Raw genomic sequence first — 112,940 nt, 5'->3', positions numbered from 1 at the left:
GTCGACAAGGTGCGCGAGGCGACCGAGCTGGTCCGGCAGCGGCGGCCCGACCTGCGGATCGAGGGGCCGATCCAGTACGACGCCGCCGTCGAGCCGACGGTCGCGGCGACCAAGCTGCCGGAGTCGGAGGTGGCCGGGCAGGCGACCGTGCTGATCTTCCCCGACCTCAACACGGGCAACAACACCTACAAGGCCGTGCAGCGCTCGGCCGGCGCGATCGCCGTCGGACCGGTCCTTCAGGGTCTGCGCAAGCCGGTCAACGACCTGTCCCGGGGCGCGCTCGTCCAGGACATCGTCAACACCGTCGCCATCACGGCGATCCAGGCCCAGTCCCCCGCCCCGTCCCCCAGCGAGAAGGCGTCCCAGCAGTGAGCTCGTCCCGCGGCACCCGCGTCCTCGTCCTCAACTCCGGCTCCTCGTCGGTGAAGTACCAGCTGCTCGACATGAGCGACAGCAGCCGGCTCGCCGTGGGGCTCGTCGAGCGGATCGGCGAGGAGACCTCCCGGCTCAAGCACACGCACGTCGAGTCCGGCGCCACCCGTGAGTGGACCGGACCGATCCGCGACCACGAGGCCGCCCTGAAGGCCGTGTCGGAGGAGCTGGCCAAGGACGGACTCGGCCTCGACTCCCCCGAGCTGGCGGCCATCGGTCACCGGGTCGTGCACGGCGGGCAGACCTTCACCGCGCCGACGGTCGTCGACGAGGCGGTGCTCGCCGAGATCGAGCGGCTGATCCCGGTCGCCCCGCTGCACAACCCGGCCAACCTCACCGGCATCCGCACCGCCCAGGCGCTGCGCCCCGACCTGCCGCAGGTCGCCGTCTTCGACACCGCGTTCCACACGACGATGCCGGAGTCGGCCGCCCGCTACGCGATCGACGTCGCCACCGCCGACGAGCACCGCATCCGGCGCTACGGCTTCCACGGCACCTCGCACGCGTACGTCTCCCGGGCCACCGCCGAGCTGCTGGGCAGGTCACCGCAGGAGGTGAACGTCATCGTGCTGCACCTGGGCAACGGGGCGTCGGCCTCCGCCGTGCGCGGCGGTGTGTGCGTGGACACGTCCATGGGGCTGACGCCTTTGGAGGGGCTCGTCATGGGTACGCGCTCCGGAGACGTGGATCCGGCCGTCATCTTCCATTTGACGCGCGTTGGCGGAATGTCCACGGACGAGATCGACACTCTTCTCAACAAGAAGAGCGGCCTGATCGGGCTGTGCGGAGACAACGACATGCGGGAGATCCGCCGTCGGGTGGACGAGGGTGACGAACAGGCGCAACTCGCCTTCGACATCTACATTCACCGTCTGAAGAAGTACATCGGCGCCTATTACGCGGTGCTCGGCCGGGTGGACGCGATCGCGTTCACAGCCGGAGTCGGGGAAAACGCGAGTCCCGTGCGAGAGGCTGCGGTGGCGGGCCTGGAGGAGCTGGGGCTCGCGGTGGACGGCGAGCTCAACGCCGTACGGAGCGACGAGCCGCGGCTGATCTCCCCCGAGCACGCGCGCGTGGCCGTGGCCGTGGTGCCGACCGACGAAGAACTGGAGATCGCGACACAGACCTACGCACTGGTCGAAAAGAGCACCTGAGCGAATATCGGAGCAGCTGAGCAATTACACGCCAGTAACACGCCTGAGCGCCCGGCCGCCCATTTGTCTCTTCCACCAGACGGAATATTCCGTAGCGAAACAAACCGATAGGATCGCCCCATGCGCCGTTCGAAAATCGTCTGTACTCTCGGCCCCGCGGTCGACTCCCACGAAATGCTCGTGTCCCTGATCGAAGCCGGCATGAACGTGGCCCGCTTCAACTTCAGCCACGGCACGCACGCCGAACACCAGGGGCGGTACGACCGCGTCCGGGCCGCCGCCAAGGAGACCGGCCGGGCCATCGGTGTCCTCGCCGACCTCCAGGGCCCGAAGATCCGTCTGGAGACCTTCGCCGAGGGCCCGGTGGAGCTGGAGCGCGGTGACGAGTTCGTCATCACGACCGAGGACGTCCCCGGTGACAAGCAGATCTGCGGCACCACCTACAAGGGCCTGCCGGGCGACGTCTCGCGCGGCGACCAGATCCTCATCAACGACGGCAACGTCGAGCTGAAGGTCCTGGACGTCGAGGGCCCCCGGGTCAAGTCGATCGTCATCGAGGGCGGTGTCGTCTCCGACCACAAGGGCATCAACCTGCCCGGCACGGCCGTCAACGTGCCGGCGCTGTCGGAGAAGGACGTCGAGGACCTCCGTTTCGCGCTGCGCATGGGCGCCGACATGATCGCGCTGTCCTTCGTCCGCGACGCCAAGGACGTGGCCGACGTCCACAAGGTGATGGACGAGGAGGGCCGCCGGGTCCCCGTCATCGCCAAGGTGGAGAAGCCGCAGGCGGTGGACAACATGGAGGACGTCGTGATGGCGTTCGACGCCGTCATGGTGGCCCGCGGCGACCTGGCCGTCGAGTACCCGCTCGAGAAGGTCCCGATGGTGCAGAAGCGCCTCATCGAGCTGTGCCGCCGCAACGCCAAGCCGGTGATCGTGGCGACCCAGATGATGGAGTCGATGATCACCAACTCCCGCCCCACCCGCGCCGAGGCCTCCGACGTGGCCAACGCGATCCTGGACGGCGCGGACGCGGTCATGCTGTCCGCCGAGTCGAGCGTGGGTGCCTACCCGATCGAGACCGTCAAGACGATGTCGAAGATCGTCGCCGCGGCCGAGCAGGAGCTGCTCAGCAAGGGCCTCCAGCCGCTCGTCCCCGGCAAGAAGCCGCGCACGCAGGGCGGTTCGATCGCCCGCGCCGCCTGCGAGATCGCCGACTTCCTGGGCGGCCGGGGCCTGGTGGCCTTCACGCAGTCCGGTGACACGGCCCGCCGGCTCTCCCGCTACCGCGCGTCCCAGCCGATCATCGCCTTCACCACCGACGAGAACACCCGCAACCAGCTGGCCCTCAGCTGGGGCGTCGAGTCGCACGTCGTGCCGTTCGTCAACAGCACCGACGAGATGGTCGACCTGGTGGACCAGGAGATCATCAAGCTCAACCGCTTCCACCCGGGCGAGATCGTCATCATCACCGCCGGTTCGCCCCCCGGCGTCCCCGGCACCACCAACATGGTCCGCGTCCACCACCTGGGCGGCGAGAAGTAGGGACACGGGCCCGCGAGGGCCCCTGTACGGCGCTGAGGGCGCCCCCTGGACCAGGGGGCGCCCTCAGGCGTGTCGCGGCTCCCGAACGGGCTTGGTGGGGCGCTCAGTCGGTGATGAAGTTGTGCAGCCCGGGCACGTGCAGGGTGCCGCCGAACTGGCCGGCCTGCACGACCGTCACCTTGGTGAAGTAGATCAGCGGGATGTTCAGCGGCGGCGGGCTCTTCGGGCTGAACGTCACCGGGATCAGCCCCAGCAGGTTGCCGGAGATGCTCTCGGTGTACATCACCGTGTCGCCGCCGCGGATGGTGGACGTCGAGCCCTTGGCCGCCTGCACGTGGTAGGTCTTGCCGGACTGCTTGTCCTTCACCGTCTGGTGCAGGTCGCCGATGTCGGTGCCGTCGGAGATGACGTACTTCAGCACCTCCTTGGTGGTGCCGTTGGCCGTCCGCACCTTGACGATGCCCTTGTAGTCGGCGCCCTTCAGCAGCAGCGAGCTGGCGTTCAGGGACCAGGGGTCGTCGGGCAGCGGGACGGTGTTGTCGACACCGCCCTCCTCGTCCGTGGCGACCGGGCAGTCGTCGACGTCCGTGGTGGAGCTGGGCGACGGGCTGGCGGTGGCCGCCTCGGCCGCCTTCTCGACCGCGTCCTTGGTGTCCTCGGCCGCCTCGGACGCCGTGCCGGTCGCGTCGGACGTGTCCTTGGCCGTCTCCTCGACCGTGTCGGTCACCTTGTCGGTGGTGTCCTTGACGGCGTCGGACGCGTCGTCCCCGCTGTCCTCGGACGCGGAGGCCGAGGCCGAGGCCGACGGCGTCGGGCTGGCGCTCGCGGACGGCGAGGCGTCCTGACCGCCCGTGAAGATGTCCTCGATGGCGCCGCCGATCTCCTCCAGCACGTTCTTGTCGCTCTCGGAGGCCGAGGGCGAGGGCGTGGCGGTGGCGCCGGACTGGGAGCCACCGGAGGAGCTCTCCGAGGCCGAGGCGGAGGGCTTCGGCGTGGGCTCGGCGTCGTCGTCGGAACCTGAATCCGACGAGGAGCCGCCACCCGAGCCGGAGCCCGAGTCCGGGTCCGTGGTCGAGGAGGACTCGGTCGCCGAAGGCGTCGCCTCCGCCTCGTCGTCCTCGGACTCACTCGCGGACGGCGAGGGGGACGCGGACGCGCCGTCCTCCAGGGCCGCGACACAGTCCTTGTACTCGTCGGCCGTCAGGCTCTTGGAGGCGGGCTGGTCCTCGGCGTTGGCGAGCGTCGGCGTGAACCCCATCCCCATGAGGACCGCCGTCGGCATCGCCGCCAGGGCTATCGCCTTTCCGGCCGGCATGTGGAACCGGGTGAACAGCGGCTTCTTGGGCGCCGCGTGGCGCGGCCCGGTTCTCGCACGGGACACCTCCACATCGGTCCCGTGGGTCACCTCGTCAGCCGGCACTGTGCCTCCCGTTCGCCCCGTTCGCCGGGCTCGTTCCTGACAGATCGTTCGGCTCACCGACGTCGTACGCGTCCTTGGAGAGCGTGGGGACCGCACCCGCGGGCGCGTGGCCCTCGCTCGTGGTGTCCTGCCGGAGCGGTTCCTGCGCCTCCGGCTCGCCCGGCACCCAGGCCACGGCCATCGCGCCGCCGACGAGAGAGAGGAGGAAGCCGATGAGGAAGCCACCGAGGTTCGACACGGGGATGGACACCAGGGCCAGCAGGATCGCCGCGACGCCCGCGAAGGTGCGGACGTGCTTCTGGAACCAGAGGCTGATGCCGAGGACGACCAGCAGCACGCCGATGATCAGCGAACCGGCGCCGGCCGTGGTGGCCATCGCCAGGGTCAGGTGACCGATCTGCAGGTGTGCGTAAGGGAAGTACGCGATGGGGATTCCGCCCAGGAGGACGAACAGGCCGGCCCAGAACGGCCGGTCGCCCCGCCAGGCGCGGAACTTCCGCTTGGCGACCCGGATGTAGTGCTCATCATGGCCGGGTACGGCAGGAGTCTCGGCGCTCATGGAAAACAGCTCCCTGGTGCGGCGTTGCTGTGGTGGTGAGGGTTACGGCACGTGAAGAACCGCGCTTCACAGTGGACGGGCGGGGGCGCCACCGGCTCCCCCGCCCGCCGGCGAGTGCTTAGTAGCACTCCTTGACACCGGACGACAGCGACATCTTCAGGCCGCTGAGCTTGAAGGTGCCGGCGGTGGTCGCCCACGCCGTCTGCTTCACGTCGCTCAGCGTGGCCTTGTCGGCCTGCTGCGCGAACCCGAAGGGGTTGGCCTGCTCGTTGCCACCCTTCATGCCGGGACCCTTGCTGGCGTCCTTGGCGGCCACACCGATGTCGATGTTCTCGAAGACCGCGTCGGCCTCGAGGTCCTGGACGTCGATGTACAGGTTCTCGGCCTGGACGGGAGTACCGCCGCCGCCCGCCTTCAGGATCAGGCTGACGGAACCGAGGACCGGGATGTTCGGCGTGACCACGGACTGGCACATGCCGGTGATCGAGGCCGACTTGAACGCCGAGACCGCGACGGGGTGAGCCGTCTTCTTGCCGTCGAGGGTGTACCCCGAGTCAAGGGCGCCGTACTGGGAGAAGCCCGTACCGACGAGCTTGTCCGCGGTCACCTTGAACGACTGGCCCGACACACTGAACGACGCGGCGAGAGCGCCCTGCGCGAGGGCGACACCTATCGCGGCCGTGGCGGCCACGCTGGGCACCATCACGACGGCGAACCGCTTCCATCTGGTCCCGCCACGCACCTGGGACTCCATATTTCCTCCTTCTCGGACGTACATCTCCTGGCCCTGACTGCCCCTGTCGAACATGACGGCTCAGCCGGGCAGGGATGGGAGAAGCGCTACGTCCTCGGGAAGGGGAGCGCCCGTACTCGGAGGCGCGAACCGCGCACCGATCACCGGCGATCACCCCCGAGCGACAACCACTGGTCGCGCCTGAAGCACATCACGCACAACCTTGCTGGACAGGCTTCACCGGAAGGCGAAGACCCCCCTGCCCAAGAGCCGGCACCACTGCTGCCGGCTCTGCTCGGTGGGGACCCAGGAGTTCCCGCGGCCCGACCGGCTGTCGGGGTACGGGAATGGACCGAGCGTCGCCGATCGTGGTGCATTCTCGCCGCCCGCACAAGGGGCTTCGTTACTCGGTAGTAACGGCGGGATAACCGAACAACGACCCGCCGGTCTCGGCCGACGACTGAGGGTGGCCCGAAGGGGGCGGACAAAGTTGTTGATGATCGGACAGAATCCGACAGATCAACGTCCAAAACTTACTTGTAGTAACAGCGGCCGCGATTACCAAGATTTGGTAAAGCGCGGCCGCTGTGACGCCTCGAGGGCGGTTTCTTCACTCGGGCACCACAGGCCCGGACGTTTAGTGACTGGTCAGAACGGGGCTCCCGCCCCGCTCGCACACCGGGCTAGAACAGCGCCCGCGCCAGCGACCGGCGCGCCGCGACCACCCGCGGATCATCGGCCCCGACCACCTCGAACAGCTCCAGCAGCCGTACCCGTACGGCATCCCGGTCGTCACCGAACGTGCGCCGCACGGTGTCGATGAGCCGCCCGAAGGCGTCCTCGACATGACCGCCGACCAGATCCAGATCGGCCGCGGCGATCTGCGCCGGCACGTCGGACGGCTTCCCGGCGGCCTCCTCGCGCACCCGCTGCGGGTCCAGACCCTGCACGCGCTGGAGCAACTCGGCCTGGGCGAGGCCCAACTTGGCCTCGGAGTTGGCCGGGTCGTCGTTCAGCACGTTCTTGTACGCCTGCACCGCACCGCCGAAGTCCCCCGCGTCCAGGGCCTGCACGGCGGCCTCCAGCAGGGCGTCATGGGGTCCGGCCGGCGCCGCGGGAGCCGCGGCCCGCTCGGCGCCCGGCGCGGCGCTCGGGTCCACCGCGAGACCGGTGAGGCCGAAGCGCTGCTCGGCGACCTGCACCAGCTGGTCCAGGGTCTGCCGGATCTGCGTCTCGTCGGCGGCTCCCTGGAAGAGCGGCAGCGCCTGCCCGGCGACGACGGCGAACACCGCCGGGATGCCCTGCACCCCGAACTGCTGCATCAGCATCTGGTTGGCGTCGACGTCGATCTTGGCAAGCAGGAAGCGCCCGTTGTACTCGACGGCGAGCCGCTCCAGCACCGGGCTCAGCTGCTTGCAGGGCTGGCACCACTCGGCCCAGAAGTCGATGACGACGGGTACCTCGGTGGAGCGCTGGAGGACGTCCTGCTCGAACCCCGCCTCGTCTACGTCGATGACGAGATCGGCCGGCGAGACGGCTCCGGGGCCGCCGCCCTGCCGGGCCGCTTCGGCGCGCGCCTGCTCCGCCTTCGCCTTGGCCTCCTGGGCCGCCTTCACCGCGGCGAGGTCGACGACTCCGCTCATGGACATGTTCCGTGGCTGCATGCGTCTATCCTCCCCCGTCCGCGCGTCCCATGTGCCGCATACCCCCGGCCGGTGCTCATGCCGGGTCTGACCGTGTGCTGTTCGGCGCCGGGTCCCCACCCCACGCCAGTGGTTTCGCTACGAGTCGTAGCGTAATGGCACCGGGTGCCTTCCGGATACCCGAACCCGGTGATCTCTCTCACCCGGCCGCGGCGGAACCGGCGGTTATCGTCGTGGGATGCAGAGCCGCCCTCCCGCCCCACGGGCCTCCGGACGCCCCCGCAGCGCCACCGCGGACGCCGCGATCCTCGGCGCGACCCGTGAGGCACTGGTGGAGCTGGGCTGGTCCAAGCTCACGCTGGGGGACGTGGCGGCGCGGGCGGGCGTGGCGAAGACCACGCTCTACCGGCGCTGGCCGGGCAAGAACGAACTGGTCGTCGACGCGGTCGCGGAGCTCTTCGACGAGCTGGAACTCCCCGACCGCGGCACCCTCGCCGCCGACATCGAGGGCGTGGTGCTGCAGTTCGCGGCGATCCTCGCCCGCCCGGAGGCGAAGAGCGGCCTGATGGCGGTGGTGACCGAGTCGATCCGCGACGACGCGCTGCGCGAGCGCATCCGCTGCTCGATCGTGGAGCGCCAGAAGCGTCTGGTCCTGGAGGGCCGGGCGCGTGCCGAACGCCGGGGCGAACTCCCCCCGGACACCGACCCCGCGGAGTCCGCCCGGACCGTCGACCTGATCTTCGACGTGGTCGCCGGGGCGGTGGTGCACCGCACGCTGGTCAGCTCCGAACCGGCGGACGAGGAGTGGGTGCGCGCCTTCACCCGGGTGCTGGTGCTGGGGCTCGCCGGCGCCGCGGCGGACTGAGGCCGCCGCGGCCGCCCGTCGCGCTCAGAAGCCGGCCGGCTCCGTGTAGACCCCCCACTCGTCGCGCAGCACCCCGCAGATCTCGCCCAGCGTGGCCTCGGCGCGTACGGCGGTCAGCATGGGCTCGATCATGTTCGAGCCGTCCCGGGCGGCGGCGAGCATGGCGTCCAGGGCCCTGCGCACCGCGGCGTCGTCCCGCGCGGCCTTGCGCTCGCCCAGCACCCGCACCTGCTCGCGCTCGACCTCGTGGCTGACGCGCAGGATCTCCAGGTCGCCGGTGACAGACCCGTGGTGGACGTTGACGCCGACGACCCGCTTGTCGCCCTTCTCCAGGGCGCGTTGGTACTGGAACGCCGACTCGGCGATCTCGCCGGTGAACCAGCCGTCCTCGATCCCGCGCAGGATGCCGGAGGTGACGGGCCCGATGGGATGCCGCCCGTCGGGGTGGGCGCGCAGGCCCCGCTCCTTGATCTGCTCGAAGATCTTCTCCGCCTCGGCCTCGATACGGTCGGTCAGCTGCTCGACGTACCACGAACCGCCCAGCGGGTCGGCCACGTTGGCGACCCCGGTCTCCTCCATGAGCACCTGCTGCGTCCGCAGCGCGATCTCGGCGGCCTGCTCGGAGGGGAGCGCGAGGGTCTCGTCCAGGGCGTTGGTGTGCAGGGAGTTGGTCCCGCCGAGCACGGCGGCGAGCGCCTCGACGGCCGTCCGTACGACGTTGTTGTACGGCTGCTGCGCGGTCAGCGAGACCCCGGCGGTCTGGGTGTGGAAGCGCAGCCACTGCGCCTTCTCGGACCGGGCGCCGTACACGTCCCGCATCCAGCGCGCCCAGATCCTGCGCGCGGCGCGGAACTTGGCGATCTCCTCGAAGAAGTCGACGTGGGCGTCGAAGAAGAAGGAGAGCCCGGGCGCGAAGACGTCGACGTCGAGCCCGCGGCTGAGCCCGAGCTCCACGTACCCGAAGCCGTCGGCGAGGGTGTAGGCGAGCTCCTGCGCGGCGGTGGCCCCGGCCTCCCGGATGTGGTAGCCGGAGACGGAGAGCGGCTTGTAGGCGGGGATGTCCCGCGCGCAGTGCTCCATCAGGTCCCCGATGAGCCGCAGATGGGGCTCGGGCTGGAAGAGCCACTCCTTCTGGGCGATGTACTCCTTGAAGATGTCGGTCTGGAGCGTGCCGTTCAGCACCCCCGGATCGACACCCTGCCGCTCGGCGGCGACGAGGTACATGCAGAAGACGGGGACGGCGGGCCCGCTGATGGTCATGGAGGTGGTGACGTCCCCGAGCGGGATGTCCTTGAACAGCACCTCCATGTCGGCGGCGGAGTCGATGGCGACCCCGCAGTGCCCGACCTCGCCGAGCGCCCGGGGGTCGTCGGAGTCCCGCCCCATGAGGGTCGGCATGTCGAAGGCGACGGACAGTCCGCCGCCCCCGTTGCCGAGGATCATCTTGTACCGCTCGTTGGTCTGCTCGGCGTTCCCGAACCCGGCGAACTGCCGGATGGTCCACGTGCGCCCCCGGTACCCGGTCGCATACAGCCCCCGGGTGAAGGGGAACTCCCCCGGCCACCCGATCCGCTCGAACCCCTCGTACCGATCCCCCGCCCGGGGCCCGTACACCGGTTCCACGGCGTCCCCGGACAAGGTGGTGAAGTCGGCCTCCCGCTTGCGCGAGGCGTCATACCGGGCCTGCCACCGTCGGCGGCCCTCTTCAATGGCGTCAGCGTCCATGCTTCGAATTTACTAGGACGTCCTAGTAAATGTCGACGGCGAACCACCCGTTACCCTCGACGGCATGAAGAAGAGCGTCCTGACCCGCTACCGGGTGATGGCCTACGTCACCGCCGTCCTCCTCGTCCTGCTGACGATCGGCGTGATCGGGAAGCGGCTGCTGGGCATGGACGGGTTCGACGGCTTCGTCTCGGTGGTCGGCATCGCCCACGGCTGGCTGTACGTGATCTACCTGATCTTCGCCTTCGACCTGGGCACCAAGGCGAAGATGCCGCTGGGCCGCCTCGCCTGGGTACTCCTCGCCGGCACGATCCCGACCGCTGCCTTCTTCGTCGAGCGCAAGGTCACCCGCGAGGTCACCCCGCTGTTGACCGACACCCCCACCCCCGACCCGGCCGCGGCCTGACCCTCACTTCGTGACGAAGTGACACGGCACGGCCCGTTGGCCGGCGGTGTGGCGGTCGGGGCTCAGGCCTCGTCGAAGTCGTGGGCCGCCACTCGGAGGGGGCGCAGCATCGCGAAGAGTTCGGCGCATTCCTCCGCGTCGTAGACGCCGAGGCCGAAGTCCATGGCCATGAGGTCGCGGGTGGCGGACTCGACGACCTCGCGGCCCTTGTCGGTGATGACGGCGAGGGTGCCGCGGCCGTCGTTGGGGTTGGGCTTCTTGTCGACGAGGCCGGACTTGACCAGGCGGTCGACCGTGTTCGTGACCGACGTGGGGTGGACCATGAGACGCTCGCCGATCTTGGACATGGTCAGCTCACCGGCCTTGGAGAAGGTGAGCAGGACCAGGGCCTCGTAGCGCGCGAAGGTCAGTCCGTAGGGCTTGACCACCGCGTCGACCTCCGCGAGGAGGATCTGGTGGGCGCGCATGATCGAGGTGATCGCGGCCATCGACGGCACGTTTCCCCAGCGCTGTTTCCAGAGCTCGTCCGCTCGGGCGATGGGATCGAAGGGGAGACTGAGGGGCTTCGGCACGGCAACAGACCTTACCGGCCGGTCACATCGTGGTCAGCCCCGTCTTGTCATTCGGTCGCCCCAGCCGTCCGCCCCTCGGTCCGGCGGGCCGTCACCGCCAGCGCCGCGCAGCACGCCGTCCCCAGCAGCCCCGCCCCCGCCACGGTCCACGTGACCCCCGCGAACTCCGCCGCGACCCCCGCCAGCGCCATCCCCACGCCCTGGATCGTCATCAGCCCGGCGGTCAGCAGCGTCATCGCCCGCCCCCGCACCTCCTCCGGCACCGCCCGCACGAACCACTGGTCCAGGCCGAGCGTGTACGCCGACCCCGCCCCCGACAGCAGCAGGAGCGCCAGCGAGACGGCGAGCCCGGGGTGGAGCAGATACGCCACGTACGGCAGCAGGGTCAGGGACACCAGCGGCAGCGCGATCCGTTCCCGTGCCGCCGGCTTCAGCCGTGCGCCCGCCCACAGCTCACCGGCGATCGTGCCCACCGGCAGCGCGCACATCAGCAGCCCGAGCCCCACCGAGCCCGCGCCCAGATCGTCGGCGTACGGCGCCGCCAGCGCCTCCGGCACCACCGAGAACATCGGCGGCACCCAGAACAACAGCAGCAGCACCCGCACCCTGCGGTTCGCCAGCACCTGCCGCGCGCCTCTCAACGACTCCGCCACCAGCGCGCCCCCGGTCCGCGCCCGCGCCGGCCGCCGCAGCGTCCCGAAGCGCAGCAGCACCGCCGACACGCAGAACGTGCCCACCGTGATCAGCAGCGCGTGCCGCGGCGCGACGACCGTCAGCAGCAGCCCGCCCAGCCCGTACCCCACCAGCAGCGCGCTCTGCGACACGATCCTCAGCAGCGAGCGGCCCAGCACGAACAGGTCGCCGTCCCCGAGGATGTCGGCCAGCGTCGCCATCCGCGTCCCCTGGAACACCGGCGCCACCATCGCCAGGGCGCACCGCAGGGCCAGCAGCGGCACGATGCCCGCGCCCGGCACCGCCATCGGCAGCACGCACACCGCGCACACCAGGTCGCACACCACCAGCACCCGCCGCGCCGGGAAGCGGTCGGCGATCCCCGCGAGCAGCGTGCCGCCGACGACGTACGGCAGGAACCCGAGCGCGAACGCCAGCGCGCTCAGCAGGGGCGAGCCGGTCAGGTCGTAGACGAGGACCGACAGGGCGATCTCGCTGACGACCACGCCCAGCAGGGACAGCAGGTGCGCCACGAAGACCGCGCGGAACTCGCGCACGGCGAGGACGCGGGCGTAGCCGGTGGGCGGCGGGGCCGCGGTCACGGTGTCCGTCATGGGCAGCAGCGTGCCGAGCGGGCCGCCGCCGGCCTAGAGTTTCGGCCACAGCCGAATCTTCCCGCCCCCGGCCACCAGGACGCCCCATGCCGTCTCGACTGCACTTTGGCGAGGACGACTTCCTCCGCTGCCGCTTCGCGATCTCGCCGCTCTGGGAGACGCAGGAGGTCGTGCGCACCCTCAAGCGGCCCGAACGGCACGGCTACCACGCACCCTGGCTGCGCCGGGCCCGTACCGCCGCCGCCGCGCTGGACCTCACCCCGCTGTGGCTGCTGATGCCCCGGCGCGGCCACTCCCCGGACTGGCTGGGGCCGCCTCCGATCGGGCCCGCCGCCACCTTCGAGGAGGAGATCGCGGCCGTACGGGCGAGTGATCCCCGGGCCGCCCGCGCGGACACCGAGAAGTCGCTCGCGTGCACGCCCGGCGCGCTGGAGTCCGCGCACGCGCGGGCCTGGATGCGGGACCCGGTCCGCATGGTCAGGGAGCTGTCGGACGCGATGGAGGAGATCTGGCGCACCCTCGTCGCGCCGGACTGGCCGCGGCTGCGCGCCCTGCTGGAGGCGGACGTCGCCTTCCACTCGCGGCGGCTGGCCGAGGTGGGGCTCGGCGGACTGCTGCCGGAGATCAGCCGGCGGTTCGGCTGGGACGCCGGGACGCTGACCGTGGAGCACCGGGGCGAGCACGAGCGACGACTGCGAGGGCAGGGGCTGGTGCTGATGCCGAGCGTGTTCATCTGGCCGGACGTGGTCAGCACTTTCGACCCGCCCTGGCAGCCGACCCTCGTGTATCCGGCGCGCGGTGTCGGCGGCTTGTGGGCCGAGCCCGACGACCGTACGCCCGACGCGCTGCTGCGACTGCTCGGACGCGGCCGGGCCGCCGTGCTCACCGCGCTCGACGAGCCCGCCTCCACGACCGGCCTCGCCCACCGGCTCGGTCTCGCGCCCTCGTCGGTGTCCGCGCACCTGACCGTGCTGCGGGACGCGGGACTGCTGACCGCGCGGCGGTACGGGCATCAGGTGCTGTACGAGCGGACGCCACTGGGGATCGCGCTGGCGTCGGGGCCCGGTGTCGCGCCGGGGTCGGACATGTGATCCATGTGACGATGGGCGACAGACTGGCACATCACGGTCAAAACGACCCGCCGGTCGACCATGTGACCGTACGTCATCCCCTCGCGCAAGGGAGCAGCATGCCCCGGCTGATCCACACCCTCGCGGTCCTGTCGGCGCTCGGTCTCGCGGCGGGCTGTTCGTCCGCGTCCGACGTCGACGAGGCCTCCGTCGCCGGCGCGGCCGGCCGGCAGACGGCGTCGACGTCACCGTTCTGGGTCGACCCCGACAGCTCCGCCGCCCAGCAGATCCTGCTCTGGCAGCGCCAGGGCCGCACCCAGGACGCGGCGCAGCTCCGCAAGATCGCGGACCGGCCGGCCGCGCTGTGGCCGGCCGGGGAGGTCGACCCGGGCCCGACCGTGCGGGCGGCCACCGCGTCGGCGACCGCCGAGGACCGTACGGCCGTGTTCGTCGCGTACAACATCCCGCACCGGGACTGCGGTCAGCACTCGGCCGGCGGGGCGGCGGACGCGGACGCCTACCGGCAGTGGATCGGGAAGTTCGCCGACGCGCTCGGCGACGCCAAGGCGCTCGTCGTCCTCGAACCGGACGCGGTCGCGCACATCGTGGACGGCTGCACGCCCGGCGAGTACCACGCCGAACGCGAGCAGTTGCTCGGCGAGGCGATCGACCGGCTCAAGCGGCAGCCGAACACCAAGGTGTACCTGGACGCGGGCAACCCGTCCTGGATCAAGGACCCCGAAAAGCTGGTCGAGCCGCTCAAGCGGGCGGGCGTCGCCGGGGCCGACGGGTTCTCGCTGAACGTCTCCAACTTCCAGACCGACGCCGTCACCACGCAGTACGGGCGCCGGCTCGCCGCGGACCTCGGTGGCAAGCACTTCGTCATCGACAGCAGCCGCAACGGCAACGGACCGCTGCCGGGCGTCTGGTGCAACCCGCCCGGCCGGGCGCTGGGCACCCCGCCGACGACGGACACCGGCGAGGCCGCCCTGGACGCCTATCTGTGGATCAAACGGCCCGGCGAGTCGGACGGCACCTGCGAGGGCGGCCCGAACGCCGGGCAGTGGTGGCCGGAGTACGCCCTCGGACTGGCGCGCAACTCCTCGCGCTAGTCCGCTACTTCACGTGGATCCACCGCGCCTTCGACGGGGTGCCGTCCGCGTCCGTCACGAACAGCATGTACCAGCCGGGCGGCACCAGGCTCGTGTCCTTCGGCACCTCGAAGGTGACGGCCTTCGCGCCCCTGGTGACGCCGAGCTCGATCGAGCGCTGCTCGACGTCGGTCGTGTGCGTCACCGCGCTGGGCCGCATCAGCCGGGCCTCGGCGATCCGGTCCGGGTGCTCGGTGCGGAAGGTCACCCGGTGGTCCTGGTCGAGCTCGCGCGGTCCGTCCTTCAGTACGGGCCGGTCGTCGCCGGCGCGGTGCAGGGCGGGCGGCGTGAAGATCTCCATGCGCTGCTCGAAGTGGCCGAGCTTGGTGTTCTGCTGGTCGTCGAAGAGGGGGTCGGAGCCGAAGGTGGCGACCCGTCCGTCGGGCAGCAGCAGCGCCTCGGAGTGGTAGTTGCGGCCGACCGTGGGGGCAGCGGCCTCCCGGAAGACGTTGCCCTTGGGGTCGTAGAACTGCGCCTTGAGGATGTTGCTGGCGCTGCGGCCGCGGTAGTCCTCGGAGCCGTTGGCGGTGAAGACCGTGTCGTCCGGCATGATCACGCTGTTCAGATACCGCGTGCCCTGCGGGAGGTTGGGGCCGTCCTCGAAGACCGGGTTGTCCTTCTTGAGGTCGACGACGGCCGTGCGCGGGGTCGACTTCTTCGACTCGCCCACGCCTCCGCCGCCGAGGATCATCACCCTCTGGTCCTGCGCGGGCGGCAGGAGCACGGAGGCGGAGGTCTCGGTCTCGTCGGCGTCCCGCAGCCCGGGGACCGGCTCGAAGGTGTTGTTCCTCAGGTCCCACAGCCCCGGTTCGCGACCCGACTCGGCGGGTCCGTAACCGGCGTTGGAGGCCGGGTAGAAGAGCTTGCCGCCCTTGGTGAGGAAGAGCGCGGGGTAGGTCGGGAAGTACCGCTTGGGCCCGCGCGACCACTTCTTGGTCCTCGGGTCGTAGATCTCGTTGTCGCCCGGGTCGATCACGCCGACGTCGTCCAGGCCGGAGACCGCCAGCACCCGGCCGTCGTCGAGGCCGACCAGGGTCGGGTACCAGCGGGCCTTGTCCATCGGGTCGACCGGGATGTACTTCTCGGCGACCGGGTCGAACTCGTAGGCGGCGCGGATGCCCTGGAAGTCCTGCTTGTCGAAGGTGATCTTCTCCGACAGCCCGTAGGTGTTCTCCGCGTCCTTGCCGGTCAGGCCCACCACCTCGTACTGGGCCTGCTTCTCGGTGACGGACATCGGGCCCTTCTCCACGGCCTCCACGAACACGCGCGCCTCGGCCGCCTTGACCCTCGTCTTCCAGGGCTGCATCACACCGCGGGCGTTGTACGTGACCTTGAAGGACTTCTTCGCCTTCGGGACGGTCACGTCGAAGCGGCTGACGTACTCGACACCGGCGGGCGAGCGGAAGCGGGTGCCCTTCTTCAGGAACACCGCCTTGTCGGGGTTCTCGTTCTTGACCCGCATGCCGCCGCCGGCCCGGTCGATCTCACCGTCCAGCAGCTCGTAGCGGGCCGTGCCGCCGGCCACGAGCAGCCTGCCGTCCGGGAGTTGGGCGTGGCCCGAGCAGAAGAAGTCGTCCGGCGTCGGGATCCTCTTGAAGGTGTTGGCGGCCGGGTTCCACAGGATCGTGTCGAAGGAGCCCTCGTCGAACTTCTTCTGCTCGTTGCCGGAACCCGCGACGATCAGCACCTTCCCGGTGTGCAGGAGCGCCGCGTGGATGGCGTTGGTCCGGAACTCCTCCGGGATGTCGATCTGGCTCCAACTGCCGTACTTCGCCTTGTACTCGGGCTGCGCGATCTTGTACGCGTGGTACTTGTCACCGACGAAGTCGAGCGCGGCCGGGGCGTTCAGACCGACCAGGATCGCGATGCCGCCGATCCCGAGAACGGTCTTCTTGGTGCGCTGTGACGGCTGGTAGGCCATGACCTAGTTGCCTCCTGTCGTGGTGCTGGAGGTGGTGGCGAGGGCGGGCTCGGCGCCGTCCACGGGGCGGGGGGCGGCGGCCCGGGAGCGGAGTGCCTGGCGCTCCCTCACCCGCGTGGACAGCCACACCCCCACCGGGGCCAGCGACAGCGCCATGGCCAGGACCGCCCACGTGCGCATCGCCACGTGCGTGTGGTCCAGGACGACCGAGGCGGCCAGCGAGGTCGCGAGGACGGCCGCCCAGAAGAGGTGGATGCGGAAGGTGAGCAGCCGGTCGGGGCTGACGTCGCTGCCCTTGGGCGTGACGACGAAGCGGCTCGGGCGGCGGACCAGGGCCTCGCCGAGCGACTTGAGGTAGATGGGCGCGGAGAGCGCCGACATCGCCATGCCCGCCAGGCCCCCGGAGCCCTCGGGCTCGTGCGGCGAGACGTTGTGCCGTCGGTTCCACAGGTAGAGGCCGATCTGGAGCGCGGCGGCGTCGCTGTAGAGCATCAGCCACACCGAGGCCGCGACCTGCGTGCCGGACGCGCCGAACCAGAGGAAGAGGACGCAGCTGAGGATGCCGAGGAACCAGTTGACGGCCGTCATCGGGTAGTAGACCAGCATCAGCGTGTACGAGAAGAGACGGCCCGGGGGCATCGTGAACGGGGCCTTCCAGTACTGCTTGAACAACGTCTCGTACGTCCCTCTCGACCAGCGCATCTGCTGGGTGAAGAAGTCCGTCCAGGAAGCCGGGCCCTCGCCCACCGCCAGCACGTCGGGCGTGTAGACGCTGCGCCAGTGGCGTCGGGTGGCGGGGTTGCGGTGGCGGTGCAGTTCGAAGCCGGTGGCCATGTCCTCGGTGATCGAGTCGTACAGGCCACCGATCTGCTTGACGGCCGCGATCCGTACGACGTTGTTCGTGCCGACGAACATCGGTGCGCGGTAGCGGTTGCCGGCGCGCTGGATCAGCGCGTGGAAGAGGAACTGCTGGGACTCGGCCGCCTTCGTGACCGGGTTGTGGTAGTTCCCGTACACCTGCGGTCCCACGACGAAGGCGACGTCCGGGTCGCGGAAGTAACCCGTCATGCGCTCCAGGAAGTTGGGCAGCGGGACGTGGTCGGTGTCGACCGAGGCGAAGAGGTCGTAGTCGTCGCCGTGCATGGCGATCCAGGCGTTGTAGTTGCCGTGCTTCGTGCGGGCCTTGTGGACACCCTTGGGGCGGTTCCACTCCGGGACGCCGTTGCGGGTGAAGTGCCGGACGCCGAGCTCGGCGCAGAGCGCCTTCGCCTGTTCGTCGTCCCCTTCGTCGAGGAGCCAGACGTCCAGGGGGCCGTCGTGGGTGATCCTCGTCGCGCCCTCGAGAGTCGCGCGGACCATCTCCAGGGGCTCCTTGCCCGGGACGTACGTCGTGAGGAACGCGACGCGGACGCCGGGCTGCGGGGTGACCGGGACGGGGTCGCGGGCGACGAGGGTGGCGTGGGCCACGGAGGCGACGTTGACGACCATGAACAGCTCGATGAGGCCGATGGCTATGAGCATCGTGATGTCGAGGCCGACCATCCAGGCGTCGCCGCCGTCGCGCTCCACCCAGTGGGTGGGCCAGACGAGGTAGACGAGCAGGGCGCCGGTGAGGAGGGGCGCGAGGGTCATCAGCAGGATGGCGCGTATTCGGTGGGGTTCGGCCGCCAGGAGCGAGGTGTACTGCACTCGGTAGTTCGCGGCGGCCGGCTCGGTGAGCGGTCCGGCCAGTCGGCTGTGGGTGTCGTAGTCGTAGCCCTCCGGCCGCACAGCGCCCTCCAGTGATCGAACCTGCCGATACCCCTACAGAAGTGGAGATTCCCGGGCGTGTCGAACTGGGGGGGTCCAGGTGGGTGGGGGTGCGCGGCGGTGCGCCTCTGCGGTGCGTGGGGGGGGCGGGGCGCATCAAGGGGTGCGCGTTGCGCCTCCGCGGTGCGTTGTGGGTCGGGGCCGCACCGGGGGGTGTCCGTCCTCGGTCGGGCGGAACTGTGGGACCAAACTGTGCCGCAAGTCGGACGCCCGACACTGCGGGCGGGCACCCCCCGGTACGTCCCCTTCCGCCGTGGCGCCGGTGCGGGTCGTCTTCGGCCCTCGTCCCCCCGTCCCGCCGTGGCGCCGGTGCGCATCTTTCAGCCCGTCCGGCGTTTGAGGACGAGGCCCCTTCAGGGCCGATGGGGGGTCTGGGGGCGCAGCCCCCAGGGCTTGAGCGGGGGTGGAGGGGCGGCAGCCCCTGAGGATGGGACGGGTAGGGGCGGCGGGGGCGAGGAACACTCGGGTCGGCCTGCACGCAGGGTCAGCGCCGGGCAGGGCGACGCCCTCGTAGAGCTCGATGCCTACGGAGGACGTGGTGACCGCCCGGGTGGGGCCCGCCGGGTCGTGGGGCCGGCGGGCCGAGAGAACCCCGGTCGGCGCGGGACCGGGGTCGTCGGCTCGCGGGCGGCCGGGGCTACTCGGCCAGGTGGCGTTCCACCGTTGCCACCTTGGACGTCAGGCCGTCCGTGACCGCGGGGCGGATGTCCGCCTTGAGCACCAGGGACACGCGCGGAGCCCGCGCCTCCACCGCGGCGACGGCGCGCTTGACGACGTCCATCACCTCGTCCCAGTCCCCCTCGATCGAGGTGAACATCGCGTCGGTACGGTTCGGCAGACCCGACGCGCGCACGACCCGGACCGCCTCGGCGACGTACTCCCCCACGTCCTCGCCGACCCCGAGCGGGGTGACGGAGAAGGCGACGATCACGAGGTCTTCACCGCCTGCTCCTGACGGGCGCGGGAGGCGATGACGGCGTCCTCGGCCTCCCGCTTGAGCTTGCGCTCGGCGAAGAAGCCGCCGGTGGGCAGGACCGAGAGGACGAAGTAGAGGGCGGCGGTGCCGAGCGGCCACTTCGTGCGGTTCCAGGCGTCGGCCCAGAAGATCACGTACAGGACGAAGAGGACGCCGTGGACCATGCCCATCACGGGCACCGCGTTGAAGTCCGTGGTCCGCTTCAGGACCGAGCAGACGAGGAGGAGCAGGAACGAGACCGCCTCGGGGGCGGAGACGAGGCGGAGGCGGCGGAGGGCGCTGGCGGTCTTGAGGTCCACGGGTCACCTTCGGTGGAGGGGCGTCGACGCTTTGTGAATGCGTGCACAAACGTTCGTCCATTGTGGCAAACGACTGACGGCCACCGGGGTGGGGGGTCGGTGACCGGCTCGACCCCGCCGAGAGCCCCTAGGGGTGCGGTCGGGGTCCGTCTCCACCCACAGGCCCTGTCGGCAACCGCTCTCGGCGGGCTACCTTCACAGCGTGGCGATGTTCCGACTTCAAGGCAGCAAGGTGCTCGCCGTCGAGATGACCGGGGACGCCGTGAAGGCGAAGAACGGCTCGATGGTCGCGTACGACGGACAGATGGCGTTCAAGAAGCTCAGCGGTGGCGGTGAGGGCATCCGGGGGATGGTGACCCGGCGGATCACCGGTGAGCAGATGACGGTGATGGAGGTGAGGGGGCAGGGGACGTGCTGGTTCGCCGATCGCGCGTCCGAGATCAACCTCGTCGGGCTCCAGGGGGACAAGCTGTACGTGGAGTCGAGCAATCTGCTCGCGACCGACGGAGGGCTCAGGACGGGGACGAGCTTCACCGGGCTGCGCGGCGCCTCGCAGGGCAACGGGCTGTTCACGACGACCGTCGAGGGGCACGGCCAGGCCGCGATCACCTCGGACGGGCCGGCCGTGGTGCTGCGGGTCAGCCCGCAGTACCCGCTGAGCGTGGACCCCGGGGCCTACATCGCGCACCAGGGGAACCTGCGGCAGTCCTTCCAGTCCGGTGTCACGTTCCGCACCTTCATGGGCGAGGGCGGCGGCGAGGCCTTCCAGATCCGCTTCGAGGGGGACGGCCTGGTGTACGTCCAGCCCAGCGAGCGGAACACGATCGCGGGGGATGTCTGACATGGCCTTCCGTGAGCTGAACTCGAAGATGGTCGAGGCGACCGTCGCACCCGGGCAGCGGCTGTTCAGCCAGCGCGGGGCGATGCTCGCCTACCGGGGCGAGGTGTCCTTCACGCCCAACATGTCCGGCGGCCAGGGCGGACTGATGTCGATGATCGGACGCCGGGTGGCCAACGAGTCGACGCCGCTGATGACCGTGGAGGGCAACGGCACCGTGCTGTTCGGGCACGGCGGCCACCACGTCCAGGTGATCGCGCTCACCGGTGACACCCTCTACGTGGAGGCGGACCGCCTCCTCGCCTTCGAGGGCACCCTGGAGCAGGGCACGATGTTCATGGGCTCCCAGGGCGGCGTCATGGGCATGGTCCGCGGCCAGGTCAGCGGCCAGGGGCTGTTCACCACCACGCTCAAGGGACACGGCTCGGTCGCCGTGATGGCGCACGGCGGGGTCATCGAGCTCCCCATCACCCCGCAGCGCCCGGTCCATGTCGACCCCCAGGCCTATGTCGCCCACCACGGCGACGTCCGCAACAAACTGTCCACCGCGCTCGGCTGGCGGGACATGGTGGGCCGCGGTTCCGGCGAGGCCTTCCAGCTGGAGCTGAGCGGTCACGGATCGGTGTTCGTCCAGGCGTCGGAGGAGAAGCTGTGACCACCTACCCGGGTGCGGGCCCCACCGTCCACGACCCCGCGACCCTGCCGTCCGACGACAACGTGAACAACTACACCTTCTGCGTGGAGCTCAAGGGGAGCCAGTGGTTCCTGCAGAAGGGGAAGATGATCGCCTACTACGGCTCGATCGACTTCAACGGCATCGGGCACGGGCGACTCGACCGACTTGTCCGTACGTCCTTCCATTCGCCTCTGCACGCGAGCGACTGGGTCGTGGCCGAGGGCTCGGGCAAGATGCTGCTCGCCGACCGGGCCTTCGACGTGAATTCGTACGACCTGGAAGACGGCAACCTGACCATTCGCTCAGGCAACCTGCTCGCTTTTCAGCCAAGTCTCGCCCTCAAACAATCGATCGTGCCGGGTTTTCTGACCCTGATCGGAACCGGAAAGTTCGTGGCGGCATCCAACGGTCCGGTGGTGTTCATGGAACCCCCGGTCCGGGTGGATCCGCAGGCACTGGTCGGCTGGGCCGACTGCCCGTCGCCGTGCCATCACTACGACCACGGTTACATGACGGGCCTGATGGGCGGTCTACGTGCGATGACAGGCCTCGGCGGGGCCTCCGGGGAGGAGCATCAGTTCGAGTTCATAGGGGCCGGCACCGTACTGCTCCAGTCCTCCGAGGTGCTCATGGCGGAGCAGGCCACGGGGGCGGTTCCGCAGCAGGCCGGAGTGCCTGGTTCCGGGGTGCCCTCCACAGGCCCTTCACAGGCTGCGGGCACACCGCGCCTTCCCGGACAGCTGGGCGACCTCCAGCGTCGCTTCGGGCTGTGAGCGGTAGTCTGCGGAGTGTGACGTCGAACGTGTGCACGCCGTCACCCGACAACCCTCACTAGTTCGCCTTTCAACTTCTTAGGTAGACTTCATTCATGGAGACCGAGACGGCCACGCGCTGGCTGACCGATGCGGAGCAGTGCGCCTGGCGCACCCACCTGGAGGTCAACAGGCTGTTGACGTACCAGCTAGAGAAGGACCTCCAGCCGTTCGGCCTGACAATGAACGACTACGAGATCCTGGTGAATCTCTCCGAGTCGGAGGACGTACGGATGCGGATGAGCGATCTCGCGTCCGCCACCCTCCAGTCCAAGAGCCGCCTCTCGCACCAGATCACGCGCATGGAGAACGCGAACCTGGTGCGCCGGGAGAACTGCGAGTCGGACCGCCGCGGCCTGTACGCGGTCCTCACCGAGCACGGCATGGAGACGATGAAGAAGGTCGCGCCCCACCACGTGGCGTCCGTGCGGCGGCACTTCATCGACCTGCTGGACCCCGAGTCCATGGCGGAGCTCGACAAGTCCCTCAAGCCGATCGCGGAGCACCTGCGCGGGCAGCGCGGGCGCCCCTGATCACGACGGCCGGGCGCGCGGCAGGCGGAGCGCGAACAGCGCTCCGCCCGCCGGTGCGTCGCCGACGGTGAGCGTGCCGCCGTGGCGGGCGGCGACGTCACGGGCGATGGCGAGCCCGAGACCGGCGCCGCCGTCGTCCCGGCTGCGGGCCTCGTCGAGCCGTACGAACCGCTCGAAGATCCGCTCCCGGTCGGCCTCGGCCACCCCGTCACCGTCGTCGGCGACCTCCACGACCGCCCACGCCCCGTCCGCGCGCACGCTCAGAGTGATCGCCGACCGGGCGTGCCGCTGCGCGTTGTCCAGCAGATTGCCGAGCACCCGCTCCAGCTGGCTCCGGGAGCCCGCCACGTCCACGGCCTCCGCCTCGACAGTGACCCCCTCGCGCCCCCGCGCCTCCCGCCGCGCCACCTCACCGAGGTCGAGCCGCTTGTCGCCGGGCCCCTCCCCCGCGTCCAGGCGGGCGAGCAGCAGCAGATCGGCGGCGAGCCGCTGGAGCCGTACGGTGTCCTCGACCGCGCCCGGCACGTCCAGCAACTCCGGGTGGGCGGCGCCCACTTCGAGCTGGGTGCGCAGCGAGGCGATGGGGCTGCGCAGTTCGTGCGAGGCGTCGGCGACGAACCGGCGCTGGCGTTCCACGGAGGTCTCCAGCGCGGCCAGCGTCTCGTTGGTGGTGCGGGCGAGCCGGGCCACCTCGTCGTGGGTGTCCGGCTCCGGCACGCGGCGGGCGAGGTCCTCGGAGGCGGTGATCGCGGCCATCTCCCGCCGGATGCCCTCGACGGGGCGCAGCGCGCGCCGGGTGACGAGCCAGGTGACGGCCGCCACGACCGCGAGGAGCAGCGGGAAGCCGATCAGCATGGCGGTGGTCGCGGTGTCCACGGCGTCCTGCTCGGCGTCCAGGGAGCCGCCGGCGTAGACGGTGAGGTCACCGCGGTCCTTGGTCTCCACGGGGACGGCGGCGAACCGGTAGTCGTCGCTCTGGCCGTCCAGGGTCGCGGTGCCGTCGGTGAACTCCGCCTCGCCGATCTCGGGGGCCTCCGGGGCCTCGGTGCCGTCGCCCGCGTCGTCCGCGTCGTCGTCGGAGTCGCCGGCGGCGCCGGTCGTGTCGCCCGTACCGGCCGTGTCGCCGCTGCGGGGTCGCGCCGTGACCTCGTCGGTGGCGGTGCCGCTGATCCGCTCCAGGCCGTCGCTCGCCGCGACCAGCGTGCCCCTGGCGTCGACGACCTGGATCGGGAGGTCGTCGCTCAGCTCCAGCCGGGCGTACGGCGTCCCGGCGGCGAGCTCGGAGGCGACGTTCTGCGCCTCTCGCTCGGCCTTGTTGCCGGCCTGGTCGACCAGGTTGGACCGCAGCGACAGCAGCACCGCCGCCCCCGCCGCCACCAGGGCGACCGCGACGACGAGCGTGGCGCCGAGGGTCGCCCGGGCGCGGACGGAGCCGAAGAGCCTTCTCATCGGTCCGCCTCCAGCCGGTACCCGGCGCCGCGGACGGTCGTGATGAGCCCGGAGCGCAGCTTGCGCCTGAGGGTGCTGATGTAGACCTCGACGATGTTCGGGTCGCCGTCGTAGGCGAAGTCCCAGACGTGGTCCAGGATCTGCGCCTTGGACACGACCTCGCCGGCCCGGGTGACCAGTTGCTCCAGGACCGCGAACTCCTTCGCGGTGAGCGTCGCCTCGGTGTCGGCGAGGAAGACCCGGCGGGCCGCGGTGTCGACCTTCAGATCGCCGTACGTCAGCACGGGCGAGGCGCCGCCGCCCTGGCCCCGGCGGCGCAGCAGGGCCTTCACGCGGGCGACGAGGACGACGTAGGAGAAGGGCTTGGTGAGGTAGTCGTCGGCGCCCGTGTCCAGGCCCTCGGCCTCGTCGTACTCGCCGTCCTTGGCGGTGAGCATCAGGATCGGCACGTCGTGGCCGGCGGCGCGCAGGGCTGCGCAGACCCGGTAGCCGTTGAGGCCGGGCAGCATGATGTCGAGGATCACGAGGTCGTACGTCCCCTCGGTGGCCAGGCGCAGGCCCTCCCGGCCGTCGTGGACCACGTCCACGGCGTACCCCTCGGCGGTCAGACCCTTCGCGAGCGACAGGGCCAGCCGCTTCTCGTCCTCCACGATCAACAGGCGCATGCCCCAAGGGTCCCAAAACCAAGCTGAAGATCCCTTCAGGTGACTTCAGGTTCCCCTCAGCGTCGGTCGGCGAGGGTGGTTGACGTCGAAAGCGAGCGAATCGCTGACAATCCGGTGAAAACGATCAAGTGGGAAGGAACCCCTCATGAAGCGCAACATCGTCATCGCCACCCTCACCGCCGCGGCCCTGGTCACCGGTGGCACCGTCGCGGCCTTCGCCGCGGGCGACGACGAGACGACGGCGCACCGCCCGACCGGCGCCGCCGCGCAGGCGGCCACCGACCGCGACGACGCGGACGACTCCGCCGAGGACCGCCGGGACGACACGGACGACGACCGTGCGGCGGCCGCGAGCGGCGATGTCAGCGCCGCCGACGCGATCGCGGCCGCGCTGAGGAGCGCCCCGGGCACCGCCGTCTCCGCCGAGCTCGACGACCAGGACGACAACGGCAAGGTCGTGTGGGACGTCGACGTGCTGGGCAAGGGCGACACCTGGCACAGCGTCCTGATCGACCCCGCCTCCGGCAAGGTCCTCGGCTCCCACGGCGAGAGCGAGGACGACACCGCCGAGGTGCGGGCCGCCCTCAAGGGCAGCTCGGTGACGGCCGCCGAGGCCGCGCGGGCCGCCGCCGCCAAGGGCACCGTGACCTCCGTGGACCTCGACGACGACGGCGCCTCGCGGGCCTGGGACGTGGAGACCCGCGCCGCCTCCGGCAAGGCCGACCAGGACTGGCGGGTCGACCTGACCAGCGGCAAGGTCACCGCGGACCGCGCGGACGACGACGAGGCCTGACCCGCCTCACGACAGGCGCGTGTCAGCCGAGGCCGAGGCGGCCGTACGCACCGACGTACGGCCGCCTCGCCGTGCCTCCGCGAGGGCCGTGACCAGTGCCCCCGTCACCGGGACCGCCCCGGCCGCCACGAAGCACACCCCCGACGGCAGCCGCTCGACGAGCAGTCCCGCCGTCACCGCGCCCGCCGCGCTCCCGGCGTTCACGGCCGTGTTGACCCAGGCACCGGCCTGGGTGCGGAAGCCCGGCGGGGCGGCCTCGTCGGCGATCAGGTACGCCGTCGTCAGGGCCGGTGCGACGAACATCCCGGCGAGGGCCGCCGCCAGGGCGAGGGTGCCGGCGCCGGGGGCCAGACCCGCGGCGGCCAGGGTGAGGCCCAGGCCCGCGGAGAGCAGCGGGAGGCGGAGCCGGGCGGGCAGGCGACCGCGTCCGGCCTCAGCCCTGTGTCAGACCTGTCACCAGTTCGTCCGCCGCCCGGTAGGGGTCCAGTTCACCGGCGACGATCCGGTCCGCCAGGGCGTCCAGTCGACGGTCGCCGTGCAGGTCGCCGATGCGTTCGCGCAGGGCGGTGACGGCGATGGTCTCCACCTCGCGGGCGGCGCGGGCGCGGCGCCGTTCGGCGAGCACACCGCGCTCCTCCATCCACGCGCGGTGCTTCTCCAGGGCCTCGACGACCTCGTCGACGCCCTCGGAGCGCGCGGCGACCGTCTTCACGATCGGGGGGCGCCAGTCGCCGGGGCCGCGGGACTCGCCGAGGCCGAGCATGTGGTTGAGCTCCCGGGCGGTGGCATCGGCGCCGTCGCGGTCGGCCTTGTTGACGACGTAGACGTCGCCGATCTCCAGGATCCCGGCCTTGGCGGCCTGGATGCCGTCGCCCATCCCCGGGGCGAGCAGGACCACGCTGGTGTCGGCCTGGGAGGCGATCTCGACCTCGGACTGGCCGACGCCGACCGTCTCCACCAGGATCACGTCGCAGCCCGCCGCGTCCAGGACCCGGATCGCCTGCGGGGCGGACCAGGCGAGGCCGCCGAGGTGGCCGCGGGTGGCCATGGAGCGGATGTAGACGCCGGGGTCGGAGGCGTGGTCCGACATGCGCACCCGGTCGCCCAGCAGGGCCCCGCCGGAGAACGGCGAGGACGGGTCGACGGCCAGGACACCGACCCGCCTGCCCTGCTTGCGGTACGCGGTGACCAGCGCGGAGGTCGAGGTGGACTTGCCGACGCCCGGCGAGCCCGTGAGACCCACGACGTAGGCGTTCCCCGTGAGCGGGGCCAGCGCCGCCATGACCTCCCTCAGCTGCGGGGACGCCCCCTCCACCAGGGAGATCAGCCGGGCCACGGCACGCGGCCTGCCCTCCCTCGCCTGGGCCACCAGAGAGGAGACGTCCTGCATCACAGCTCCGTTCACCTAGAAGAACGTACGGGAACTCAGGCCTCAGGCCTTGGGCACCCGCACGATGAGCGCGTCACCCTGACCGCCGCCGCCGCACAGCGCGGCCGCGCCGATCCCGCCGCCGCGGCGCTTCAGCTCCAGCGCCAGGTGCAGCACCAGACGGGCGCCGGACATGCCGATCGGGTGGCCCAGGGCGATGGCACCACCGTTGACGTTCACCGTTTCGGTGGACACGCCGAGGTCCTTCATTGACTGCACGGCCACCGCGGCGAACGCCTCGTTGATCTCGATGAGGTCGAGGTCGGAGACGTCCAGGCCCTCCTTCTTCAGGGCGTGCAGGATCGCGTTGGACGGCTGGGACTGGAGGGAGTTGTCCGGGCCGGCCACGTTGCCGTGGGCGCCGATCTCGGCGATCCACTCCAGGCCGAGTTCCTGCGCCTTGGTCTTGCTCATCACGACCACGGCGGCGGCGCCGTCGGAGATCTGCGAGGACGTGCCGGCGGTGATGGTGCCGTCCTTGGTGAACGCCGGGCGCAGCTTGCCCAGGGACTCCGCGGTGGTCTCCGCGCGGATGCCCTCGTCCTTGCTGAGAACGACCGGCTCGCCCTTGCGCTGCGGGATCTCGATCGGGGTGATCTCGGCCTCGAAGACGCCGTTCTTCTGGGCGGCGGCGGCGCGCTGGTGGGACAGGGCGGCGATCTCGTCCTGCTCGGCGCGCTGGATACCGAGGCGGGTGTTGTGCTTCTCGGTCGACTCGCCCATGGGGATGTTCTCCCACGGGTCGGTCAGACCGTCGTACGCCATGGCGTCGAGCATCTCGATGGCGCCGTACTTGAAGCCCTCGCGGGACTTCGGGAGCAGGTGGGGCGCGTTGGTCATGGACTCCTGGCCACCGGCGACGATCACGTCGAACTCGCCCGCGCGGATCAGCTGGTCGGCCAGCGCGATCGCGTCCAGGCCCGACAGACAGACCTTGTTGATGGTGAGCGCGGGCACGCCCATCGGGATGCCGGCCTTGACCGCGGCCTGGCGGGCCGGGATCTGGCCCGCCCCGGCCTGGAGGACCTGGCCCATGATCACGTACTGCACCTGGTCGCCGCCGATCCCCGCACGGTCGAGGGCGGCCTTGATCGCGAAGCCGCCGAGGTCGGCTCCGGAGAAGGACTTCAGGGAGCCGAGCAACCGTCCCATCGGGGTGCGGGCACCCGCGACGATCACGGACGTCGTGCTGTTCGAACCAGACATGAGGTGCGATCCCCTTTCAGCTGCACAGCTGAGGAGTGAACGAGGGTTTACTTCGAATGTACTGAGTGGCACTCCGTGCCGTCACCGGGCCGTCGGTGTGATCGCGCGCACGTTGCGTAACCACCGCCGGGGCGCTGCACTGAATTCCATGCTGACGCGAATCGACCACATCGGGATCGCCTGTTTCGACCTGGACAGGACCGTCGAGTTCTACCGGGCCACCTACGGCTTCGAGGTGCACCACTCCGAGGTCAACGAGGAGCAGGGCGTGCGCGAGGCCATGCTCAAGATCAACGAGACGTCCGACGGCGGCGCCACCTACCTCCAGCTCCTGGAGCCCACCCGCGAGGACTCCACCGTCGCGAAGTGGCTGGCCAAGAACGGCGAGGGCGTGCACCACATCGCCTTCGGCACGGCGAACGTCGACGAGGAGGCCGCGGACATCCGCGACAAGGGCGTACGCGTTCTGTACGACGAGCCGCGACGCGGCTCCATGGGGTCACGGATCACCTTCCTGCACCCCAAGGATTGCCATGGCGTACTGACAGAACTGGTCACTTCGGCCCCTGTTGAGTCACCTGAGCACTGACCCTCGTACATATGGGCCGGTAGGGTTGGGGGCGGTCGCCGCTCCACCCAGGGCGACCGGGTCCTGTCTTTCGGCAGGACCGCGCCGGGGTCCGGGTTTGCGGGGGACGAGCGTCGGGGCTGAAGCCCATGCTCCGCCGTTGATCTGACACCATTCCCCGGGGGCCCCGTTCGGCGGACGGACGGAGCTCGTTTGGCCAGACATGCGACCAGGGGACGGATGGGACCGCGCAGTGCGGGGCTACGAACGCCAGGAGCGAGAGCCGGCGGCTGACGTCGACCACCTCTCTCGGTTCGAGGCCGAGATGGATCGGCTGAAGACCGAGCGGGAGAAGGCGATCCAGCACGCCGAGGACCTCGGCTACCAGGTCGAGGTGCTGCGCGCCAAGTTGCACGAGGCGCGGCGCACCCTCATGTCCCGACCGTCCTACGACGGCGGCGACATCGGCTATCAGGCCGAACAGTTGCTCCGCAACGCCCAGATCCAGGCCGACCAGCTGCGCCAGGACGCCGAGCGCGAGCTGAGCCAGGCGCGGGCGCAGACCCAGCGCATCCTCCAGGAGCACGCCGAGAACGCGGCCCGCCTCCAGGCGGAACTGCACCAGGAGGCGGTCACCCGCCGCCAGCAGCTGGACCAGGAGCTCGCCGAGCGCCGGCAGACCGTCGAGTCGCACGTCAACGAGAACGTGGCGTGGGCCGAGCAGCTGCGCGCCCGCACCGAGCAGCAGGCCCGCCGGCTCCTGGAGGAGTCCCGCGCGGAGGCCGAGCAGGCCATGGCCGCCGCCCGTGCCGAGGCCGAGCGGGTCGCCGCCGAGGCCCGGCAGCGGCTCCAGAGCGAGGCCGAGGCGGCCCGCGCGGAGGCCGACCAGCTGCTGCGCCGCGCCCGCGCGGACGCCGAGCGGCTGCTGAACGCCGCGTCCACCCAGGCGCAGGAAGCCACCGAGCACGCCGAGCAGCTGCGCAACTCCACGGCGACCGAGTCGGACAGCGCCCGCCGCCAGGCGACCGAGCTGAGCCGGGCCGCCGAGCAGCGGATGGCGGAGGCCGAGGAGGCGCTGCGCAAGGCGCAGGCCGAGGCCGACAAGCTCGTCACCGAGGCCAAGTCCGCCGCCGAGAAGGCTCTGGCCGGCGCGGAGTCGGCGAACGAACAGCGCACCCGGACCGCCAAGGAGCAGGTCGCCCGGCTGGTCAGCGAGGCCACCAAGGAGGCCGAGACCACCAAGGCGGAAGCCGAGCAGGCCGTCGCGGACGCCCGCGCGGAGGCCGAGCGGATCCTGGAGGAGGCCGCCGAGAAGGCCCGCACGCTCACCGCCGAGGAGAGCGCGACCCAGCTGTCGAAGGCGGCCAAGACCGCCGAGGACGTCCTCAACAAGGCGCAGGAGGACGCGCAGCGGACCACCAGGGCGGCCGCCGAGGAGGCCGAGCGAATCCGCCGCGAGGCGGAGGCCGAGGCCGACCGGCTGCGCGCCGAGGCCCATGACATCGCCGAGGAGCTCAAGGGGTCGGCGAAGGACGACACCAAGGAGTACCGCGCCAAGACGGTCGAGCTCCAGGAGGAGGCGCGCCGGCTGCGGGGCGAGGCCGAGCAGCTGCGGGCCGACGCGGTCGCCGAGGGCGAGAAGATCCGCGCGGAGGCCCGCAAGGAGGCCGTCCAGCAGATCGAGGAGGCGGCCAAGACCGCCGAGGAGCTGCTGGCGAAGGCCAAGGCGGACGCCGACGAGCTGCGCCAGACCGCCACCACGGACAGCGAGAAGGTCCGCACCGAGGCCATCGAGCGCGCCACCACGCTGCGCCGGCAGGCCGAGGAGACCCTCCAGCGCACCCGTCAGGAGGCCGAGCGGCACCGCGAGGAGGTCGCCGAGCAGGCCGAGGGCATCCGGGCCGAGGCCGAGCGGGCCGCCCTGGAGCTGCGCGAGGAGACCGAGCGCGCCATGGAGGCGCGCCGCGCCGAGGCCGCCGAGGAGCTGAACCGGCTGCACCACGAGGCCGAGGAGCGCCTCGCGGCCGCCGAGCAGGCGCTGACGGAGGCCCGTGAGGAGGCCGCGCGGATCCGCCGCGAGGCCGCCGAGGAGACCGACCGGCTGCGCACCGAGGCCGCCGAGCGGATCCGTACCCTCCAGCAGCAGGCCGAGGCCGAGGCCGACCGGCTGCGCACCGAGGCCGCCGCGGACGCCTCCGCGTCCCGGGCCGAGGGCGAGGCCGTCGCCGTACGGCTGAGGTCGGACGCCGCGGCCGAGGCGGAGCGGCTGAAGTCGGAGGCGCAGGACACCGCCGACCGGGTCCGGGCGGAGGCGCAGGCCGCCGCCGAGCGGCTGGCGACCGAGGCGTCGGAGACGCTGGCCGCCGCCCAGGAGGAGGCCGCCCGGCGCCGTCGGGAGGCCGAGGAGACCCTCGGTTCGGCCCGCCAGGAGGCCGACCAGGAGCGTGAGCGGGCCCGCGAGCAGAGCGAGGAGCTGCTGGCCTCGGCGCGCAACCGGGTCGAGGAGGCGCAGGCCGAGGCGGTGCGCCTGGTCGAGGAGGCGGACCGGCGCGCCACCGAGATGGTGTCCGCGGCCGAGCAGCACGCCCAGCAGGTCCGCGAGTCCGTCGCCGGGCTGCACGAGCAGGCCCAGGAGGAGATCGCCGGGCTGCGCAGCGCCGCCGAGCACGTCGCGGAGCGCACCCGCCGGGAGGCCGAGGAGGAGGCGGACCGCGTCCGCTCCGACGCCTACGCCGAGCGGGAGCGGGCCAGCGAGGACGCGAGCCGGGTGCGCCGGGAGGCCACCGAGGAGTCGGAGGCCGCCAAGGCGCTCGCCGAGCGCACCGTCGGCGACGCCATCGCGGAGGCGGAGCGGCTCAGGTCGGACGCCGCCGAGCACGCCCAGCGGGTGCGCACGGAGGTCGCGGACGCCCTCGCCGAGGCCGACCAGGCCGCGGCCCGGACCCGGGCGGACGCCCGTGAGGACGCCAACCGCATCCGCTCGGACGCCGCCGCGCAGGCCGACACCCTCATCACCGAGGCGCGCAACGAGGCCGAGCGGCTCACCACCGAGACCCTCACCGACACCGACCGGCTGCGCCAGGACACGGTCGCCGAGGCGGAGCGGGTCCGCTCCGAGGCGGTCGCCCAGGCCGAGAAGCTGATCGCGGACGCCGCCGGCGACGCCGAGCGGCTGCGGGCCGAGGCCGCCGAGACGGTCGGCTCCGCGCAGCAGCACGCCGAGCGGGTCCGTTCCGACTCCGAGCGGGTCAAGGCGGACGCCCTGGCCGAGGCGGAGCGGGTCACCGCGGCCGCGCGCGAGGAGGCCGAGCGCACCCTCGACGAGGCCCGCCAGGAGGCGAACAAGCGCCGCCAGGACGTGGCCGAGCAGGTCGACACGCTCATCACGGAGACCACCGCCGAGGCGGACAAGCTGCTCACCGAGGCGCAGGCGCAGGCGCTCAAGACCACCGCGGACGCCGAGGCGCAGGCCGACAGCATGGTGGGGGCGGCCCGCAAGGAGGCCGACCGGCTGGTCGCGGAGGCGACGGTCGAGGGCAACACGCGCGTGGAGAAGGCCCGTACGGACGCGGACGAGCTGCTGGTCGGTGCCCGCCGGGACGCCACCGCCATAAGGGAGCGCGCCGAGGAGCTGCGCGACCGGATCACGACCGAGATCGAGGAGCTGCACGAGCGGGCCCGCCGCGAGGCCGCCGAGACGATGAAGTCGACCGGTGACCGCTGCGACGCGCTCATCAAGGCCTCCGAGGAGCAGCTGGCGAAGGCGCAGGCGAAGGCCAAGGAGCTGGTGTCGGAGGCCAACTCCGAGGCGGGCAAGGTCCGGATCGCCGCCGTGAAGAAGGCCGAGGGGCTCCTGAAGGAGGCCGAGCAGAAGAAGGCGGCGCTCATCAAGGAGGCCGAGGAGCTCAAGGCGGAGGCGATCCGGGAGGCCCGGCGCACCGTCGAGGAGGGCAAGCGGGAGCTGGAGGTGCTGGTGCGCCGGCGGGAGGACATCAACGCCGAGATCTCCCGTGTCCAGGACGTCCTGGAGGCGTTGGAGTCCTTCGAGGCCCCGGTGGCGGGCAAGGACGGCGGCGTCAAGGCGGGCGTCTCGGTCGGTGCCCCTCGTTCGGGTGGCAAGTCACCGGACGCTTAGGTGACGGACAGCTGACCGACAGGCCGAATTCCGGTGCCGTCTGCGGCCTTTGACCAACTTTTTGGCAAGCTGTCCGGGGGTTAGCCACTCAAAAGGGGTGTCATTCTCCAGATCAAACCCGTATCCGCTCGATGACACACCGCTTCGGCCCCTAGGATTCCCCCTATCACCTCACCGGTCTCATTTGACAGGAACCCCATGAGCGACACTTCCCCCTACGGCTTCGAGCTTGTGCGGCGTGGGTACGACCGCGCTCAGGTGGACGAACGGATCTCCAAGCTCGTCTCCGACCGTGACAGCGCTCTCTCCCGCATCACCGCTCTGGAAAAGCGCATCGAGGAGCTCCACCTCGAGACGCAGAACGCCCAGGCCCAGGTAAGCGACGCCGAGCCGTCGTACGCCGGTCTCGGCGCGCGTGTCGAGAAGATCCTCCGCCTCGCCGAGGAGGAGGCCAAGGACCTGCGCGAGGAGGCCCGTCGCGCGGCCGAGCAGCACCGCGAGCTCGCCGAGTCGGCGGCCCAGCAGGTGCGCAACGACGCGGAGTCGTTCGCCGCGGAGCGCAAGTCCAAGGCCGAGGACGAAGGCGTCCGGATCGTCGAGAAGGCCAAGAGCGACGCGTCGCAGCTGCGCCAGGAGGCGCAGAAGGACGCGCAGTCCAAGCGTGAGGAGGCGGACGCCCTCTTCGAGGAGACCCGCGCCAAGGCCGCCCAGGCCGCCGCGGACTTCGAGACGAACCTCGCCAAGCGTCGCGAGCAGTCCGAGCGCGACCTCGCCTCCCGTCAGCAGAAGGCCGAGAAGCGTCTCGCGGAGATCGAGCACCGCGCGGAGCAGCTGCGTCTGGAGGCCGAGAAGCTGCGCACCGACGCCGAGCGCCGGGCCCGCCAGACCGTGGAGACCGCTCAGCGTCAGGCCGAGGACATCGTGGCGGACGCCAACGCCAAGGCCGACCGCATCCGTTCGGAATCCGAGCGCGAGCTCGCGGCGCTGACCAACCGCCGCGACTCGATCAACGCCCAGCTGACGAACGTCCGCGAGATGCTGGCGACGCTCACGGGCGCCGCGGTGGCCGCGGCCGGTTCGCCGGCCACGGACGACGAGCCGATCTCCCGCGGGGTGCCGGCCCAGCAGTCCCGCTAAGCGGCAACGCACGTTCCAGAGGCCCGTACCGTCTCCCCCGGGGGTGCGGGCCTCCGGCGTGCCACCACGTCGTCGCCGCGCTTCGCCCGTCACCTGCTCCCGGTCGAGCGTGACCTCGCGGGACGGCCCCCGCCGAGCGGATCGCGGCCCGCGACCACCCTGCGCCCCCTCACCCGCGCGGGTGACGCGACTTTTCCGTACGTCCTCCGTCGGCCGACGGCGTTCACCGTCGCTTGCCCGGCTTGTCGGGCGCCGTCCGCCCGCACGAGTGGCAGCCGCCGGGAGCCCGTCCTAGCGTGGCCGCATGATCGAGCTCGAGGGCCTGACCAAGCGCTACGGCGAGAAGGTCGCGGTCAACAACCTCACCTTCACCGTCAGGCCCGGCATCGTCACGGGCTTCCTCGGACCCAACGGCGCCGGCAAGTCGACGACGATGCGGATGATGCTCGGCCTGGACCGCCCCACCGCCGGCGACGTCCGCATCGACGGACAGCACTACGACCGGCTGAAGGACCCGCTGAAGTACATCGGCGCCCTGCTCGACGCCAAGGCCATGCACGGCGGCCGCAGCGCCTTCAACCACCTGCTGTGCCTCGCCCAGAGCAACGGGATCCCCCGGAAGAGGGTCGACGAGGTCCTCGACACCGTCGGCCTGACCGCGGTGGCGAGGAAGAAGGCCAAGGGGTTCTCGCTCGGCATGGGGCAGCGGCTGGGCATCGCGGGCGCGCTCCTCGGGGACCCGCGGATCCTGATGTTCGACGAGCCGGTCAACGGGCTCGACCCCGAGGGCATCCACTGGATCCGCAACCTCATGAAATCGCTGGCCGCGCAGGGGCGGACCGTGTTCGTGTCGAGCCATCTCATGAGCGAGATGGCGCTGACCGCCGACCACCTCGTCGTCATCGGGCAGGGACGGCTGCTCGCCGACACCTCCATGGCCGACTTCATCGAGCAGAACTCACGGTCCTACGTCCGGATCCGCTCGCCCCAGCGCGAGCGGCTGCTCGACGTGCTGCACGGGGCCGGGATCACGGTCGTGGAGAACGGCGGCGGGACGCTGGAGGTCGACGGCGGCAAGCCCGAGCAGATCGGGGAGCTGGCCGCCCAGGCGCAGATCGTGCTGCACGAGCTGAGCCCCCAGCAGGCCTCCCTGGAGGAGGCGTTCATGCAGCTGACCGCCGAGTCGGTCGAGTACCACGCGCACACCGACACGCCCGCCGCACCGCAGCCGCCGCAGGCTCCGTGGGGCGAGGGCTGGAAGGGGAACTGAGCATGGCGGCGATCCAGGTCGTCCGATCCGAGTGGACCAAGATCCGGTCGGTGGCGTCCACGGTGTGGACGCTCTCCCTCGCCGTGGTCGTCACGCTCGCGCTCGGCATGCTCATCTCGGCCCTGTCGAAGAACGAGTTCGACGAGATGAGCACCAAGGACAAGCTCTCCTTCGACCCCACCTACATCAGCTTCGCCGGGATGAGCCTCGGCCAGCTCGCGATGATCGTGTTCGGGGTGCTGGTCGTCTCCAACGAGTACAGCACCGGCATGATCCGCACCTCGCTGGCCGCCGTACCGCAGCGTGGCACCTTCCTGTTCAGCAAGATCGCGGTGGCGACCGGTCTCGCGCTGGTCGTCGGCATGGCCACCAGCTTCGTCGCCTTCTTCCTCGGCCAGGCCATGCTCGGCTCGCACCGCGCCGCGATCGGCGACCCGGGCGTGCTGCGCGCGGTCATCGGCGGTGGGCTCTACATGACCCTCATCGCGATGTTCTCCATGGGGGTCGCCGCGATGCTGCGCTCGCCGATGCTGTCGCTGGGCATCCTGATGCCGTTCTTCTTCCTGATCTCCAACATCCTCGGTGCCGTCTCCGCGACCAAGAACGTCGGCCGGTACCTGCCGGACCAGGCCGGCAGCAAGATCATGCAGGTGGTCACGCCCGTCGACGACGACACTCCCTACGGCCCGTGGGGCGGGCTCGGGATCATGGTGCTGTGGGTGGCCGCGGCGCTCGTCGGCGGGTATCTCCTGCTGAAGAAGCGGGACGCCTGACCCCGACGGACGGGGGCGGCTGCGGCCGCGCAATCTTTACTCGCTCTTGATGGGAACCGTCAGCGTCCCGATAAGCTCCTAACCCTTACGGGGGCGTGTGCCCTGCTGTCCTGAACCTTTGATGGGTGCGGAGCATGATCGAGGCAGTCGGCCTGACCAAGCGCTACGGCGACAAGACCGCTGTGTACAACCTTTCCTTCCAGGTGCGGCCCGGATCCGTCACCGGCTTCCTGGGCCCCAACGGCTCCGGCAAGTCGACGACGATGCGGATGATCCTCGGCCTGGACAACCCCACCTCGGGGCAGGTGACGATCGGCGGCTACCCGTACCGCAAGCTGCCCAACGCCCCCCGCCAGGTCGGCGCCCTGCTCGACGCCAAGGCCGTGCACGGCGGCCGGCACGCCCGCAACCACCTGCTCTGCCTCGCCCAGCTCTCCGGCATCCCGGCCCGCCGGGTGGACGAGGTGCTCGGCGTGGTCGGCCTCCAGGACGTGGCGCGGAAGCGGTCCAAGGGCTTCTCCCTCGGCATGGGTCAGCGGCTCGGCATCGCCGCCGCACTGCTCGGCGACCCCCAGGTGCTGCTCTTCGACGAGCCGGTCAACGGCCTCGACCCCGAGGGCATCCTCTGGGTGCGCAACCTGATGAAGTCGCTGGCGGCGGAGGGCCGTACGGTCTTCGTCTCCTCCCACCTCATGAGCGAGATGGCGCTGACCGCCGACCACCTGATCGTGATCGGGCGCGGACAGCTGCTGGCCGACATGAGCGTGCAGGACTTCATCGCCGCGAACTCCGCCGGTTTCGCGCGCGTGCGCACCCCCGACACCGAGCCGCAGCTGCGCGAGAAGCTGACCTCCGCGCTGGCCGAGGCGGGCGGCCACGTCATGACCGAGCAGGACGGCGCGCTGCGCGTCACCGGACTGCCGCTCCCCCGCATCAGCGACATCGCCCACGACACGGACGTACGGCTGTGGGAGCTCTCCCCGCACCAGGCGTCCCTGGAGGAGGCGTACATGCGGATGACCCAGGGCGCGGTCGACTACCGCTCGACGACCGACCAGAAGGCCGGTCTCCAGCAGCCGCTGCCGCCCGGCGCCCAGCCGCCGATGCCGGTTCCCGGGCAGGGCCAGCCCGGCTGGTACGCGCCCCCGCCGCCGCAGCAGGGCGGCCGGCCCTTCGCGGCCCCGCAGGACGCCCCGAGCCCTTACGGCGCGGCACACCCCCCGGCGGGCCCGTACGGCGCCCCCGGCGCGGGTCAGCCCAACCCGTACGCCCAGACGCCTCCCCAGGCCCCCCAGAGCCCGGCCCAGCCCGCCGCCCCCGCAGCCCCGCCCGTGGCCTCCCAGCCGGCCGAGGGCGCCCCGGCCGCTCCCGCGCAGGCCCCCGCGGCCACCGGACCCGCGCAGTCCGCGCCCGGCGCCACGGCGAGCGCCGCCGCGCCGCCGCCCCCGGCCGCCGCGCCCGCCGCAGGCGCCCCGCAGCCCGCCGCCGACCTGACCAAGCCCGAGGACGCCCGATGAGCACGCCGCAGCCCCCGATGCCGCAGACCGCCGCACCCGACTGGCACGCGGCACCCGCCCCTTCGTACGCCACGTACACGTCGCCGATCCCGGTGGTGCGCACGCACCTCGGGCACGCGCTCGCCTCGGAGTGGACCAAGATCCGGTCGGTGCGCTCGACGATGTGGACGCTGGGCGTGTTCGTCCTGCTCGTCATCGGGATCGGGCTGCTCGCCGCCTCGGTGGTGTCCAGCAGCGCGGGCGAGTCCGACCTGGCCGGTGAGAACCCGCTGTCGTTCGGCTTCTTCGGGCTGCTGCTCGGCTCGATGTGCATCATCACGCTCGGCGTGCTGACGACCGCCTCCGAGTACGGCACCGGCATGATCCGCACCACCATGACGGCGTGCCCGAGCCGTGGCCGGGTGCTGACCGCGAAGGCCATCGTGTTCTTCCTGGTCGCCTTCGTCGTCACGTTCGCGTCGGCGCTGCTGGTCGCCCTCGCCGACGTGGCCCTGCTGGACGGCACCGGCGCCAGGGAGCCCTCCGGCGAGGAATGGCTGAAGGGCACCGTCGGCATCTCGTTCTACATCGCGATGCTGGGGCTGCTGTCGCTGATCGTCGGCTCGATCATCCGGCACTCGGCGGGCGCCATCACCATCATGATCGGCCTGGTGCTGGCCCCGCTGGTGATCGCGCTGTTCATGTTCACGGAGACGCTGTCGGATCTGCGCGAGGCCCTGTTCGAGTACTCGATCCCGAACCAGCTGAGCGTCTTCTACGCCAACTCGCTCACCGAGTCCGGCCCGTCCGGCTGGGACCCGCTGTGGATCATCATCGGCGTGACGGCCGCCGCGTTCGCCGGCGCGCTCGCGCTGCTGAACCAGCGGGACGTCTAGAACCGGGGCGCGTTACGGGACCGCTGCACCCTCGAGGTGCGGCGGTCCTTCGCGTTCCAGCACGCCTTGTGCCAGTGCCGGCGCTCGTCGACACCGGAGTGGTCCGGCCAGGCGACGACGTGCGGGACACCGTCGGGGATCAACTGGTCGCAGCCGGGGCAGCGGTAGGCCTTGCCCTGGGCGCTGGCCCCCGCCACGTGCCGGACGTTCCACTCCTCGCCCTGCCAGCTCTCGGTGGACTGGAACCCGCCGTATCGGCCCGAGCGGTCGTCCCCGCCCCACGGGGCGGCTCCTCTGGGTCGGTTGCGACGCGGGGACACAGGACACCTCACGGGGCTATACAGGACACGGACCGTGTCCAGCCTACGCGGCGGGAGCGGGGGTACGCGTAGGGCACCAACCCCCACAAGTCCCCCTCGGGGACGACCCATTCTGAAGACAATCCGCAAATCTCTCCGCCAGGCCGTGTCCTCGGCACGTGTCAGACGGTTATGCCGAGTGGGGGAGCTCCACGCCGGGAGCCAAGGAAGCAGGAAAACCACTATGCGCGTTGGAAGTTTCGTGTTGGCGGCCCAGTTCCCGGGGCAGGGCCAGGGGGAGGCGCTGCACCGCGCGGTCCGCTCGGCCGAGGTGGCCGAGGAGGCGGGTCTGGACTCGGTCTGGCTGGCCGAGCACCACTTCGTCCCGTACGGCACCTGCCCGTCGGCCGTCACCCTGGCCGCGTTGCTGCTCGGCCGCACCCGCCGGCTGCGGGTCGGCACCGCGGTCAGCGTGCTGCCCACCGTCCACCCGGTCGCCCTCGGCGAGCAGGCCGCGCTGCTGCACATCACGTCCGGCGGCCGGTTCTCGCTGGGCGTGGGCCGCGGCGGGCCCTGGGTCGACCTGGAGGTCTTCGGCTCGGGGCTGGAGGCGTACGAGACGGGGTTCCCGGAATCACTCGATCTGCTGGTCCGGTGGCTGCGCGAACCCTCGGTCGGCGCCTCCGGGGGGCGTTTCGACTTCCGGGAGGTGCCCGTCGTACCGCGGCCCTCGGAGTCCTTGTCGGAGGAGCCCGGCCCCGAGGTGATCGTCGCGTGCACGTCCCCGGCGAGTGTGCGGCTGGCGGCCGAGCGCGGGCTGCCGATGCTGCTCGGGATGCATGTCGGGGACGAGGAGAAGGCGGAGATGGTCGCCCTGTGGCGCAGTCACGCGCGCGCGGCGGGGCACTCGCCGCTGGCGGTCCTGGACGCGCCCCATGTCTCCGCCGGCGTCTGCCAGATCGCCGACCGGCGTACGGACGCGGTGGAGACCCTGGTGAAGGCGATGCCGGGCTGGCTGAAGCTGGGCCTGGAGGCCCATGTGACGGTCGACGGCCGGCACCGTGCGATGCGCGACCCCGTGGCGTACACCGAACTGCTCTGCGGGCTGCACCCGGTGGGCACCCCCCGGTTGTGCGCCGACCGGCTCGCCGCCACGAGTGAGCGGACCGGCATCTCCCGCTTCGCCCTGCTCGTGGAGGGCTCGGGAGACCTCGCGGCGACCGAGGAGAACGTACGGCGGCTGGGCGCCGAGGTGCTCCCCCACCTCGGCTGAGCGTGTCCGTCCGACGTGCTTGCCGCCCCGGTACTTGATGCACCTCCCGCGTACGGAGCGGCAAGCAGCGCAACCACCCGCTCAGCAGTCCCGGAACTCCGGTGACTGGTTGAGCAGTTGACTGCGGACCGAGGTGAAGCGGGCCAACGTCTCGTCCACCGAGCCGTCCAGCGGGAACACCGCCACACGGTGGCAGTTCTGGAAGGCCAGTCGCACCCCGAAGTGCCTTTGCAGCGCGCCGCGTATCGCGTCACTCGCAAGCGCACGCAGCAGCTGACCGCGTGCCTGCTCGTCCGGCGGAGGCGTCTGGTTGTCGGCGAACGATCCACCGTCGACCTTCAGCTGGGCCACCAGGGAGCTGATCATCTCCCATGCGTAGGGCAGGGAGGTCCGGACGCAGTCGACGAATTCCGCTTCGTCGACCTCGCCTCGCTCGGCCTTCTCGAGTAGGGCCGGTGAGACGTCGAGCGACATGGGTTCTCCTCTCGCACCCCCGAACGGTCGTTCAGGAGTTGCCGGACAGTTGAGGGAGTTCGCGAATCCGAACACGCTGAGTGCACGCACCGCGACCTCCCGTTTACTACGGTAGGCAACGGGCGGAGACGGCACCAGGAAAACGCGTACATAGAGCGCCCTGGTTAGGGACACAATCGGCCACAAACGAACATCGCGTTTCTGGGGCGAATCGCGTGGACCCTGGCCCGTCGAGTAGCGTTGCCGACCATGCGTCTCGTCATCGCCCGGTGCTCCGTCGACTACGCGGGCCGGCTCACCGCCCACCTCCCGTCCGCCCCCCGTCTCATCCTGGTGAAGGCGGACGGCAGCGTGTCGATCCACGCGGACGACCGGGCCTACAAGCCCCTGAACTGGATGTCGCCGCCCTGCACGCTGAAGGAGGGCTCGGGCGACGAAGAGGGCGTCTGGACCGTCGTCAACAAAGGCGGCGAGAAGCTGATCATCACGATGGAGGAGATCCTCCACGACTCCTCGCACGAACTGGGCGTGGATCCCGGCCTGATCAAGGACGGCGTGGAAGCACACCTTCAGGAGCTGCTCGCCGACCGCATCGAAACCCTCGGCGACGGCTACACGTTGATCCGCCGCGAGTACATGACCGCCATCGGCCCGGTCGACATCCTCTGCCGGGACGCCGAGGGACAGACCGTCGCGGTCGAGATCAAGCGGCGCGGCGAGATCGACGGCGTGGAGCAACTCACCCGCTATCTGGAGCTGTTGAACCGCGACCCGCATCTCGCCCCGGTCCGCGGCATCTTCGCCGCCCAGGAGATCAAGCCGCAGGCCCGCGTCCTGGCCACAGACCGCGGCATCGGCTGCACGGTCCTCGACTACAACGCGCTGCGCGGCATCGAGGACGACAAGCTGCGGCTGTTCTGACCCCCAGACCGCCACGCCACCGCGCCACCGCTTCTTCCGTCACGACGACGAGGGCCGGGTCCGTTCTTCCGGACCCGGCCCTCTCGCGTGCCGTGGGGCGTCTCAGATCACGGCGCCCGAACCGCTCGGCGACCCCGCGCCGCCACTCTCCGGGGCACTGGCGGGGGTGCTCGCCGGTGCGCTGGAGGCGGCGGGGCCGCTGGCCGAGTCGGTGGTGGACGGCTCCGACGGCGAGGTCGTCGGGGTCTCCGTCGGCGTCGGATCGCCGGTGGGCTCGGTTTCGGTGGGCGTCGGAGTGGTCGGCGTGGGCGTCGACGAGGTCGGCGGCTTGGACGTCGACGTCGGCGGCTTGCTCGTGGGCGTCCTGGTAGGCGAACTCGACGGCCCCTGCGTCCCGCTCGGGTCGTCCGAGGGCTCCGCCGTGTCCGTCGGCGTCGGGTCGTCGGACGTGCCGTAGGTGCCGTCCGGGCCCGGGTCGGTCGGCCTGCTGGTGGCGGTGCCGGTGTCGCCGGAGCCGTCGTCGTTCCTCGGCACGTCGGCGCCGAGGCTGCCGCCCTCCAGGTCCTGGCTGGCCGACGGGTTGGGTCCGACCTGCCGGGACGGGGAGTCGGGGTCCTTGTCGGAGGTGGCGCCGAGTGTCACGACCGTGCCCAGCACCGCGGCGAGCAGCGCGCCCGCGCCGGCCGCGACGAGGTTGCGGCGGGCCAGACCGCGCAGACCGCCCCGGGCCTTGCGGCTGGGGACGGGGGCCGCCGCCGGGACCCGGTTGGTGACCAGCGTCGAGTTGTCGAGCGGCGACACCAGCGGCGGGAAGGCCGCGGGTACTCCCCCGGGCGGCGACTGCGACTCCTCGTACCGGGCGTCGGGCACCTCCTCGCCGGCGGTCGCCGTCACTGTGCCGAGGGGTATGCCCAGGCGGTCGGAGACCAGGGCGAGGGCGCGTCGGCCCGCGACGGCACCGCGCTTGTCGGCGAGGGCGCCGCGCAGCCCGATGGACGTCTCCAGTTCGGAGCGGGCCCGGTCGAGCTCGCCGGAGCAGAGGGCGAGGATGCCCAACTCGTGGTGGAAGTAGGCTTGTTCGCCGACCTCTCCGGCGAGCCGGGCGGCCTCGGTGCCGAACCGCAGGGTCCGTTCCCAGGCGCTCCAGTGCAGTCCGGCGGCGAACGCGGGCGCCGCGGTGCGGGCCAGCTGGACGGTGACCGGCTCCTCGTCCTCCGTGGGCGGCAGGGCGGCCGGCACGAGGACGCCGAGGGCGGCGAGGACGGCGTCCGCCTCCGCGCAGACCCGCTCGGGGGTGACCGAGGGGTGGCCGGCCCACCAGGCGTAGTGCCGGGCCGCGGCGAGGGCCTTGGCCTCGATGTCCGCGCCGTATCCGGCGGCCTCCAGCTGGGCCCGCACACCGGCGGCGAGGCGGTAGCGGGAGCCGACCGGGGTGACCAGCGCGCAGCCGAGCAGTTCCCCGAGGGCGGCGTCGGCGTGGGTGTCGCCGACGAGGGCGGGCAGGTGCGCCTGGTGCGGCACCTCGCCGCCGAGCGCCACGGCGAACCGCAGCGCGTCACGCGCCGAGTCGCTGAGCCGGCCCGCGAGCAGGGCCGCGGGGGCGGCACCCTCGGCGAGCGAGGGCAGGGGCACGTCGTGGCCGTCGCCGGCGTCGAAGGGGGCGTCGACCGGGGCGTCCTGGAAGACCCCGAACTCGTCGAAGGTGTCCGCGGCGGCCCGCAGTTCGTCGCGCTGCCGGAGCAGGGCGCCGGCCTGGACGAAGCGCAGCGGCAGGCCCTCGGACTCGAACCAGAGGTCTCCCGCCCAGTTGGCCTCCTCCTCGGTGAGGGTCCGGCCGACGCCGCGCTCCAGCAGCTCGACACCGCCGGCCCGGTCCAGGCCGCCGAGGAGGACCTCCTCCAGGTCCGACCCGGCGGAGGGCGCGGGCACCTCGGGTGTCGCGGCGACCAGGAAGGCGCACTCGGGGGTGGCGTCGAGGAGCTCCTCCAGCGCGGCGCCGCCGAACGCGATGTCGTCGACGACGACGACCGCGCCGATCTCCCGGACGTACCCGAGCAGGTCCTCGCGGTCGGGTCGGTGCAGGGGCGCGTCGTAGACGGCGTAGAAGAGGTCGTGGAGCAGGTCGTCGGCGGTGCGGTGGAAGCCGCTGAGCCGGACCACGCCGTCGGGGGCGAGGTCGGAGCAGTCCTCGGCGACGAGGTCGAGCAGGCTGGTGCGGCCGGAGCCGGCGGGGCCGGTGAGGCGTACCGAACGGCCGCGGGCGAGCAGACGCACCAGGCGTTCGCGTTCGTCCTGGCGGGCCAGCAGGTGCAGGGCGGGCCGGGTGAGTCCGGCGGGGACGGGCGGTCTGGCCGCGCGCTGCGCCTCGGCGCGTTCGGTCGCGCTGAGCTTGCGGGGCGGCGAGGGCCGCTCGCCCGGCGGGCAGGCCTCTATCTCGCTGCCGTCGACGGGGTTGACGGTGAGCAGGTAGTCGCCGGACACCAGCTGCACCGTGCGGGCCAGGGCGGGTCCGCTCTGGCCGAGGTCGGGTGTGAGGGGGTCCCTGGGCGGGCGCTGGCGCGGCGCTCTGCCGTCACCGCCGTGGCCGTACTCCTCGGGTCCCCGGTTGTTCGGGTCCATAGGTTCAAGCCCCCCAAAAGCGTCTCGTGTGCCGTTTGCGGCCCCCTCCGGCCTGCTGCACACCGCGCTGTCGCTTCTGGTCCGGGCCCGCTCATTCAGGGATGTTCACTCAGCGGGCGACCGAACCCTAAACCTTCGCACAGTATCTACGACAGCCCGGGGTCCCGCGCCGTCCGAGACGTCACAGTCTCGTGAGGATTGCGCGCGACCTGCGTTTCACCACGGGAACACCCGGCACGCACACCGCGTCCACACACGGGGTCACACCCGGGGCAGTGACTCCACCCCGATGCCGCCCTCGATCGCCAGGATCCGGTGCAGGCGGGTGGCCACCAGCAGGCGCTGCATCTGCGGCGGTACGTCGCGCAGCACCAGGCGTCGGCCGCAGCGGCCGGCCCTGCGGTGGGCCCCCATGATCACCCCGAGTCCGGTGGCGTCCCAGGAGTCGAGCTCGGACAGGTCCAGGACCAGGTCGCCGACTCCGTCGTCGACGGCCGTGTGCAGGACCGTACGGGCGTCCGCCGCGCTGCGGACGTCGAGGCGGCCCCCGACGACCAGCTCGGCGTGGTCGCCCCTGATGAACATATGCGCTCCCGTGGTGCGTCTCGTGCTCCGCGAATGTGATGTCCGGTGATGCAACCTCTGACTGCGTGAGGCGGTCAGAGGTTGCCGTCTGTAAGCGAACCGATACCGAATTCACCCCTGAGTGTGAGACTCCAGGGGTCTGTGCGGTTTCGGTGGCGGCAGTGACGCCTGATGGCGCTGATGCTCAGTGCTTGTAGAAGCCCTGCCCGCTCTTGCGCCCGATGTCACCGGCGTCAACCATCCGGCGCATCAGCTCCGGCGGAGCGAACTTCTCGTCCTGGGTCTCGGTGTAGATGTTGCCGGTGGCGTGCAGCAGGATGTCGACGCCGGTCAGGTCCGCCGTGGCCAGCGGGCCCATGGCGTGGCCGAAGCCGAGCTTGCAGGCGAGGTCGATGTCCTCGGCGCTCGCGACACCGGACTCGTACAGCTTGGTCGCCTCCACCACGAGGGCGGAGATGAGACGGGTGGTCACGAAGCCCGCCACGTCCCGGTTGACGACGATGCAGGTCTTGCCGACGGACTCGGCGAACTCCCGCGCGGTGGCGAGGGTTTCGTCACTCGTCTTGTAGCCGCGGACCAGTTCGACGAGCTGCATCATCGGCACCGGCGAGAAGAAGTGCACGCCGACGACCCGCTCGGGCCGCTCGGTGGCCGCCGCGATCTTGGTGATCGGGATGGCGGAGGTGTTGGAGGCCAGCACGGTGTCCTCGCGCACGATCCTGTCGAGCGTGCGGAAGATCTCGTGCTTGACCTCGAGCTTCTCGAAGACGGCCTCGACGACGACGTCGGCGTCCGCGGCGGCGTCCAGGTCGGTGGTCGCGGTGATCCGGCCGAGGGCGGTGTCGGCGTCGTGCGCCTCCATCCTGCCCTTGCTCACGAACTTGTCGTACGAGGCCTTGATGCCGTCGGTGCCACGCTTCAGCGCCTCGTCGGTGACGTCTCGCAGAACGACGTCCCAGCCCGCGGACGCGGAGACCTGGGCGATCCCGGAACCCATCAAGCCGGCGCCGATGACGGCAAGCTTCCTGGCCACTGTGCGACTCCCCTTTGAAACGCCTTGCACGTTGTCGATATTGCCTCTCCGGCGGACCCTAGCGTTCGTGGGGAGCTGTGTGACCGGTAAGTAATGCGCGTCACGTCTCATCTGACGGACATCACACCGGTAGCTGTCACGCGGCGCCCCGGACGGCGTAGTTGAGCACGTTCTCGCTCAACAGCTCCTCGATGTCGTCGAGAAGCACCAGCACCTCTCGTGACACTTCGTCCGGATTGCGCCCCTTGACCATCTCGCGGCCGATGACGGCCATGACGGTGCTGTGGACCCAGCCGATCTGACCGGCGATCAGATGCGGCATCGGATCGTCGTCGGCCGCGCCGGTCTCCTCGCGCAGGGCCTTCTCCAGACAGGCCTCGACCTCCTGGCCGAGCGCCCACAGCCGGGAGCGCAGGACCGGCGCGTCCTCGATGACCCGCATGAAGGCGGCATAGCCGGACATCAGCCCGAGACGGGGCGAGACCGCCTCGACCTCCTCGCGCAGCTCACGCAGGACCGCGACGGCGGCCGACTCCCCCTCGCCGCGGCCGCGCACCCATCGGGCGAGCCGGTCGACCACACCGGCGGAGCGGTCGAAGAAGAGGTCCTCCTTGGCCGGGAAGTAGTTGTAGACGGTGTTGACGGAGACGTTCGCGGCGTCGGCGATCTCGGCGACGGTGACCGCGTCGAAGCCGCGCTCGATGAACAGGGCCGTCGCGACGTCCGAGATGTACTGCCGGGTCTGCCGCTTCTTCCGCTCCCTGAGCCCCTCTGCCATGCCCGGATCGTAACCCGCTCCTGGGCCCCCTTAATTTTTGGAGTCATTGCAAAATTTCAGAGACTCTGTTTTTCTTGCGCCATGGCAGTCATCATCAGCGCGGCCGGACTGGCCCGTACCTTCCAGACCAGGCGCGGCCCCGTGGACGCCGTGCGCGGCATCGACCTGACCGTCCGCGAGGGCGAGATCCTCGGCTTCCTCGGCCCGAACGGCGCGGGCAAGACCACCACCCTGCGGATGCTGACGACCCTGCTGGAACCCACCGGCGGCGCGGCCACCGTCGCCGGCCACGACCTGGCGACCGACGCCGCGGCGGTGCGCCGGGTGTGCGGGTACGTGGCCCAGTCGGGCGGGGTCGACCCGCAGCTCTCCGTGCGGGAGGAGCTGGTCACCCAGGGCCGCCTCTACCGGCTGACGAAGGACCAGGCGGCCGAGCGGGCCGGGGAACTGGCCCGGGACCTGGACCTGACCGAGCTGCTCGACCGCACGTGCGGGGCGCTGTCGGGTGGTCAGCGCCGGCGCCTGGACATCGCCATGGCCCTCACCCATCGCCCGAAGGTGCTCTTCCTCGACGAGCCCACCACCGGACTCGACCCCGGCAGCCGGGCCGACCTGTGGGACCTGGTCCGGCGGCTGCGCGACGCGCACGGCACGACGGTGTTCCTGACCACCCACTACCTCGACGAGGCCGACGCCCTCGCCGACCGCCTGGTCGTCGTCGACCAGGGCGTGGTCGCCGCCGAGGGCACACCGGCCGCGCTGAAGCTGAGGTACGGCGGCTCGATCGACGCCTCGCTCCAGGACACCTTCCTCGCCATCACCGGCCGCAGCGCCCCGCGGGCCGACGCCGCCCCCGTATCCGTATAGGAACCGACGATGCTTCTCCCCGACACCGCGCTGATCTACGGCCGGTACCTCCGTCAGTCGCTGCGCTCCCGTTTCGCGCTGCTGTTCGGTGTGTTGATGCCGCTGCTGTATCTGCTGTTCTTCGGACCGCTGCTCACCGATCTCCCGCTGGGCGGGGAGGGCAGTTCGTGGCAGCTGCTCGTGCCCGGGCTGCTGCTCCAACTCGGCCTGTTCGGGGCCTCGTTCGCGGGGTTCGCGATCATCGTCGAGAAGAGCCAGGGAGTGCTGGAGCGCATGCGGGTGACACCGGTCAGCCGGCTGGCGCTGCTGCTGGGCAGGGTGCTGCGCGACGCCACCGTCTTCGTCTTCCAGGCGGTGCTGCTCGTGCTGGCCGCGCTGGCGATGGGGCTGCGGGCTCCGCTGGCCGGCATCCTGATCGGCTTCGCGTTCGTCGCGCTGCTGACGGTGTCGCTGGCCTCGCTGTCGTACGCGCTGGCCATGAAGCTGCACACGCCGGGAGAGTTCGGCCCGGCGGTCAACGCCCTGACGATGCCGATGATGCTCCTGTCCGGCCTGATGCTCCCGATGACCCTGGGCCCGGCCTGGCTGGACGTCCTCTCGCACTTCGTGCCGTTCCGCTATCTGGTGGACGCGGTCCGGGACGCGTACGTCGGCACCTACGCCTCGGCGCACATGGCGTACGGCGTGCTGGTCGCCCTCGGCCTCGCGGCACTCGCCGTGACAGTGGGCACACGCGTGTTCCGGACGGCCGGGGCGTAATTACGCTGGCCCCATGGTCAATCTGACGCGCATCTACACCAAGACCGGCGACAAGGGCACCACCAACCTCGGCGACATGAGCCGGGTCGCCAAGACCGACCTGCGGATCGCCGCGTACGCCGACGCCAACGAGGCGAACGCGGTGATCGGCACGGCGATCGCGCTGGGCGGGCTGACGGAGGAGGTCGTCACGGTCCTCACCCGCGTACAGAACGACCTGTTCGACGTCGGCGCCGACCTGTCCACGCCGGTCGTCGAGAACCCGCAGTTCCCGCCGCTGCGGGTCGAGCAGTTCTACGTCGACAAGCTGGAGGCGGACTGCGACCGCTTCAACGAGCAGCTGGAGAAGCTCCGCTCCTTCATCCTCCCCGGCGGCACTCCCGGCGCGGCCCTGCTGCACCAGGCGTGCACGGTCGTACGCCGCGCCGAGCGCTCCACCTGGGCGGCCCTCGAGGCCCACGGCGAGACCATGAACCCCCTCACCGCGACCTACCTCAACCGGCTGTCCGACCTGCTGTTCATCCTCGCGAGGACGGCCAACAAGGAGGTCGGGGACGTGCTGTGGGTGCCGGGCGGCGAGCGCTAGCCCCGCCGGTCACCGGGGCGCCGGTGCCCGCTCGCCGGCCGGTGCCGCCGGTGCCTTCTTCGGCCACAGCAGGTAGGACAGCGCGATCAGGCCGTGGATGCCCGCGGCGCGCAGCGCCACCCACTGGAAGGACCGCAGGGACGAGGTGTCGCCGTCCCCCACGTACCAGATCGCACCCTGGAGGAGTCCGCAGGCCACCGCGGCCGCCAGCAGGGTCCTGAGCCACAGCCGCCCCTCGTGCCGGGCCCTCGCCATGCCGTGGCGCGGGGGCTTCGGCGGGCGGGGGGCGCCGCCGAGGCGGTGGGCGGCGTGGCCGTCGAGCCAGCGGATCGTGTAGTGGCCGTACGCCACCGTGTAGCCGATGTAGAGCGCGGCCAGTCCGTGCTCCCAGCCCGGTTCGGCGCCGTTCTTCAGGTCGACCGCCGTCGCGACGAACAGCACCAGCTCCAGCACCGGCTCGCACAGCAGCAGCACCACGCTGGTCCGGCGCCGGCCCAGCAGGTACCGGACCGCCAGGCCCAGGGCCAGCAGCACCCAGAAGCCCACTTCACAGGCGATGATCAGCGCGACGATCACGACTCACTCCTCCCACGGGATGGCGTCACCCCTCCAGGGTCCCGTCGGCACCGGCCGCTTTCGTCGTCGGCGGTGACGAGGTCCCGGTACATCGAACGATGCAGTGCGCAACCGTTCGTGGGGATCAGGCGGAGCACGGGACCGCCGTGTTGGATGGAGTCATGGCCGTACGACTCCCCCGCCCGCACCGGTTCGACGTGTACGCCGCGACCGGCGGGCTGCTCGGCGGTCTGCTGCTGGTGCTCCTCGGGCTCGCCACCCGGCGCTCCGACGATCCGATCACCCTCTTCGACGGCCCCTGGCCGGTCCTGGTGCCGCTCACCGTGCTGGCGGGCTGCGAGCTGCTGCGCCGCACGGCACCCCGTGCCGCCCTGCTGACCGGCACGGTCGCGATCTGCGCGGACCTGGTGACCCAGGGCAACCTGGCGTCGGTGCTGATGTTCACCGACATCGTCTACGCGGCCGTCCTGTACGGCCCGCTCGCCTCGGCCCGCCGCATCCAGTGGATCACGGGTCTGCTCACGGTCGCCGGGACGCTGGTGCCGTTCGCGGTGTGGCGGGTGCCCGAGGCGCTGCTGATCGGTGTGGTCGTCGGTGTGGTGGCGTACGCGCCCGCCGCCACCGGCTGGATCGTCCGCAACCACCGGGACGCGGCCGAGGCGGCCCGGCTGCGCGCCGAACAGACCGCCCTGCTCGCCGAGATGGACCGCGCCCAGGCCGTCGTCGCCGAACGCGCCCGGATGGCACGGGAGTTGCACGACATGGTTGCCAACCACCTCTCGGCGATCGCCATCCACTCCACCGCCGCGCTCTCCCTGGACGACCCGGACACCTCGCGCGAGGCCCTCGGTGTGATCCGCGAGAACAGCGTCAAGGGGCTGGAGGAGATGCGCCGGCTGATCGGCATCCTGCGGGACGGCGACGGCGAGCCCAGCGCGGTCCCCACCCTCGACGGCCTCACCGTCCTCGTCGAGGACGCGCGTACCAACGGCCTGGACGTCACCCTGGAGGCCGAGCACGCCGACAGCCTGCCCGCGCCCGTCGAGCTCGCCGCCTACCGCATCGTCCAGGAGTCCCTGACCAACGCCCTCAAGCACGCGAGCCCCGGCCGGGTCACCGTGACCCTGCGGCAGGCGGACGGCACCCTCGCCGTCGCGGTGACCAGCCCCTACGGTGACCGGAACCGGCCGGGCGCGCCCGGTTCCGGCGCCGGTCTGGTCGGGATGCGGGAGCGGGCCGCGCTGCTCGGCGGCACCTTCGAGTCCGGTCCGGAGGACTCGGCGGACGGCAAGATCTGGGCCGTACGCGCCACCCTGCCCGTCCCCGACGCCACCGAAGGAGACCTTTCATGATCCGCGTGCTCGTCGCCGAGGACCAGTCCGCCGTACGCGCCGGGCTGGTCCTGATCCTGCGCAGCGCGCCCGACATCGAGGTGGTCGGCGAGGCCGCGGACGGCGAGCAGGCGGTGGCGCTGGCCCGCGGGCTGCGGCCCGACGTGGTGCTGATGGACGTCCAGATGCCGCGCCTGGACGGGGTGTCGGCCACCCGGAAGGTCACCGAGGAGGGGCTCGCGGACGTCCTCGTGCTGACCACCTTCGACCTCGACGAGTACGTGTTCGGAGCGTTGCGGGCGGGTGCCGCCGGGTTTCTGCTGAAGAACACGGAGGCCAAGGACCTCGTGGCGGCGATCCGTACGGTGGCGCGCGGCGAGGGCATCGTCGCGCCGGCCGTCACCCGGCGCCTGATCGCGGAGTTCGCGGCGCGGCCCGTACGGCGGTCCGACACCGATCCGGCGGTCCTCGACGCGCTCACCCGCCGTGAACGCGAGGTGCTGTCCTGTCTGGGCGAGGGGCTGTCCAACGCGGACATCGCGACCCGGCTGGACATGGCGGAGGCGACGGTGAAGACGCACGTCAGCCGACTGCTGGGGAAGCTGGAACTGCGCAGCCGGGTCCAGGCGGCGGTACTGGCTCAGGAGTTGGGGATCTAGAGCCACCGCACCAGAGTGGTCCAGACCTATTGACCCGTGGTCCAGACCTTTCTATTCTCGCCGCACCGTGGCGTGAAGGCTCAGTCACGCCCCAACACCCCCAAGGAGGCGCGGCATGCGCTTCAGACACAGAGTCGCGGCAGGCATCGCGACACTGGTGCTCCCGTTCGCCGGCCTCGTCGGCCTCGCGAGCCCCGCCCAGGCCGCGACGTCCGCGACCGCCACCTACGCCAAGACCCAGGACTGGGGCTCCGGCTTCGAGGGCAAGTGGACCGTCAAGAACACCGGTACCACCAGCCTCAGTTCCTGGACCGTCGAGTGGGACTTCCCCTCCGGCACCTCCGTCACCTCCGCCTGGGACGCCGACGTCACCTCCTCCGGCACCCACTGGACCGCCAAGAACAAGGCCTGGAACGGCACCCTCGCCCCCGGCGCCTCCGTCTCCTTCGGCTTCAACGGCAGCGGCTCCGGCTCGCCCGCCAACTGCAAGCTCAACGGCGGCAGTTGTGACGGCGGCACCACGACCCCCGGCGACAGCGCGCCGAGCGCCCCCGGCACCCCCACCGCCTCCGACATCACCGACACCTCGGTGAAACTGTCCTGGAGCGCCGCCACCGACGACAAGGGCGTCAAGAACTACGACGTCCTGCGCGACGGCACCAAGGTCGCGACGGTGACCACCACCTCGTACAGCGACTCCGGCCTCACCGCCGGGACCGACTACTCCTACAGCGTCCAGGCCCGCGACACCGCCGACCAGACCGGCCCGGTCAGCGGCGCCCGCGCGGTGCGCACCACCGGCGGCACCACCGAGCCCCCGCCCACCGGCGACAAGGTCAAGCTCGGCTACTTCACCGAGTGGGGCGTCTACGGCCGCAACTACCACGTCAAGAACCTGGTGAGCTCGGGCTCCGCCTCGAAGATCACCCACATCAACTACGCGTTCGGCAACGTCAAGAACGGTCAGTGCACCGTCGACGACACCTACGCCGCCTACGACAAGGCCTACACCGCCGACCAGTCCGTCAGCGGCACCGCCGACACCTGGGACCAGCCGCTGCGCGGCAACTTCAACCAGCTGCGCCAGCTGAAGGCCAAGTACCCGCACATCAAGGTGCTGTACTCCTTCGGCGGCTGGACCTACTCCGGCGGCTTCGGCCAGGCCGCGGCCAACCCGGCCGCGTTCGCCAAGTCCTGCAAGGCGGTCGTGGAGGACCCCCGCTGGGCCGACGTCTTCGACGGCATCGACATCGACTGGGAGTACCCCAACGCCTGCGGTCTGACCTGTGACACCTCGGGCGCCGCGGCCTTCAAGAACCTGATGCAGGCCCTGCGCACCGAGTTCGGCTCCAACTACCTGGTCACCGCGGCCATCACGGCCGATGGCTCCAACGGCGGCAAGATCGACGCGGCCGACTACGGCGGCGCCTCGGCCTACGTCGACTGGTACAACGTGATGACCTACGACTACTTCGGCGCCTTCAACGCCAAGGGCCCGACCGCCCCGCACTCACCGCTGACCTCGTACTCCGGCATCCCGCAGGCGGGCTTCAACTCCGCCGACGCGATCGCCAAGCTGAAGTCGAAGGGCGTGGCGTCGAAGAAGCTGCTGCTCGGCATCGGCTTCTACGGCCGCGGCTGGACCGGCGTCACCCAGGCCGCCCCCGGCGGCACGGCGACCGGCGCGGCCCCCGGCACCTACGAGGCGGGCATCGAGGACTACAAGGTCCTCAAGACGTCCTGCCCGGCCACCGGCACCATCGCGGGCACCGCGTACGCCTACTGCGGCACCAACTGGTGGTCCTACGACACCCCCGCCACCATCGGCACCAAGATGACCTGGGCCAAGAACCAGGGCCTCGGCGGCGCCTTCTTCTGGGAGTTCAGCGGCGACACCGGCAACGGTGAGCTGGTGAGCGCGATCAACAGCGGACTCAGCTGACGATCCGCACTGTGTGACACGGAGGGCGTGCGGTTACCGACCGCACGCCCTCTGGCGTACGGCGCCCGGGGCCCCGCGGATCAGGCCACGTTGACGCGCTGCCCGGGCGGGGCCGCCTCCAGCCAGGCCAGGAAACCGGTCAGCGCGTCCTCGCTCATGGCGAGCTCCAGCCGCGTGCCCCGGTGCAGGCAGGTGAGGACGACCGCGTCGGAGAGCAGCGCCAGCTCCTCCTCGCCCTGCGGCAGACGGCGGCCGGCGACCTCGATCGCGGCGCGCTCCAGGACGCGGCGGGGGCGGTAGGCGTAGGAGAAGACGCGGTACCACTCGATGCGGTCGCCGTTGTAGCGGGCGACGCCGTAGCTCCAGCCCTTGCCGTTGGTGTCCGGTTTCTCGGGTACGTCCCAGCGCAGCGAACAGTCGAAGGTGCCGCCGGAGCGCTGGATGAGCCGGCGCCGAAGGCCGAAGACGAACAGCCCCAGCACCACGAGCGCCACGACGATTCCGCACACAGTCAGAGCGAGGACCATCGACACCGACCTCCTCGTCTACTCGGTAACGGAATGGAAAAAACATCCACATTTGCCTCAGCCGCGACCAGGGCCGGATTTCTCCGGTCCCAGCCGCGGCTGAGTGACGTCATACGGTCTCGCGCAGGCTATCGCGAGGCCGCCGCACGGATCCGTACGTCCGCTCGGCGCTCGGCGGCGGCGTCACCCTCCGCCTTCGCCCGCTCCAGCTCGCGCTCGGCGCGCTGGACGTCGATCTCGTCCGACAGCTCGGCGATCTCGGCCAGCAGCGACAGCTTGTTGTCCGCGAACGAGATGAAACCGCCGTGCACCGCGGCGACGACCGTTCCACCATCACTCGTACGGATGGTCACCGGGCCCGACTCCAGCACACCGAGCAGCGGCTGGTGACCGGGCATGACGCCGATGTCGCCGGACGTGGTGCGCGCGACGACCAGGGTGGCCTCGCCGGACCAGACCTCTCGGTCGGCCGCGACCAGCGCGACGTGCAGCTCAGCAGCCAAGGTGGCTCCTCGGGTCACCACCCGGCGGTTCTGCCGGGTGTTGGTTACAAGTCTAGTGGGCGTGGCAGAGGGGGCGGGACGTACCCCGCCCCCTCACACATGAGCCGCAGGGCTCACTCGTGAACCACAGGGCTCACGTCGAACTCAGCGAGTTCAGGAGACGCCCAGCTCCTTGGCGTTGGCCTTGAGGTCCTCGATGCCACCGCACATGAAGAACGCCTGCTCCGGGAAGTGGTCGTACTCGCCGTCGCAGATCGCGTTGAAGGCCGCGATCGACTCGTCCAGCGGGACGTCCGACCCGTCGACGCCGGTGAACTGCTTGGCGACGTGGGTGTTCTGGGACAGGAAGCGCTCCACGCGACGGGCACGGTGGACGACGAGCTTGTCCTCCTCGCCGAGCTCGTCGATACCGAGGATCGCGATGATGTCCTGGAGGTCCTTGTACTTCTGCAGGATCGTCTTGACGCGCATGGCGGCGTCGTAGTGCTCCTGCGCGATGTAGCGCGGGTCCAGGATGCGGGACGTGGAGTCCAGCGGGTCCACGGCCGGGTAGATGCCCTTCTCGGAGATCGGACGGGACAGAACCGTCGTCGCGTCGAGGTGGGCGAAGGTGGTGGCCGGGGCCGGGTCGGTCAGGTCGTCCGCGGGGACGTAGATCGCCTGCATCGAGGTGATCGAGTGACCACGGGTCGAGGTGATGCGCTCCTGGAGGAGACCCATCTCGTCGGCCAGGTTCGGCTGGTAACCCACCGCGGAGGGCATACGGCCGAGCAGGGTCGAGACCTCGGAACCGGCCTGCGTGAAGCGGAAGATGTTGTCGATGAAGAACAGCACGTCCTGCTTCTGCACATCGCGGAAGTACTCCGCCATGGTCAGACCCGCGAGGGCCACGCGCAGACGGGTGCCCGGGGGCTCGTCCATCTGGCCGAAGACCAGCGCGGTCTTGTCGATGACGCCCGACTCGGACATCTCCTCGATGAGGTCGTTGCCCTCACGGGTGCGCTCGCCGACACCGGCGAACACGGAGACACCGTCGTGGTTGTTGGCGACGCGGTAGATCATCTCCTGGATGAGCACCGTCTTGCCGACGCCGGCACCACCGAACAGACCGATCTTTCCACCCTTGACGTACGGGGTGAGAAGGTCGATGACCTTGACGCCGGTCTCGAACATCTCGGTCTTCGACTCGAGCTCGTCGAAGCGCGGAGCCTTGCGGTGGATGCCCCACCGCTCGCCCGTGTACTGCTCGTCGACGTTCAGCACCTCACCGAGGGTGTTGAACACCTTGCCCTTGGTGAAGTCGCCGACCGGAACCGAGATGGAGGCGCCGGTGTCGGTGACCGCGGCCTGGCGGACCAGACCGTCGGTGGGCTGCATGGAGATGGTGCGGACCAGGCCGTCACCCAGGTGCTGGGCGACCTCCAGGGTCAGCGTCTTCTTCGCGCCGTCCTGGGCCGGGTCGGCCACCTCGACGTGAAGGGCGTTGTAGATCTCGGGCATCGCGTCGACGGGGAACTCCACGTCGACGACCGGGCCGATGACCCGGGCGACGCGGCCCGTGGCAACGGCCGTCTCAACTGTCGTCGTCATTACCTGTCACTCCCCGCGGTCGCGTCGGCCAGGGCTGCGGAGCCACCGACGATCTCGCTGATTTCCTGGGTGATTTCGGCCTGGCGGGCCGCGTTGGCAAGTCGGGAGAGCGTGGTGATGAGCTCGCCCGCGTTGTCGGTGGCCGACTTCATCGCGCGCCGCGTGGCGGCGTGCTTGGAGGCGGCCGACTGGAGCAGCGCGTTGTAGATACGGCTCTCCACGTAGCGCGGCAGGAGGGCGTCGAGGACGTCCTCCGCCGAGGGCTCGAAGTCGTAGAGCGGGAGGATCTCGCCCTTGGGGGCGGCCTCCTTCGCGACCTCTTCGAGGCTGAGCGGCAGCAGGCGGTCGTCGAGCGCCGTCTGCGTCATCATCGAGACGAACTCGGTGAAGACGATGTGGAGTTCGTCCACACCACCCTCGGCCGTGTCCTTCTCGATGGCCTCGATCAGCGGACCCGCGACCTTCTTCGCGTCCGCGTAGGTGGGCTCGTCGGTGAAGCCCGACCACGACTCCGCGACCTTGCGCTCACGGAAGTTGTAGTGGGCCAGACCGCGCCGGCCGACGATGTACGTGTCGACCTGCTTGCCCTCGGCCTCGAGGCGCTCGGTGAGCTGCTCCGCGGCCTTGATGGCGTTGGAGTTGAAGGCACCGGCGAGACCACGGTCGCTCGTCAGGAGCAGCACCGCGGACCGCGTGACCTTCTCGGCCTGCGTGGTCAGCGGGTGCTTGGTGTTCGAGCCGGTACCGACCGCCGTGACCGCGCGGGTGAGCTCGGTCGCGTACGGCGTGGACGCCGCCACCTTGCGCTGCGCCTTGACGACGCGCGAGGCGGCGATCATCTCCATCGCCTTCGTGATCTTCTTGGTCGCGGTGACGGATCGGATGCGACGCTTGTAGACCCGGAGCTGGGCTCCCATGAGTCAGGTCCCTTCCTTACGTCACTTGGCCGAGGCCGGGGCGTCCTCGCCGAGAAGCTTGCCGTCCGAGGTCTCGAACTGCTTCTTGAAGTCGGCGATCGCGTCGGCAACAGCGGTGAGGGTGTCGTCCGACAGCTTGCCGCCCTCGCGGATGGAGGTCATCAGGCCCTGCTCCTTGCGGTGCAGGTACTCGAGGAGCTCCTTCTCGAAGCGGCGGATGTCGGCGACCGGCACGTCGTCCATCTTGCCGGTGGTGCCGGCCCAGACGGAGACGACCTGGTCCTCGGTGGACATCGGCTGGTACTGAGCCTGCTTGAGCAGCTCGACCATGCGCTGACCGCGCTCCAGCTGCGCCTTCGACGCGGCGTCCAGGTCGGAACCGAAGGCGGCGAACGCCTCCAGCTCGCGGAACTGGGCGAGGTCCACGCGCAGACGACCGGAGACCTGCTTCATCGCCTTGTGCTGCGCGGAACCACCGACTCGGGAGACGGAGATACCGACGTTCAGCGCGGGGCGCTGACCGGCGTTGAACAGGTCCGACTCCAGGAAGCACTGGCCGTCGGTGATGGAGATGACGTTGGTCGGGATGAACGCCGAGACGTCGTTGGCCTTGGTCTCGACGATCGGCAGACCGGTCATCGAGCCGGCGCCCATCTCGTCGGAGAGCTTCGCGCAGCGCTCCAGCAGACGGGAGTGCAGGTAGAAGACGTCACCCGGGTAGGCCTCACGGCCCGGCGGACGGCGCAGCAGCAGCGACACGGCACGGTAGGCGTCCGCCTGCTTCGACAGGTCGTCGAAGATGATGAGGACGTGCTTGCCCTCGTACATCCACTGCTGACCGATGGCCGAACCGGTGTACGGCGCCAGGTACTTGAAGCCGGCCGGGTCGGACGCCGGGGCGGCGACGATGGTCGTGTACTCCAGCGCGCCGTTCTCCTCCAGCGCGCGGCGGACCGACGCGATGGTCGAGCCCTTCTGGCCGATGGCGACGTAGATGCAGCGGACCTGCTTCTTCGGGTCGCCCGAGCGCCAGTTGTCGCGCTGGTTGATGATCGTGTCGACGGCCAGGGCGGTCTTGCCGGTCTGGCGGTCACCGATGATCAGCTGACGCTGACCGCGGCCGATCGGGGTCATCGCGTCGACGGCCTTGTAGCCGGTCTCCATCGGCTCGTGCACCGACTTACGGGCCATGACGCCCGGAGCCTGAAGCTCGAGGGCGCGTCGGCCGCTGGTCTCGATCTCGCCGAGGCCGTCGATCGGGTTGCCGAGCGGGTCGACGACACGGCCGAGGTAGCCCTCGCCCACGGCGACCGACAGGACCTCACCGGTGCGGGTGACCGGCTGGCCCTCCTCGATGCCGCTGAACTCACCGAGGACCACGCAACCGATCTCGCGCTCCTCGAGGTTCAGGGCGAGACCGAGGGTGCCGTCCTCGAACTTCAGCAGTTCGTTGGCCATGGCCGAGGGAAGACCCTCGACCTTCGCGATGCCGTCGCCGGCAAGGGTGACCGTACCGACCTCCTCGCGCGAGGCCGCGTCCGGCTTGTACGACTGGACGAAGTTCTCCAGCGCGTCCCGGATCTCCTCCGGCCGGATCGTGAGCTCCGCCATCTGGGTTCCCTGCTCTCCTTGTTGGGCCCGAAGTTTCACTTTGGGGGTCTGGGGGCGACCCCCAGGAATCCTCTGCACGGCCCAACTGGGCCGTAAGTACGTACTGCTATGAAGTTGCTGCTCAGCCCGCCAGGCGGCGGCCGGCGTCCTCGATACGGTCCGCGAGGGAGCCGTTGATGACCTCGTCGCCGACCTGCACCCGGATACCGCCGAGGACCGCGGGGTCCACGTCGATGTTGAGGTGCATCGTGTGCCCGTAGAGCTTCGCGAGGGCGGCGCCCAGGCGCTGCTTCTGCGTGTCGCTCAGCGGCACCGCCGAGGTGACGACGGCGACCAGCCGGTTGCGGCGCTCGGCGGCGAGCTTGGACAGGGACTCCAGTCCCGACTCCAGGCTACGTCCCCGCGGCGCGGTCACAAGCCGCGTCACCAGACGCTCGGTGGTCGCGTTGGCTCGGCCGCCGAGCAGGCTGCGCAGCAGCTCGCCCTTGGCCGACGCCGTCGCGGCGCGGTCGGTCAGCGCGGCCCGCAGCTCGGTGCTCGAGGAGACGATCCGGCCGAAGCGGAACAGCTCGTCCTCGACGTCGTCGAGCGCGCCGGCCTGCTGGGCGGCGGTGAGGTCGGCGAGGTTCGCCAGGTCCTCCAGGGCGTCCGTCAGGTCGCGCGACTGCGACCAGCGCGAGCGCACCATGCCGGCCACCAGGTCGGTGGTCTGGCCGCCGACCTGACCACCGAGGAGGCGCTGGGCGAGCGCGGCCTTGGCCTCGCCGGCCTGCGCCGGGTCGGTGAGGACCCGACGCAGCGACACCTCGCGGTCGAGCAGCGCGGTGACGGCGGCCAGCTCGTCGGCGAGCGTGCCGGCGTTCACGGACGTGGAGTCCGTCAGCGCGTCGAGACGCTCACGTGCGGCTGCCAGGGCCTCGCGGCTCGCTCCGTTCATCGAGCCGCCTCAGCCTTCTCCTCGAGCTCGTCGAGGAAGCGGTCGATCACGCGGCTCTGTCGGGCGTGGTCCTCGAGGGACTCACCGACGAGCTTGCCGGCCAGGTCGGTGGCGAGCTTGCCGACGTCCTGACGCAGCGCGGAGGACGCGGCCTTGCGGTCGGCCTCGATCTGCGCGTGACCCGCGGCGACGATCTCCTCGCGCTGCCGCTGGCCTTCCGCGCGCATCTCCGCGATGAGCACGGCACCCTGCTCCTGCGCCTCCTGGCGCAGACGCGCGGCCTCGTGCCGGGCCTCGGCGAGCTGAGCCTTGTACTGCTCAAGGACGCTCTGGGCCTCGACCTGCGCGGCCTCGGCCTTCTCGATTCCGCCTTCGATCGCCTCGCGGCGCTCTTCCAGAACCTTGTTGATGGTCGGAAGCAGCTTCTTCCAGAAGAAGAAGAACACGATGGCGAAGGCGATGGTGCCGACGAGCAGCTCGGGGCCCGGAGGAATGAGCGGGTTCTGCTCTTCCTCGGCCGCCAGCTGTACCAGGTTGGCGATCACATCAGTGCCTTTCGTCGAAACGTGTCAGGTAAGGGGTGATTACTTACCGAACACGAACGGCATGACGATGCCGATGAGGGCGAGCGCCTCACAGAAGGCGAAGCCCAGGATCTGGTTGGCGCGGATCAGGCCGGCGGCCTCGGGCTGACGGGCGAGGGCCTGGGTGCCGTTACCGAAGATGATGCCGACGCCGACGCCGGGGCCGATGGCGGCGAGGCCGTAGCCGATGGAGCCGAGCGAACCGGAGACAGCGGCGAGGGTCTCAGTGGCAGCCATGCTGATTCTTCCTTCTCTTTCTAGGACCGGCGGGGGTTGGCCACCGGACGTTCTGGGGCTTGGGGGTAGGGGCTCAGTGGTGCTCGGCGAGAGCGCCCTGAATGTAGGAGCAGGCCAGCAGTACGAAGACGTACGCCTGGACGGCCTGCACGAAGAGCTCGAAGAGGATCATGACCATGGTCATGACGAAGGAGACACCGGCCGCCGGGATCATCGCGCCGTTCAGCAGGTACCAGGAGGCGACGGTGAACATCACCAGCATCAGGTGGCCGGCGAACATGTTGGCGAAGAGCCGGACCGCGTGCGTGAAGGGGCGGACGAACAGGTTCGAGAGGAACTCGATGACCATCACGAGCGGCAGCACGGCGCCGAGCGACTTGTCGTAGCCCGTCACGTTCTTGAAGAAGCCGACGAAGCCGTGACGCTTGAACGTCAGGCCGACCCAGAGGAACCAGACGAGGGCGGCGAGCACCACCGGGAAGGCGAAGACCGAGGCCACCGGGAACTGGGCCAGCGGGATCACGGACCAGATGTTCATGATCCAGATGAAGAAGAAGAGGGAGACCATGAGCGGCACCCACTTCTCGCCCTCCTTCTTGCCGAGGGTCTCGTAGACGATGCCGCGGCGCACGAAGTCGTAGCCGGCCTCGCCGATCATCTGGAGCTTGCCCGGGACCACCTTGGCCCTGCCGAAAGCGGCGTAGAAGAAGGTGACGACGAGCAGCGTGGTGATGATCGCCAGCAGCATCACCTTGTTGAACTCGAACCCGCCGACCGTGGCGATCGGCTGGAACAGGAACGAATGCAGGCCCGGAGCCGGGAAGCCACACCCGTTGTCGGACATGATCCGACAACTCCAGTCAAAGGCGAGCTGGGTCTGGTCAGCACTCACCACGGGCTCCTTCGGCATGACGCATGGGTACGGCTACCTCGTTGTGTCGGCGCGGCGCGCAGCCGCGGATCGGCACCGGACTGGTGTTACGGATGTGAGGGCGGCTGGGGGGCATCGAGCCTCGCGATTGGGCAGGCGTCAGCTCAGATGCCCGCGCCCGCGATGCCGCAGTTGGCACCGGACGATAGCAGGAGTTCTCCCCGCCCTTTATCCCGGCCCTACCCCTCACGACGACGACCCTGTCTTCTGCGACTTCCCGCTCTTCTCGGAGTCCGGGTCGACGTAGAAGATCTTGGCCTTCATGTGCGCACGAGCCTGTGCGGCCATCCACACGACGGTCGCGACGACAAGAGCAGCCGCGAACGCCTTCGGGTTGAAAAGGGAGGTGTCCTGGAACAGGGCCACGAAGATCAGGAGCAGCAGGAGTTGAGCGACATAGAGCATCAGCCCCATGGCCTGGAACAACTGCGGGAGCGTTTTTGCCGTCCACTGCAGAACGTAAAGGCCGATTCCCATGAAGAGGATGGCCAGTACCGTACCGACAGCGGCTCCGACAGCGCCCTTGCCACCCGCGACCACTGCGCTGACGGCAACGGTGACGACGCCGACCACGGCTGTCGGCACAGCGGTCTGCATCAGGTTCCGGGCGTCATTGGACGGCATGGCGGCAACTCCGCTTTCACAGGGGGCAGGGTGTCGTCATGGACGAGCGTAGTCCCGAATGGAGAGCTTGAGCCTCACGCCAATGGACCGTCGCACTACGGTCCTTCGACTCTGTCCGGGGTTCTCGTGAACCGTATCACAAACTATTTGATGAGGTCTTTACCTGATGGGTGTGCTCGGTGTCACACATGAGAGTGACAGCGCGCGTCTGTGCAAAAACACGGCCGACTTGTCTGGTATTGGGGCGCTTCGCACCCCCAACTCACTCCCACGACTTGGCAATGCTCTAGTCAGATTCTTACCTTGCCGCGTCAGCGCGACGTCCCCGCTTTACGCCGGTCCAGGAACCGCGAACGGGCGCCCAGGGCGGTGGCGCCGTTGACGCCGGAGACACCGACGGCGACCGGAGTGCGTTCCTCCGCGGCCTCCGACTCCTCGTCCCCGGCGGTCTGTTGAGCGGCCGAGGCGGATTCCGCTACGGCCCTGCGGCGGCGGTAGCGCGGCGGCACGAAGGCCTGCGCCCACATCGGGGCACGCGGCGTGAAGCGCGGCAGCAGCAACAGCAGCAGGCCGATCGCGGAGAGGAACACCACACCCAGGACGATCCACATGGACGCCGAGTTCACGGAGTACGCGAGCGCGCCGAACGCGATCAGGGCGGACCAGAAGTACATGATCAGCACCGCCCGGCTGTGGGAGTGCCCGATCTCCAGGAGCCGGTGGTGCAGATGCCCGCGGTCGGCGGCGAACGGCGACTGACCGCGCCAGGTGCGGCGCACGATCGCGAGGATCAGGTCGGCCGCCGGGATCGCGATGATGGTCAGCGGCATCAGCAGCGGGATGTAGAGGGGCACCATCTGGTGCACCGCGCTGCGCTCGGACCCACCGAAAAGGTTGTCCGGGTCGACCTGCCCGGTGACCGAGATGGCGCCCGCCGCCAGCACCAGCCCGATGAGCATCGAGCCCGAGTCACCCATGAAGATCCGCGCCGGGTGCATGTTGTGCGGCAGGAACCCCAGACACATGCCCATCAGGATGACCGAGAAGAGCGTCGCCGGGGCGGCGGCCTCGATGCCGTACGAGTACCAGATGCGGTAGGCGTACATGAAGAACGCCGCCGCCGCGATGCACACCATGCCGGCCGCGAGGCCGTCCAGGCCGTCCACGAAGTTGACCGCGTTGATGGTGATGACGACCAGGGCGACCGTCAGCAGGGTGCTCTGCCACTGGGTCAGCGCGACCGTGCCGACCTTGGGGATGGGCAGCCACAGGATCGTCAGACCCTGCATGACCATGACGCCGGCGGCGATCATCTGGCCGCCCAGCTTGATCAGGGCGTCGATCTCGAACTTGTCGTCCAGGACGCCGATCAGCCAGATGAGGGCGGCGCCGGACAGCAGCGCGCGCGGCTCGTTGGACTTGTCGAAGACGTCACTGAGGTTGGTCAGGTGGTCGGCGACCAGCAGGCCCGCGCACAGTCCGAAGAACATGGCGATGCCGCCGAGCCGCGGAGTCGGCTCCCGGTGCACGTCACGTGCCCTGATCTGCGGCATCGCTCCGGCCACGATCGCGAACTTCCGTACCGGCCCTGTCAGCAGATACGTCACCGCGGCCGTGATGCAGAGCGTCAGCAGGTATTCACGCACGGGCTTCCCCACAGGTCTCGCTGGCCATCACAGCCCCACACCCTAGCGAGGGACGCATATGGATGAGGACTTCCGGGTAGCGACGATGGTTGCACGTGTGGCTGTGCACTCGTGTGTACGCAGGGGCGCCGGCCGCCGCTCACCGCGGATACGGGGGAAATCCCCCGACCAGCTCCCGCACTTCTTCACGAACGTGCTGGGGCTCGCTCTCACCTCGGAGCACCCCCGCGAGCAGTACGGCGATCCGGGCCATCTCCGCCTCGCCCATCCCCTGCGTGGTCACGGCGGCGGTGCCCAGACGCAGGCCGCGGGCCTCGGCGTGCGGCAGCGCACAGCAGTCGAGCACGATGCCGGCCGCCGCGAGCCGTCCCCGGGCCGCGCGGCCGTCGACGCCGAGCGGGGCCGGGTCGGCGGTGACCAGGTGGGTGTCGGTGCCGCCGGTGGTGACGACGAGCCCCTCGGCGGCCAGACCCGCGGCGAGAACCCTCGCATTGGCGACCACCTGATGGGCGTACGCCGTGAAGGCCGGTGTTGCCGCCTCGCCGAACGCGACGGCCTTGGCGGCGATGGTGTGCATCTGCGCCCCGCCCTGGGTGAACGGGAAGACAGCCCGGTCGACGCGTTCGGCCAGCTCGGCCCCGCACAGGATCATGCCGCCGCGGGGTCCGCGCAGCACCTTGTGCGTGGTGGCGCAGACGATGTCGGCGTACGGCACCGGGCTGGGCGCCGCTCCCCCGGCGACGAGGCCGATGGGGTGGGCGGCGTCGGCGATGAGATACGCCCCGACCTCGTCGGCGACCTCGCGGAAGAAGGCGTGGTCGATGTGCCGGGGGTAGGCGATGGAGCCGCACACGATCGCCTTGGGCCGGTGGCTGCGGGCGAGGGCGCGTACCTGGTCGTGGTCGATGAGCCCGGTCTCCGCGTCCACCCCGTACGGCACGAAGTCGAACCAGCGGCCGGAGAAGTTGGCGGGTGAGCCGTGCGTGAGGTGACCGCCGTAGGGCAGGCCGAGGGCGAGGACGGTGTCGCCGGGGCGCAGCAGGGCGGCGTACGCGGCGAGCACGGCGGACGACCCGGAGTGGGCCTGGACGTTGGCGTGCTCGGCGCCGAAGAGGGTCTTGGCGCGGTCCACGGCGATGCGCTCGGCGACGTCGACGATCTCGCAGCCGCCGTGGTGCCGGGCGCCGGGATAGCCCTCGGCGTACTTGTTCGCCAGCGGCGAGCCCAGCGCGGCCAGCACCGCGGGCGAGCTGAAGTTCTCGGCGGCGATCAGCTGGAGCGACGTCGACTGCCGGTCGAGCTCGCCGAGCAGGATCTCGGCCAGCTCGGGATCCTGCCGCCGCAGGATGTCAGCGGTCTCGGGGGCATGGGTGACCGACATGGTGGGCTCCGGGGCGTCGACGGGGACGTACGTCCAATGTAGGCCCGACACCCTCGCGGTGCTCGGCTGTGACGTCCTCTCGGGCGCCCCGGGGTCACGTCCGCGCGGGCACGCCCGTCAGCGCCGTCACCACCGGGTCCAGCGCCTGGTGTATCTCGTCGCCGATCGACCGGAAGAACGGCAGGGGGGCGCCGTACGGGTCGTAGACCTCGTCCGCCTCCGCCGTCGGGGCCAGGAGCCACCCGCGCAGGGCCGCCGCCGCACGGACCAGCGCGCGGGCGCGGGCGACCACACCGTCCTCCAGGGGAGGCAGCGTGGTCGGGTCTATGGCGCGCACCAGGCGGGTGAACTCCTTCAGGGTGAAGGTGCGCAGGCCCGCCGAGTGGCCCATGGAGATGACCTGCTGGCGGTGGTCGCGGGTGGCCGTCAGGACCAGGTCGGCCATGATGACGTGCTCGTCGAGGAGCTCGCGGCCGGTGAAGCCGCTGGCGTCCGCGCCGAAGTCGGCCAGGACCGCCTCCGCGTTGGCCTCCATCGGCGCGCCCTCGTGGCCCCAGGTCCCCGCGCTCTCCACGATCAGCCCGCCCCACAGCGGGTCGCCGAGCCGGTCCGCCAGGGCGTGCCGGGTCAGCCGCTCGGTGATCGGGGAGCGGCACACGTTGCCGGTGCTGACGTGGAGGATGCGGAAGGTGTCACGCGGAAGCCCTGTGAACGTCCGCGTCTCTTCCGGGTCCCATATGCCACGCCCCGCGTCAGGGGCCGTCAATTCGCCACCTCGAGGTCGGGTACGACCTTCCTGAGCTCGTCCGCGGAGATCGCGCCCGCGCGCAGCAGCAGGGGCACCTCGCGGGTGACGTCGACGATCGAGGAGGGGACGTTGCCGGGGGTCGGGCCGCCGTCGAGGTACACCGAGACCGAGTCGCCGAGCATCTCCTGGGCCGCGTCGCAGTCCTCCGGCGCCGGGTGGCCCGTCAGGTTCGCCGAGGACACCGCCATCGGGCCGACCTCGGTCAGCAGCTCGATGGCGACGGGGTGCAGGGGCATCCGGACGGCCACCGTGCCCCGCGTGTCCCCCAGGTCCCACTGGAGGGACGGCTGGTGCTTGGCGACGAGCGTGAGCGCGCCCGGCCAGAAGGCGTCGACCAGCTCCCAGGCCAGCTCGGAGAAGTCGGTGACGAGGCCGTGCAGGGTGTTCGGGGAGCCGATGAGGACGGGGGTGGGCATGTTGCGGCCCCGGCCCTTGGCCTCCAGCAGGTCGTGGACGGCCTCCGAGGAGAACGCGTCGGCGCCGATGCCGTACACCGTGTCGGTCGGCAGGACCACGAGCTCGCCACGGCGGACGGCGGACGCGGCCTCGCGCAGACCGGTCGAGCGGTCGGTCACGTCGTTGGTGTCGTATCGCCGTGCCATTTAGCGGGCCTCCTCGTACACGTACTGCTTCGAAGACTGGGGGGTGCGGCTCACGGCATCGCCTTGCGGGCCGTCGCGAACCGCGGGCGGTTGTTGAGGTCGGGGTGGTCGGCCGCGTCGGCCCAGCCCCGCTCCTCGGTGAAGATCCACGGCACCTGGCCGCCCTGGGTGTCGGCGTGCTCGATGACGACGACGCCGCCGGGGCGCAGGAGCCGGTGTGCGGTCCGTTCCAGACCGCGGATGAGGTCGAGGCCGTCCTCGCCGGAGAACAGGGCGAGCTCGGGATCGTAGTCCCGCGCCTCGGGAGCGACGTACTCCCACTCGGTCAGCGGGATGTAGGGCGGGTTGGAGATGACCAGGTCGACCTGGCCGTCGAGGTCGGGGAAGGCGTCGAGGGCGTTGCCCTGGCGCAGGTCGACCCGGGAGCCCTGGGTGTTCTTGCGGGTCCACCGCAGGGCGTCCTCGGACAGCTCCACGGCGTGCACGCGCGAGCGCGGGACCTCCTGGGCGAGGGCGAGCGCGATGGCGCCGGAGCCGGTGCACAGATCGACGATGCAGGGCTCCACGACGTCCATGGCCCGTACGGCGTCTATCGCCCACCCGACCACGGACTCGGTCTCCGGGCGCGGCACGAACACCCCGGGGCCGACCTGGAGCTCCAGGTACCGGAAGAAGGCCCGCCCGGTGATGTGCTGGAGCGGCTCGCGCTGCTCGCGGCGGGCGATGACCTCCCAGTACCGGGCGTCGAAGTCCGCGTCCTTCACGGAGTGCAGCTCGCCCCGCTTCACGCCGTGCACGAACGCGGCGAGCTCCTCCGCGTCGTTGCGCGGCGAGGGCACGCCGGCGTCGGCCAGCCGCTGGGTGGCCTGGGCCACCTCTGCGAGCAGCAGGTTCACGCAAGTCCTCCGTGTCGTACTCGGTACTCGGTCGTGCGTAGGTACCTCTTCACGCGGCTTTCCGCGGCGCCGGGCGGCGTTACGCCGCCGCCAGCTTCGCCGCCGAGTCCGCGTCGACGCAGGCCTGGATCACCGCGTCGAGGTCGCCGTCCAGAACCTGGTCCAGGTTGTACGACTTGAAGCCCACGCGGTGGTCCGAGATGCGGTTCTCCGGGAAGTTGTACGTGCGGATCTTCTCGGAGCGGTCGACGGTGCGGACCTGGCTGCGCCGGGCGTCGGCGGCATTGCGCTCCGCCTCCTCCTGCGCCGCCGCGAGCAGCCTGGAGCGCAGGATACGCAAGGCCTGCTCCTTGTTCTGGAGCTGACTCTTCTCGTTCTGGCAGGAGGCGACCACTCCGGTGGGGATGTGCGTGATGCGTACGGCGGAGTCGGTCGTGTTGACGGACTGGCCACCGGGCCCGGAGGAGCGGTAGACGTCGATGCGGAGGTCGTTGGGGTTGATCTCGACGTCGACCTCCTCCGCCTCGGGGGTGACCAGCACACCGGCCGCGGAGGTGTGGATGCGGCCCTGGGACTCGGTCGCCGGGACGCGCTGCACGCGGTGCACGCCGCCCTCGTACTTCAGGCGGGCCCACACGCCCTGGCCGGGCTCGGTGGCGCCGTTGCCGCCCTTGGTCTTCACGGCGACCTGGACGTCCTTGTAGCCGCCCAGCTCGGACTCGGTGGCGTCGATGATCTCGGTCTTCCAGCCGACCCGCTCGGCGTAGCGCAGGTACATGCGCAGCAGGTCACCCGCGAACAGCGCGGACTCGTCGCCGCCCGCGCCGGCCTTGATCTCGAGGATGACGTCCTTGTCGTCGCTGGGGTCGCGCGGGACGAGGAGGAGGCGCAGCTTCTCCGTCAGCTCCTCGCGGGCCTTCTCCAGCTCCTTGACCTCGGCGGCGAACTCCGGGTCGTCGGCGCCCAGTTCGCGCGCGGTCTCGATGTCGTCGCCGGTCTGCTTCCAGGAGCGGTACGTGGCGACGATCGGGGTGAGCTCGGCGTAGCGCTTGTTGAGCTTGCGCGCGTTGGCCTGGTCGGCGTGGACCGACGGGTCGGCGATCTGTTTTTCCAGGTCGGCGTGCTCACCGACGAGTTCCTCGACGGCCTCGAACATCTCTGGGCTCCTGTACTGCGGACGAAAGGGGAAGGCGGGCGACCAAAAACGCCGGTCCCGGCGCACTCCGAGGAGTGCGGCGTGGACCGGCGCTGGTGGCTCGCTACTTCTTGGCAGCAGCCTTGCCGAAGCGGGCCTCGAAGCGGGCCACACGGCCACCGGTGTCGAGGATCTTCTGCTTGCCCGTGTAGAACGGGTGGCACTCGGAGCAGACCTCGGCGCGGATGGTGCCGCTGGAGATCGTGCTGCGGGTGGTGAACGACGCGCCACAGGTGCAGCTGACCTGCGTCTCGACGTACTCGGGGTGGATGTCGCGCTTCAAGGTGTCTCCTAGTTTCGGGAGGGCGCCGGGTCGCCGTCCGCGGGCTGCGGGGGCGTGAACCGGGGCCGACGTACCAGTCTGCCAGGACTGGCCGCATCCCCCAAAACCGGGGGGCGCGACGATCTATTCCCAGGGACCCGCTAGGGGGTCACGACACCCTTGGCCTGGCCGGTGGCGGTGCCCTTGGTGGCGCTCTTCGGGATCGCCCGGTCGTTCTTCAGGGCTGTCCACACCAGCGCGGACTTGTCCTCGTCGATGAGGACCCGGTTGCCGTCCTGCGGGTCGTACTGGACCGGCATGGTCACCATCGTCATGTTCTTGGAGCTGATGCCCTTCAGGCCGTTGGCGAAGGACATCAGCTCGTCGACCGAGCCGAGGTCGGAGTCGGTGGTGACGGCGTTGGTGGCGGTCGTGGCGAGGTTGTAGAGCTTCTTCGGGCTGTCGAAGAGGTCGATCGTCTTGATCTGGTTGATCAGCGCCTTGATGAACGCCTGCTGGAGCTGGATGCGTCCGAGGTCGGAGCCGTCGCCGACGCCGTGCCGGGTGCGGACCAGGCCGAGGGCCTGCTTGCCGGTGAGCGTGTGGGTGCCGGCCTCCAGGTCCAGGTGGCTGTCGGGGTCGCGGATGGCCTTGGTGGTGGTGACCTGCACGCCGCCGAGCTCGTCGATGAGCTTCTGGAACCCGGAGAAGTCGACCTCCAGGTAGTGGTCCATGCGGATGTCGGTGAGCGACTCGACGGTCTTCACGGCGCAGGCGGCGCCGCCGGTGGAGTACGCGGAGTTGAACATCACGCCGTGCGCGGCGTCGTGCACGGTGCCCTCGGGGTCGGTGCACTCCGGGCGGTCGACGAGGGTGTCGCGCGGGATGGAGACCACGCTGGCCTTCTTGTGGCCCTCGTAGACGTGCACGATCATCGCGGTGTCGGACCGGGCGCTGCCGTCGTCGGCGCCGCCGCCGAGCTTCTTGTTGGAGCCGGAGCGGGTGTCCGAGCCGAGGACGAGGATGTTCTCCGAGCCGTTGTCGACCTTCGTGGGCCGGTCGGTGCCGAGGGCGTGGTCGATGTCGACGCTCTTGATGTTGCCGTTGAGCGTGAAGTACAGATAGCCGGCTCCGGTGCCGCCCACCACGACGATGCCCGCGGCGGTCCAGGCCGCGATCAGCAGGCCCTTGCGCTTGCCGCGGGTCCTGCGGCGACGGCCCTTGGCGCGGCGGCGCGGGCCCGCGGTGCCGGACTCCTCGGTTATGCCGGCTTCCGGCGTGCTCTCGGCAGACATGTGCTCCTCGTTCTCGTCCGCTCGGTTACCCCCTGCTTTCAGGGTCAGACGTGGTCGTGACGACCCGGACCTCACCATGGTCGCTCCGTCCGGTCAGACGGGTAAACCGGAGAAAGGGTTGCACAACGCACTGTGCCCACCCGGTGCGCGGGTGGGCACAGTGCGTAGTCGGCGAACGCGGTCGTACCGCGCTCACCTGCTGTTTCAGCCGAAGATGTCGTACTGCTTGAAATCGGTACCGACCGAGATCCTTGTGGCGAAGATCTCGCTGGTTCCCTTGCCGGTGCCCTTGTACAGGTACAGGGTGCCGCCCGGCGTGCGGGCCAGGAAGTCGGCCTTGCCGTCGCCGGTGATGTCACCGATGGCGTCGAAGGCGTTGTACGTGGTGCTGCTCCAGGTGCGGACCTTCACGCGGGCGGAGAAGGGGCTGGAGGCTTTGCCCGTGCCCTTGTAGAGGTAGAGGGCGCCGTTGCTCCTGTTGCGCGCGAGCAGGTCGGCCTTGCCGTCACCGGTGAAGTCGCCCTTGCCGCGGACCATGTTGTAGGCGTTCCAGCCGGTGCCCGTGCCGATCTGCACGCGCGCCGAGAAGGTGCCGTTGCCCTTGCCGGGGTAGAGCCACGCCTTGCCCGCGGAGTCCACGGAGACGACGTCGGGCTTGTAGTCGCCGGTGAGGTCGCCGGGGGTGATGATGCGGGTGCGGGTCTTCCAGTTGTCGAAGATCTGCTTGTCGACAAACTGGCCGTCTTCGGTCCGGTCGGCGGGCCACTCGAAGTGCCGCCAGTAGACGTCCCCGGTGGACGAGACGCGGTACACCAGGTCCTGGACGCTGTCCCGGTCGAAGTCCGTCTGGGTGACGAGGTTGACGCCGCCCCAGTTGTTCAGGCTCTGCCGGGCGCCGAAGGACGTGCCCTTGGAGTCCTTCTCGTAGGCGGTCTTCGTGGACGCGTTGCGCACGAACAGGTCGGCCTTGGCGTCGGTGTAGCTCATGTTGGCGTCGTCGACCTGCGCGTAGGCGGCACCGAGGTACGTCTTGACCTTGGTGAAGACGCTGTACGCGCCCTTCTTGACGCAGTTCACGACGCCCCAGGAGACGACACCGACGATGCGTCCGTTGACCACGAGCGGGCCGCCGGAGTCACCGTTGCACGCGGACGTCGTACCGCTGTCGCTGCCGCTGGCGGGATTGCCCGCGCAGACCATGTGGCCCTTGACGAAGTCGGCGCCGTAGTAGGTCGCGCAGGTGCTGTCCGACTGGATCGGCAGCGTCGCCGTCTTCAGGGTGCTGGAGACGTTCTGGTTGGTGGAGGTGGTGCGTCCCCAGCCGTAGACCTTCGCGCTGGTGCCGGCGGCGTAGGACGCGGTGTCCGTGGACGTCGTCATGCGGATCGGCGTCGCCTTGACCGGCCCCTCCAGGGTGAGGACGGCGATGTCGTTGTCGAGGGTCCGCGAGCTGTACAAGGGGTGGGTCCACTGGCGCACCGCGCCACTGATCTGGCCATTGGTGTTGCCGTTCGCGTCGGGCATCGACGCGGTACCGGTCACGACCGTGCCGTACTTGGCCCAGTTGTAGCCCTTGGCGCAGTGCGCGGCGGTGAGGATCTTCGTGGGCGAGACGACGGCGCCACCGCAGAAGAAGTTCGTGTCGGTGGCCGGGTCGTTGTAGAAGAGCTGGGCCATCCAGGGCGCGGAGGAGATCGTCGTGGTGGTGCCACCGATGATCTTCGCGTCGACGGTGCCGCTGCTCGTGCCGGAGCTCAGGGACGACTTGTCGGTCGTCTCCCCCGCGACGCCGTCACCGGCGAGGGCGCCCGCGATGCGCTGCGTCAGCTCGGCCTGCGAGACCGTGCTGAGGGCGGGCTTGGCCGTCGGCTCGGGAAGCGCGGTCGCGGCACCGGCGGAGCTGCTCATCAGCGCGGCGGCGACGGCGGCGGCGACACCGGCGGCACCGACGGGCAGGGCGATCCGCATCCTGCGTCTGTGCCGACCGCCCCCGGACATGGCTGTACCCACGCAAGTCCCCCCTCGGGATCAGAAGTTCACGGGTCGAAAAAGTGACCGAAGAGCGCGATCGTACCCCGGGCACGAGAAGCGAAAAGGGCCACCCCGTCACCGGGGTGGCCCTTCGCTGAAGACGTGACGTCAGTCGCCGTTGCCGGGGGTCGGCGTCGTCTTCTGGATCTGCATCAGGAACTCGGCGTTCGACTTCGTCTGCTTCATCTTGTCGAGGAGCAGCTCGACCGCCTGCTGCTGGTCGAGGGCGTGCAGCACCCGGCGCAGCTTCCAGACGATCCCGAGCTCGTCGGGGGCGAGCAGGATCTCTTCCTTACGGGTACCGGACGCGTCCACGTCCACCGCCGGGAAGATCCGCTTGTCGGCGAGCTTGCGGTCGAGCTTGAGCTCGGCGTTGCCGGTGCCCTTGAACTCCTCGAAGATGACCTCGTCCATGCGGGACCCGGTGTCCACCAGCGCGGTGGCGAGGATGGTCAGCGAGCCGCCGTCCTCGATGTTGCGGGCCGCACCGAAGAAGCGCTTCGGCGGGTACAGGGCGGTCGAGTCGACACCACCGGACAGGATGCGGCCGGAGGCGGGCGCGGCGAGGTTGTACGCACGGCCCAGACGCGTGATCGAGTCGAGCAGCACGACGACGTCGTGGCCCAGCTCCACCAGCCGCTTGGCGCGCTCGATGGCCAGCTCGGCGACCGTGGTGTGGTCCTCGGCCGGGCGGTCGAAGGTCGAGGAGATGACCTCGCCCTTGACAGACCGCTGCATGTCGGTGACCTCTTCCGGACGCTCGTCGACCAGGACGACCATCAGGTGGCACTCGGGGTTGTTGTGCGTGATCGCGTTGGCGATCGCCTGCATGATCATGGTCTTGCCGGTCTTCGGCGGGGCCACGATCAGACCGCGCTGGCCCTTGCCGATCGGCGCGACGAGGTCGATGATCCGGGTCGTCAGCACACCCGGATCCGTCTCCAGGCGGAGGCGGTCCTGCGGGTACAGCGGGGTGAGCTTGTTGAACTCCGGGCGGCCACGGCCGTGTTCGGGCGCCATGCCGTTGACGGAGTCCAGCCGCACCAGCGCGTTGAACTTCTCGCGCCGCTCGCCTTCCTTGGGCTGCCGCACGGCACCGGTGATGTGGTCACCCTTGCGCAGGCCGTTCTTGCGGACCTGGGCGAGGGAGACGTACACGTCGTTGGGACCGGGGAGGTAACCCGAGGTACGGATGAAGGCGTAGTTGTCGAGGATGTCCAGGATGCCCGCGACGGGGATCAGGACGTCGTCGTCGGCGAGCTGCGGCTCGGGCGCGCCGATCTCGTCACGGCCACGACGGCCGCGACGGTCACGGTAACGACCGCGGCGGCCGCGGCGACCGCCCTCGAAGTCGTCGTCGTCCTGCGGGCCGGCGTTGCGGTCCTGACGGCCGCCGCCCTGCTGCTGGTTCTGCTGGCCGCGCTGGCCGCCCTGCTGGTCGTCGCCCTTGCCGCGGCGGTCGCGGTCGCGGCCACCACGCTCACGGTCGCCGCGCTCACCGCGCTCACCGCGGTCACCGCGGTCGGCACGGTCACCGCGGTCGGCACGGTCCCGGCGGTCGCGACGGCCCTGACGGCCCTCGGCGTCACCGGCGTCGCCCTTGGCCTCGCCCTGCGCCTGCGCGGGCGTCTCGGCCTTCGGCTCGGTCTTCGCCTCGGCGGCCACCGTCTCGGGGCTGCCCGCGTCGGCCGTGGCACGGCGACGACGGCGCTCGACCGGAGCGTCGTCGGAGGCCGGCTGGCCGGGAATCTCGATCTGCTGCTGGGCCACGGCCTTCTCGGCGGGGGCCTCGGCCGGGGCGGCGTCCGCCTTCTTCTCGGCGGTGTCGCCCGTACGAGCCTTGGAGGTGGCGCGGCGCTTGGGCTTGGTCTCGGCGGCGTCCCCGGCGGGGGATGACGCGGCCTTCGCCGGGGCTCCCCCACCTGCCTGCGCCTCCTTGATGACCTCGATCAGCTGGCTCTTGCGCATCCGCGCGGTGCCCCTGATACCGAGGCTGGAGGCGACCTGCTGCAGCTCGGCCAGCACCATGCCCTCGAGGCCGGTACCGCGGCGCCGCCGGGAGCCGGCACCGCTGGCAGGCGCGGAGGCGTCCGTGGCGGGCGCGGCAGCGGTCTCCTCGACACGTGCGCCCATCAGATCGGTGGTGTCGCTCACGAAGGGTCCTTCCCTGGAGCGGACGTCGGCCTGTCTGGCTCGGCGACCGGTTGTGCTGTCCGACGTCGGTCCCATCCTTGTGGACCGTGCCGGGGCGGTGGTCCGCCTGGGCGGCGGAGGAAATTTCTGGTGATGGCGCTTCCCAGAGCAGCGACACCGACTGTCTGTGTCACGTGGCTCGGTCGCACCGGTTCCGGAGCGTGCCCGGCAAGTCGCTCAGTGCTCGCGTACGAGGTACTGCCCGCGTACGTCGTACGAAACACAGTGCGGCTTGGGAGGCTCCCGGAAGAATGTCTGTCCCGGACGGGGACGTGAAGCACCTCGCCATGGTGGGGTCGGGTGCAGACTTGAGATTAACACTACCGGATCCAACAAACATTCCCCCTCTCCAAATCCGGCAACCGCCGGCTTCAGATGTCCGTCGTGGAGCTGAGCGGCAGCACGCTCGCGCCGTGTGTGTCGAGGTCGAGCCTGTTCGCGGCCCATCCCTCGCCCGCCAGATGGGCCACCTTGTCCGCGCTGTCCTCGTCGACCAGTGCCAGAACGGTGGGCCCGGCTCCGGAGATCACGGCCGGAACCCCGTCCGCCCTCAAGCGCTCCACTAGCGCGGCGCTCTCCGGCATGGCCGGAGCCCGGTAGTCCTGGTGCAACCGATCCTCGGTCGCGGGCAGCAGCAGGTCGGGGCGCCGGGTGAGGGCCTCGACGAGCAGGGCGGCGCGGCCCGCGTTGGCGGCGGCGTCCACGTGCGGCACGGTACGCGGCAGGAGGCCGCGCGCGGTCTCCGTCAGCACCGGCTTCCCCGGTACGAAAACCACCGGAACGATGGAATCGCCGGGCTCCAGCCTGGTCGCCCGCGCGGCGCCGGCCTCCATCCAGGCGATGGTGAAGCCGCCGAGCAGACACGGGGCGACGTTGTCGGGGTGGCCCTCGATCTCGGTCGCGAGCTCCAGCAGCGCGGCGTCGTCGAGCCTGGACTCGCCGCCTATGGTCACGGCGCGCGCGGCGACGATGCCGGCGCAGATGGCGGCGGAGGAGGAGCCGAGCCCGCGCCCGTGCGGGATGCGGTTGGCGCACACGATCTCCAGGCCGCGCGGCTGTCCGCCGAGCAGGTCGAAGGCGGTGCGCAGGGACCGTACGAGCAGGTGCTTCTCGTCGCGTGGGAGGGTCTCGCTGCCCTCACCCGCGATGTCGATGTGCAGCCCGGAGTCGGCCACCCGGACGACGACGTCGTCGTGGAGCCCCAGCGACAGGCCGAGGGCGTCGAAGCCCGGGCCGAGGTTGGCGCTGGTGGCGGGGACGCGCACCCGGACGGCGGCGGCGCGGAACGCTGGACCGGCCATCGCTCGATGACTCTCCTTGAGCTGCGTGATTGTCGAATGACATTCGATACGTACGGGGAGACCCTCGGGTCGCGGAGATGACGCGACTCCCGGCCATGCGCGGGGGCATATGCGGCGGGCGGGTTCGGTACAGCCTATCGAAGGAAGGTTCTGTGGCGACATAGGGCGCACAGGAGGCGCACGATGCGTGTCGTAAGCCCCCTGTGCACCCCCTGCGGAGATGCCGCTCCAGGGACGACGTCCCGGAGAGGTCGCTCCGGGGACGTCGTCCCGGTGATGCCCTTACACGAGGCCGAGGCGCTCGGCGGCCGTGGCCGCGTCGACCGGGACGGTGACCGGCTGCGGGGCGCCGGCGACGGCCCAGTCGGGGTCCTTCAGGCCGTTGCCCGTGACGGTGCAGACGATGCGCTGCCCCGGGTCGACCTTGCCCTGCTCGGCGGCCTTCAGCAGACCGGCCACCGACGCGGCGGAGGCGGGCTCCACGAACACGCCCTCCTGCGCAGCCAACAGCCGGTAGGCGCGCAGGATCTCACGGTCCGTCACCTCGTCGATGAACCCGCCGGACTCGTCCCGCGCCGCGAGGGCGTGGTGCCAGGAGGCCGGGTTGCCGATACGGATGGCGGTGGCGATCGTCGAGGGGTCCTTGACGACCTCGCCGCGCACGATCGGGGCGCTGCCGGACGCCTGGAAACCCCACATACGGGGGGTCCTGGTGGCGACACCGTCGGCGGCGTACTCCTTGTAGCCCTTCCAGTACGCGGTGATGTTGCCCGCGTTGCCGACCGGGAGGACGTGGATGTCGGGCGCGTCGCCGAGCATGTCGACGATCTCGAACGAGGCCGTCTTCTGGCCCTCGATACGCACCGGGTTGACCGAATTGACCAGCGCCACCGGGTAGTTGTCGCTGAGCGCCCGGGCGAGGGTGAGGCAGTCGTCGAAGTTGCCGTCGACCTGGAGGATCTTCGCGCCGTGCACGAGGGCCTGGCCCATCTTGCCGAGCGCGATCTTGCCCTGCGGCACGAGCACGGCACAGACCATGCCGGCGCGCACCGCGTACGCGGCGGCCGAGGCGGAGGTGTTGCCGGTGGAGGCGCAGATGACCGCCTTGGCACCCTCCTCCTTGGCCCGGGTGATGGCCATGGTCATACCGCGGTCCTTGAAGGACCCGGTCGGGTTGGCGCCCTCCACCTTGAGGTGGACCTCGCAGCCCGTGCGCTCGGAGAGCACCTGCGCGGGCACGAGGGGCGTGCCGCCCTCGCGGAGCGACACGACCGGCGTGGTGTCGGAAACCGGCAGCCGGTCCCGGTACTCCTCGATGATTCCGCGCCACTGGTGGGTCATTGCTGGTTACTCTCCTTCAACCCGCATGATGCTGGCGACACCGCGCACGGTGTCGAGCTTGCGCAGCGCCTCGACGGTCCCGTTCAGGGCGGCGTCGGACGCGCGATGGGTCACGACGACGAGAGAGGCCTCGCCGTCCTTGCCCGTCTGGCGAACCGTATCGATGGACACCCCGTGCTCGGCGAACACGGTGGCCACCTGGGCGAGAACACCCGGTTTGTCCGCCACGTCGAGGCTGATGTGGTACCGCGTGAAGACCTCGCCCATGCCCGAGACGGGCAGGGCGGCGTACGCGGACTCGCCGGGACCGGTCGCGCCGTTGAGCCGGTTGCGGCACACGGCGACGAGGTCGCCGAGGACTGCGGAGGCGGTCGGGGCGCCACCGGCACCGGGACCGTAGAACATCAGCTGGCCGGCCGCGTCGGACTCCACGAACACGGCGTTGTACGCGCCGCGCACGGAGGCCAGCGGGTGGCTCAGCGGGATCATCGCGGGGTGCACGCGCGCGGTGACGGAGCCGCCGTCCCCGGCGCGCTCGCAGATGGCGAGCAGCTTGATGGTGCAGCCCATGTTCTTCGCGGAGGCGAAGTCGGCGGCGGTGACCTCGGTCATGCCCTCGCGGTAGACGTCGTCGAGGCGCACGCGCGTGTGGAAGGCGATACCGGCCAGGATGGCGGCCTTGGCGGCGGCGTCGAAGCCCTCGACGTCGGCGGTCGGGTCGGCCTCGGCGTACCCGAGGGCGGTGGCCTCGTCGAGGGCCTCCTGGTAGCCGGCCCCGGTGCTGTCCATCTTGTCGAGGATGAAGTTGGTCGTCCCGTTGACGATCCCGAGGACCCGGTTGACCTTGTCGCCGGCGAGGGACTCGCGCAGCGGGCGGATCAGCGGGATGGCACCGGCAACGGCGGCCTCGTAGTAGAGGTCCGCGTCATGGTCCTCCGCGGCCGCGTGCAGGGCGGCGCCGTCCTGGGCGAGGAGCGCCTTGTTGGCGGAGACGACGGAGGCGCCGTGCTCGAAGGCGGTGGTGATGAGGGAGCGGGCGGGCTCGATGCCGCCGATGACCTCGACGACGACGTCGATGTCCCCGCGTTTGACGAGGGCGGTCGCGTCGGTGGTGACCAGTTCGGCCGGGATGCCCTCCCGCACCTTGGAGGGCCGTCGTACGGCGACACCGGCGAGCTCGACGGGGGCGCCGATCCGGGCGGCGAGGTCGTCGGCGTGCGTCGTCATGATGCGCGCCACCTCTGAGCCGACAACCCCACAGCCCAGCAGCGCCACCTTCAGCGGACGCGTACGCATCATCCGACCTCGTTTCCTCATACCGTCTACGGTGGGACCAGTCTCACTCACCGGACGGGAGTTTCTACCCTTCGTCCGGATCGTGAGACATCTATTTCATTTGTACGGGGGTGGAAGACAGGAGATCTTCCACCCCTCGGTCACGGGCCTCACCCGACGTCGAGGCGGAGGAGGTCCTCCTCCGTCTCCCGCCGGACGATGACACGCGACTCCCCGTCGTGCACGGCGACGACGGGCGGCCGCAGCACGTGGTTGTAGTTGCTGGCCATGGACCGGCAGTACGCACCCGTGGCCGGCACGGCGACGAGGTCGCCCGGCGCGATGTCGGCCGGCAGGAACGCGTCCTTGACCACGATGTCCCCGCTCTCGCAGTGCTTGCCGACGACCCGGGCCAGCATCGGCTCCGCGTCCGAGGTCCGCGACACCAGCGCGACGCTGTACTCGGCGTCGTACAGCGCGGTGCGGATGTTGTCGGACATGCCGCCGTCGACGGAGACGTAGGTGCGCAGACCGTCGAGGCGCTTGGTGGTGCCGACCTCGTAGAGCGTGAAGGCGGTCGGCCCGACGATGGCGCGCCCGGGCTCGACGGAGACACGGGGCGTGCGGAGCTTGGCGGCGTCGCACTCACGGCTGACGATCTCCGTCAGCGCCTTGGCGATCTCGTGCGGTTCGCGGGGGTCGTCGTCGGAGGTGTACGCGATCCCGAGCCCGCCGCCGAGGTCGATCTCGGGCAGCTCGACCCCGTGCTCGTCACGGATGTCCTTCAGCAGCCCGACCACCCGGTGCGCCGCGACCTCGAACCCGGACATGTCGAAGATCTGCGAGCCGATGTGGGAGTGGATCCCGATGAGTTCGAGCGAGTCGAGCTGGAGCGCGCGCCGCACGGCCTCCGCCGCCTGCCCGCCGGCCAGCGGGATGCCGAACTTCTGGTCCTCGTGGGCGGTGGCGATGAACTCGTGCGTATGCGCTTCCACGCCGACGGTGACCCGGATCTGGACGCGCTGCCGGGTGCCGAGTTCCTGGGCGATGTGGGCGACGCGCACGATCTCCTGGAAGGAGTCGAGCACGATGCGCCCGACGCCCTCGCCGATGGCCCGGCGGATCTCTTCCTTGGACTTGTTGTTGCCGTGGAAGGCGATGCGGTCGGCGGGCATGCCGGCGGACAGGGCGGTGGCCAGCTCGCCACCGGAGCAGACGTCGAGGTTGAGCCCCTCCTCGTGCAGCCAGCGCACGACGGCACGGGACAGGAAGGCCTTGCCGGCGTAGAAGACGTCGGCGTCCGCGCCGAAGGCCGACCGCCAGGCCCGCGCCCGGGCCCGGAAGTCGGCCTCGTCGACGACGTAGGCGGGCGTGCCGTACTGCTCGGCGAGGGTCTTCACGTCGATGCCGCCGACGGTGACGACACCGTCGTCGTCACGGCCGACCGTCTGGGCCCAGACCTTGGGGTCCAGGGTGTTGAGGTCGGCCGGCGGGGCGGAGTAGTGCCCCTCGGGAAGGACGTCGGCGTGACGGGGCCCGGCGGGGTGTGCGGAACGGCTCATCTTCTTGGCTGACTCTCTGTTCGCGGTCTCAGAGGTGTTCGGGGGCGTCGATGCCGAGCAGGGTCAGGCCACCGGCCAGCACCGTCCCGGCGGCTTCGGCGAGGGCGAGCCGGGCACGGTGGGCGGCCGAGGGTTTCTCGTCACCGCGCGGAAGGACCATGGGCACGAACGCGAGGGTGGCGTCGGCGACACCGACAAGATGCCGGGCAAGCCGATCCGGGGCACGGTGCGCGGCGGCTTGGGCGAGGACGCGGGGGTGGTCGGCGAGGGTGGTGGTGAGGGCGGTGGCGAGGGCGGCGGTGGTGTCCTCGGGGTGGCCCGGGGCTTGTGCGCCGTCCGGCAGTAGGTCGGTGAGGGCGGTGGTGGTGCCCTCGGGCTCGTCCGCGGCTTGCGCGCCGTGCGGCAGTACGTCGTCGGCGTGGCCCTGGGTGTCGAATCCCAGGTCGGCAGCGTTGCGGGTGAGCGCCCGGGTGCGGGCGTAGGCGTAGCGGACGCGGAAGAGAGGGTTGCTCTCGCGCTGAACGAGGTGCGGCACGGGCTGCGCGCCACCGACGCGGGGCAGGTCGTGGGCGGCGGGATACAGAAGCGCCCAGCGAGCGGCGTCGCGACCGAGGGGGGTCGGGTCGGCCGGGGCGGGGGCCGGACGGAGGGTGACGTCGAGGGGGGAGGGGGTGTGGGGGGCGCCGGGGGTGTCGTAGGCGTCTGGGGTGTCGGTGGCGTCGACCTCTGCGCCCAGGACGTCGGTCCACTCCGGCTCGGGGCGGGCCGCGCAGGAGGTGCGGACGAGGGCGCCCTGGGAGCGGAGGATGCGGGCGGCGGCGTCCATCACGACGACGGCGCGGACCTCGTGGGGCGCGTGCAGCCGCACGAGCTGCCCGGTGGGGTGGTCGACCCAGCCGTACCGAGGCCCTCGTCGCCGGATCTCCTGGACGAGGGCGGCGGAGGCGTGGCCCGCGCTACGGAGGCTGATGTTGAGGAATCCGGGGCCGGTGATGGTGACGTCGGCGATACCGGTGGGGTCGACAGGGTCCGTGTCGTCCGGGGCGCCGGCGGGGCCGGTCCTGTCGTGGGCGCCGGAAGGGCCGGCGAGTTCGAGCAGGTGGGACCGGAGGATCTCGGCGACCTCTGTGGGGGGCCGTCCGGCGGGCCGGGCGAGCTGGAGGGCGATGTTGGTGGCGTAGTCACCGCACCCACCGGGCCCCGGGCGCGTGACGACGGCCCGTCCGGGCACGGTCACCCGCAGTTCCCCACCGTCGACAGCGCGACGGACCGCGCGCAGCACGGTACGGGAGAGCTCGACGGGGGTCACGGGACAAGCGTATGGGAGGAGGGGGGTGGGGAGGCGAGTCGGTTACGCGGAAGGTCCGGGATGTGGACGGTGGGTGGGCTGAGGGTGGGGGTAGGGGGAGCCGGGGCCGGCCTGCGGCAGCGGGGCAGGGCGCCAGGGCCAGCGAGGTCAGCGGGGTCAGCCGCTGGTGCGACCGGCCGTGTGGCCTGCGGCGGTCTCACCCTCGCCGCTGCCGAGGACGCCCTCGAGGACGTCACCCCCATCGCCGTCCCCGTCACCGTCGCAGTCGGGGTCGGGCTCAGGGTCGCCGCTGTCGTCCCGCGCGGACGGCCCGCCGTGCTTGCGCTCGATCAACTGCCGTACCAGCCCCACCAGTTCGGAAGGTTCGAAGGGCTTGGCGAGAAAGGCGTCGACGCCGACGTCGAGTCCGCTCTCCACCTCGTGCTGGGTGCAGGCGCTGACGATGGCAAGAGGAAGGTCACGGGTCCGAGGATCGGAACGCAACCGCGCGGCGGTCCGAAGCCCATCAAGTCGGGGCATAACGACATCGAGGGTGACCACGTCGGGGCGTACCTGATGCACCACATCCAGACACTCGGCACCATCAGCCGCGGTCACGACCTCGATGCCCTCCAGCTCGAGATTGACCCTGATCAGCTGCCGGATGACCTTGTTGTCGTCCACAACAAGCACCCGGCCCGAAGTGCCTGGCACAACTCGAGAGTAGGTCCGGACCGGCCACCGCGTCCGGGTTTTACCGACTTCCGCCCCGCGCGAGCGAACACCACCGAGATCACCGCCCGCGCGGAGGCCCCCGCACCCCGGGTAAACCCGTTCATGAACACCCCGGCAGAGCTGGTAGTGTTCTACCCGTCGCGGCGAGCAACCCGCCCGACACGCCCCCGTAGCTCAGGGGATAGAGCAACGGCCTCCGGAGCCGTGTGCGCAGGTTCGAATCCTGCCGGGGGCACCTTGATTTAGGTGCCCAAAGACCCCGTCACCAGCGGAAACGCTGAGGCCGGGGTCTTTGCGTATGTGCGGGCAGGCCCGGGAGCGGTGTCCGCATCAGGTTTCGTCGTCGGGCTCGTCCTCGTGTTGCCAGGTCCGGGGCCAGTTGCCGGACGGGGGAGGTGGGCCTGCGATGTCGAGGTCGCGTCGGGCGAGGGTGTAGAAGGTGTCGCGGGCTCGGCTCACCTGCTGTAGGGCCCTTGTCCATCCCGTGGGGTCTTCTTTCAGGCCGCGTGCGTACAGCTCGGCGTTCCATACCGCTTCGTGCCACTTGCGTGCCGCCCCGATCGTTTCCGCGTCGCCGATCAGCAGCACGGATTCCCACTCCGCCGCACGCCGTACCTCATTCTCGGCGAGCTGCGTCATGCCCTGTTCCAGATCCAGCGGGTCCACCGCATGCGGGAACCCTCGTGTCGCGCCCATGCGTTGGGCAACGCTCAGCTGCTGTTTCAAGGTGTTGGCGTAGGACGCGTACGCCTCCAGCCTCCTCTCGTCCCACCGCTCAGCTCTGCCTCGTCGCCAACGGCTCCGCTCGGTGATGTTCGTCGCCACGTAGGAGCTCGCCGCTCCGACCACGACACCCAGCAGCGCCGGCACCTGCTCCCACAACGCCAACTCCCCCCAGCCTGAGTCGATCTCAGTGGGGGACACAGTGCCCTACTCAGGGGCTCCGGACCAGGTGTCACGCCGAGCGCTTGCGGGCCGTTGCCTTCTTCGCTGCCGTCTTCTTCGCTGCTGTCTTCTTCGCCGCCGATTTCGTTGCCGTCGACTTGGTCGCCGTGGATTTCGTCGACGTCGACTTCGTCTTCTTCGCCGTGGAGCCGGCCGTCGACTTCTTCGTCGAGGCCGTCGTCTTCTTGGCGGTGCTCCGCCCGCTCGCCGTCGTCTTCTTGCCGGCGGACTGCTTGGGGGACGTCCGGGCCGAGGTGCGTCGGGGGAGGTGGGTGACCTCCGCCGGTTCCTCGCCGCGGGACTCCTTCGCGTCGCGCACGCTCTTCTCCAGGGCGGCCATGAGATCGAGGACCTTGCCGCCCTGGGACGCTTCCGGGGCCTCGGGGGGCGTCTCGCCGGCGGCCTTCGCGGCGACCACCTCCTCCAGGGCCTCGCGGTACTCGTCGTGGAGGTCCTCCAGGTCGATCTCGCCCAGGGTGTCCATGAGGGCGTCCGCGAGGTCGAGCTCCTTGTCGTTCACCGTCACCTTGGTGTCCGGAGCCACGCCCTGCGGCGCTCGGACCTCGTCCGGCCACAGCAGGCCGTGCATGGCGATGGCGTCGTCCACCACCCGCAGCATGCCGAGCCGCTCCTTGCCGCGGAGGGCGAACTTCGCGATCGCGACCTTGTGGCTGCGTTTGAGCGCCTCCCGCAGCAGGGTGTACGGCTTCGCTGCGGGCGCGCCGCCGGCCGCCAGGTAGTACGCCGCGTCCATCTGGAGGGGGTCGATGCGGTCGGCGGGTACGAAGGCGACGATCTCGATGGTCCTGGCGGTGGGGAGGGGAAGGTGGGCCAGGTCCTCGTCGGTGATCGGGATGATCGTGCCGTCGGCGTCCTCGTAGCCCTTGCCGATCTCCGCGCTGCTGACCTCCTTCTCCTCCAGCTCGCAGACCTTGCGGTACCGGATGCGGCCGCCGTCCTCCAGATGGATCTGGCGGAAGGAGATCGAGTGGCTCTCGGTGGCGTTGACCAGCTTGATGGGGATGCTGACCAGGCCGAACGAGATGGCGCCGTTCCATATGGATCGCACGAGCAGCACCCTTCCGCGCAATAAGGACGATATCCACCCATTTCCATGGGATTCTCATCGTATGACGCCGATCACCGAGGTGGACGGGCGCCGACTCGCGCTCAGCAATCTGGACAAGGTGCTGTATCCGGCGACCGGCTTCACCAAGGGCGAGGTGCTGCACTACTACGCGACCGCCGCCGACGCCCTGCTGCCCCATCTGCGGGACCGTCCCGTGTCCTTCCTGCGCTATCCGGACGGCCCCGACGGTCAGGTGTTCTTCGCCAAGAACGTGCCGCCCGGTACGCCCGACTGGGTCACCACCGCCGAGGTGCCCCGCTCGGAGGGGCCGGCGCGGATGGTGCTGGTACAGGACCTGGCGAGTCTGATGTGGGCGGCGAACCTGGTGACCGAGTTCCACACGCACCAGTGGGTCGTCCAGGACCCGACCAAGGCCGACCGGCTCGTCCTCGACCTCGACCCCGGCCCGCCCGCCACCGTCGTGCACTGCTGCGAGGTCGCGCTGTGGCTGCGGGACCGGCTCGCCGAGGACGGGATCGCGGCGTACGCGAAGACCTCCGGGTCCAAGGGGCTGCATCTGGTCGCCGCCCTCCGGCCGACCGCCTCCTCCGAACGGGTGAGTGAGTACGCGAAGGAGCTCGCCGTCGCCGCGGAGCGGGCCATGCCCGGGCTCGTCGTGCACCGGATGACCAAGAGCCTGCGGCCCGGGAAGGTCTTCGTCGACTGGAGTCAGAACGCCGCCCGGAAGACCACGGCCACCCCCTACACCCTGCGGGCCCGGCGGGAGCCCACCGTCTCCGCGCCCGTGACCTGGGAGGAGGTCGAGCAGTGCGCCTCACCCCGGCAGCTCACCTTCCTCGCACCGGACCTCGCGCCCCGGCTCCGGGACCACGGTGACCTGCTCGCCCCCCTGCTCGACACCGCGCACGCCGCCGAGCTGCCGTAGCTCCGCCTCCTGGCCGGCAAGGCGATCGGCGCTGCCCAGCTGCCCTAGCTCCGCCCTCTGGCCGGCAAGGCGATCGGCGCCGCCCAGCCGCCGTAGCCTCGCCTCCTGGCCGGTAAGGCGGTCGGCGCCGCCCAGCCGCCGCCGCACCACCGGAGCCGTCCGCGGCCCGACGAGTCACCCGCCGTCGAGCCAGGTCCGACGGTCCCGCGCCATCGCGTGCAGCGCCTCCACGTCCGCCGGTTTGAGCACCCCGCCGAGCCGGGCCAGGCTCTCCAGCTCCGTGTCCTGAAGGACGCGGACCTCGCGGAGCGGGGCGGTGATCCGCACCTCCGTCGCGCCGACGAGGGCGAGGACGGGGCGGACCTCGGCGGTCAGGGCGTACGAGGCGCGGCCGGCGTCGGCGCGGACGCGGCGCAGCAGCGGCTCGGGGTCCCGGCGGCCCAGGGTGACCATGGGGTCGGCGACCGTCACCCGCTGCTTGCGGGCGTGGAGCGTGTGGATGGAGAAGAGGCCGCCGGGTCCGATGGCCAGGTGGTGGACGCGGTCGCCGCCGGGTAGCGGGACCGAGTGCAGGGCGTGCCAGCCGGCGCCGTCCAGCCGGTCCAGGGCCTCCCCCACCGTCTGCTCGGCCAGCAGGGCCCTGCGGCGCGGGTCCGGGCGGAGCCGGTGCGGCGGGCCGGGGTCGCGGTCGAGGGCGACCTGGAGGGCCTCGCCTGGGCGGTTGGGCGCCAGGTCGTCGTCGGGGTGGAGGGTGAGCCGGGCGAGTTCGGCCGGGGTCGGCACCGGGGGCGGGCCGACCGCCACGGGGCCTGTCAGGAACGGTCCGAGCGCCCGTAGTACGTCGTCCCTGCGCTCCTCGCTGAGCAGGTTGATCCGGGCCGCCTCACGGTCGTACCAGGCGACGTTCCTCCCGTCCGTCCGGCACACGTAGAGCCGCTCCTGGCCGTGCCGCCAGGTCGGTATGACGCGCAGTCCGTTCATGCACCATCACCCCTTGACCATGGGAACAGGCGCGGCGCTCCAGGGGCAAGAAGGCGGTTACCTTTGGGGACAGTCGGGTGGGCGAGACCGACCCGCCGGGAGCGTGCCGTACCCTCCCACCCCACCGGTGCGCAAAAGGGACTTCCGTACGAATAAGGTGTACGGGCCGGTCGGCATCACCCCGCTCGACCCCGAACGGCCCCACCCGGCCCACCCGGCCCCGTCCGCCCCTGGAGCACAGTGCCACGCCCCGCCCGTACCGCCGCCGCCGCAGCTCTCGTGCTGGCGACCGTCGCGGGCTGCGGTGACGCGGGCGGGCTGGTCGGGGCGGGGCCGACCTCGACGGCGACGAGTCCGGCCCGGCTGTGGCCGGATCTGGCCCCCGCGTCCAGTCCCGCCTGGAACTACGACGACGGCGAGTCCGAGGTGATGAAGGGCGTCACTGCGCCGGGCGACGACGTCCGCGCGGTGGATCCGGTGGCCGTCGTGAAGGCGGAGATCGCCCAGCACCCGGACGAGTACACGGGCTCCAAGGCGCCGTACTACGAGACCGCCCGCCGGATGGCCGACTGCGGGGAAAAGCCGTCGGGCGGCGGGTGCCCCGTGCTCAAGGCGTACTTCCGGGATCTCACCGGCGACGGGCGCGAGGACCTGACGCTGGGTTTCCGGCTGCTGCCGGGCAACCAGACGGCGGTGCGCGTCTACACCTTCGAGCGTGGCCGGCTGGTCCAGGTGATGGCCAACGACGACGCGGTGAGCGGGGTCGAGCTGGCCGGGCGCTCCGTGATCATCCACGCGCCCTCCGACCTGGCCGACTACGAGTACCGGTTCCAGTGGACCTGGGACCCGGACCAGCGCGTCATGCTGCTCACGCGCGACGAGATGCTGCGCGTCGGCAGCGGGCCCTCGGCGCACCCCACACGCGGCGCGAACCCGACACACGGCACGGGCACGGGCGCGGACACCGGCACAGGCACAGGCACGGACACCGTCCCGCCGCACACCGAGGCCCCCTCCCCCTCCGCGAGCCCCCGATGAGACCCGCCCTCCCCCGCTGGGCCGGCACCCTCGCCGTGAAGGCCGCTCTCTTCATCACGGTGATGTGCTGCGCGCTCGCCGCCCTGCTCGGTGTCCTGGTGCATGTCTCGGTGACCGACCAGACCGTCGGCCAGGCCCGCGACCTCGCCCTCCAGCGCCTGGACGACGCGACCTCGGCGTACCAGGCCGGGGACTCCCTGGGCCCGTTCGCGGGGGTCGATCCGCCGGGGCTGCCGGACTCCCTGCGGGCGCTGGCCGTCGCGGGCGAGCGGGGCACGATGGTCGCGGGTCGGGACGGCTATCCCACGATGTGGGCGGCCGGCCCCGCCGACGGTGACCGCGCCCTCGCGGTCCGGGTCGACTACCGGCAGCAGGCCCACACCATCGCCGCCCTCGACCGGTCGATCCTGTGGTCCTCGGCGCTGGCGATCGGGGCGACGCTGCTGGTGGGCGCGTTCGCGGTGACCCGGGTGACACGGCGGCTGCACGCCACCGCGCGGGTGGCCCGCCGGATCAGCGCGGGCGACCTGGACGCGCGCGTCGACGATCCGCGCACCAAGGATCCGTCGCGGCCGCAGGACGAGGTGGCCGCCGTCGCCGCGGCGCTGGACTCCATGGCGGCCTCGCTCCAGGGCAAGCTGCTGAGCGAGCAGCGGTTCACCGCGGACGTGGCGCACGAGCTGCGGACGCCGCTGACGGGGCTGCACGCGGCGGCGGAACTGCTGCCGCCCGGGCGGCCGACGGAGCTGGTGCGGGACCGGGTGGGGGCGCTGCGGACGTTGACCGAGGATCTGCTGGAGATCTCCCGGCTGGACACCGGGCGGGAGCGGCTGGATCTGGACACCGTGCCGCTCGGGGCCCTGGCCGAGCGGGTGGTGCGGGCCTCGGGGACCGACACCGAGGTGGCCGTCGTACGGGACGTGGCGGTGGAGACGGACCGGCGGCGGCTGGAGCGGGTGCTGGGGAATCTGGTGGCGAACGCGCATCGGCACGGGCGGGGGCCCGTGACGCTGACGGTCGACGGGCGGACCGTGACGGTGCGGGATCACGGGGAGGGGTTTCCGGAGTACCTGGTCGCGCACGGGCCGCAGCGGTTCCGGACGGAGGGGGGTGCGAAGGGGCACGGGCTGGGGCTGACCATCGCGCTCGGGCAGGCGGAGGTGCTGGGGGCGCGGCTGGCCTTCGAGAACGCCGCGGAGGGCGGGGCGGTCGCGACGCTGGTGCTGCCGTAGGTCCGTTCTTCCGTTCCCCTATGGCCCAGTTGGAAAGGCGGCGCGCGGACGGCGCTCCTAATGTGGCGATTAGTCAAGTTCGCCCGATACGTGGAGGTACTCCCCCATGTCCCTGCGCTCCCGTCTCCCCATAACCCTGGCCACCGGCGCCCTGCTCGCCGCGGCCGCCGCCACTCCCGCTGTCGCGAACGACGACTGGAGCGAGCAGCGCGGCAGCCAGGGTCAGTACCAGCAGCAGAAGCCCCGCCTCTACAAGGGCGTGGTCACGGCGAGCAGGCTGAATCTGCGCAGCGCGCCGAACCGCGGGTCGCAGATCATCCGGACCGCCCACAAGGGCGAGATCGTGCGGATCTACTGCAAGACCGGCGGCCAGACCGTCGGGGGCAACCCGCTGTGGTACCTCCTCACCGACGGCACCTGGGCCTGGGGTGCGGCCCGGTACATCGACAACATCGGGGCCGCGCCACGCTGGTGCTGACATCACGGGCAAAAAGGTAAGACAACCTGCACCATTTGGGTAAGTTCCGGACATGACCAAGGCCGGAACCACCGTGGCTCGAGCGGACACCCCCGCTCCCGCTGTGCGCCTCCCCCGGCGCCGTGGCATCGAACTCGCCCTCATCGTCCTCGCCGTCCTGCTCAGCGTGTACGGCTACTGCGACGTCGGCCTCGCCACCCACGGCACCGTCCCGCCCGGCGCCGCCGGTTACGGCGCCGGGCTCGGCGTGCTCGCGCTGGTGGCGCATCTCGCGGTCCGCTACCGGGCGCCGTACGCCGATCCGCTGCTGCTGCCCATCGGCGTCCTGCTCAACGGACTCGGTCTGGTCCTGATCTACCGGCTCGACCTGGAGACGCCCGGCGACCGGGCGGCCCCCGCCCAACTGGTGTGGTCCACGGTCGGGGTGGCCCTGTTCATCGTGACCGTGCTGCTGCTGCGCGACTACCGGGTGCTGCACCGCTACGCCTACGTCTGCGTGGCCGCCGCCCTCGTCCTGCTCACCCTCCCGGTCCTCTTCCCCTCCGTGAACGGTGCCCGGATCTGGATCCGGATCGCCGGATTCTCCATCCAGCCGGGCGAGTTCGCGAAGGTGCTCCTGGCGGTGTTCTTCGCGGCCTACCTCGCGGCCAACCGCAACGCGCTCGCCTACGCGGGCCGGCGCGTGTGGCGTCTGCAACTGCCCACCGGACGCGTCCTCGGCCCGATCGTCGCGATCTGGCTGCTGAGCGTCTGCGTCCTGGTGCTGGAACGCGATCTCGGCACCTCGCTGCTGTTCTTCGGCCTCTTCGTGGTCCTGCTCTACGTCGCCACCGGGCGCACCGGCTGGATCGCCGTGGGCCTGCTGCTGGCCTCCCTCGGCGCGGTCGCCGTCGGCTGGCTGGAGCCGCATGTGCACAGCAGGGTGGAGGACTGGCTGCACCCGTTCGCGTCGATCGAGGCCGGACAGGGCCCCAACCAACTGGCGCAGTCCCTCTTCTCCTTCGCCGCCGGGGGCACGCTCGGCACCGGGCTCGGACTCGGGCACTCCATCCTCATCGGCTTCGCCGCGAAGTCGGACTTCATCCTGGCGACGGCGGGCGAGGAACTGGGGCTCGCCGGACTGTCGGCGATCTTCCTCCTGTACGCCCTGCTGGTGGAGCGCGGCATCCGGGCGGGGCTGTCCCTGCGCGACCCCTTCGGGCGGCTGCTCGCGGTCGGGCTCGCCTCGATCGTGGCGCTCCAGGTGTTCGTCATCGCGGGCGGGGTGACCGGGCTGATCCCGCTGACCGGGATGGCGATGCCGTTCCTGGCGCAGGGCGGCTCGTCGGTCGTCACCAACTGGGCGATCGTGGCGCTGCTGATCCGGGTGAGCGACTCGGCCCGCAGCCAGTACGACGGGGAGGTGGCCCCGTGACCCGGTACATCCGGCGCGCCGCCTGCTTCTGCGCCCTGCTGCTCGTGGCGCTGCTCGTCAACGCCACCCGCGTCCAGGTCTTCGAGGCCCGGTCCTACGACGACAACCCGGCCAACCGCCGCTCCTCCATCGCCCGTTACAGCCAGCCGCGCGGCAACATCCTGGTCGGCGGCAGGGCGGTCACCGGCTCCCAGGACTCCGACGGTCGGCTGCGCTACGAACGGACGTACCGCAAGGGCCCGTTGTACGCGCCGGTGACCGGCTTCGCCTCGCAGCTGTACGGCACCACGTTCCTCGAGCACACCGAGGACGGCATCCTCTCGGGGGCCGACCCGATGCTGTCGGCGTTCCCGCTGTGGAACGACTTCACCCGGAGCCGGAGCCCCGGCGGGAACGTGGTGACCACCCTCGACGCGGACGCCCAGGAGGCCGCCTACGCCGGGCTGGCCGGCCGCAAGGGCGCGGTGGCGGCCGTCGAGCCGTCGAGCGGCCGGATCCTGGCCCTGGTGTCGAGCCCGTCGTACGACCCCGGTGTGCTGTCCGGGAACGGCGCGGTGGCGAAGCGGTCCTGGGTGGGGCTGAACGAGGACCCGGACCGGCCGATGCTCAACCGGGCGATCCGGCAGACCTATCCGCCGGGGTCGACCTTCAAGGTGGTCACCGCGGCGGCCGCGCTGGACGCGGGGGTGGTGACGGACGTGGACGAGCCGACCGACTCACCCGACCCGTACACCCTGCCGGGGACCAGGACCTCGCTGGTGAACGCGGCGACGGGGTGTGAGGACGCCTCGGTGCGGGCGGCCTTCGAGTGGTCCTGCAACACGGTGTTCGCCCGGCTGGGCGTCCGGGTGGGGGTGGCGGACATGGCGGCCACCGCGGCCGGGTTCGGCTTCAACGACCAGGGGCTGGGCATCCCGTTCTCGGTCGCCGAGAGCACCTTCGACGTCTCCGTCGACAAGGCGCAGCTCGCGCTGTCGTCGATCGGGCAGTACAACACCCGGGCCACGCCGCTCCAGATGGCGATGGTCTCGGCGGCCGTGGCCAACGGCGGGCAGCTGCGGGCGCCGTACCTGGTGGAGCGCACGACCCGGTCGAGCGGGACGACGGTCGCGACGTCCGGCACCCGTCCGGTGCGGCAGGCGATGCACCCCTCGACCGCGGTGCGGCTGAAGGAGCTGATGGAGGGCGTGGTGCGGGAGGGCACCGGCACCAACGCCGCGATCCCCGGCGCGACCGTCGGCGGCAAGACCGGCACCGCCCAGCACGGGGTCGGCAACTCCGGGACGCCGTACGCCTGGTTCATCTCCTGGGCGCAAGGGGAGCGCGACCTGGAGCCGAAGGTGGCGGTCGCCGTGGTGGTGGAGGACGCGGAGGCGGACCGGGGGGAGATCAGCGGCGGCGGGGACGCGGCGCCGATCGCGCGGGCGGTGATGGAGGCGGTTCTCAGGTCCTGAGACGGGCCTTCCACGCCGCCCGACTCCCGACCTACCGTTCGGTACATGACGTCAGCCGCAGCGTACGAACTCGCCCAGGTCAACATCTCCCGCCTCAGGTTCCCGCTGGACTCCCCGGAGTTGAAGGACTTCGTCGACGCCCTCGATCCGGTCAACGCCTCCGCGGAGGCCGCCGACGGCTATGTGTGGCGGCTTCAGTCCGAGGGGGGCGACGCGACCGACATCAAGGTCTTCGGCGACGACTGGCTGATCATCAACCTGACGGTGTGGCGGGACGCCGACGCGCTGACGGACTTCATGTACCGGGGGCGGCACCGCGAGATGCTCTCCCGGCGCCGCGAGTGGTTCGAGAAGGTGACGGAGGCGATGACGGCGCTGTGGTGGGTGCCGGCCGGCCACCGCCCGACGGTCGCGGAGGCCGAGTCCCGGCTGCTGCATCTGCGGGCCAACGGCCCGACGCCGTACGCCTTCACGCTGCGTACGTCCTTCCCGGCGCAGGGCGCGGAGCCGGTGGCCCTCACGGTGCCGGAGGACCTGGGCTGCGGGGTCTGACCGGGCGCCTCAGCCCTCCAGACGCCGGCCGTCCTCGATCGCCGCCGCCACCTCCCCCACCCGCTCCTGCTCCTCCGCCGCGAACCGCTCGGCGTCCAGTTTCTCGGCGATCTCCTCGTCCTGGGCCATCAGCAGGTCCAGGTTGGAGTCCCCCATCTCGAAGACGCCCATGTCGACGTAGGCCTGCTGGAGGCGCTTGCCCCACAGGCCGATGTCCTTGACACAGGGCACGATCCGGGAGAACAGCAACCGCCGGAACAGGGCGAGGAACTCGGACCGCTCGCTGAACTCCTCGGCCTCCGCGGTGGGGATGCCGAAGTTCTCCAGCACCTCCACCCCCCGCAGCCGGTCCCTCATGAGGTAACAGCCCTCGATGACGAACTCCTCGCGCTCGCGCAGTTCGGCGTCGCTGAGCTGCCGGTAGTAGTCCCTGAGCGCCATCCGCCCGAAGGCCACGTGCCGGGCCTCGTCCTGCATGACGTAGGCGAGGATCTGCTTCGGCAGGGGCTTGTCGGTGGTGTCGCGGATCATGCCGAAGGCGGCGAGGGCGAGCCCCTCGATGAGGACCTGCATCCCGAGGTACGGCATGTCCCAGCGGCTGTCGCGCAGGGTGTCGCCCAGCAGGGACTGGAGGTTGTCGTTGATCGGGTAGAGCATCCCGATCTTCTCGTGCAGGAACCGGCCGTAGATCTCCGCGTGCCGCGCCTCGTCCATCACCTGCGTCGCGGAGTACAGCTTGGCGTCCAGGTCGGGCACGGACTCCACGATCCGCGCCGCGCACACCATCGCGCCCTGCTCGCCGTGCAGGAACTGGCTGAACTGCCAGGAGGCGTAGTGCCGGCGCAGCTCGCCCCGGTCCCGGTCGGACATCTTGTCCCAGTACCTGGTGCCGTACAGGGACATGGCCTCGTCGGGCGTGCCGAGCGGGTCGTACGGGTCGACCTCCAGCTCCCACTCGATGCGCTTCTGCCCGTCCCACTGCTTGTCCTTGCCCTTCTGGTAGAGGGCGAGCAGACGGTCCCGGCCGTCGTCGTACTCCCAGCTGAACCGCGCCGCGCCGGTCGCCGGCACCTGCCAGTGAGGACCTTGCGGATCTGTTGCGTACAGGTCGAAAGTCGGCATGTCCCGCAGGCTCACACGGGGTAGACGCCGGGTCAACAAGTTGCGCGCGGGGGATTGACGGGCTTGCTGACAGGCAGTCTCATAACTCCATGACGACGTTGACGGACGCCGACGCGCTCGCGGGGCTGCGCGATGCGCTCGGCCTGCTCAAGGACCGGGAGCAGGTGGCCCAGCGGCTCCTCGACTCCTCCGCGAAGCACTCCTTCGACCCCGACAAGGAGCTCGACTGGGACACGCCCTTCGAGGAGGGCAAGTGGTTCTGGCCGCCCGAGCTGGTGTCGCTGTACGACACCCCGATGTGGAAGCGGATGGGCGAGGAGCAGCGGATTCTCCTCTCGCAGCACGAGGCGGCGGCGCTGGCCTCGCTCGGCATCTGGTTCGAGCTCATCCTCATGCAGCTGCTCGTCCGGCACATCTACGACAAGGCGGCGACGAGCGCGCACGTGCGGTACGCCCTGACCGAGATCGAGGACGAGTGCCGGCACTCGAAGATGTTCGCCCGGCTGATCTCCCACGGGGACACCCCCTGGTACCCGGTGAGCCGCGCCCATCAGAATCTCGGACGCCTTTTCAAGACGATCTCGACCACTCCCGGATCGTTCACCGCCACGCTGCTGGGCGAGGAGGTCCTCGACTGGATGCAGCGGCTGACGTTCCCGGACGAGCGGGTCCAGCCACTGGTCCGGGGCGTGACACGCATCCACGTGGTCGAGGAGGCCCGGCACGTGCGCTACGCCCGTGAAGAGCTGCGCCGCCAGATGGTGACCGCGCCGCGCTGGTCGCAGGAGTTCACGCGGGTGACGTCCGGGGAGTTCTCCCGGGTGTTCTCGGTGGCCTTCGTGAACCCCGAGGTCTACACGAACGTGGGCCTCGACCGGCGGGAGGCCGTGGCCCAGGTGCGAGCGAGCGGGCACCGGCGGGAGGTCATGCAGACCGGGGCGAAGAAGCTCACGGACTTCCTGGACGACATCGGCGTGCTGCGGGGCGTCGGACGACGGCTGTGGCGGTCCTCGGGGCTGCTGGCCTGATCGCCGGGCGCCCGCACCCGCCCGGGGACGCGGCGCGATGCCGGTGCGCGGGCGCGACCAGCCACAACGAACCCGCGCACGGCCGACTACCCTGCGAGGCATGACCCCGCCGGCCGCCTCCCCCGCCTACCGTCGCCTCAGTGTCGAGGAACGCCGCAGCCAGCTCCTCCAGGCCGCGCTGAACCTCTTCGCGCACCGCGTCCCCGAGGACGTGTCCCTCGACGACGTGGCCGAGGAGGCCGGGGTCTCCCGCCCCCTGGTGTACCGGTACTTCCCCGGCGGCAAGCAGCAGCTCTACGAGGCCGCCCTCAGGTCCGCCGCCGACGAGCTGGAACAGTGCTTCGACGAACCCCGCGAAGGGCCGCTGCTCACCCGTCTGTCCCGCGCCCTGGACCGCTACCTCGCCTTCGTCGACCAGCACGACGCCGGGTTCAGCGCACTGCTCCAGGGCGGCAGCGTGGTGGAGACCTCCCGTACGACGGCGATCGTGGACGGTGTCCGCAGGGCGGCGGCCGAGCACATCCTCAGCCACCTCGGAGCCACCGCGCCCGGCCCCCGGCTGCGCATGACCGTACGGATGTGGATCACGGCCGTGGAGGCGGCCTCCCTCATCTGGCTCGACGAGGACAAGCAGCCCCCGCTGGAGGAGTTGCGGGACTGGCTCATGGAGCAGTTCGTCGCCGTGCTGTCGGTGACCGCCCGGCGCGACGACGAGACGGCCGCGCTGGCGCAGGCCCTCGTGGCGGATGTCTGACACTGGTCCCGTGAAGAGCGAAGACACCCCCTTCGAGGGCGGCCCGATGGACGGCCGCGTCCTCCCGGTCCTGCTGGGCCCCACCGGGCACCCGCCCAAGCAGTACCGCATCCCGGTCCCGGCCCCGAACGGCGGCCCGCCGACCGTGCTGGTCTACAAGCGCGTCCCGCGCGGCCAGAGCAAGCGCCTCGGCCTCCAGCAGGGCTGGAAGTACGCCTACGACCCCGAGGGCCGGCCGAGCCGCCTGCGCTGGCCCTGGTCCAAGCCGGACGCCGGGCCCGACGCCACGCCGGGCGGCAAGCGGGAGGACACCGACGGGTGACGTGATTGCGCCGGACCGCCCACACCCGGCGCGCGCGTCCCGCCGGCCCGTCCCATGCTCGCGGTGCGGACAGAGGGGCTGTGCCGCACCGGAGGTGATGACGTGTCAGGAAGGCTGTTGCGTCTGGTGTGTACGGCGGCGGTGGCGGCCGGCGCGGTCCTTGCACCCGCGCCCGCGACCGCGGCACCGGAACCGGGCGACCGCGAACGCACCGTCGCCGAGTTGCTGACGGATCTTCAGCGGCTGTACCGGGAGGCCGAGCGGGCCACCGAGACGTACAACGCGACCGAGGAGAGGCTGCGCGAGCAGCAGGCCGAGGTACGGCGGCTCGACACCGCGCTCGCCCGCGCCCGGCTCTCCCTCCACGACAGCAGGGGCGCGGCCGGCCGGCTGGCCCGCCAGCAGTACCAGAACAGCACCGACATCTCCCCCTACGTCCGGCTGCTCCTTGCCCGCGACCCGCAGCACGCGCTCGACCAGGGCCATGTCATCGGCCAGTTGGCGCGGGAGCGGGCCGAGACGGTGGGCCGGCTGACCGGCAGCGAGAAGAAGGCCGACGGCCTGGCACGCCAGTCGCGCAAGGCCCTGGACGAGCGACTCGGCCTCGCCGCCCGGCAGAGGAAGGACCGGGACGGCGTGCGCAGGAAGCTGCACGCGGTCGAGGAGCTGCTCGCCTCCCTCACGCCGGAACAGCTGGACGCCGTCGAGGAGTTGGAGCGCGACGACGTCGCTAAGGCGCAGCGGGAGCTGGTCACCTCGGGCGCCCTGAGCAGCCGTGAGGACGAGCCGACTCGGGAGGGCGACCGGGCGGTGCGCTACGCCGTGCAGCAGCTCGGGAAGCCGTACGAGTGGGGCGCCGAGGGGCCCGAGTCGTACGACTGCTCGGGGCTGACGTCACAGGCCTGGGAGCACGCGGGCCTGTCGATCCCCCGCACCAGCCAGGAACAGTGGGCCCGGCTGCCGCGCGTCCCGCTGGACGAGCTGCGCCCCGGCGACCTGGTGGTCTACTTCCCGGACGCGACCCACGTGGCGATGTACCTGGGGGGCGGGAAGATCGTCCAGGCCCCGAGGGCGGGCGAGGAGGTCAAGGTGTCGCCTCTCGCCTCCCACCCGATCCTCGGAGCCGTACGTCCCGATCTGCGGCCTGATCTGCGGCCTGATCAGGACAGGGACGCCAGGTAGGCCGCCGTCTTCTCCGGCTCGTAGAAGAAGTTCTCGAAGTCGGACGGGTCGTTGAAGGCGTTGGCGAAGCGGTCCGCCGCGGGCTGGAGTTGGCCGGCGGCGCCGATGAGGTTCAGGATGTGCTCCGGCGGCGGCGCCAGCATGGCGTTCGTCCACTTGGTGACATGGCGGGCCGTGTCCCAGTAGCGGTCGAACGTGCCCTGCATCCACTCCTCGTCGAACTCCTTCTCGCCGCGTTCCAGGATCGAGGCGAGGTAGGAAGCGGCGCACTTGGAGGCGGAGTTGGAGCCCTGCCCGGTGATCGGGTCGTTGGCGACGACGACGTCCGCGACACCGAGGACCAGTCCGCCACCGGGGAGACGGCCGATGGGGTTGCGGACGGTGGGCGCGTACCGGCCGGCCAAGGTGCCGCCCGCGTCCGTGAGTTCGACCCGGGTGGCCCGCGCGTACTCCCAGGGCGTGTACGTCTCCATGAGTTCCAGGGTCAGGGAGAGGTGCTCGCCCGGGTCCTTGACGCCCTGGAAGACGTCGAGCGGGCCGCCCGGTATGCCCTCCCAGAACAGGATGTCGGCGCGCCCGGAGGTGGTGAGCGTCGGCATGACGAACAACTCGCCGACGCCCGGCACCAGGTTGCAGCGCACCGCGTCGTACTCGGGGTGCTCCGGCCGCGGGCCGAGGCCGTGGACGTAGGACACCGCCAGCGCCCGCTGCGGCTCGCTGTACGGCGACCGCGCCGCGTCCCGGCCGAACAGGGAGACCAGCTCGCCCTTGCCGGCCGAGACCAGCACCAGGTCGTACGTCCGGGCGAAGTAGTCGAGGTCGGAGACGGCCGCGCCGTGGATGACGAGCTGGCCGCCGCGCTGGGCGAAGGTCTCCATCCAGCCCGCCATCTTCACGCGCTGGTCCACCGACTGCGCGTACCCGTCGAGCCTGCCCACCCAGTCGATGGCACGGGCCGCGTGGCCCTCGGCCCAGGAGCCGGGGGCGGCGACCGAGACGCCGAGTCCCTCGATCTTCGGGGCCTGGGACTCCCAGAAGTTCAGCTGGAGGTCCCGCTCGTGCTGAAGTGCCGTGTGGAACATGCACTGCGTCGACATGACCCGGCCGGAGCGGATCTCGTCCGCCGTCCGGTTCGACATCAGGGTGACCTCGTACCCGTGCGACTGGAGTCCGAGGGCGAGTTGGAGACCGGACTGGCCGGCTCCGACGACGAGTATCTTCCGCATACGGGGGTGTTCTCCTACTCGGGCTACTCGGGTGTTTCGTCCAGCGCGTGGCCGACCAGCGACAGGAGCGTCTCGATCACCGAGATCCGGCGCCGCGCGTCCATGATCATGACAGGTATGTGCGCGGGGACGGTCAGCGCCTCCCGCACGTCCTCCGGTTCGAACAGCTCGCTGCCGTCGAAGTGGTTGACCGCGACGACGTACGGCAGTCCGCAGCTCTCGAAGTAGTCGAGCGCGGGGAAGCAGTCCTTCAGACGGCGGGTGTCGGCCAGCACGACCGCGCCGATCGCGCCGCGCACCAGGTCGTCCCACATGAACCAGAACCGCTGCTGCCCGGGCGTGCCGAACAGGTAGAGGACGAGGTCGTCGTCGAGCGTGAGACGGCCGAAGTCCATGGCCACGGTCGTGGTGAGCTTGCCGGGCGTGGCGGTGAGGTCGTCGGTCTCCTCGCTCGCCTCGGTCATCAGCGCCTCGGTCTGCAGGGGCGTGATCTCCGAGACGGCGGAGACGAGCGTGGTCTTGCCGACGCCGAAGCCGCCGGCCACGACTATCTTCGTGGCGATCGGGGCCCGGGTACGGTCCGTCTGCCAGGACTTCAGGTCCTCGTCGGTGTCCTGCACCACGGTGTCCTCAAAGACGACGGAGTCCACTCAGCACCCTTTCGAGCAGAGCGCGGTCCGGGCGGCCGGTGCCATGACCGGTTCCGGTGCCGTACACACGGATCTTTCCCTGGTCCGCGAGGTCGCTCAGGAGCACGCGGACCACGCCGAGCGGCATCTTCAGCAGCGCGGCGATCTCGGCCACCGTGCGCATCCGGCGGCAGAGTTCGACGATGGCCCGCAGCTCCGGCATCACCCGGGTGTTGAGGGAACCATTCGCCAGTTCCTTGCGCTCCTCGGGCGCCTCCAGGGCGGCGACGAACGTCTCCACCAGCAGGACGTGCCCGAAGCGGGTCCGGCCGCCGGTGAGCGAGTAGGGGCGCACACGGGCGGGTTTGCGGTCGCCGCCGCGGACGGGGAGGGTCGGCCGGTCGGTCATCGGGTGCTCCCCGTGCTCTCGGTCTCCAGTGACTGCCGTAGCTCACTGCGGAGTTCGGGGGTCAGGACATGACCGGCGCGGCCCACGAACAGGGCCATGTGGTACGCCACCACGCTCATGTCGCAGTCCGCGGAGCCGTGCACACCGAGCAGCGAGCCGTCGCTGATCGACATCACGAACAGACTGCCCTCGTCCATCGCGACCATGGTGTGCCTCACCCCGCCGAACTCCATGAGCTTGGCGGCCCCGATGGTGAGGCTGCCGATGCCGGAGACGATGGTGGCGAGGTCGGCGGAGGAGCCGCGGGGCCCCTTGGGGGTGGCGCGGGTCCGGCGGGCCTCGTCGTTCTGGCCGGGGTCGGAGGAGAGCAGGAGCAGGCCGTCGGAGGAGACGACCGCGACCGACTGGATGCCCGGCACCTCCTCGACCAGGTTCGTCAACAACCAGTGCAGGTTGCGGGCTTCACTGCTCAGTCCGAAGGTACTGGGCGCGGTCAACTGCTTGCCTCCTCGGGAGTGCCCCCCGTGGCTTCTGCGGCAGGTGCGGGCGGTGCCGTCTGCCCCGTCTGTTCGGCGATCTCTGCTTCCACGTCGCGGTAACCCGCCTCCGCCCCCCGGCGGAAGCCGCCGAGCCGACGGCGCAGGGCCTCGGCATCGACGGACGCGGTGCGCTGACGCGGGGTCTCGGGCTGTGCGGTGATCTTCGGGGTGCGCTTGGGGAGGCCCTTCGCGGTGAGCTGGTCCTCGTCCGGGGTGCGCTCGTGTTCCGTCTCGGCTTCGCCCTCGACGGGGTCGTCCTCGCCCTCGACGGGTTCGTCCCCGCCTTCGACGAGGTCGGCCTCGCCCGTACCGCTGTCGTCGTCGGGCGCCGGGGGCCCGTGCGGGGGGTCCTCGTCGTCGGCGACCGCGGGTGCGGGCGTGGTCGTGTCGGGGACCGGGGCCAGGAGTTCCATCGTCGTCTCGGCCGGCGACTCCGCCCGCTCGGCCGGCGACTCCTCCCGCTCCCGCACCGCCTTCTCCGCCAGCGCCACCAGAGCGTCCCCGGCCGTCGTACGGCCCGGCAGGACGTTGGAGTTGGCCTCCGCGTCGGCGCCCGGGAGGGAGAAGGCGGGGGTGGTGGAGGAGTGCGGGGCGGCCGACGGGACCGCCGCGGACGGGGCCGGTGCCAGCAGGCCCTTCGGCAGCACGACCACCGCGGCGATGCCGCCCTGCTTCTGCTCGCGCAGCTGGACGCGGACGCCGTGCCGGTGGGCGAGGCGGGCCACGACGTACAGGCCGAGACCGAGCCCCTCCTCGCCCTCCTGGTCGTAGGGGGAGTCGGGGTCGAAGTCGGCGAGGCGGGAGTTGAGGCGGGCCAGCCGCTCCTCGGTCATGCCGATGCCCTCGTCCTGGACGGAGAGCATCACCTCGCCGCTCTCCAGAAGCCAGCCGGAGACCTCGACGGGCATGTCCGGCGGGGAGAACGAGGTGGCGTTCTCCAGCAGCTCGGCCAGCAGGTGGGACAGGTCGTCGGCCGCGAAGCCCGCCACGTGCGCGTGCGGCGGCAGGGCGGCGATACGGACGCGCTCGTACCGCTCGATCTCGCTGACCGCGGCCCGTACGACGTCCACCAGCGGGACCGGGCCCGCGTGCTGCTGGACGTGCTCGGTGCCGGCGAGGACCAGGAGGTTCTCGCTGTGGCGGCGCATGACGGTGGCGAAGTGGTCGAGCTTGAAGAGGGTGGCCAGGCGCTCGGGGTCCTGCTCGCGCTCCTCCAGGCCCTCGATGACGGCAAGTTGCCGCTCGACCAGGCCGAGGGTGCGCAGCGCGAGGTTGACGAAGGTGCCGCCGATGCTCTCCCGCAGCCGGGACAACTGGGCGGCGGACTCGGCGAGTTCGGCGCGCAGTTCCTCGCGGGCGTCGGCCATCTTCTGGCGCTGGCCGACCAGGTGCTTGCGGTCGGACTCGAGGGTGGCGACGCGCTCCCCGACGGCGACGGCGTGCGCGTGCAGGGCGTTGACGGAGCGGACGACCTGGGCGAACTCGTCGTTGCGGCCGGTGAACGTGACCGGTTCCTCGGCGCCCGGGTCCGCGGCCCCGGCGAGCCGGGCGGAGCCGCGGCGCAGGACGGACAGCGGCCGGGTCAGGCTGCGGGCCATGGCGGTGGCGACGCCGACGGCGAGCAGCATGAGGGCGCCCAGGATCGCGACGCGCAGCTCCAGCGCGGTGACGTCGTCGTCGCGGAGCTGGACGAGGTCCTCGGTGCGCTGGTGGTAGAGCGCGGACTCCACGCCGCGCATCAGGTCGACGCGGGCGGAGAGGGCGGCGTCGGCCTTCTTGGCGCTGGTGCCGAGTTCGTCGTCGGAGAAGGTGGCCTGGTCGGTGAGCGTGGCGAGGTACTTCTCGGCGGAGTTGACCTCGGCGCCGGTGACCGTGGAGTCGTAGCTGTCCTTCGCGGCCTCGGGGGCGGTGTCGTGGAAGTCGGCGAGGGCGGCGTCGGACCGCAGCCGGGCCTGCTGGGCGGCGGCCGTGAGCGCGTCGCGCTGCTTGGCGTCGGCGTCCGAGGAGGCGACGACGGTGGAGGCGATCCCGGTGAGGGGGTCGGTCACCGTCCGGGTGGTCCGCGGCACGTTGAGCGCCGCGAGGAGCAGTCCGCGGGTGGCTGCGGCCTGCTGCACGGCGGAGTCGAGCTCGGCGAGGGCGTGGGCGCCGGAGCCGGCCCGGGGCGGCATCTGTGCGGCGAGGCGCTCGGCGAGGCCGTGCAGTTCGTTGATGGCCGCGGAGTAGGACTGGTGGACCTCGAGGGCGCTGCTCTTGCCGGTGAGCGCCTCGCGCCGCAGGGCGGCGATGCCGTCGAGGTCGGTGCGCAGGTCGGCGGGGGTGTCGGTGTCGGCGCGCAGTTCCTCGACCTGGCGGTCGACGCGGGCGCCGCGCTGCTCGGAGGGCGCCTTGGACTTGGCGCGGCCGGCGGCGACGTAGGAGGTGACCTCGTCGCGCTCGTCGGCGAGCGAGTGGGCGAGGGCGAGCGCGTCCTGGGTCTGTTCGGCGAGCGTCACCAGGTCCTGGGAGTCGCTCAGTTGCCCGGAGGCGGTGAGGACGGAGGGGGTGCCGGCCGCGGCGATGGCGGCGGCCACCACGGCGACGGCGACGATGAGCCGGTTGCGTACATGGGTGGGGCGGCCCTTGCCGACGACGACGCCGTCGGTGGCGGTGGGTTCGGCGGGGGCCGTCTGCTTGCTCGTACGACGAGGCCGCGTCTTCTGCACCGGTGCTCGCATTCCTGACTCGTGTACCCATGGGCCCGGGTGACGCTCCGTCAACTGGAGTCACACACCGGGTACGTTTCCCGACCCTCCCAGTGCCGCTGGGCAGCGGGCGCGCATCACCCGACCCGCCACCCGAAGGAGTGAACCCCGGAGGGGAGTGGGCGGGCAAGTTCCGATGGCATGGTCAGCAGCCGTGCGCCGCGGGCCGGTTGGACGTTGCCGCCGACCGATGGCATTATCCGCCACCACGGTTTCCCCGAGTGCACCATTCACCCCCAAACCAGGCGCCTGACCTGCGCGGGTGCGCCGGTCCGGCAGGCATTGCCGGGCTTTGGCGAACTGTGTGAAGGGGTCGTGCAGACTGGCCGGATGCGTACGGAACTCATCTCGGAACCCGGTGACCGCGACCGCCCCAACGAGGACTTCGCGAGTGTCGCCGTCGCGGCCTCGGGACAGGGCGGGACGCTCGTGGTCCTGGACGGGGTCACACCACCGGCGGGTGAGACGGGGTGTCTGCATTCCGTTCCCTGGTTCACGGCGCGACTGGGTGGCGCACTGACCGAACTGACCGTTTCGCGCCCCGACGTTCCGCTGGCGGAGGCGTTGTCGCGCGCCCTCACACGTACCTCCGCGTCCCACGCGCACACCTGTGACCTTTCTCACCCGCGCACACCGCAGGCGACGGTGGTCCTCGCCCGGTGGTCGGCGCGGACGGTGGAATACCTGGTGCTGTCGGACTCGGCCCTGCTGCTGGAGTCGCCGGACGGCGTGGTGACGGCCGTCCTGGACGACCGCCTGTCCCGTCTCCCGCGCGCGGCCCTGGCGACCGACGCCCTGATCGACGCGACCCTGCGCAACAAGGAGGGCGGCTTCTTCACGGCCGCGGCGGACGCCTCGGTGGCGGCGCGCGCGGCGACCGGGGCGCTGCCGCGCACCTCGGTGCGCTCCCTGGCCGCGCTGACGGACGGGGCGAGCCGGTGGGTGGAAAAGTTCCGGGAGGGCGACTGGACGGACTGCTTCACGCTCGTGCGCAAGGCGGGGGCGCGGGCCCTGGTGGAGCAGGTGCGGGCCCGGGAGATCGCGGACGCGGAGGAACGGGCGTTCCTGGGCCGGAGCAAGACCCACGACGACGCGACGGTGGTGTTCGCGCAGCTGTGAGTCCGGGCGCCGGGGCGCGGTGCGGCTACTTCTCCATGCCCAGGTTCAACTGGTGCAGTAGCCGGGCGAGTTCGGAGACCTCTTGCGGGTTCCAGTCCGCGAGGCGGCCCGCGTACCGGGCCCGCCGGGCGTCGCGCACCCGGCCCACCCGCGAGCGTCCCTCCGCCGTCAGCTCGACGAGCCACGCCCGGCCGTCCGCCGGGTCGGGTGCGCGGGTGACGAGCCCGAGGTCCTCCAGGGCCCGCAACTGCCGGGACATGGTGGCCTTGCCGACGCCGATGTACGCGGCGAGTTCCGTGGCGCGCTGGCGGCCGTACTCGTCGAGCCGCACCAGCAGGCCGTACGCCGAGGACTCCAGGTCCGGGTGGACCTCGCGGGCCATCTCGCCCTGGCTGGCCCGGGCACGCCGCAGCAGCACGGTCAACTCGCGTTCCAACGCCAGGAATTCGGGCTGGTTCACCACACTCCCGGACGGCGCGGACCCGCTCGCGTGTCCGCCGTCGTTCCCGTCTTCGCGCACGTCAGTCCCTGCCTCGGTTTTCCGGGTCATGAAAGTTTCCGCCACATGCCGTCATCGCCGCAGCTCGGTCAGTATTTCGCAGGTCAAGACCAACGGCAGCCTCCGGCCCCCCTTCCCTGTCCTTCTTCTCCGCGCGTAGCTTCCCTACCAGGCACTAGCTGGCATGGCCACGCCAGAATGCGCGTCGGCACCCCCCACACTCCCCCGCTCCCCCCACCACCGAGCCTTCGGAGGCACGCATGCCCGTGCACAGACCCGGATCGGTACGCCTCTTCCTCGCGGCCCTCGTCGCCCTCGCCGGGACCCTCCTCGCGGCCGCCCCCTCCCCCGCCGCCGACACCCCCGCCCGCGGCTCCGCCCACATGGGCGTCGGGGTCCTCGCCCACGACGGGCAGGACGGCGTCCCGCGCGAGACCCGCGCCGCCCAGACGGAGGGCGTCGACGTCTCCAGCCACCAGGGCAACGTCGCCTGGTCCACCCTGTGGAGCAGCGGGGTGAGGTGGGCCTATACGAAGGCGACCGAGGGGACGTACTACACCAACCCCTACTTCGCCCAGCAGTACACCGGCGCGTACAACGTCGGCATGGTCCGCGGCGCCTACCACTTCGCCACCCCCGACACCGCGAGCGGCGCGACCCAGGCCAACTACTTCGTCGACCACGGCGGCGGCTGGTCCCGGGACGGCCGGACCCTGCCGGGCGCGCTCGACATCGAGTGGAACCCCTACGGCGCCTCCTGCTACGGCAAGACGCAGAGCGCGATGGTGACGTGGATCCGGGACTTCCTCACCCAGTACCGGGCCCGTACCGGGCGCGACGCCGTCATCTACACCGCCACCAGCTGGTGGACCGAGTGCACGGGGAACTACGGGGGGTTCGCCGCCGCCAACCCGCTGTGGATCGCGCGGTACGCGTCGACCGTCGGGACGCTGCCGGCCGGCTGGGCTTACCACACCATGTGGCAGTACACCTCCTCCGGCCCGACCGTGGGTGACCACGACAAGTTCAACGGGGCCCTCGACCGGGTCGTCGCCCTCGCCAACGGCTGACCCCACCGGCACGCACGGCGAAGGCCCGGGCCTCCCTCACGAGAACCCGGGCCTTCCCCTCATCCGATGACGTCCGTCACGCCGCCACCGGACGTCACGCGGCGCGCGGACGTCACGCCGCCACCGGCACCTCCGGCGCCGCCTCGCTCGTCGCCGGGGACAGCGCCAGCTCCAGGACCTGGCGGACGTCGGTCACGGCGTGCACGTCGAGCTTGTCCAGCACCTCCGCCGGGACGTCGTCCAGGTCGGGCTCGTTGCGCTTGGGGATGACGACGGTGGTGACGCCCGCCCGGTGCGCGGCCAGCAGCTTCTGCTTGACGCCGCCGATCGGCAGGACCCGGCCGGTCAGCGAGACCTCGCCGGTCATCGCCACGTCGGTCCGCACGAGGCGCCCGCTGAGCAGCGAGGCCAGGGCCGTCGTCATCGTGATGCCCGCGCTCGGGCCGTCCTTGGGCACCGCGCCGGCCGGGAAGTGGATGTGCACGCCCCGGTCCTTCAGGTCGCCCACCGGCAGCTCCAGCTCCGCGCCGTGCGAGCGCAGGAAGCTGAGCGCGATCTGCGCGCTCTCCTTCATCACGTCGCCGAGCTGACCGGTCAGGGTCAGGCCCGCCGCGCCCGTCTCCGGGTCCGCGAGGGACGCCTCGACGAAGAGCACGTCACCGCCGGCCCCCGTGACCGCGAGGCCCGTCGCCACGCCCGGCACCGCCGTACGGCGCTCCGCCGGGTCCTGCGCCGACTCCGGGACGTGGTGCGGCCGCCCGATCAGGCCGCGCAGCTCCTCGTCCGTGACCGTGAACGGCAGCTCCCGCTCGCCCAGTTCGTGCTGGGCCGCGACCTTGCGCAGCAGCCGGGCGATGGACCGCTCCAGGGTGCGCACGCCCGCCTCGCGGGTGTACTCGCCGGCGAGCTTGCGCAGGGCGCTCTCGTCGAGAGTCACCTCGTCCTTGTCCAGGCCCGCCCGCTCCAGCTGGCGCGGGAGCAGGTGGTCGCGGGCGATGACGACCTTCTCGTCCTCGGTGTAGCCGTCGAGGCGGACCAGCTCCATCCGGTCCAGCAGGGCCTCCGGGATGGCCTCCAGGACGTTGGCGGTGGCGAGGAAGACCACGTCCGACAGGTCGAGTTCGACCTCCAGGTAGTGGTCGCGGAAGGTGTGGTTCTGCGCCGGGTCCAGGACCTCCAGGAGAGCCGCCGCGGGGTCGCCGCGGAAGTCGGAGCCCACCTTGTCGATCTCGTCCAGCAGCACCACCGGGTTCATGGACCCGGCTTCCTTGATCGCCCGCACGATCCGGCCGGGCAGCGCGCCGACGTAGGTGCGCCGGTGGCCGCGGATCTCGGCCTCGTCGCGCACACCGCCGAGGGCGACCCGGACGAACTTGCGCCCCATGGCGTGCGCGACCGACTCGCCCAGCGAGGTCTTGCCGACGCCGGGCGGGCCGACGAGGGCGAGCACGGCACCGCCGCGCCGGCCGCCGACGACCCCGAGCCCCCGGTCGTTGCGCCGCTTGCGCACCGCCAGGTACTCGGTGATCCGCTCCTTCACGTCCTCCAGGCCCGCGTGCTCGGCGTCCAGGACCGCCTTGGCGCCCTGGATGTCGTACGCGTCCTCGGTCCGCTCGTTCCACGGCAGTTCGAGCACGGTGTCCAGCCAGGTCCGGATCCACGAGCCCTCGGGCGACTGGTCGCTGGACCGCTCCAGCTTGTCGACCTCCTTGAGCGCGGCCTCGCGGACCTTCTCCGGCAGGTCGGCGGCCTCCACCCGCGCGCGGTAGTCGTCGGACTCCTCCGCCGCGTCCTTGGAGTCGCCGTTGAGCTCCCGCAGTTCCTTGCGCACGGCCTCCAGCTGACGGCGCAGCAGGAACTCGCGCTGCTGCTTGTCGACGCCCTCCTGGACGTCCTTGGCGATGGTCTCGGCGACGTCCTGCTCGGCGAGGTGGTCGCGCAGGTGCTGGGTGGCGAGCTTGAGCCGGGCGACCGGGTCGGCGGTCTCCAGGAGCTCGACCTTCTGGTCGGTGCTCAGGAACGGCGAGTAGCCGGAGTTGTCGGCCAGCGCGGAGACGTCGTCGATGGCCTGGACGCGGTCCACGACCTGCCAGGCGCCGCGCTTGCGCAGCCAGGCGGTGGCGAGGGCCTTGTACTCCTTGACCAGTTCGGTGACATGGCCCGGCAGCGGCTCGGGCACGGTCTCGTCGATACGGACCCCCTCGACCCAGAGGGCGGCGCCCGGTCCGGTCGTCCCCGCACCGATCCTCACCCGCCCCCGGCCGCGGATCAGGGCGCCCGGGTCGCCGTCGGCCAGCCGGCCGACCTGCTCGACGGTGCCGAGGACGCCGGTGCCCGGGTAGCTGCCGTCGATGCGTGGCACCAGCAGCACCCTGGGCTTGCCCGGTTCCGACCGGGCGGCGGCCTGGGCGGCCTCCACCGCGGCGCGTACATCGGCGTCGCTCAGGTCGAGCGGGACCACCATGCCGGGCAGCACGACCTCGTCGTCGAGCGGCAGCACAGGCAGAGTGAGCGGTGTGGACGTCGAAGCCATGATCTCCCCTTCGGCATTCAAGTTGAGCTATGCCGACTCAATGCACGTGAGTCGCTGAATGTTCCCCGGGGGGCGTTCGCTGTGAGCGATCACCTCTGCCGGGGGGACGGCGGCGCTGCTGTAATAACCACCAGCTGCATTCACTTATTACCAGCGAGGGGACCGCGGCATGGACCGGATCGTGCGGGCATGGGTGGACGGATGGGTCGTCTCGCGCGGGGCGGCCCCACCGGTCCTCGAACCCTGGGGCTGCACGATCGACATGGGCATGGACGGCCATGTCACCCGGCACGTGTTCGGCGCGACCGGCGAGGACGTCGAGGAGGCGACCGTGCGCAAGGTGGCCGAGTCGGTCACGGGCGTCGGGGTGTGGCTGAAGGTGTTCCGGGACCCGACCGTGGTCCGCGGCTGGCTGGGCGAGGACTGGTGGATCGACCCCGCCCCGGGCTGTCTGATGACGCTCCCCCTCACCGCACCGGCCGCCGAGCCGGCACCCCCGCACGGCTACCGGCAGCGCACCTGGTCCCGGGGCGGTGTCACCCGCACCCTGCTCGCCGCCCCCGACGGCTCCTGGGCGGCCCGCGGCCAGGTCACCCCGACCGGCGCGACGGCGGTCGCCGACCAGATCGCCGCCTCACCGGCCCACCGGCGCAAGGGACTCGGCAGTCACGTCATGCGCACCCTCCAGCGGGCGGCAGCCGAACAGGGCGCCGAGACATGCGTCCTGGCGGGCACACCGGACGGCCGCGCCCTGTACGAGTCGCTGGGGTGGACCATGGTGGCCCCGCTGACCAGCGCGAAGTTCACCGGTCCGGGGGTGCCGCAGCGACCCCGTGCGGCAGCTCACGGCTGACGCCGACCTGCACGTACACGGAACTGCCCCTCACCGCGGGCTCGTTCACAGCCCGGCGGGGTGAACAGCGGCTCGGCGTCCCGCCGTTGACCCGGGCCGGGCGAGGGGAGCCTACGCGGCGGCGCGCGACCTGGCCCAGCGGCGGACCGTCGGCCAGGTGGCGATCCCGACGGACAGGGCCATCACGTGCCCCCACTCGGTCATCGGGTCGGTGAAGGCGAGGAGGCTCTGGAGGAGCATGCCCCCGAAGAGGACCAGCAGGGGCAGTCCGAGCCACCGCGGCAGAAGGCCCGCCAGGGCGCCCGTGGCGGCGGCGACACCGAAGCTGATGCCGTAGTCGAGGCGGTGCAGGGAGCTGTCGGGGAGGTGGCCGACCAACACGGCCAGTCCGACCGGGAGTTCGGTGGCGAGGGTGGCCAGGACATGGCCGAGCAGGAAGACCCCGGCCGCCCGCAGACCGCCGATCCGCCGCTCCAGCGCGGTCAGGACCAGCAGGAAGCCCAGCGCGTACGGCGACGCGACACCGCCCGCCATCCACAGCGCGCTCGCGACCAGGACGAGCACGGGCGTGCGCACGAGGTGGGCCACGTCGGTGCTGGAGCCCTGGAGCAAGGAGTGGACGACGGCGGGGTCGGCGTACGCGGTGACCAGCGAGGTGACGGCCAGGACCACGGCGTAACCGAAGGTGAACGGCGTCCCGGTGGGGGTGGGGAGCAACCGCCAGGGTCGCAGCCGGCGACGGGCCTCGGGGGCGGGCACCGGCTGGACGGGCACCGGCTGGACGGGGACGGGCGCGGACTCGGCGGGCGCGGGGGGCGACTCGGCAGGCTGCGACTCGACGGGCGCAGGCCCCGACTCGGCGGGCGCGAGGGCCGACCCGGCAGGCCCCGACCCGGCGGCCGCAGGACCCGGTGCGCGCTGGCTCGGTACCGCGTCCAGGAACCCCGCGGCGTCGGGGGGACAGGCGTCCGAGGGAGCGTGCAGGGCGTCCGTCGACTGCGCAGGCCGTTCCACCGTGGGGCGCTCCTTCCGTCGTTCCCCACCCTTCGCGCTCTCCTACCCCGCTGTCTGTGACCGGCGCCACGCGCACGCCGATTCACAGCGACTTCTCAACGACCCTGCGCAGGCCCGGAAGGACGGTCCGCTGGAAATCCCGGTGCACCCCGCACCGAGACTGCCAGGATGGACGGATGTCCCTCTCGTACGACATTCCCGAAGTCCTGGACCGTCGCGAGGGCCCGCACGGTGAGGTCGTGCTGCGCCGGCACGGTGAGTTGCTCCAGATCATCGCCAACGGGTGCTTCCTGATGGACACCTCCGACGGCCGCTCGGAGCGGCTGCTGGTGGACCTGGCGCGCGACGCGCTGGACGGCCGGCCGGAGCCGAGCGTGCTGATCGGCGGCCTCGGGGTCGGGTTCTCGCTCGCACACGCCGCCGGCGATCCACGCTGGGGCCGGATCGCCGTCGTGGAGCGCGAACCGGCCATCATCGACTGGCATCGCCGCGGTCCACTCGCCGCGCTCTCCGCCGCCGCGCTCGCCGACCCGCGCACCGCGATTCTGGAAACCGACCTTGTCACTTATGTGAATGAGACATCGGACACGTACGACGCGCTGTGCCTGGACATCGACAACGGACCCGACTGGACCGTCACCGAGAGCAACGACGGGCTGTACTCGGCGGTCGGACTGGCCGGTTGCGCGCGGGTGTTGAGACCCGGCGGGGTGCTCGCGGTGTGGTCCGCGCGACCTTCTCCGGAATTTGAAGGAACCCTCCGGAATGCCGGGTTCCGGCAGGTGCGTACCGAAGAGGTGCCGGTTGCCCGGGGCGTTCCGGACGTCGTGCATCTCGGTGTCCGACCTGGATAGCCGTGGCGTGGTGACTCCCCGTACCCTGCTTTCCGGCGCAGATCATTCAAGCGTCAATCGCAAGCATGCGCAGGCACAACCCAGTAAGCGGGATCACCCCACTGATTCCGGAAAGCAACCCTTGGGGCGGGCGATGGAGCAGACACACACCTCCCACAACGGCACGGCCACGGCCACTCCCGGTGCGCAGCGCCGGGTGCTGGTGGTCGAGGACGACCCGACGATCGTGGAGGCCATCGCGACCCGTCTGCGTGCCGAGGGATTCCTCGTGCAGACCGCGGGCGACGGTCCGGCGGCGGTCGACACGGCCGAGGCCTGGCAGCCCGACCTGCTGATCCTCGACATCATGCTGCCCGGCTTCGACGGCCTGGAGGTCTGCCGCCGCGTGCAGGCCGCCCGGCCGGTGCCGGTGCTGATGCTGACCGCGCGCGACGACGAGACCGACATGCTGGTCGGTCTCGGGGTCGGCGCGGACGACTACATGACCAAGCCGTTCTCGATGCGGGAGCTGGCCGCGCGCGTGCACGTGCTGCTGCGCCGGGTGGAGCGGGCCGCGCTGGCCGCCGCGACGCCCAGGAGCGGTATCCTGCGCCTGGGCGAGCTGGAGATCGACCACGCGCAGCGCCGGGTGCGGGTGCACAGTGAGGATGTTCACCTCACCCCCACCGAGTTCGACCTCCTGGTGTGCCTGGCGAACACCCCGCGCGCGGTGCTCTCCCGTGAGCAGCTCCTCGCCGAGGTGTGGGACTGGGCGGACGCCTCCGGCACCCGCACGGTCGACAGCCACATCAAGGCGCTGCGCCGGAAGATCGGCGCCGAGCGGATCCGCACGGTGCACGGCGTGGGCTACGCCCTGGAGACGCCGACGCCATGAGCGGCGGCCCGCCCGGACGCAGAGGCCCCTGGGAGCCCTGGGGCGGTGTGCGCCCGTTCTCGATCAAGACCAAGCTGGGGGCGCTCGTCGTCACCTCGGTCCTGATCACGACGGGTCTGTCGATGATCGCGGTGCGCACCAAGACGGAGCTGCGGTTCATCACGGTCTTCTCGATGATCGCCACGCTGTTGATCACCCAGTTCGTGGCGCACTCGCTCACGGCCCCGCTCGACGAGATGAACGCGGTCGCCCGCTCCATCTCGCACGGTGACTACACCCGCCGGGTGCGGGAGAACCGCCGGGACGAGCTGGGCGACCTCGCCGAGACCATCAACCGGATGGCCGACGACCTGGAGGCCCAGGAACAGCAGCGCAAGGAACTCGTGGCGAATGTCTCCCACGAGCTCAGAACCCCCATCGCGGGGCTCAGGGCGGTGCTGGAGAACATCGTGGACGGGTTCTCGCCCGCGGATCCCGAGACGATGCGTACGGCCCTGAAGCAGACGGAACGGCTGGGCCGGCTGGTCGAGACGCTGCTGGACCTCTCCCGCCTCGACAACGGCGTCGTCCCGCTGAAGGCGCGCCGTTTCGAGGTGTGGCCGTACCTCTCGGGCGTGCTGAAGGAGGCCAACATGGTCGCGTCGGCGCGCGCGGGCATCGCCTCCGGTTCCGGCAGCCACACGCGGACGGACGTGCATCTGCACCTGGACGTGTCCCCGCCGGAGCTGACCGCGCACGCGGACCCGGAGCGGATCCACCAGGTGGTGGCCAACCTGATCGACAACGCGGTCAAGCACAGCCCGCCGCACGGGCGCGTGACGGTCAAGGCCCGGCGCGGGTCCGTGCCGGACTCCCTGGAGCTGGAGGTCCTCGACGAGGGCCCCGGGATCCCGCGCTCCGAGTGGCACCGCGTCTTCGAGCGCTTCAACCGGGGGGCCGTGAACCGGCCACACGGTCCGGGCAGCGACGGCGGCACCGGGCTCGGCCTGGCGATCGCCCGCTGGGCGGTGGATCTGCACGGCGGCCGGATCGGAGTGGCCGAATCCGAGCGGGGTTGCCGGATCCTTGTCACCCTCCCGGGACTTACATCTCTGCCAAGTTGACGTAAAGTTCGAAGCGGAGCCACAAGATCCACCGCGGTCCGCGCTGACGGACACGTGTGATCACCTGTGATCTGCGACCGGCCCGCGCCATCGGCGTCCGAGGCCTGGCTCCGCCCTTGCCTCCTGAACCGGAACCACGCTTGTTTCCCGCCATTTCTGGCCCCGAAACGCGCTTTCCGATGTGACTTACACGACGATGACCATGCCCGGCCTGACCTTCCCGGCCGGGGAGGCGTAGCCTTTATTCCCGCTGTCCATCACCTTGTGAGAAGCGGAAGAGGGCGGTTACCGCCGTGTCGCCACAGTCCCCCAGTAACTCGAGCATCTCGACCGACGCAGACCAAGCGGGGAAGAACCCCGCTGCGGCGTTCGGTCCCAATGAGTGGCTCGTCGACGAGATCTATCAGCAGTACCTCCAGGACCCGAATTCGGTAGACCGAGCCTGGTGGGACTTCTTCGCCGACTACAAGCCGGGTGCGGCCGCCGCCCCGGCCGCGGCCGCTCCGGCCCCCGCGGCTCCGGCCCAGGCGGCTCCCGCCGCCCCGGCCGCTCCCGCGGCCCCCTCGGTGCCCGCACCGGCCCCCGCGGCCGCTCAGCCCGCCGCCGCCGCGCCCGCCGCGCCGGCGAAGGCCGCCGCCCCGGCTCCGGCCGCCGCTCCGGCCAAGCCCGCCGCGGCCAAGCCGAAGGCCGAGCCCGCCGCCGCCTCCGCGGACGGTCCGGAGCTGGTCACGCTGCGCGGTCCCGCCGCCGCGGTCGCGAAGAACATGAACGCCTCGCTGGAGGTGCCCACGGCCACGTCCGTGCGCGCCGTCCCGGTGAAGCTGCTCTTCGACAACCGCATCGTCATCAACAACCACCTCAAGCGCGCCCGGGGCGGGAAGATCTCCTTCACGCACCTCATCGGGTACGCGATGGTGCAGGCCATCAAGGCCATGCCGTCGATGAACTACTCCTTCGCGGAGAAGGACGGCAAGCCGACCCTGGTCAAGCCGGAGCACGTCAACTTCGGCCTCGCCATCGACCTGGTGAAGCCCAACGGCGACCGCCAGCTGGTCGTCGCGGGCATCAAGAAGGCCGAGACGCTGAACTTCTTCGAGTTCTGGCAGGCCTACGAGGACATCGTCCGCCGCGCCCGTGACGGCAAGCTGGGCATGGACGACTTCACCGGTGTGACGGTCTCCCTGACCAACCCCGGCGGCCTCGGCACCGTCCACTCGGTCCCGCGTCTGATGCCCGGTCAGTCGGTCATCATGGGCGTCGGCTCGATGGACTACCCGGCGGAGTTCCAGGGCACCTCCCAGGACACCCTGAACAAGCTCGGCATCTCGAAGGTCATGACGCTCACGTCGACCTACGACCACCGGGTCATCCAGGGCGCGGCCTCCGGCGAGTTCCTGCGGATCGTCGCGAACCTGCTGCTGGGCGAGAACGGCTTCTACGACGACGTCTTCGAAGCGCTGCGCATCCCCTACGAGCCGGTCCGCTGGCTCAAGGACATCGACGCCAGCCACGACGACGACGTCACCAAGGCCGCCCGGGTCTTCGAGCTGATCCACTCCTACCGGGTCCGCGGCCACGTCATGGCCGACACCGACCCGCTGGAGTACCGCCAGCGCAAGCACCCCGACCTCGACATCACCGAGCACGGCCTCACCCTGTGGGACCTGGAGCGCGAGTTCGCGGTCGGCGGCTTCGCCGGCAAGTCCCTGATGAAGCTGCGCGACATCCTCGGCGTGCTGCG

106 protein-coding genes and 1 tRNA gene (2 of these 107 only partly in view) are annotated in these 112,940 nt (G+C 71.0%); 46 read left to right on the top strand and 61 right to left on the bottom strand.

Going from position 1 to position 112,940, the window contains the following annotated elements:
- From pta to pyk, 3 genes are all read left to right on the top strand, one after another.
- Window positions 1-372, top strand: partial view of a phosphate acetyltransferase gene (gene pta / locus ACH41F_RS27415; RefSeq protein WP_391232696.1) — the 3' end only. Its footprint begins 1,734 nt before the window's first position; only the last 372 of its 2,106 coding nucleotides appear in the window; the start codon falls outside the window, past its left edge; it ends in the stop codon at window positions 370-372.
- On the top strand, window positions 369-1,586 hold the full coding sequence (locus tag ACH41F_RS27410) for an acetate kinase (RefSeq protein WP_398837887.1): 1,218 nt from the start codon (window positions 369-371) through the stop codon (window positions 1,584-1,586). The genes pta and ACH41F_RS27410 overlap by 4 nt, the downstream gene beginning before the upstream one ends.
- Before the next feature lie 120 nt (window positions 1,587-1,706).
- On the top strand, window positions 1,707-3,131 hold the full coding sequence (pyk, locus tag ACH41F_RS27405) for a pyruvate kinase (RefSeq protein ID WP_391232698.1): 1,425 nt from the start codon (window positions 1,707-1,709) through the stop codon (window positions 3,129-3,131).
- A 103-nt stretch (window positions 3,132-3,234) separates the two neighbouring features.
- Here pyk and ACH41F_RS27400 read toward each other — a convergent pair whose 3' ends face one another.
- The 4 genes from ACH41F_RS27400 to ACH41F_RS27385 all read right to left on the bottom strand — a co-directional run bounded on the left by ACH41F_RS27400 (window position 3,235) and on the right by ACH41F_RS27385 (window position 7,507).
- Window positions 3,235-4,551, bottom strand: coding sequence for a hypothetical protein (locus tag ACH41F_RS27400; RefSeq protein WP_391232700.1), 1,317 nt, complete (start codon window positions 4,549-4,551; stop codon window positions 3,235-3,237).
- Window positions 4,541-5,110, bottom strand: a complete 570-nt coding sequence (locus ACH41F_RS27395) for a DUF6114 domain-containing protein (protein ID WP_391232702.1) — start codon at window positions 5,108-5,110, stop codon at window positions 4,541-4,543. The genes ACH41F_RS27400 and ACH41F_RS27395 overlap by 11 nt, the downstream gene beginning before the upstream one ends.
- Before the next feature lie 118 nt (window positions 5,111-5,228).
- Complete coding sequence (locus ACH41F_RS27390) at window positions 5,229-5,864, bottom strand: DUF6230 family protein (protein WP_391232703.1); 636 nt, start codon at window positions 5,862-5,864, stop codon at window positions 5,229-5,231.
- 662 nt (window positions 5,865-6,526) lie between these two features.
- Window positions 6,527-7,507, bottom strand: a complete 981-nt coding sequence (locus ACH41F_RS27385) for a tetratricopeptide repeat protein (RefSeq protein ID WP_398837885.1) — start codon at window positions 7,505-7,507, stop codon at window positions 6,527-6,529.
- Window positions 7,508-7,724: 217 nt separating this feature from the next.
- On the opposite strand from ACH41F_RS27385, the gene ACH41F_RS27380 reads away from it, so the two are divergent.
- Complete coding sequence (locus tag ACH41F_RS27380; RefSeq protein ID WP_391232705.1) at window positions 7,725-8,351, top strand: TetR/AcrR family transcriptional regulator C-terminal ligand-binding domain-containing protein; 627 nt, start codon at window positions 7,725-7,727, stop codon at window positions 8,349-8,351.
- Between the two features lie 24 nt (window positions 8,352-8,375).
- On the opposite strand, the gene ACH41F_RS27375 is transcribed toward ACH41F_RS27380, so the two are convergent.
- Window positions 8,376-10,076 carry a methylmalonyl-CoA mutase family protein gene (locus ACH41F_RS27375; protein ID WP_391232706.1) on the bottom strand — a complete coding sequence of 567 codons (1,701 nt, stop codon included), beginning with the start codon at window positions 10,074-10,076 and terminating at the stop codon, window positions 8,376-8,378.
- A gap of 64 nt (window positions 10,077-10,140) precedes the next feature.
- Here ACH41F_RS27375 and ACH41F_RS27370 point away from each other — a divergent pair, with 64 nt between their 5' ends.
- Complete coding sequence (locus ACH41F_RS27370; RefSeq protein ID WP_398837883.1) at window positions 10,141-10,482, top strand: DUF3817 domain-containing protein; 342 nt, start codon at window positions 10,141-10,143, stop codon at window positions 10,480-10,482.
- A gap of 62 nt (window positions 10,483-10,544) precedes the next feature.
- Here ACH41F_RS27370 and ACH41F_RS27365 read toward each other — a convergent pair whose 3' ends face one another.
- Complete coding sequence (locus ACH41F_RS27365; protein WP_391232708.1) at window positions 10,545-11,054, bottom strand: MarR family transcriptional regulator; 510 nt, start codon at window positions 11,052-11,054, stop codon at window positions 10,545-10,547.
- Window positions 11,055-11,101: 47 nt separating this feature from the next.
- Complete coding sequence (locus tag ACH41F_RS27360) at window positions 11,102-12,340, bottom strand: MFS transporter (protein WP_391232710.1); 1,239 nt, start codon at window positions 12,338-12,340, stop codon at window positions 11,102-11,104.
- 86 nt (window positions 12,341-12,426) lie between these two features.
- Here ACH41F_RS27360 and ACH41F_RS27355 point away from each other — a divergent pair, with 86 nt between their 5' ends.
- On the top strand, window positions 12,427-13,431 hold the full coding sequence (locus tag ACH41F_RS27355; protein WP_391232712.1) for a DUF5937 family protein: 1,005 nt from the start codon (window positions 12,427-12,429) through the stop codon (window positions 13,429-13,431).
- 98 nt (window positions 13,432-13,529) lie between these two features.
- On the top strand, window positions 13,530-14,522 hold the full coding sequence (locus ACH41F_RS27350) for a glycoside hydrolase family 6 protein (RefSeq protein ID WP_398837880.1): 993 nt from the start codon (window positions 13,530-13,532) through the stop codon (window positions 14,520-14,522).
- Between the two features lie 4 nt (window positions 14,523-14,526).
- Here the strand turns inward: ACH41F_RS27350 and ACH41F_RS27345 are convergent, their stop codons facing one another.
- From ACH41F_RS27345 to ACH41F_RS27330, 4 genes are all read right to left on the bottom strand, one after another.
- Complete coding sequence (locus ACH41F_RS27345) at window positions 14,527-16,482, bottom strand: galactose oxidase-like domain-containing protein (protein ID WP_398837878.1); 1,956 nt, start codon at window positions 16,480-16,482, stop codon at window positions 14,527-14,529.
- 3 nt (window positions 16,483-16,485) lie between these two features.
- A complete protein-coding gene (locus ACH41F_RS27340; RefSeq protein ID WP_398837877.1) occupies window positions 16,486-18,252 on the bottom strand; it encodes a glycosyltransferase family 2 protein in 1,767 nt (588 codons plus the stop codon).
- A gap of 676 nt (window positions 18,253-18,928) precedes the next feature.
- Window positions 18,929-19,222, bottom strand: a complete 294-nt coding sequence (locus ACH41F_RS27335) for an MTH1187 family thiamine-binding protein (RefSeq protein ID WP_391232716.1) — start codon at window positions 19,220-19,222, stop codon at window positions 18,929-18,931.
- Window positions 19,219-19,566, bottom strand: coding sequence for a DUF3817 domain-containing protein (locus ACH41F_RS27330; RefSeq protein ID WP_391232718.1), 348 nt, complete (start codon window positions 19,564-19,566; stop codon window positions 19,219-19,221). The genes ACH41F_RS27335 and ACH41F_RS27330 overlap by 4 nt, the downstream gene beginning before the upstream one ends.
- 208 nt (window positions 19,567-19,774) lie before the next feature.
- Between ACH41F_RS27330 and ACH41F_RS27325 the strand changes: the two genes are divergently transcribed.
- The 4 genes from ACH41F_RS27325 (at window position 19,775) to ACH41F_RS27310 (ending at window position 22,425) form a co-directional block, all read left to right on the top strand.
- Entirely contained in the window at window positions 19,775-20,407 is a 633-nt protein-coding gene (locus ACH41F_RS27325; protein WP_398837918.1) for an AIM24 family protein, read from the top strand.
- 1 nt (window position 20,408) lies between these two features.
- Window positions 20,409-21,059 (top strand): AIM24 family protein, encoded by a 651-nt coding sequence (locus ACH41F_RS27320; protein WP_398837917.1) that lies wholly within the window; start codon window positions 20,409-20,411, stop codon window positions 21,057-21,059.
- Window positions 21,056-21,853, top strand: coding sequence for an AIM24 family protein (locus ACH41F_RS27315; protein WP_398837875.1), 798 nt, complete (start codon window positions 21,056-21,058; stop codon window positions 21,851-21,853). Before ACH41F_RS27320 ends, ACH41F_RS27315 begins: the two co-directional genes overlap by 4 nt.
- A 95-nt stretch (window positions 21,854-21,948) precedes the next feature.
- A complete protein-coding gene (locus ACH41F_RS27310; protein ID WP_391232722.1) occupies window positions 21,949-22,425 on the top strand; it encodes a MarR family transcriptional regulator in 477 nt (158 codons plus the stop codon).
- Here ACH41F_RS27310 and ACH41F_RS27305 read toward each other — a convergent pair whose 3' ends face one another.
- Both ACH41F_RS27305 and ACH41F_RS27300 read right to left on the bottom strand, forming a co-directional pair.
- Complete coding sequence (locus ACH41F_RS27305; RefSeq protein WP_391232723.1) at window positions 22,426-23,874, bottom strand: ATP-binding protein; 1,449 nt, start codon at window positions 23,872-23,874, stop codon at window positions 22,426-22,428. It lies immediately after the preceding gene.
- Window positions 23,871-24,539, bottom strand: coding sequence for a response regulator transcription factor (locus ACH41F_RS27300; protein WP_398837872.1), 669 nt, complete (start codon window positions 24,537-24,539; stop codon window positions 23,871-23,873). Before ACH41F_RS27300 ends, ACH41F_RS27305 begins: the two co-directional genes overlap by 4 nt.
- 145 nt (window positions 24,540-24,684) lie before the next feature.
- On the opposite strand from ACH41F_RS27300, the gene ACH41F_RS27295 reads away from it, so the two are divergent.
- Window positions 24,685-25,332: a PepSY domain-containing protein gene (locus ACH41F_RS27295; RefSeq protein WP_398837870.1), complete on the top strand. Its 648-nt coding sequence runs from the start codon at window positions 24,685-24,687 to the stop codon at window positions 25,330-25,332.
- Window positions 25,333-25,338: 6 nt separating this feature from the next.
- Here ACH41F_RS27295 and ACH41F_RS27290 read toward each other — a convergent pair whose 3' ends face one another.
- Genes ACH41F_RS27290 through ACH41F_RS27280 form a run of 3 tightly spaced genes read right to left on the bottom strand, consistent with a single transcriptional unit; the run spans window position 25,339 to window position 27,967 of the window.
- Window positions 25,339-25,749 (bottom strand): MFS transporter, encoded by a 411-nt coding sequence (locus ACH41F_RS27290; protein WP_398837916.1) that lies wholly within the window; start codon window positions 25,747-25,749, stop codon window positions 25,339-25,341.
- Window positions 25,750-25,765: 16 nt separating this feature from the next.
- Window positions 25,766-26,722, bottom strand: coding sequence for a methylmalonyl Co-A mutase-associated GTPase MeaB (gene meaB / locus ACH41F_RS27285; RefSeq protein WP_391233015.1), 957 nt, complete (start codon window positions 26,720-26,722; stop codon window positions 25,766-25,768).
- A gap of 42 nt (window positions 26,723-26,764) precedes the next feature.
- The gene (locus tag ACH41F_RS27280; RefSeq protein WP_391232727.1) at window positions 26,765-27,967 is read right to left on the bottom strand and encodes an acetyl-CoA C-acyltransferase; all 1,203 of its coding nucleotides are present in this window, start codon (window positions 27,965-27,967) and stop codon (window positions 26,765-26,767) included.
- A 148-nt stretch (window positions 27,968-28,115) separates the two neighbouring features.
- Between ACH41F_RS27280 and mce the strand changes: the two genes are divergently transcribed.
- The 7 genes from mce (at window position 28,116) to ACH41F_RS27245 (ending at window position 38,242) form a co-directional block, all read left to right on the top strand.
- Window positions 28,116-28,556, top strand: a complete 441-nt coding sequence (gene mce / locus ACH41F_RS27275) for a methylmalonyl-CoA epimerase (RefSeq protein ID WP_391232729.1) — start codon at window positions 28,116-28,118, stop codon at window positions 28,554-28,556.
- Window positions 28,557-28,788: 232 nt separating this feature from the next.
- The gene (gene scy, locus ACH41F_RS27270; protein WP_391232730.1) at window positions 28,789-32,670 is read left to right on the top strand and encodes a polarized growth protein Scy; all 3,882 of its coding nucleotides are present in this window, start codon (window positions 28,789-28,791) and stop codon (window positions 32,668-32,670) included.
- A 198-nt stretch (window positions 32,671-32,868) separates the two neighbouring features.
- Window positions 32,869-33,807 carry a cellulose-binding protein gene (locus tag ACH41F_RS27265; RefSeq protein WP_391232731.1) on the top strand — a complete coding sequence of 313 codons (939 nt, stop codon included), beginning with the start codon at window positions 32,869-32,871 and terminating at the stop codon, window positions 33,805-33,807.
- 304 nt (window positions 33,808-34,111) lie between these two features.
- A complete protein-coding gene (locus ACH41F_RS27260; protein WP_391232732.1) occupies window positions 34,112-35,077 on the top strand; it encodes an ATP-binding cassette domain-containing protein in 966 nt (321 codons plus the stop codon).
- Between the two features lie 2 nt (window positions 35,078-35,079).
- Window positions 35,080-35,850 carry an ABC transporter permease gene (locus tag ACH41F_RS27255; protein ID WP_391232733.1) on the top strand — a complete coding sequence of 257 codons (771 nt, stop codon included), beginning with the start codon at window positions 35,080-35,082 and terminating at the stop codon, window positions 35,848-35,850.
- 134 nt (window positions 35,851-35,984) lie between these two features.
- On the top strand, window positions 35,985-37,367 hold the full coding sequence (locus tag ACH41F_RS27250) for an ATP-binding cassette domain-containing protein (protein WP_391232734.1): 1,383 nt from the start codon (window positions 35,985-35,987) through the stop codon (window positions 37,365-37,367).
- The gene (locus ACH41F_RS27245) at window positions 37,364-38,242 is read left to right on the top strand and encodes an ABC transporter permease (protein ID WP_391232735.1); all 879 of its coding nucleotides are present in this window, start codon (window positions 37,364-37,366) and stop codon (window positions 38,240-38,242) included. Before ACH41F_RS27250 ends, ACH41F_RS27245 begins: the two co-directional genes overlap by 4 nt.
- Here ACH41F_RS27245 and ACH41F_RS27240 read toward each other — a convergent pair.
- Entirely contained in the window at window positions 38,239-38,562 is a 324-nt protein-coding gene (locus tag ACH41F_RS27240; RefSeq protein ID WP_391232737.1) for an ATP/GTP-binding protein, read from the bottom strand. The genes ACH41F_RS27245 and ACH41F_RS27240 overlap by 4 nt on opposite strands.
- A 223-nt stretch (window positions 38,563-38,785) precedes the next feature.
- Between ACH41F_RS27240 and ACH41F_RS27235 the strand changes: the two genes are divergently transcribed.
- Window positions 38,786-39,814, top strand: coding sequence for an LLM class flavin-dependent oxidoreductase (locus tag ACH41F_RS27235; RefSeq protein ID WP_391232738.1), 1,029 nt, complete (start codon window positions 38,786-38,788; stop codon window positions 39,812-39,814).
- Window positions 39,815-39,895: 81 nt separating this feature from the next.
- Here ACH41F_RS27235 and ACH41F_RS27230 read toward each other — a convergent pair whose 3' ends face one another.
- Window positions 39,896-40,288 (bottom strand): SCO5389 family protein, encoded by a 393-nt coding sequence (locus tag ACH41F_RS27230; RefSeq protein ID WP_391232739.1) that lies wholly within the window; start codon window positions 40,286-40,288, stop codon window positions 39,896-39,898.
- A 249-nt stretch (window positions 40,289-40,537) separates the two neighbouring features.
- On the opposite strand from ACH41F_RS27230, the gene nucS reads away from it, so the two are divergent.
- On the top strand, window positions 40,538-41,209 hold the full coding sequence (gene nucS, locus ACH41F_RS27225) for an endonuclease NucS (protein ID WP_391232740.1): 672 nt from the start codon (window positions 40,538-40,540) through the stop codon (window positions 41,207-41,209).
- A 102-nt stretch (window positions 41,210-41,311) separates the two neighbouring features.
- On the opposite strand, the gene ACH41F_RS27220 is transcribed toward nucS, so the two are convergent.
- The 4 genes from ACH41F_RS27220 to ACH41F_RS27205 form a co-directional block, all read right to left on the bottom strand.
- Window positions 41,312-43,828, bottom strand: coding sequence for an ATP-binding protein (locus tag ACH41F_RS27220; protein ID WP_398837867.1), 2,517 nt, complete (start codon window positions 43,826-43,828; stop codon window positions 41,312-41,314).
- Between the two features lie 261 nt (window positions 43,829-44,089).
- Window positions 44,090-44,413: an STAS domain-containing protein gene (locus ACH41F_RS27215; protein WP_067029557.1), complete on the bottom strand. Its 324-nt coding sequence runs from the start codon at window positions 44,411-44,413 to the stop codon at window positions 44,090-44,092.
- Window positions 44,414-44,597: 184 nt separating this feature from the next.
- A complete protein-coding gene (locus ACH41F_RS27210; protein WP_391232743.1) occupies window positions 44,598-45,446 on the bottom strand; it encodes a 3-hydroxybutyryl-CoA dehydrogenase in 849 nt (282 codons plus the stop codon).
- Window positions 45,447-45,582: 136 nt separating this feature from the next.
- Window positions 45,583-46,224: a TetR family transcriptional regulator gene (locus ACH41F_RS27205; protein WP_391232744.1), complete on the bottom strand. Its 642-nt coding sequence runs from the start codon at window positions 46,222-46,224 to the stop codon at window positions 45,583-45,585.
- A gap of 81 nt (window positions 46,225-46,305) precedes the next feature.
- Between ACH41F_RS27205 and ACH41F_RS27200 the strand changes: the two genes are divergently transcribed.
- From ACH41F_RS27200 to ACH41F_RS27190, 3 genes are read left to right on the top strand one after another with little or no spacing between them, the layout of a single operon-like run.
- Window positions 46,306-47,091, top strand: a complete 786-nt coding sequence (locus ACH41F_RS27200) for an ABC transporter ATP-binding protein (RefSeq protein ID WP_398837865.1) — start codon at window positions 46,306-46,308, stop codon at window positions 47,089-47,091.
- A gap of 9 nt (window positions 47,092-47,100) precedes the next feature.
- On the top strand, window positions 47,101-47,850 hold the full coding sequence (locus ACH41F_RS27195; RefSeq protein ID WP_398837863.1) for an ABC transporter permease: 750 nt from the start codon (window positions 47,101-47,103) through the stop codon (window positions 47,848-47,850).
- A gap of 13 nt (window positions 47,851-47,863) precedes the next feature.
- A complete protein-coding gene (locus tag ACH41F_RS27190; protein ID WP_391232747.1) occupies window positions 47,864-48,436 on the top strand; it encodes a cob(I)yrinic acid a,c-diamide adenosyltransferase in 573 nt (190 codons plus the stop codon).
- Between the two features lie 9 nt (window positions 48,437-48,445).
- On the opposite strand, the gene ACH41F_RS27185 is transcribed toward ACH41F_RS27190, so the two are convergent.
- A complete protein-coding gene (locus tag ACH41F_RS27185) occupies window positions 48,446-49,012 on the bottom strand; it encodes a hypothetical protein (protein ID WP_398837861.1) in 567 nt (188 codons plus the stop codon).
- Window positions 49,013-49,173: 161 nt separating this feature from the next.
- Here ACH41F_RS27185 and ACH41F_RS27180 point away from each other — a divergent pair, with 161 nt between their 5' ends.
- The 3 genes from ACH41F_RS27180 to ACH41F_RS27170 all read left to right on the top strand — a co-directional run bounded on the left by ACH41F_RS27180 (window position 49,174) and on the right by ACH41F_RS27170 (window position 52,944).
- Complete coding sequence (locus ACH41F_RS27180; RefSeq protein ID WP_391232751.1) at window positions 49,174-50,364, top strand: histidine kinase; 1,191 nt, start codon at window positions 49,174-49,176, stop codon at window positions 50,362-50,364.
- Window positions 50,361-51,002 (top strand): response regulator, encoded by a 642-nt coding sequence (locus tag ACH41F_RS27175; protein ID WP_391232752.1) that lies wholly within the window; start codon window positions 50,361-50,363, stop codon window positions 51,000-51,002. Before ACH41F_RS27180 ends, ACH41F_RS27175 begins: the two co-directional genes overlap by 4 nt.
- Before the next feature lie 115 nt (window positions 51,003-51,117).
- Complete coding sequence (locus ACH41F_RS27170) at window positions 51,118-52,944, top strand: glycosyl hydrolase family 18 protein (protein WP_391232753.1); 1,827 nt, start codon at window positions 51,118-51,120, stop codon at window positions 52,942-52,944.
- Window positions 52,945-53,024: 80 nt separating this feature from the next.
- On the opposite strand, the gene ACH41F_RS27165 is transcribed toward ACH41F_RS27170, so the two are convergent.
- From ACH41F_RS27165 to ACH41F_RS27040, 26 genes are all read right to left on the bottom strand, one after another.
- A complete protein-coding gene (locus ACH41F_RS27165; protein ID WP_391232755.1) occupies window positions 53,025-53,471 on the bottom strand; it encodes a DUF2550 family protein in 447 nt (148 codons plus the stop codon).
- A gap of 128 nt (window positions 53,472-53,599) precedes the next feature.
- A complete protein-coding gene (locus ACH41F_RS27160; protein WP_391232757.1) occupies window positions 53,600-53,974 on the bottom strand; it encodes a F0F1 ATP synthase subunit epsilon in 375 nt (124 codons plus the stop codon).
- A 153-nt stretch (window positions 53,975-54,127) separates the two neighbouring features.
- A complete protein-coding gene (gene atpD / locus ACH41F_RS27155) occupies window positions 54,128-55,564 on the bottom strand; it encodes a F0F1 ATP synthase subunit beta (RefSeq protein WP_391232759.1) in 1,437 nt (478 codons plus the stop codon).
- Window positions 55,564-56,481 carry a F0F1 ATP synthase subunit gamma gene (locus tag ACH41F_RS27150; protein WP_391232761.1) on the bottom strand — a complete coding sequence of 306 codons (918 nt, stop codon included), beginning with the start codon at window positions 56,479-56,481 and terminating at the stop codon, window positions 55,564-55,566. Before ACH41F_RS27150 ends, atpD begins: the two co-directional genes overlap by 1 nt.
- A gap of 21 nt (window positions 56,482-56,502) precedes the next feature.
- Complete coding sequence (atpA, locus tag ACH41F_RS27145; RefSeq protein WP_391232762.1) at window positions 56,503-58,092, bottom strand: F0F1 ATP synthase subunit alpha; 1,590 nt, start codon at window positions 58,090-58,092, stop codon at window positions 56,503-56,505.
- Between the two features lie 121 nt (window positions 58,093-58,213).
- Complete coding sequence (locus ACH41F_RS27140; RefSeq protein ID WP_391232763.1) at window positions 58,214-59,029, bottom strand: F0F1 ATP synthase subunit delta; 816 nt, start codon at window positions 59,027-59,029, stop codon at window positions 58,214-58,216.
- On the bottom strand, window positions 59,026-59,574 hold the full coding sequence (locus tag ACH41F_RS27135; protein WP_391232764.1) for a F0F1 ATP synthase subunit B: 549 nt from the start codon (window positions 59,572-59,574) through the stop codon (window positions 59,026-59,028). Before ACH41F_RS27135 ends, ACH41F_RS27140 begins: the two co-directional genes overlap by 4 nt.
- 39 nt (window positions 59,575-59,613) lie before the next feature.
- Window positions 59,614-59,850, bottom strand: a complete 237-nt coding sequence (locus ACH41F_RS27130) for a hypothetical protein (protein WP_015657805.1) — start codon at window positions 59,848-59,850, stop codon at window positions 59,614-59,616.
- A 73-nt stretch (window positions 59,851-59,923) separates the two neighbouring features.
- The gene (gene atpB, locus ACH41F_RS27125; RefSeq protein WP_391233016.1) at window positions 59,924-60,694 is read right to left on the bottom strand and encodes a F0F1 ATP synthase subunit A; all 771 of its coding nucleotides are present in this window, start codon (window positions 60,692-60,694) and stop codon (window positions 59,924-59,926) included.
- A 273-nt stretch (window positions 60,695-60,967) separates the two neighbouring features.
- Window positions 60,968-61,405 carry a hypothetical protein gene (locus ACH41F_RS27120; protein WP_391232765.1) on the bottom strand — a complete coding sequence of 146 codons (438 nt, stop codon included), beginning with the start codon at window positions 61,403-61,405 and terminating at the stop codon, window positions 60,968-60,970.
- Between the two features lie 311 nt (window positions 61,406-61,716).
- A complete protein-coding gene (locus ACH41F_RS27115; RefSeq protein WP_391232766.1) occupies window positions 61,717-63,051 on the bottom strand; it encodes an MraY family glycosyltransferase in 1,335 nt (444 codons plus the stop codon).
- A gap of 139 nt (window positions 63,052-63,190) precedes the next feature.
- Complete coding sequence (gene glyA / locus ACH41F_RS27110) at window positions 63,191-64,432, bottom strand: serine hydroxymethyltransferase (RefSeq protein ID WP_398837858.1); 1,242 nt, start codon at window positions 64,430-64,432, stop codon at window positions 63,191-63,193.
- Between the two features lie 94 nt (window positions 64,433-64,526).
- Window positions 64,527-65,198: a protein-tyrosine-phosphatase gene (locus ACH41F_RS27105; RefSeq protein WP_391232768.1), complete on the bottom strand. Its 672-nt coding sequence runs from the start codon at window positions 65,196-65,198 to the stop codon at window positions 64,527-64,529.
- The gene (locus ACH41F_RS27100) at window positions 65,195-65,842 is read right to left on the bottom strand and encodes an L-threonylcarbamoyladenylate synthase (protein ID WP_391232769.1); all 648 of its coding nucleotides are present in this window, start codon (window positions 65,840-65,842) and stop codon (window positions 65,195-65,197) included. Before ACH41F_RS27100 ends, ACH41F_RS27105 begins: the two co-directional genes overlap by 4 nt.
- Window positions 65,843-65,892: 50 nt before the next feature.
- On the bottom strand, window positions 65,893-66,738 hold the full coding sequence (gene prmC / locus ACH41F_RS27095) for a peptide chain release factor N(5)-glutamine methyltransferase (protein ID WP_391232770.1): 846 nt from the start codon (window positions 66,736-66,738) through the stop codon (window positions 65,893-65,895).
- Window positions 66,739-66,817: 79 nt separating this feature from the next.
- Window positions 66,818-67,894 (bottom strand): peptide chain release factor 1, encoded by a 1,077-nt coding sequence (prfA, locus tag ACH41F_RS27090; RefSeq protein ID WP_391232771.1) that lies wholly within the window; start codon window positions 67,892-67,894, stop codon window positions 66,818-66,820.
- Between the two features lie 103 nt (window positions 67,895-67,997).
- Window positions 67,998-68,216 carry a 50S ribosomal protein L31 gene (rpmE, locus tag ACH41F_RS27085; RefSeq protein WP_007384712.1) on the bottom strand — a complete coding sequence of 73 codons (219 nt, stop codon included), beginning with the start codon at window positions 68,214-68,216 and terminating at the stop codon, window positions 67,998-68,000.
- A 140-nt stretch (window positions 68,217-68,356) separates the two neighbouring features.
- Window positions 68,357-69,490 (bottom strand): LCP family protein, encoded by a 1,134-nt coding sequence (locus tag ACH41F_RS27080; protein ID WP_398837856.1) that lies wholly within the window; start codon window positions 69,488-69,490, stop codon window positions 68,357-68,359.
- A gap of 204 nt (window positions 69,491-69,694) precedes the next feature.
- The gene (locus ACH41F_RS27075; protein ID WP_398837854.1) at window positions 69,695-71,458 is read right to left on the bottom strand and encodes a trypsin-like serine protease; all 1,764 of its coding nucleotides are present in this window, start codon (window positions 71,456-71,458) and stop codon (window positions 69,695-69,697) included.
- A 171-nt stretch (window positions 71,459-71,629) separates the two neighbouring features.
- On the bottom strand, window positions 71,630-73,675 hold the full coding sequence (gene rho / locus ACH41F_RS27070; RefSeq protein WP_391232774.1) for a transcription termination factor Rho: 2,046 nt from the start codon (window positions 73,673-73,675) through the stop codon (window positions 71,630-71,632).
- A gap of 410 nt (window positions 73,676-74,085) precedes the next feature.
- The gene (gene thrB / locus ACH41F_RS27065; RefSeq protein ID WP_398837852.1) at window positions 74,086-75,015 is read right to left on the bottom strand and encodes a homoserine kinase; all 930 of its coding nucleotides are present in this window, start codon (window positions 75,013-75,015) and stop codon (window positions 74,086-74,088) included.
- A gap of 282 nt (window positions 75,016-75,297) precedes the next feature.
- A complete protein-coding gene (gene thrC, locus ACH41F_RS27060) occupies window positions 75,298-76,356 on the bottom strand; it encodes a threonine synthase (RefSeq protein WP_391232777.1) in 1,059 nt (352 codons plus the stop codon).
- A gap of 6 nt (window positions 76,357-76,362) precedes the next feature.
- Window positions 76,363-77,655 carry a homoserine dehydrogenase gene (locus ACH41F_RS27055; RefSeq protein WP_391232778.1) on the bottom strand — a complete coding sequence of 431 codons (1,293 nt, stop codon included), beginning with the start codon at window positions 77,653-77,655 and terminating at the stop codon, window positions 76,363-76,365.
- 146 nt (window positions 77,656-77,801) lie between these two features.
- Window positions 77,802-79,193 carry a diaminopimelate decarboxylase gene (lysA, locus tag ACH41F_RS27050; RefSeq protein ID WP_391232780.1) on the bottom strand — a complete coding sequence of 464 codons (1,392 nt, stop codon included), beginning with the start codon at window positions 79,191-79,193 and terminating at the stop codon, window positions 77,802-77,804.
- Between the two features lie 28 nt (window positions 79,194-79,221).
- Entirely contained in the window at window positions 79,222-80,502 is a 1,281-nt protein-coding gene (nrtL, locus tag ACH41F_RS27045) for an ArgS-related anticodon-binding protein NrtL (protein WP_391232781.1), read from the bottom strand.
- 156 nt (window positions 80,503-80,658) lie between these two features.
- On the bottom strand, window positions 80,659-81,195 hold the full coding sequence (locus ACH41F_RS27040) for a response regulator (protein ID WP_391232782.1): 537 nt from the start codon (window positions 81,193-81,195) through the stop codon (window positions 80,659-80,661).
- 184 nt (window positions 81,196-81,379) lie between these two features.
- Here ACH41F_RS27040 and ACH41F_RS27035 point away from each other — a divergent pair.
- Window positions 81,380-81,451, top strand: a tRNA-Arg gene (locus tag ACH41F_RS27035).
- 95 nt (window positions 81,452-81,546) lie between these two features.
- On the opposite strand, the gene ACH41F_RS27030 is transcribed toward ACH41F_RS27035, so the two are convergent.
- Both ACH41F_RS27030 and ACH41F_RS27025 read right to left on the bottom strand, forming a co-directional pair.
- A complete protein-coding gene (locus tag ACH41F_RS27030) occupies window positions 81,547-82,140 on the bottom strand; it encodes a hypothetical protein (protein WP_398837849.1) in 594 nt (197 codons plus the stop codon).
- A gap of 31 nt (window positions 82,141-82,171) precedes the next feature.
- On the bottom strand, window positions 82,172-83,239 hold the full coding sequence (locus ACH41F_RS27025; protein WP_391232810.1) for a Ku protein: 1,068 nt from the start codon (window positions 83,237-83,239) through the stop codon (window positions 82,172-82,174).
- 52 nt (window positions 83,240-83,291) lie between these two features.
- Between ACH41F_RS27025 and ligD the strand changes: the two genes are divergently transcribed.
- Window positions 83,292-84,176 (top strand): non-homologous end-joining DNA ligase, encoded by an 885-nt coding sequence (gene ligD, locus ACH41F_RS27020; RefSeq protein WP_391232812.1) that lies wholly within the window; start codon window positions 83,292-83,294, stop codon window positions 84,174-84,176.
- A 174-nt stretch (window positions 84,177-84,350) separates the two neighbouring features.
- Here the strand turns inward: ligD and ACH41F_RS27015 are convergent, their stop codons facing one another.
- On the bottom strand, window positions 84,351-85,157 hold the full coding sequence (locus ACH41F_RS27015) for a nuclease-related domain-containing protein (protein WP_391232813.1): 807 nt from the start codon (window positions 85,155-85,157) through the stop codon (window positions 84,351-84,353).
- A gap of 240 nt (window positions 85,158-85,397) precedes the next feature.
- On the opposite strand from ACH41F_RS27015, the gene ACH41F_RS27010 reads away from it, so the two are divergent.
- From ACH41F_RS27010 to ACH41F_RS26985, 6 genes are all read left to right on the top strand, one after another.
- Window positions 85,398-86,195: a hypothetical protein gene (locus ACH41F_RS27010; protein ID WP_391232814.1), complete on the top strand. Its 798-nt coding sequence runs from the start codon at window positions 85,398-85,400 to the stop codon at window positions 86,193-86,195.
- Complete coding sequence (locus ACH41F_RS27005) at window positions 86,192-87,427, top strand: ATP-binding protein (protein ID WP_391232815.1); 1,236 nt, start codon at window positions 86,192-86,194, stop codon at window positions 87,425-87,427. The genes ACH41F_RS27010 and ACH41F_RS27005 overlap by 4 nt, the downstream gene beginning before the upstream one ends.
- Window positions 87,428-87,533: 106 nt before the next feature.
- A complete protein-coding gene (locus tag ACH41F_RS27000; protein WP_391232816.1) occupies window positions 87,534-87,905 on the top strand; it encodes an SH3 domain-containing protein in 372 nt (123 codons plus the stop codon).
- A gap of 52 nt (window positions 87,906-87,957) precedes the next feature.
- Window positions 87,958-89,319, top strand: coding sequence for an FtsW/RodA/SpoVE family cell cycle protein (locus ACH41F_RS26995; RefSeq protein ID WP_391232818.1), 1,362 nt, complete (start codon window positions 87,958-87,960; stop codon window positions 89,317-89,319).
- Window positions 89,316-90,773, top strand: coding sequence for a penicillin-binding transpeptidase domain-containing protein (locus tag ACH41F_RS26990; protein WP_398837847.1), 1,458 nt, complete (start codon window positions 89,316-89,318; stop codon window positions 90,771-90,773). The genes ACH41F_RS26995 and ACH41F_RS26990 overlap by 4 nt, the downstream gene beginning before the upstream one ends.
- 45 nt (window positions 90,774-90,818) lie before the next feature.
- Window positions 90,819-91,325, top strand: coding sequence for a DUF3291 domain-containing protein (locus ACH41F_RS26985; protein ID WP_391232821.1), 507 nt, complete (start codon window positions 90,819-90,821; stop codon window positions 91,323-91,325).
- A gap of 9 nt (window positions 91,326-91,334) precedes the next feature.
- Here ACH41F_RS26985 and ACH41F_RS26980 read toward each other — a convergent pair whose 3' ends face one another.
- The gene (locus ACH41F_RS26980; RefSeq protein ID WP_391232823.1) at window positions 91,335-92,447 is read right to left on the bottom strand and encodes a diiron oxygenase; all 1,113 of its coding nucleotides are present in this window, start codon (window positions 92,445-92,447) and stop codon (window positions 91,335-91,337) included.
- Between the two features lie 89 nt (window positions 92,448-92,536).
- On the opposite strand from ACH41F_RS26980, the gene ACH41F_RS26975 reads away from it, so the two are divergent.
- The 4 genes from ACH41F_RS26975 to ACH41F_RS26960 all read left to right on the top strand — a co-directional run bounded on the left by ACH41F_RS26975 (window position 92,537) and on the right by ACH41F_RS26960 (window position 95,733).
- A complete protein-coding gene (locus ACH41F_RS26975; RefSeq protein ID WP_391232824.1) occupies window positions 92,537-93,475 on the top strand; it encodes a diiron oxygenase in 939 nt (312 codons plus the stop codon).
- 100 nt (window positions 93,476-93,575) lie between these two features.
- A complete protein-coding gene (locus tag ACH41F_RS26970; RefSeq protein WP_391232825.1) occupies window positions 93,576-94,229 on the top strand; it encodes a TetR family transcriptional regulator in 654 nt (217 codons plus the stop codon).
- A gap of 10 nt (window positions 94,230-94,239) precedes the next feature.
- Window positions 94,240-94,551: a hypothetical protein gene (locus tag ACH41F_RS26965; RefSeq protein ID WP_391232826.1), complete on the top strand. Its 312-nt coding sequence runs from the start codon at window positions 94,240-94,242 to the stop codon at window positions 94,549-94,551.
- Between the two features lie 102 nt (window positions 94,552-94,653).
- Window positions 94,654-95,733, top strand: a complete 1,080-nt coding sequence (locus ACH41F_RS26960) for an NlpC/P60 family protein (RefSeq protein ID WP_391232828.1) — start codon at window positions 94,654-94,656, stop codon at window positions 95,731-95,733.
- Here the strand turns inward: ACH41F_RS26960 and ACH41F_RS26955 are convergent.
- Genes ACH41F_RS26955 through ACH41F_RS26935 form a run of 5 tightly spaced genes read right to left on the bottom strand, consistent with a single transcriptional unit; the run spans window position 95,712 to window position 101,241 of the window.
- Window positions 95,712-96,959, bottom strand: a complete 1,248-nt coding sequence (locus ACH41F_RS26955) for a styrene monooxygenase/indole monooxygenase family protein (RefSeq protein WP_391232829.1) — start codon at window positions 96,957-96,959, stop codon at window positions 95,712-95,714. The two genes, ACH41F_RS26960 and ACH41F_RS26955, sit on opposite strands and share 22 nt — an antisense overlap.
- Window positions 96,960-96,982: 23 nt before the next feature.
- Window positions 96,983-97,609: an ATP/GTP-binding protein gene (locus ACH41F_RS26950; RefSeq protein WP_391232831.1), complete on the bottom strand. Its 627-nt coding sequence runs from the start codon at window positions 97,607-97,609 to the stop codon at window positions 96,983-96,985.
- Complete coding sequence (locus ACH41F_RS26945) at window positions 97,590-97,997, bottom strand: DUF742 domain-containing protein (protein WP_391232833.1); 408 nt, start codon at window positions 97,995-97,997, stop codon at window positions 97,590-97,592. Before ACH41F_RS26945 ends, ACH41F_RS26950 begins: the two co-directional genes overlap by 20 nt.
- Window positions 97,994-98,494 carry a roadblock/LC7 domain-containing protein gene (locus tag ACH41F_RS26940; protein ID WP_391232834.1) on the bottom strand — a complete coding sequence of 167 codons (501 nt, stop codon included), beginning with the start codon at window positions 98,492-98,494 and terminating at the stop codon, window positions 97,994-97,996. Before ACH41F_RS26940 ends, ACH41F_RS26945 begins: the two co-directional genes overlap by 4 nt.
- The gene (locus ACH41F_RS26935; RefSeq protein ID WP_391232835.1) at window positions 98,491-101,241 is read right to left on the bottom strand and encodes a nitrate- and nitrite sensing domain-containing protein; all 2,751 of its coding nucleotides are present in this window, start codon (window positions 101,239-101,241) and stop codon (window positions 98,491-98,493) included. The genes ACH41F_RS26940 and ACH41F_RS26935 overlap by 4 nt, the downstream gene beginning before the upstream one ends.
- Window positions 101,242-101,610: 369 nt before the next feature.
- Between ACH41F_RS26935 and ACH41F_RS26930 the strand changes: the two genes are divergently transcribed.
- The gene (locus tag ACH41F_RS26930; protein ID WP_391232837.1) at window positions 101,611-102,399 is read left to right on the top strand and encodes a protein phosphatase 2C domain-containing protein; all 789 of its coding nucleotides are present in this window, start codon (window positions 101,611-101,613) and stop codon (window positions 102,397-102,399) included.
- 25 nt (window positions 102,400-102,424) lie between these two features.
- Here the strand turns inward: ACH41F_RS26930 and ACH41F_RS26925 are convergent, their stop codons facing one another.
- On the bottom strand, window positions 102,425-102,919 hold the full coding sequence (locus ACH41F_RS26925) for a MarR family transcriptional regulator (RefSeq protein WP_391232839.1): 495 nt from the start codon (window positions 102,917-102,919) through the stop codon (window positions 102,425-102,427).
- Between the two features lie 239 nt (window positions 102,920-103,158).
- On the opposite strand from ACH41F_RS26925, the gene ACH41F_RS26920 reads away from it, so the two are divergent.
- Window positions 103,159-103,968, top strand: a complete 810-nt coding sequence (locus ACH41F_RS26920) for a GH25 family lysozyme (protein ID WP_391232841.1) — start codon at window positions 103,159-103,161, stop codon at window positions 103,966-103,968.
- Between the two features lie 112 nt (window positions 103,969-104,080).
- Here ACH41F_RS26920 and lon read toward each other — a convergent pair whose 3' ends face one another.
- Window positions 104,081-106,501, bottom strand: coding sequence for an endopeptidase La (gene lon, locus ACH41F_RS26915; RefSeq protein WP_391232843.1), 2,421 nt, complete (start codon window positions 106,499-106,501; stop codon window positions 104,081-104,083).
- Between the two features lie 169 nt (window positions 106,502-106,670).
- Here lon and ACH41F_RS26910 point away from each other — a divergent pair, with 169 nt between their 5' ends.
- On the top strand, window positions 106,671-107,354 hold the full coding sequence (locus ACH41F_RS26910) for a GNAT family N-acetyltransferase (RefSeq protein ID WP_398837844.1): 684 nt from the start codon (window positions 106,671-106,673) through the stop codon (window positions 107,352-107,354).
- Window positions 107,355-107,465: 111 nt separating this feature from the next.
- On the opposite strand, the gene ACH41F_RS26905 is transcribed toward ACH41F_RS26910, so the two are convergent.
- Window positions 107,466-108,368 (bottom strand): rhomboid-like protein, encoded by a 903-nt coding sequence (locus ACH41F_RS26905; protein WP_398837843.1) that lies wholly within the window; start codon window positions 108,366-108,368, stop codon window positions 107,466-107,468.
- Window positions 108,369-108,544: 176 nt separating this feature from the next.
- On the opposite strand from ACH41F_RS26905, the gene ACH41F_RS26900 reads away from it, so the two are divergent.
- From ACH41F_RS26900 to ACH41F_RS26885, 4 genes are all read left to right on the top strand, one after another.
- The gene (locus ACH41F_RS26900; RefSeq protein WP_398837842.1) at window positions 108,545-109,222 is read left to right on the top strand and encodes a spermidine synthase; all 678 of its coding nucleotides are present in this window, start codon (window positions 108,545-108,547) and stop codon (window positions 109,220-109,222) included.
- Between the two features lie 133 nt (window positions 109,223-109,355).
- On the top strand, window positions 109,356-110,096 hold the full coding sequence (locus tag ACH41F_RS26895) for a response regulator (RefSeq protein ID WP_391232848.1): 741 nt from the start codon (window positions 109,356-109,358) through the stop codon (window positions 110,094-110,096).
- A complete protein-coding gene (locus ACH41F_RS26890; protein WP_391232849.1) occupies window positions 110,093-111,199 on the top strand; it encodes an ATP-binding protein in 1,107 nt (368 codons plus the stop codon). The genes ACH41F_RS26895 and ACH41F_RS26890 overlap by 4 nt, the downstream gene beginning before the upstream one ends.
- Window positions 111,200-111,492: 293 nt before the next feature.
- On the top strand, window positions 111,493-112,940 hold the start of the coding sequence (locus tag ACH41F_RS26885; protein WP_391232850.1) for a multifunctional oxoglutarate decarboxylase/oxoglutarate dehydrogenase thiamine pyrophosphate-binding subunit/dihydrolipoyllysine-residue succinyltransferase subunit. Its footprint extends 2,338 nt past the window's final position; the window shows 1,448 of its 3,786 coding nt (coding positions 1-1,448); the start codon lies at window positions 111,493-111,495; the stop codon falls past the right edge of the window.

The sequence above is a fragment of the Streptomyces sp. NPDC020489 genome, assembly GCF_044386545.1.
Classification (GTDB): domain Bacteria; phylum Actinomycetota; class Actinomycetes; order Streptomycetales; family Streptomycetaceae; genus Streptomyces.
This window is presented reverse-complemented; position numbering and strand designations above follow the sequence as displayed.

Bases quoted from the DNA above. Each gene is read 5' to 3' on its own strand.
- ACH41F_RS27220 (WP_398837867.1), bottom strand. From the start codon at position 43,828: ATGGACCCGAACAACCGGGGACCCGAGGAGTACGGCCACGGCGGTGAC.
- ACH41F_RS26970 (WP_391232825.1), top strand. From the start codon at position 93,576: ATGACCCCGCCGGCCGCCTCCCCCGCCTACCGTCGCCTCAGTGTCGAG.
- ACH41F_RS27000 (WP_391232816.1), top strand. From the start codon at position 87,534: ATGTCCCTGCGCTCCCGTCTCCCCATAACCCTGGCCACCGGCGCCCTG.
- ACH41F_RS27165 (WP_391232755.1), bottom strand. From the start codon at position 53,471: ATGGTCCTCGCTCTGACTGTGTGCGGAATCGTCGTGGCGCTCGTGGTG.
- ACH41F_RS27265 (WP_391232731.1), top strand. From the start codon at position 32,869: ATGAGCGACACTTCCCCCTACGGCTTCGAGCTTGTGCGGCGTGGGTAC.
- nucS (WP_391232740.1), top strand. From the start codon at position 40,538: ATGCGTCTCGTCATCGCCCGGTGCTCCGTCGACTACGCGGGCCGGCTC.
- ACH41F_RS27195 (WP_398837863.1), top strand. From the start codon at position 47,101: ATGCTTCTCCCCGACACCGCGCTGATCTACGGCCGGTACCTCCGTCAG.
- ACH41F_RS27175 (WP_391232752.1), top strand. From the start codon at position 50,361: ATGATCCGCGTGCTCGTCGCCGAGGACCAGTCCGCCGTACGCGCCGGG.
- ligD (WP_391232812.1), top strand. From the start codon at position 83,292: ATGACGCCGATCACCGAGGTGGACGGGCGCCGACTCGCGCTCAGCAAT.
- ACH41F_RS27055 (WP_391232778.1), bottom strand. From the start codon at position 77,655: ATGATGCGTACGCGTCCGCTGAAGGTGGCGCTGCTGGGCTGTGGGGTT.
- ACH41F_RS27200 (WP_398837865.1), top strand. From the start codon at position 46,306: ATGGCAGTCATCATCAGCGCGGCCGGACTGGCCCGTACCTTCCAGACC.
- meaB (WP_391233015.1), bottom strand. From the start codon at position 26,722: ATGCAGGACGTCTCCTCTCTGGTGGCCCAGGCGAGGGAGGGCAGGCCG.
- ACH41F_RS27255 (WP_391232733.1), top strand. From the start codon at position 35,080: ATGGCGGCGATCCAGGTCGTCCGATCCGAGTGGACCAAGATCCGGTCG.
- thrC (WP_391232777.1), bottom strand. From the start codon at position 76,356: ATGACCCACCAGTGGCGCGGAATCATCGAGGAGTACCGGGACCGGCTG.
- ACH41F_RS27300 (WP_398837872.1), bottom strand. From the start codon at position 24,539: ATGCGCCTGTTGATCGTGGAGGACGAGAAGCGGCTGGCCCTGTCGCTC.
- ACH41F_RS26930 (WP_391232837.1), top strand. From the start codon at position 101,611: ATGCGTACGGAACTCATCTCGGAACCCGGTGACCGCGACCGCCCCAAC.
- ACH41F_RS27180 (WP_391232751.1), top strand. From the start codon at position 49,174: ATGGCCGTACGACTCCCCCGCCCGCACCGGTTCGACGTGTACGCCGCG.
- thrB (WP_398837852.1), bottom strand. From the start codon at position 75,015: ATGGCCGGTCCAGCGTTCCGCGCCGCCGCCGTCCGGGTGCGCGTCCCC.
- ACH41F_RS27235 (WP_391232738.1), top strand. From the start codon at position 38,786: ATGCGCGTTGGAAGTTTCGTGTTGGCGGCCCAGTTCCCGGGGCAGGGC.
- atpB (WP_391233016.1), bottom strand. From the start codon at position 60,694: ATGTCCGACAACGGGTGTGGCTTCCCGGCTCCGGGCCTGCATTCGTTC.
- ACH41F_RS26980 (WP_391232823.1), bottom strand. From the start codon at position 92,447: ATGCCGACTTTCGACCTGTACGCAACAGATCCGCAAGGTCCTCACTGG.
- ACH41F_RS27075 (WP_398837854.1), bottom strand. From the start codon at position 71,458: ATGCGGATCGCCCTGCCCGTCGGTGCCGCCGGTGTCGCCGCCGCCGTC.
- ACH41F_RS26955 (WP_391232829.1), bottom strand. From the start codon at position 96,959: ATGCGGAAGATACTCGTCGTCGGAGCCGGCCAGTCCGGTCTCCAACTC.
- prfA (WP_391232771.1), bottom strand. From the start codon at position 67,894: ATGTTCGAGGCCGTCGAGGAACTCGTCGGTGAGCACGCCGACCTGGAA.
- ACH41F_RS27310 (WP_391232722.1), top strand. From the start codon at position 21,949: ATGGAGACCGAGACGGCCACGCGCTGGCTGACCGATGCGGAGCAGTGC.
- lysA (WP_391232780.1), bottom strand. From the start codon at position 79,193: ATGAGCCGTTCCGCACACCCCGCCGGGCCCCGTCACGCCGACGTCCTT.
- ACH41F_RS27325 (WP_398837918.1), top strand. From the start codon at position 19,775: ATGTTCCGACTTCAAGGCAGCAAGGTGCTCGCCGTCGAGATGACCGGG.
- mce (WP_391232729.1), top strand. From the start codon at position 28,116: ATGCTGACGCGAATCGACCACATCGGGATCGCCTGTTTCGACCTGGAC.
- ACH41F_RS26895 (WP_391232848.1), top strand. From the start codon at position 109,356: ATGGAGCAGACACACACCTCCCACAACGGCACGGCCACGGCCACTCCC.
- ACH41F_RS27280 (WP_391232727.1), bottom strand. From the start codon at position 27,967: ATGTCTGGTTCGAACAGCACGACGTCCGTGATCGTCGCGGGTGCCCGC.
- atpA (WP_391232762.1), bottom strand. From the start codon at position 58,092: ATGGCGGAGCTCACGATCCGGCCGGAGGAGATCCGGGACGCGCTGGAG.
- ACH41F_RS27215 (WP_067029557.1), bottom strand. From the start codon at position 44,413: ATGTTCATCAGGGGCGACCACGCCGAGCTGGTCGTCGGGGGCCGCCTC.
- ACH41F_RS27320 (WP_398837917.1), top strand. From the start codon at position 20,409: ATGGCCTTCCGTGAGCTGAACTCGAAGATGGTCGAGGCGACCGTCGCA.
- ACH41F_RS27295 (WP_398837870.1), top strand. From the start codon at position 24,685: ATGAAGCGCAACATCGTCATCGCCACCCTCACCGCCGCGGCCCTGGTC.
- ACH41F_RS27190 (WP_391232747.1), top strand. From the start codon at position 47,864: ATGGTCAATCTGACGCGCATCTACACCAAGACCGGCGACAAGGGCACC.
- glyA (WP_398837858.1), bottom strand. From the start codon at position 64,432: ATGTCGGTCACCCATGCCCCCGAGACCGCTGACATCCTGCGGCGGCAG.
- ACH41F_RS27360 (WP_391232710.1), bottom strand. From the start codon at position 12,340: ATGACGGACACCGTGACCGCGGCCCCGCCGCCCACCGGCTACGCCCGC.
- atpD (WP_391232759.1), bottom strand. From the start codon at position 55,564: ATGACGACGACAGTTGAGACGGCCGTTGCCACGGGCCGCGTCGCCCGG.
- ACH41F_RS26890 (WP_391232849.1), top strand. From the start codon at position 110,093: ATGAGCGGCGGCCCGCCCGGACGCAGAGGCCCCTGGGAGCCCTGGGGC.
- ACH41F_RS26945 (WP_391232833.1), bottom strand. From the start codon at position 97,997: ATGACCGACCGGCCGACCCTCCCCGTCCGCGGCGGCGACCGCAAACCC.
- ACH41F_RS26920 (WP_391232841.1), top strand. From the start codon at position 103,159: ATGCCCGTGCACAGACCCGGATCGGTACGCCTCTTCCTCGCGGCCCTC.
- pyk (WP_391232698.1), top strand. From the start codon at position 1,707: ATGCGCCGTTCGAAAATCGTCTGTACTCTCGGCCCCGCGGTCGACTCC.
- ACH41F_RS26995 (WP_391232818.1), top strand. From the start codon at position 87,958: ATGACCAAGGCCGGAACCACCGTGGCTCGAGCGGACACCCCCGCTCCC.
- ACH41F_RS27385 (WP_398837885.1), bottom strand. From the start codon at position 7,507: ATGCAGCCACGGAACATGTCCATGAGCGGAGTCGTCGACCTCGCCGCG.
- ACH41F_RS27230 (WP_391232739.1), bottom strand. From the start codon at position 40,288: ATGTCGCTCGACGTCTCACCGGCCCTACTCGAGAAGGCCGAGCGAGGC.
- ACH41F_RS27350 (WP_398837880.1), top strand. From the start codon at position 13,530: ATGCCCCGGCTGATCCACACCCTCGCGGTCCTGTCGGCGCTCGGTCTC.
- ACH41F_RS27170 (WP_391232753.1), top strand. From the start codon at position 51,118: ATGCGCTTCAGACACAGAGTCGCGGCAGGCATCGCGACACTGGTGCTC.
- lon (WP_391232843.1), bottom strand. From the start codon at position 106,501: ATGGCTTCGACGTCCACACCGCTCACTCTGCCTGTGCTGCCGCTCGAC.
- ACH41F_RS27150 (WP_391232761.1), bottom strand. From the start codon at position 56,481: ATGGGAGCCCAGCTCCGGGTCTACAAGCGTCGCATCCGATCCGTCACC.
- ACH41F_RS27140 (WP_391232763.1), bottom strand. From the start codon at position 59,029: ATGAACGGAGCGAGCCGCGAGGCCCTGGCAGCCGCACGTGAGCGTCTC.
- ACH41F_RS27375 (WP_391232706.1), bottom strand. From the start codon at position 10,076: ATGGACGCTGACGCCATTGAAGAGGGCCGCCGACGGTGGCAGGCCCGG.
- ACH41F_RS26900 (WP_398837842.1), top strand. From the start codon at position 108,545: ATGTCCCTCTCGTACGACATTCCCGAAGTCCTGGACCGTCGCGAGGGC.
- ACH41F_RS26985 (WP_391232821.1), top strand. From the start codon at position 90,819: ATGACGTCAGCCGCAGCGTACGAACTCGCCCAGGTCAACATCTCCCGC.
- ACH41F_RS27015 (WP_391232813.1), bottom strand. From the start codon at position 85,157: ATGAACGGACTGCGCGTCATACCGACCTGGCGGCACGGCCAGGAGCGG.
- ACH41F_RS27250 (WP_391232734.1), top strand. From the start codon at position 35,985: ATGATCGAGGCAGTCGGCCTGACCAAGCGCTACGGCGACAAGACCGCT.
- ACH41F_RS27120 (WP_391232765.1), bottom strand. From the start codon at position 61,405: ATGCCGTCCAATGACGCCCGGAACCTGATGCAGACCGCTGTGCCGACA.
- ACH41F_RS26975 (WP_391232824.1), top strand. From the start codon at position 92,537: ATGACGACGTTGACGGACGCCGACGCGCTCGCGGGGCTGCGCGATGCG.
- ACH41F_RS27205 (WP_391232744.1), bottom strand. From the start codon at position 46,224: ATGGCAGAGGGGCTCAGGGAGCGGAAGAAGCGGCAGACCCGGCAGTAC.
- ACH41F_RS27100 (WP_391232769.1), bottom strand. From the start codon at position 65,842: ATGGCACGGCGATACGACACCAACGACGTGACCGACCGCTCGACCGGT.
- ACH41F_RS27260 (WP_391232732.1), top strand. From the start codon at position 34,112: ATGATCGAGCTCGAGGGCCTGACCAAGCGCTACGGCGAGAAGGTCGCG.
- ACH41F_RS27370 (WP_398837883.1), top strand. From the start codon at position 10,141: ATGAAGAAGAGCGTCCTGACCCGCTACCGGGTGATGGCCTACGTCACC.
- ACH41F_RS26910 (WP_398837844.1), top strand. From the start codon at position 106,671: ATGGACCGGATCGTGCGGGCATGGGTGGACGGATGGGTCGTCTCGCGC.
- ACH41F_RS27355 (WP_391232712.1), top strand. From the start codon at position 12,427: ATGCCGTCTCGACTGCACTTTGGCGAGGACGACTTCCTCCGCTGCCGC.
- ACH41F_RS27380 (WP_391232705.1), top strand. From the start codon at position 7,725: ATGCAGAGCCGCCCTCCCGCCCCACGGGCCTCCGGACGCCCCCGCAGC.
- ACH41F_RS27005 (WP_391232815.1), top strand. From the start codon at position 86,192: ATGAGACCCGCCCTCCCCCGCTGGGCCGGCACCCTCGCCGTGAAGGCC.
- ACH41F_RS27390 (WP_391232703.1), bottom strand. From the start codon at position 5,864: ATGGAGTCCCAGGTGCGTGGCGGGACCAGATGGAAGCGGTTCGCCGTC.
- ACH41F_RS27395 (WP_391232702.1), bottom strand. From the start codon at position 5,110: ATGAGCGCCGAGACTCCTGCCGTACCCGGCCATGATGAGCACTACATC.
- ACH41F_RS27130 (WP_015657805.1), bottom strand. From the start codon at position 59,850: ATGGCTGCCACTGAGACCCTCGCCGCTGTCTCCGGTTCGCTCGGCTCC.
- ACH41F_RS27245 (WP_391232735.1), top strand. From the start codon at position 37,364: ATGAGCACGCCGCAGCCCCCGATGCCGCAGACCGCCGCACCCGACTGG.
- ACH41F_RS27345 (WP_398837878.1), bottom strand. From the start codon at position 16,482: ATGGCCTACCAGCCGTCACAGCGCACCAAGAAGACCGTTCTCGGGATC.
- ACH41F_RS27305 (WP_391232723.1), bottom strand. From the start codon at position 23,874: ATGAGAAGGCTCTTCGGCTCCGTCCGCGCCCGGGCGACCCTCGGCGCC.
- ACH41F_RS27080 (WP_398837856.1), bottom strand. From the start codon at position 69,490: ATGTCTGCCGAGAGCACGCCGGAAGCCGGCATAACCGAGGAGTCCGGC.